We start from the raw sequence: 113,933 nt of genomic DNA, 5'->3' as shown, positions 1-113,933 counted from the left end.
AAACTTGAAATTATAAACGGACTTCGGGAAGACGGCGTTCTGTTTTATTTCGGGGATGAGCCGCTGCTTCGCGAAAAGACGTACACTTGCCGGACAACGACATACGGCGCAGGCGCGGACAATGATCTCCGCCTGAAAGAAATAAAACAGGCGGAAGAAGGCACGTACTTCAATATCGACGGAATCGGCCGTTCTTTCTTTATTCCCGTTCTCGGCAGACATAATGTCATGAATGCCATGGCCGCATACGCCGCCGGCATCTATTTCGGCATTACGCCGGAAAATGCGGCTCTGGGACTGAGCCGCCTGAAGGTGACGGGGATGAGATTGGAACTGGTCAAAACGGACAACGGCATCTCGATCGTAAACGACGCATATAATGCGAGCCCGACGTCAATGAAAGCGGCGGTCGAATTAATCGAAACGATGAAAGGCTATCGGAAGAAAATGCTCGTGCTCGGTGATATGCTTGAACTTGGTGATGAAGAAAAAGCATTCCACGAAGAATGCGGAGCTGCGATCAATCCGGCGGAAATCGACCATGTATTTACTTACGGCACACTCGGCGCATTCATCGCTGACGGAGCGCGCCGGCGTTTTGAAGAAGGGCGCGTCAGCCATTATCTTGACAAAAAAGAACTGCTTCACGCCATACAGGAAATGGCCGCTTCCGGCGATCTCCTTCTGTTTAAAGCATCGAGAGGTATGAAGCTCGAAGAAATCGTTAAAGATTTATTAGAGAAGCACTGAAAAAATAATGATCAGCATCATAAAAATATACAAAAATGAAGAAACTAATTCAGGGTGAAATAATTCTGTCCGTATGAAAAAGAAAGACCGCCGGCTGGGAAATCCCGTCCGGCGCGGGGTCCGGCCCCGTTCGCGGGAAGAATCCGGTCAGGCCGCTTCCGGCCGCCTGACCATCTCGCCTTATTGAAAAACACATAGTGTAATGGTAAGATTAAACGTAAAGTAATTCGGGCTTTGTATACGTATGATCCTGTCCTTTGGATGAAAGGGCGGTTTTTAGTGGTAAATCACGACATTACTGAAACAGCAATCAGAAGGAGTTTGAATAATTTGACTATAACGTTTCAAGATTTCCAATTAAGTTCTGATCTCATGAAATCAATCAATCGTATGGGATTTGAAGAAGCAACACCGATCCAGGCACAAACGATTCCGCTCGGACTTTTAAATAAAGATGTCATCGGACAAGCGCAAACAGGTACAGGTAAAACAGCTGCGTTCGGTATACCCCTTGTTGAAAAAATGAACCCCGAGTCTCCTAATATTCAAGCAATCGTAATCGCGCCAACCCGTGAATTAGCCATTCAAGTATCTGAAGAGTTATATAAAATCGGACAAGATAAGCGTGCGAAAGTACTGCCTATTTACGGCGGCCAGGATATCGGACGTCAAATCCGCGCATTGAAGAAAAACCCGCATATCATCGTAGGTACGCCGGGGCGTCTTCTTGACCATATCAACCGCCGCACGATCCGTTTAAATAACGTGAACACGGTTGTCATGGATGAGGCTGATGAAATGCTGAACATGGGATTCATTGATGACATTGAATCCATTCTCTCAAACGTGCCGAGCGACCACCAAACGCTCTTATTCTCAGCAACAATGCCTGCGCCGATCAAACGGATCGCAGAGCGTTTCATGACTGAGCCGGAACACGTAAAAGTAAAAGCGAAAGAAATGACTGTGTCCAACATTCAGCAGTTCTACTTGGAAGTGCAGGAGCGCAAAAAATTCGATACGCTGACTCGTCTTCTTGACATTCAGTCTCCGGAACTTGCGATCGTATTCGGACGTACGAAACGCCGTGTCGATGAGCTTGCTGAAGCCCTGAACCTTCGCGGATATGCGGCTGAAGGAATTCACGGCGACTTAACGCAGGCGAAACGTATGGTTGCGCTTCGCAAGTTTAAAGAAGGTGCGATCGAAGTGCTTGTAGCGACTGACGTTGCCGCCCGCGGACTTGATATCTCAGGCGTTACCCACGTTTACAACTTTGACGTGCCTCAAGATCCTGAAAGCTACGTTCACCGTATCGGAAGAACGGGCCGCGCAGGAAAAACGGGTATGGCGATGACGTTTATCACACCGCGTGAGAAAAGCATGCTTCGCGCGATTGAACAAACGACAAAACGCAAAATGGACCGCATGAAAGAGCCGACGCTTGACGAAGCATTAGAAGGACAGCAGCAGGTGACGGTTGACCGTCTGCGCACGGCGATCAGCGAAAACAACCTGAACTTCTACATGACGGCAGCTGCGGAATTGTTAGAAGATCATGATGCAGTGACAGTTGTGGCTGCAGCCATTAAAATGGCGACAAAAGAGCCGGACAGCACGCCTGTACGCCTCACTGATGAAGCGCCTATGGTCAGCAAACGCTATAAAAACCAGCGTACTTCTAAGCGCAGAGACGGCCAAGGCGGCGGCTACCGCGGCGGCAAAGGGAAAAACAACAACCGTTCTTCCTACGATAAAAAACGCTCAAGCGACCGCCGTTCTTCAGGTGACAGACGCCAGAAAAAATCATACTAAAACACAGGAAGCGGACCCTTTTACGGGGTCCGCTTTTTTTTTGATATGCCGGAAAGTGAATCTTTTTTGCAAATCAGCCGTATTTGTATGTATGATAAAAAATGGGAGGTAGGTATGTTGAGAGCACAGCCAAAAAATCGAATCAGTCCAAGCGGCTTAAAAGTCTGGCGTCTTCAGGAAATCATCCTGTCCGCCTTCTGTCTTCTGGCCGTTATAGCAGCAGCTGTTTTAAGCCATTTCTTCCATTGGCCGTATTGGATCACCGGAGTCCTCGGCATCATTTGGGTTATCGGTTCAGTAATATCCGTCTATGCCATACCGAAAATCAGGCACAGGATCTGGCGCTATGAAGTCCATGAAAATGAAATTGATATTCAATCCGGCATTTTTATTGTCAAACGGGTCATTGTGCCGATGGTGAGGGTGCAGCACGTAGATACTTCACAAGGCCCGCTCCTCAGAAGGTACCGTCTGGCCTCAGTCAAAATCTCCACGGCGGCAACCGTTCATTCCATTCCGGCGCTTGATATGGAGGAAGCTGACCGGCTGAGGGATTCCATTTCCCGTCTGGCAAGGGTGACGGAAGATGATGTCTGAGCCGAAACGTCTGCATCCGGCGGCCGTGATTTTGAACTTATTCCATATTATTATCGAAACCATTAAAAACATTATTCTGCCATTTTTTCTCGTCTATATTGTAAACTCCAACCACTTCATCCGCTTTTACGGAGGCATTGCGCTCGCCGTCCTGCTTATCTGGCTGATTACGGCTAGTGTGATTGAGTGGAGAAAATTTACATACCGGATTGAGGACGGAGAATTCAGAATTGAAGAAGGCTTGTTTTTTACGAAAAAGAGATACATCTCTATTGACCGGATTCAATCAATGAATACGAGTGCCGGCATCATTCAGCAGCTTTTTAAGCTTGTTAAGCTTCAAATCGAAACGGCCGGCGACGGGAAAAACGCTGAAGCCGTCTTATCGGCCATTACTGTGGAAGAGGCGGAACGGATCAGAGCGGCTGTTTTTCAGCAAAAAGCGGAGCAAGAAGAACGAGGGGAGACCGCAGCGGAGCAGGAACCGATGCGCGGGGAAGATGTGCAATCCGTTTACCGCCTGTCTGTAGGTGAGCTGCTTATGGCCGCCTCAACATCCGGGGGAATCGGTGTCATCATCTCAGCGGTATTCGCCCTCTTTTCTCAGATTGATGAAGTACTTCCGATGGACTGGCTCTATGACAGGTTTTCCTTTCTCAAGCATGCGAGCATCGGCATATACGCCGTGATCATTTTCATAGGATTGTTCATCGCCTGGCTGTTAAGCATCGCCGGTATGATGATCAAGCATGCCAACTTTAAAATAGAAAAAAAGGAACACGAATTGGTCATTACCAGAGGAATTATTGAAAAGCATCAAGTGACAATCCCGCTCCGTAAAATCCAAGCCATTAAAATGAAAGAAAATGTGATCAGGCAATTATTCGGATACGCGACGGTTGCGATTGTCAGCGCCGGCAGTGCGGGGAATGAGAAAGAAGGAGCACAGACGATTCTGTTTCCGATCATCCGCAAATCAAAGCTCGGAGTGATGCTGAACGGTTTCACACCGGATTACGTGCTGGAAGAAAACCGGAATCATTTGCCGAAAAGGGCGCTGCGCCGGTATTTATTCCGATCCATAATCTTCTCGGTTTTCGTGATCATCCCGCTTTGTATTCTGTTTAAGCCGTGGGGATATGCATCGCTCCTCGTGCTTCCTGTCGAACTGGTGCTAGGATATGCCTCGTTTAGGACAGCGTCATGGTGCATAAACGGCGGCAGGCTTCAGATCACCACGAGGCTGATCGGGAAGACAACCACGATTATGCTGAGAAGAAGAATGCAGATGTTTGAAGTCAGCCGCTCCTTTCTGCAAAAAAGAAGGCGGCTCGCATCTGTGGCTACCGCAGTGAAATCAGCTCACCACATGGAGCATGTCATGCTGAAGGATGTCAGCGAGGAAGATGCCGAACGCATCGGGCGCTGGTATTCATATGAAAAAGCGGACGGTTAATACCGCCGCTTTTTTTGCTGCACGCATAAAAAGGAAAGCAAAAATCCGCCTGCCAGTCCGAACAAATGCGCCATAATGTTAATATTAGAGTTGATAAACGTCGACAGCACCGCGATGATAAGCAGGGTCATAATCATTTTCGACTGATCCCGGCCGATCAGCTCCTTGCGGAAAACAGTCAGAAACACATACACGCCGAAAAGTCCGAAGATCGCGCCGGATGCGCCGACATGCACATAATCAAGCGGTTCGGCAAGATACGTGCCGATATTGCCGATAATGCCCGATGCGATGTACACAATCAGAAAACGGACTTTTCCGAGCATCTGCTCAAGCGGGGGCGCGAATAAAAAGAGAGACATGGAGTTAAACAAAAGGTGAGTGAAATTCGCGTGTAAAAACATCGGTGTCACCAGCCGCCACCATTCTCCCGAGGAAACGCCGTAATTATAGCCGGTCACAGCATCTGACCACATCATGACGGAATGAAGCGGCATACTGAAAAACAGCCACAAGAACGCCTGCAGCGCCAAGATACAGCTGACGGCCGGATAACGTCTGATAAAAGTCTGGAAATTTTCCGTTCGTATAAACATCGCAAGCCCCTTTGCATCTGATTTGTTACATATATAGTAACACGTTTATGACATAAACCGTTTTTTAGTACGGACTTTTAGGAGGAATTCACATGATTTTCGGAATCGGAATCGACATCGTTGAACTGCACAGAATTGAAAACATGCTCAGCCGGCAGGCGAGGTTTCCGCAAAGAATATTGACGGAGGCTGAATACGCCCGTTTTACATTGCTGTCGGACAAAAGGAAAATTGAATTTCTCGCGGGAAGATTTGCGGCAAAAGAAGCCTTTTCGAAAGCATACGGCACAGGTATCGGCAAAGAGCTCAGCTTTCAGGATATTGAAACCGGAAACGACACGGCGGGAAAACCAGTGCTGACCTGCGCCAAGCTTGACGGCGCGGCGGTTCACGTTTCCATTACCCATACAAAAGAATACGCCGCGGCACAGGTCGTGATTGAAAGGTTGTCACGCTAGTCTGCATATTAGCCGAAACCCCTTCATATATTTGATAGTGCATTAAGGGAGACAAGTTGTTTGAGGCTTTTATGGTACGCGTCCGTCCGTTCAGGGCGTACCGTTAAAGTCAAACAAGCGATTTCTTCCCTTTACATCAATTGAGAAGAAGGGGTTGAAAAAGGTGAGAAAAAGCTTTGTTTTGCTTTTAACGGGACTGCTTGCCGTCCTTATTCTTTCGGCCTGCGGCCAAAAGTCACAGGAAGATATCGTGAACGGTTTAGATAAGAAGGCGAAAGAATACACCTCGTATAAAGCGAAAGCCAAAATGACCATTGAAACGGGGAGTGATCCGCAAGTATACAATGTGGAAATCTGGCATAAAAAACCTTCCCTGTACCGGGTCTATCTGGAAAATCCGAAAAAAGACCAAAACCAAGTCATTTTACGGAACGCCAACGGAGTCTTTGTCCTCACGCCGTCTTTAAATAAGAGCTTCAGATTCCAAAGCGACTGGCCGAATAACAGCAGCCAAGTATATTTGTTTGAGTCACTTGTAAAGGACGTGCAGCATGACAAAGACGCCGTCTATTCCGCCAAAGATAAAAAGTACACGTTTGAAACAAAAACAAACTATCAGCACAACAAAATGCTGCCGACTCAGGAAATCACTTTCAACAAAAAGGACATGAGCCCGTCGCTCGTTAAAGTTATGGATACAGACCGGAAAGTGATGGTAAAAGTCGAATTCAAAAGCTTTGAATTCAACAAACCGTTTGATAAAGACTCTTTTGACGAGAAGAAAAATATGACGCTTTCCCAGATGGACGTCGCCACAAGCGCCAAGCCGTCTGATTCATTTGCGGTCAAAACACCGCTTCAAGTGCCGGCCGGCGTCAAAAAGCTTGAAGAGAAAGATATTTCAACGGCGGACGGCAAACGGATCGTCATGACTTACGGCGGAGAAAAATCCTTCACCCTTATTCAAGAAAAAGCCCATATCGCAAAAGCCGCCTCTGCCGTCACGCTGAAAGGCGAACCGGTTAATCTCGGCTTCACGGTGGCCGCATTATCTGATACGTCTTTAACGTGGACATATGACGGAGTGGATTATCTTCTGTCATCACAGGATCTGACAAAAGATGAAATGGTGGCCGCCGCCAAAAGCATGCAGGGACAGTCGTCAAAATAACGTCAAAAAAGAGGCCGCCGCTGTCGGTCTCTTTTTTGATTCCATTTCACTTTGCAGAATAATTTTAGTATGATAATAACAATATGAATCGAAAATAATGCTAGGAAGTGTATCGAATGAACACAGCATCCTTTTACAGAGAAACGTGGGCGGAAATCAACCTGTCCGCGATTAAAGAAAATGTCACGCATATGAAAAAACACATCGGGCAAAACGTCCATCTCATGGCGGTTGTAAAGGCGAACGCTTACGGCCACGGAGATTTGGAAGTTGGGAAAGCCGCGCTTGAAGCGGGTGCCTCTTGTCTTGCCGTAGCCATACTCGATGAAGCGATTTCATTGAGAAAGCAGGGCATTACGGCGCCGATTCTCGTGCTTGGCGCCGTGCCGCCCGAATATGTACAAGCAGCTGCCGAGTATGACGTAACACTCACGGGATATTCTGTTGAATGGCTTCAGGAAGCCGCGCGCCACCTCGGAAGTGCAACAGTGCCGTTCCACCTGAAAGTCGACACCGGCATGAACAGACTCGGAGTCAAAACGGAGGAAGAAATCCAAAGCGTGTTAAAAATCCTCGGTCAAAATCCCGGTTTAGTCTGTAAAGGCGTATTCACCCATTTTGCTACCGCGGATGAGAAAAACAGAGATTATTTCCTCTTCCAGTTTGACCGCTTTAAAGAATTGATCGCTCCGCTTCCTTTAAAAGAATTGATGGTGCACTGCGCGAACAGCGCTGCCGGACTTCGTCTTAAAAAAGGCTTTTTTAACGCGGTTCGTTTCGGCATCAGTATGTACGGGCTCCGTCCTTCTGCTGACATCCAAAGCGAAATTCCTTTTCAATTGAAGCCGGCTTTTGCGCTGCACTCTGTTTTATCCCATGTGAAAAAGATCCGCAAAGGGGAAAGCGTCAGCTACGGCGCAACATATACGGCAGAGAAGGATCAATGGATCGGAACGGTTCCCATCGGCTATGCAGACGGGTGGCTCCGCAAGCTGAGCGGCACGTCTGTGCTGATCGGCGGCAAACGGATGAACATCGCGGGAAGAATCTGCATGGATCAATTGATGGTCGAATTAGATCAATCTTATCCGCCGGGCACCAAAGTCACCCTGATCGGCAGCCAGAAGGGAGAAACGATCACGATGGATGAAATCGCAGGGCGGCTTGGGACGATTAATTACGAGGTCCCTTGTACCATTAGTTCCCGCGTTCCCCGTATGTTTTTGGAAAATGAGAGTATAATGGAAGTAAGAAATCCTTTACTGCAAGATAATACAAGCAAGTAGCCGTCATCCGGAAAAAGAGAATTTATAAAACAGCTTTGCTTGACGTTTGAATAATGGTATCATTATGTCTGGATGGATGAATTGGTCGTATCCGTAAGTTTGGTGGAGGTGTATGTTTTTTGTCTGAATCCAGCGCAAGAACCGAAATGAAAATCAGCTTGCCCGAAAACTTAGTAGCTGAATTGGATGGTGTAGCGATGCGGGAGAAACGAAGCAGAAACGAACTGATATCACAAGCAGTGAGAGCGTATGTCAGCGAACGGACAACTCGCCATAACCGTGATTTGATGAGACGCGGGTATATGGAAATGGCGAAAATCAACTTGAATATCTCTTCTGAGGCTCACTATGCTGAGTGCGAAGCAGAAACGACCGTTGAGCGCTTAGTCAGCGGAGGATAATCATTTTGATTGTAAAGCGCGGCGATGTTTATTTTGCTGATTTATCTCCTGTTGTTGGCTCAGAGCAAGGCGGCGTACGCCCGGTTTTAGTGATCCAAAATGATATCGGAAATCGCTTTAGCCCGACTGCTATTGTTGCAGCCATAACAGCCCAAATACAGAAAGCGAAATTACCAACCCACGTCGAAATTGATGCAAAACGCTACGGTTTTGAAAGAGATTCCGTTATTTTGCTGGAGCAAATTCGGACGATTGACAAGCAAAGATTAACGGATAAAATAACTCATCTGGATGATGAAATGATGGATAAGGTTGATGAAGCCCTGCAAATCAGTTTGGCACTCATTGATTTTTAGTCATATTTTGGTTGCTCATATAGAGCAACTTTTTTTGTTTTCGAAAAACATAAGCGCTATAATAAAGAGATAATCAAACAAAATTTGTTGTTTTGTGTCGGGAGGTCAGTGAAACCCATGTCGAATCAGAAAGTGTATCAGTTCATCATTGATCAGCATGATGAACTGCTTGATACTTGGACAGCCAAACTAAAAGAAGTAGGCAATCAGGAAGACTATCAGCTTACGAATCACATATGTGAAAATATTTGTAAAGACTATATAGACATTCTTTTATTATCGACTAAAAATGACGAGGCTACGGAAGAGCAGATCAGTGAGCTCGCACTGCGCGCCGTTCAGCTCGGTCTGTCACTGAAACTTCTTTCAGCCACCCTGTCAGAGTTTTGGAAACTGCTTTACGAAACGATGGTCGACCTTAATATGGCCGATCAGGACAGAGCAGATTTGATTTTGGAAATAGACAGCTTTTTCAATCCGATCAACACGGAAATTTTAAATCAGTATTCTATCTCCTGGGAAAAAACGGTTACTTTGCAAAAAATCGCGCTTCAGGAATTGTCGGCTCCGCTGATCCCGGTATTTGAGCATGTAACGGTCATGCCGCTTGTCGGGACGATTGATACGGAGCGTGCAAAGCACATTATGGAAAATCTGTTAAACGGCGTCGTGAAGCACCGTTCACAGGTTGTATTAATTGATATCACGGGCGTGCCGGTCGTTGATACGATGGTGGCGCACCATATTATCCAGGCGTCAGAAGCGGTGCGGCTTGTCGGCGCGAAATGCCTGCTCGTCGGAATCCGTCCGGAGATTGCGCAGACGATCGTTAATCTGGGAATTGATTTGTCGCAGGTTATTACGAAGAATACCCTTCAAAAAGGAATTCAAACAGCGCTTGAAATGACAAATCGAAAAATCGTTTCATTGGGGGAATAACATTGTGAGACATCCAAAAATCCCGATCCTGAAACTGTATAACTGCTTATTGGTATCCATCCAATGGGAACTTGACGACCAGACAGCTTTGCATTTTCAAGAAGATCTGCTGAACAAAATCTATGAAACCGGCGCAAACGGGGTCGTCATTGACCTGACATCCGTTGACATGATCGATTCATTTATCGCGAAAGTGCTCGGCGATGTCATCACCATGTCTAAATTGATGGGCGCAAATGTCGTATTGACGGGAATTCAGCCGGCTGTGGCGGTCACATTGATTGAACTCGGAATCTCACTTGAGGAAATTGAAACGGCGCTCGATTTAGAGCAAGGGCTTGAGACATTGAAGCGGGAATTGGGGGAATAGCGATGAACGACCAATCCTGTGTGAAAATCATGACAGAATGGGATATCGTAGCCGCTAGACAGCTTGGCCGCAACGTTGCGAAGGAATTAGGCTTCGGCACGGTGGACCAGGCCAGAATCACGACGGCTATCTCAGAATTGGCCAGAAACATTTACTTATATGCAGGCAAGGGCCAGGTCAGCATAGAACAAGTAAACGACAGAGGGAAAAAAGGCCTTAAAATTATAGCAGAAGACAAAGGACCCGGAATCCCCGACATCCGTAAAGTGATGGAAGACGGCTTTTCAACGTCAGGCGGACTGGGAGCGGGACTTCCGGGCGTCAAAAGGCTGATGGACGAATTCAGCCTGCAATCTGTTGCAGAGGAAGGAACAGAGATTCAAGCCGTGAAATGGCTTCGGTAGGAGGTTAGAACGTGGATTTCAGGGAGGTTATAGAGCAGCGGTATCATCAGCTGCTTAGCCGATATATAGCCGAATTAACAGAAACATCTTTATATCAAGCCCAAAAATTCAGCCGAAAAACGATTGAACATCAGGTTCCTCCGGAGGAGATCATCAGCATCCACCGAAAAGTAGTAAAGGAACTGTATCCGGATCTGCCGGAAGATGTTTTTCATTCGCTGGATTTTTTAATAGAAGTCATGATTGGCTACGGGATGGCTTATCAGGAACATCAAAGTCTGAGAGATATCCAGCAGGAGCTTCGTTCAGAAATTGAAATTGCCGCAAATGTTCAGCAGACGCTGCTTGGCACAAAAATTCCTGAAGAAGAAGATCTGGATATCGGGGCAATCAGCGTCCCCGCCAAACAGATGAGCGGGGATTATTATCACTTTGTCAAAGACAAGGAATCGATTAACATCGCGATAGCCGATGTCATCGGAAAAGGAATACCCGCCGCATTGTGCATGTCGATGATCAAGTATGCCATGGACTCTCTTCCGGAGACCGGCATTCACCCCTCCCAAGTGCTGAAAAATCTTAACCGCGTTGTAGAACAGAACGTGGACTCAAGCATGTTTATCACCATGTTTTACGCAAACTACAATACGAAAAATCACCAATTTACATATGCTTCTGCGGGGCATGAACCGGGCTTCTACTACTCTGAAAAAGAAAAAAAGTTTTATGATCTGGAGGCAAAAGGATTGGTGCTGGGAATTTCTCAGGATTTTGATTACAGCCAATATGAACAGCACATGGACGAAGGAGACATGATCGTTCTTTTTTCTGACGGCGTCACCGAATGCCGTACCGAAAACGGTTTCTTAGAGCGCAGCGACATTCAGCGCATGCTGGAAGAACATATGGACTGCTCCGCGCAGGATATGGTCAAAAATATTTACGACAGCCTGCTGAGACTCCAGGACTTTCAGCTTCATGACGATTTTACGTTAATTGTTTTGAAAAGAAAGGTTTAAAAAAACAGCAGCACGGGTAAAAAGCCATTAGCACGAGTAAGGATAACTTTCAGAGGTGATACGATGAATTTAACGGTAGATATGAAGGAGAATCTTTCAGATATACAAATCAATATCGCTGGAGAAATCGATGTATACTCAGCTCCGGTGGTTCGTGAAAAGCTGATGCCCCTGGCAAACGAGGGGAAGGACATGAGAATCTGCTTAAAAGATGTAAACTATATGGACAGTACGGGTTTAGGCGTTTTTGTAGGCGTGTTTAAAACGGTGAGCAAGGAAGGCGGCTCTCTGAAGCTTGAGAATCTTTCCGACCGGCTCGTCCGTCTGTTTGAAATTACGGGGCTTAAGGACATCATCGACATTTCGGCAAAGTCAGAAGGTGGCGTGCAATGAGTACATCAGTTGATTATATAGAGATGAAAATTCCGGCCGAACCGGAATATGTAGGAATCGTCAGGCTTACGTTATCAGGGGTCGCAAGCAGAATGGGCTATACCTATGATGACATTGAAGATTTGAAAATCGCTGTCAGCGAAGCTTGTACAAACGCTGTCCAGCATGCATACAACGATGAAAATAAGGGAGAAGTATCCGTGCGGTTCGGTGTGTTTGAGGATCGGCTGGAGGTCATTGTCGCCGATCAGGGAGACAGCTTTGATTTTGATCAGAAGCAGCAGGATCTCGGGCCGTACACACCTTCGCACACAGTCGATCAATTGTCAGAAGGAGGGCTCGGTCTGTATTTAATGGAAACGCTCATGGATGAAGTCAAAGTTCAAAGCAACTCTGGCGTAACCGTGGCGATGACAAAGTATTTAAATGGGGAGCGAGTTGATCATGGCACAACCATCAAAAACTACGAAACTAACTAAAGATGAAGTTGATCGGCTCATACGCGACTTTCAAACACATGATAATAAAGAAGCCCAGGAAACACTCGTCGAGGTGTATACCAATCTCGTCGAAATGCTGGCAAAGAAATATTCAAAAGGAAAAAGCTTTCACGAAGACCTCCGCCAGGTCGGAATGATCGGACTTCTCGGAGCCATTAAACGGTATGATCCCGAGGTCGGCAAATCCTTTGAAGCATTTGCGATTCCGACCATCATCGGCGAGATCAAACGCTTCCTCAGAGATAAAACATGGAGCGTACACGTTCCGAGACGGATTAAAGAACTCGGGCCGCGCATTAAAATGGCGGTGGATCAGCTGACGACAGAGACGCAGCGGTCGCCGAAAGTCGAAGAAATCGCAGCCTTTCTCGATGTGTCAGAAGAGGAAGTGCTTGAAACGATGGAGATGGGAAAAAGCTATCAGGCGCTTTCTGTCGATCACAGCATCGAAGCGGATGCGGACGGAAGCACCGTCACGATTTTAGATATCGTCGGTTCGCAGGAGGAAGGATACGAACGCGTCAACCAGCAGATGATGATCAAAAGCGTGCTTCATGTGCTGTCCGACCGCGAAAAACAGATTATCGATCTAACATTTGTGCAAAATAAAAGCCAAAAAGAAACAGGGGACATTCTCGGAATATCTCAAATGCACGTCTCGCGCCTGCAGCGGAAAGCGGTGAAAAAACTGAGAGAGGCCTTGATTGGAGATCCCTCCATGGAGCTAATGTAATGATTCAGGTTGAAGAAAATGAACATGTTCAAACTCTTGTATACCAATTAAATAAAGAAGGCAAGTCCATATGCGGCGACAGCTTTTTTATGAAGGCGAATGAAGAAGAATTAGTTTGCGCGGTAGCGGACGGTCTCGGCAGCGGATCTCTTGCCAACGAATCCTCGTCAGCCATTAAAGACATCGTGGAAACGTATGCGGATGAGGATGTGGAAAGCATCATTGAGCGTTGCAATCAAGCGATGAAAAACAAAAGAGGGGCGACTGCCTCCATCTTAAAAATCAACTTCATCAAAAGGGAATTGACATACTGCTCGATCGGCAATGTCCGTTTCTTCCTGCACTCCCCATCAGGCGAAGTCTTTCATCCGCTGCCGATTTCGGGTTACCTCTCAGGCAAACCGCAAAGATACAAAACGTATACGTCATCATACGAAAAAGGGGCGAGGTTCATCATCTACACGGATGGGCTTGAGGTCCCGCATATCCGCACCTGCTTAAAGCAGGGACACTCAATAGAAGATATATCAAAATCACTTCATCCGTACACAACATCCAGACGTGATGATTTGACCTATATTCTAGGGCAGCTTTTATCGTAAGGCTGCTTTTTTTATGTTCCGCCGTTTTTTGATACACTAGAGAAAGAATGAAGAGATGGAGGCTTTTGTGATATGGAAACGTTAGCCCTTTTGAAAAAACAAATTGCTGAAGAAACAGCGTTATCCCAAAAACATGTCGAAAGTGTCATCCGCTTGCTGGAAGACGGCAACACCGTCCCGTTTATTGCGCGGTACCGAAAAGAGCAGACCGGCTCAATGGACGAGGTGCAGATTCAGTCAATCTCCGAGCGGTGGCAATACATACAAAACCTGACGCAGCGGAAAGAAGAAGTCATCAGATTGATCTCAGAGCAGGACAAGCTGACGGAAGGGCTGAAGCAAAAAATCGAACAAGCGGTCAAGCTTCAGGAAGTCGAGGATTTATACCGTCCCTTCAAACAAAAACGGAAAACAAAAGCCACCGTCGCCAAAAGCAAAGGCCTTGAACCGCTTGCGGACTATATTCTTTCTCTCCCGAAAGAAAACCGCCTTCACGACATCGCTGATCAATATATCAGTGCAGAAAAAGAAGTCGCTTCAAGAGAGGAAGCCATTGAAGGCGCGAAGCACATCATAGCCGAACAAATCTCGGATGATCCTCATTTCAGAAAGTGGATTCGCCAGGAAACGTATAAAAAAGGAATTCTCACTTCCGCGGCAGGCAAGTCAGCCGCAGATGACGAGAAAAACGTCTATGAAATGTACTACGAGTACGAAGAGCCGATCCAAAAGGTCGTTCCTCACAGAGTGCTTGCGATGAACCGCGGTGAAAAAGAAGGCATTTTAAAGATTGCGATCGAACCGCCCGCCGATCAGATAAAAACTTATTTAGAAAAGCAAATCATCAAACACCGTGAAACGCCTGTGAAAGAAACGCTGAAAGAAGCCATTGAGGACAGTTACAAACGTCTGATCCAGCCGGCTATTGAGCGCGATATCCGCAAAGAGCTGTCAGAAAAAGCAGACGCGCAGGCGATTCATATTTTCGCTGAAAACCTGCGTAAGCTCCTGCTGCAGCCGCCGATGAAGGGAAAAGTCGTGCTCGGCGTCGATCCGGCCTTCCGTACGGGGTGCAAACTGGCAGTTGTTGATGAGACGGGAAAAGTGTTGAAAATCGACGTCATTTACCCGCACGCTCCCGTAAAAAAGACAGCGGAAGCCCGGAAAAAAATCAAAGAATTGCTGGACCGGTACGAAGTCGAGGTTGTGGCGATCGGAAACGGCACGGCATCACGGGAGACAGAGCAATTCGTCGTTGATGTGCTGAAAGAAACAGAGCGGGACATTTATTATGTCATCGTCAATGAGGCCGGAGCAAGCGTGTATTCCGCGTCAGAAATCGCCCGTGAAGAATTTCCGGATTTTCAGGTCGAAGAGCGCAGCGCCGTCTCCATCGCGCGAAGATTGCAGGACCCGCTGGCCGAGCTTGTAAAAATTGATCCTAAATCCGTCGGCGTCGGGCAATACCAGCATGATGTCAGCCAAAAGCATTTAAACGAATCACTCCGTTTTGTCGTAGAGACCGTCGTCAACCAAGTCGGGGTGAATGTCAATACAGCATCAGCCGCGCTGCTTCAATATGTAGCCGGGTTATCCAAAACCGTTGCCGGCAATATCGTTAAAAAAAGGGAAGAGCTCGGAAAATTTACAAATCGCAAAGAGCTGAAAGAAATTCCGCGTCTCGGCGCAAAAACATATGAACAGTGCATCGGTTTTTTGAGAGTGCCCGGAGGACCGGAGCCGCTCGACCGCACCGGGATACACCCGGAAAGCTATAAAGAGACAAAGGCGCTGCTCAAAAAACTGCAGCTCACTGCGGATCAAATCGGAAGCACGGACGCAAAAGAGAAAATCAGCGCACTGCCGCTGTCTGAAACGGCTGAAGAGCTTGGTATAGGAGAAATTACGCTTGCGGATATTTGCGGGCAGCTGACAAGGCCGGAGCGAGATCCTCGTGACGAAGTGCCGAAGCCTTTGCTGAAAAAAGACGTTCTGCAGCTTGAGGATTTAAAGGAAGGAATAGAATTGCAGGGCACAGTCCGCAACGTTGTAGACTTCGGCGCTTTCGTCGATATCGGCGTCAAACAGGACGGGCTTGTGCACATTTCAAAACTGAGCAATCAATACGTCAAACATCCTCTCGACGTCGTATCGGTCGGAGACATCGTCACCGTATGGGTCGAAGGAGTGGACGTGCAAAAAGGCAGAGTGTCGCTGTCTATGGTAAAATAAAAGCACTGCTTACGAGCAGTGTTTTTTTCTGTAGAAATACCAGCACTGGTTCAGCAGTTTGATTTGGTAATTGTCCTTTTCTAAAAACGCTTTTTGCATTTGTTTCATCAGCCAATTCGGCATGGCTCATTCCTCCTCAGCTTTTAGTTAGAGGTCGGTTTTAACTCATTGTATGCGAACGGTGAATTGTCCCGTTCAATGTTTTTAAAGCGGGGTGCACATATGGATAACGAACAACTTCAAAAGCTGACGGAAGACATCTCTGCACAAGATTTCGGAAAGCCGTTCCGTCACAGAGCCTTCTTCAATGACCGGCTGAAAACGACAGGCGGCCGGTACATGCTGTCTTCCCATAACATCGAATTAAACCGCAGATATCTTCTCGAACACGGGCAGAGCGAGCTGGAAGGAATCATCAAACACGAGCTGTGCCATTATCATCTTCATCTTGAGGGAAAAGGGTACAAGCACAGAGACAAAGACTTCAGAGACCTGCTTCAGAAAGTCGGAGCGCCGAGATTCTGCACGCCGCTGCAAACCAAAAAGCCACAAAAGAAAACATATATGTATAGATGCGCGGCTTGCGGCCAACAGTATATAAAGAAGCGGGCAATGAACCCGGAAAGATATGCCTGCGGAAAGTGCAGAGGAAAAATCAAAAGAATTTTTTAAAAAGGCTTGACTCATTTTAATGTTCTATGTTAAATTATAAAAGTCGTTGAGAGACAATGACACTTTCTTAAAAAAATAAATGTTGCTTCTTGACACAATATGTCGCATCATTTATAATAAAGAAAGTCTGATTATTCCACAGTAGCTCAGTGGTAGAGCTATCGGCTGTTAACCGATCGGTCGCAGGTTCGAATCCTGCCTGTGGAGCCATATGGAGAAGTACTCAAGTGGCTGAAGAGGCGCCCCTGCTAAGGGTGTAGGTCGCGTAAGCGGCGCGAGGGTTCAAATCCCTCCTTCTCCGCCAGATAAGTTCTCAACCAGACGGCCCGTTGGTCAAGCGGTTAAGACACCGCCCTTTCACGGCGGTAACACGGGTTCGAATCCCGTACGGGTCACCATTTACCTTCGTTGGGCTATAGCCAAGCGGTAAGGCAACGGACTTTGACTCCGTCATGCGTTGGTTCGAATCCAGCTAGCCCAGCCATTTTATTTAAAAATTTTGAATCACTTTTAGAGCGAGCCATTAGCTCAGTTGGTAGAGCATCTGACTTTTAATCAGAGGGTCGAAGGTTCGAGTCCTTCATGGCTCACCACTTGTCACGCGGGTGTGGCGGAATTGGCAGACGCGCTAGACTTAGGATCTAGTGTCTTACGACGTGGGGGTTCGAGTCCCTTCACCCGCACTTTCTTTTCAAAGTGCTGATCATCATCACTAGCTTATATGCTTAGTGGAAAGACAGCTTCATAGCACGCGGTCGTGGCGGAATGGCAGACGCGCTAGGTTGAGGGCCTAGTGGGTGAATAACCCGTGGAGGTTCAAGTCCTCTCGGCCGCATCTCAATGATACCAAGGGTTTAGATACCCTTGGTATTTTTTGTTTATAGAAATTCATCTGTTACTGTCCACTTATTTATAGTAGGTCGTATGATTTGTCAGCTATCTCTTTTTGAAGAACCTTTTTATTTTCCTTAATATATTCGCTTTGCTTCTGCTGACTGCGTGCGGCGGTAGTAAATATGATAATGCAATTAATGAAGTAATTAAGCAGGAGAAGAAAGCCAGAAAAGAAATGAGAGCTGCTTCTGATGAGTACAAGAGAGATAACGCCATAATTCGTGTATATGATAAAGGGAAGTATATTCAACTTGCGTTTTATCAGCCAGAAGAAAGTTCTCGCAAGCTTACTACCTATTCTTATTATGAGAAGCTTGGAGATTCTTTTGAGGAAATGGCACATATGCCGGGTGATGGGGATGGCGACCGACTTGGTCTGTATAAGAAAACACCTGGTTATGAAGAGGTAAAAGGGGAGCAGACATAATGTCTGCTCATTTTGTTTAAGTATACTACCTCAAATTCTTATAGAAATGATAAATTGGAAATCCCATCACCTCTTTTTGTTCTCTATCATTAAGAGAATTGAATATTCTTTCAGCTTTCATTTTACATCGTAATAAGACTTCACATGCAAAGCATAATTGATTGTTTTTGGATACCTCTGCTTTTTCTAGTATATCTAGAATATCAGATTGTTCCTCATCTAAAAGTGTGTGGTCTTTTATTAGCTTAATAAGATAAATATTAATTCTTGCAAAAAAGTCTTCTGGAACCTTGTCTAAGTGTCGTTGATTAAGGTCAAGAGCAAGTTCTAGAAATTTTTCATCATGAAATTCATTATAATAATTTATATAGCTTAATGAAACATTAATTGTTGCGTCGGTTTTTATGTCATGATACTTATTAGAGAAGGATAACTTTAATATTTCAAAATTAAAGTTAGCATCGTTCGCCATTTTATTCACGTTCTGAGAAGAGTAAACACTTACTTGTAAATAGTGATCTTCCCATTTATCAAGTGAATAATCAATTCTTTCATTGCCTTGTTCTTTCGGTAATAAGCCACCTATTGTTGTTAAAGCTTCTTTACTGTAGAAATTAACAAATTTATCACCTGTGTAAATTAAACTTACTGTAACGTAATCAGAAAGTTCAATAGAGTATAACCTTATATTTTCTAGTTTTGCTTCTTGAGGGATAGTTAAGAGTTCATATTTTTTATCTTTGAAAACCTTAATAATCCCATTAAATAAAATTGGTAAATTCTCTTTATCATTAAATACATAGTCTTCACTTATCCCAATTTCGGCACAAACTTTGATCAACTCTTTGTATGAATTGATTTCTTCTTCAATGTTTTGAAATTTATCCATAGACATTTCGCCCTTTAACTGGAAAGTGCGAAATGAAAGGTTTTTGCTTTTTATGTAATGTTTTATTACTTGTAAACATTTTAAATATGAACTTAGTGTCTTTAGTTTTCCTAAATGAAACTGTCCCAAGCTATTGTCTTTATTTAAAACAAAACTTAATGTGTTTTCTATAACAACTTTAGATGTTTTTTCTGTAACACTTACCTCATAAGAGATATTAACTTTTTCATCGTTTAGATAAATACTTTCTGTATCTGCTTTATTTATTATGGATAAATGTGCTACATCTACAGGGATTTCTATATTGTCTGCAGTGAGTCCATAAATGTAAGCACTTTCTTCGAATAAATTAAAAGTATCTTTATTTATATCAATGAAATCCACTTTATAATTTTTGAAATTAGTTTCTATATTTGCTTCAAGAAATTTCTGAGGCTGTTTTTTTGTCACTTCTAAAAGAGTACTACACAAATATTCTAAGTGTCCTTCTTCTAGCTTTTTAAAATTTAAATATTTAGTATTTTTTTCTCTACTATTCAATTCTAATAAGAGTTTTTTTAATTCTATGGGAGCAAATAGTCTGTAATATGCTTGTCTTTTGTATGTTAAGGGATTTATTGTTACCACAAAGTATAATACACCCACACCAAACTTATTATAAACCTCGATGTCCTTTTTCTCTACGCGATGTTTTATTTTGTTTAACTTATGAATTTTTTTATAAGTCGTGGTTCCTTTTACTTGTACTCGGACCTCCCCAGCAACATTTGATTTTATTAGCTTTGTATTATTATAAACCTGAATTTCACCATCGTAAGAGATACCCTTATCATCTACTTGAATATTACCAACTAAACGGAATGGTGGCTTAAGAATTAAACTGTTAATCTCTAAGCAAGCCAAATGTTCAATAATTTTATTATCAATTTTTTCGTTTTTGTTTTGGTCATCCATCTAAGCATCTCCTTTTAAGAAGGTATCATCTGTGAAAACTCCCCTTACTATGATAACAAGGATTGCCTTTATTTGGTATTGTCTGTTTTTTAATGTCAAGAAACAAAAGTCTTACAATAAGCGAAAATATGACGAAAAGAATAATTTCTTCAATAGACAATTCGTACCTTTTTGCATTTTAACTTTGTAAAGAAATATTCAATCTGCCATAATACAATTAATGTAAATATTCCAATAATTTAGTGGAGATGGGGGAGCTTTCTTGCAGCAGGGTTTTTTAAAGAGAAGCAAAATTCCATATGATTTGGTGACAAAAAAACTAAATGCTTGGTACATGGCGATAAAGAGTGATTTGGTTGAGGAAGCAGAACGAATTAAAGTGGAAGCTGAAGCTGAACTAGCTAATATGGAAGAAAATCAAGATGCTCTATTATATTATCAGCTGCTAGAATTCAGACATGAAATCATGTTGGCTATATGAAGTCAAAGAATATGGATAGCTTGGAAAATGCATATGAGACGCTAAGGGAAATTGAATCCCAAGGTCAATTAACCGGTATGTTGGAGTATTATTTTTATTTCTTTATGGGAATGTATGAATTTAGAAGGAAAGAACTGACTACAGCAATAAGTGCTTATCGAATCGCGGAGAAAAAGTTGTTTGAGGTGGAAGATGAAATTGAAAGGGCGGAGTTCTTCTTCAAAGTCGCCCATGTGTATTACTATATGAAACAAACTTATTTTTCTTTAAATTATGCCAATCGGGCGCTTAAAATTTTCAAACAGTACGATGCGTATGCAGTTCAAATCATAAGATGTCAAAATATAATTGCTGGTAATTTAATTGACTCTTTGGATTATGAAAGAGCACTAGATGTGTTTAGAGACACATTGCGTATAGCTGAATCAGTTGGAGCGGATTACTTGATTGGTATGTCTCGAATGAATATTGGTATTTGTTATGATTATATAGGTGAATATGATAAAGCAGCTGAGTATTTACAAACGTCATTAGAATTTTTCGAAAAGACTGAACACGTCTTTTTGACAAAAACATTGTTCAATATTGTAAATGTTAAAACGAAACAGAAAGCTCTGGCTGAAGCCTTACTTTATTTAAAAAAGGGGCAATCTGTCGCAAAGAAATACGGAGATTCAGAATATGAAGCAAAGTTTAAGATTATAGAAGGACTTTATTTTAGTGATGATGAATATTCTTTAATTGAAGAGGCCTTTTCGTATCTGAATGAAAAAAGAATGTTCGGAGACATTGAAAATTTTGCAATTAGAGTAGCGGATTATTTTTATGAAGAAGGGGATTTATCACGTTCCAATGAGTATTATCGACTGAGTATTGAAGCGAGACGAAAAATAAAAAAAGGGGAGATAATTAATGAAGATCAGCCGGACTTTGTTTACAGCCATTTTATTGGGTAGCATAGCAGGAGTGGTTTTAACAAATGATGTCCCTGTTATCAAAGCTCCTTTTCATGTTGCTGATGACAGAGTAGGTGCGTAAAAGTGATTATAGTAGAGCGATATTTTCATTTTATGGGGACACGGAAATTTTAGTGTATATCGAGCTAATAGATGAAGCTGTGCAACACTCATATCAATTAGCACCGAACATGTGCTTATGTGCTGACTTTAGGAGTGAATTAGAGGTACTTAAATAGCAAACCTTCATTGGTAGTGGTGGTATTGAGGATTATTTTTGCCTTCACTCATTTACATGGGCATAAGCAAATCAATTGAGATAAATATCGCATAAGATAAAGTTGTTGTTAAGCGAACATAGAAAAAGAGCATATATTAAAAATTTGCTCTTTTTTATTTCTAACTTAATTTTTAAGATTCCAATCATTATAAGCGTGACTTAATGTACTAGAAAGTATGTTTTCAATTCTACCGAACCATATAATTAAATCATCAAATGAAAAAGATTTATCATATTCATCAAGGACTTCTTTGACAAAATGAAATAAGGGATTTTTTTCGCCTAAGAACTTAAGACATTCAATGTAGGTGCTTTGCCTTATTGTTAACGCATTTGAATGTAGTTCATTTAAGTCGGTTTCATTTTTCAGTTGTTTATTATTTAAGTACTCTAAAATATCTCTAAGCTTACCATTCTTAAAATAAAAATGGTAATCAGAAGGAACTTTAGGTAAAAGGATAGGTACTTGTGGACCATAATAATAAACGGGATAATCACATTGTTGTTCTTTTTGAATAACTTTAGCTATATCAATAATTGTAGTTGCATCTCTTAGATCCCTAACTAAGTTTAAAGGCGCTCGACACCATAGCCAATCAGCTTTTGGGATTGAAAGTTTTTTAAACTGAACTTCCATATTTCTATCCCAGTCTCTATAGTATGAATCGTGATAATGTGTACCGTGCTGCCACTCTCCATTGTAATTGAAATAATGTACAGTTATTGCCCAAGAGTCATGTGTTTGATATGTTATGTCTTTCAATAATAAAAATCCCCTTGGGAGTAACCAAATTATTCTCTCGCTATTACTTTTATCAAAGACAATATCATAATCATCATTTCTTTCGTTACTACTTTTGAAGTCTGGCTTACTTCCTCTTTTTGGGGGAGTTAGTCTTGGCTCATCCCAAATAAGATGTATTAAATCTTCATACTGTTTTTCAAAATCTTCTTTGTCTAAAATCGGTAAAACCAATCTTGACTTTATAAAATCAGGTAAGAGCAACTGGTTATCGACTGATGATTCCATTGCAATAGGTATGAATTTATCTTGTTTAGTGTCTTCATAAATCTCGGGTGTAAGTATAATGGTTTCTGACCCTACTCCTCCAACTCTATTGTTTGCTTTTTCACAGTAAGTTTTATCGCAAATTACTATTACCTTGTCAGCTTGTCTTATACTCTCTTCCATAAATTTATATCTATCATGTCCAATTTTTAAGTGCCATCTGTCTAAAATGACTTCAACTCCAGATTTAGCTTCTAATCTATTAGCTAATTCAAGTACCCATTGTTTATGAGCCTCAGAAGACCAACTGTAAGATATAAAAACCTTCGGTACCTTTACATCTTTCTCCATATAAACCTCCTAATAGGAACTTTTTATTAAATATACCATATTTATTCTTTTCACGGTGCTAAAGATCTGATTTTTTTAAGGGCATTATGTTTAGAAGGATGTTTTTGAACTTTAAATAAGCTGCAGGTTGCTTTTCAATAGCATATTTTTTTATGTATGTCACTCTCGGCATGCCTAGGCATTATAACCCTTTTTAGAAGTAAAGAAGTTAAGGTGTTTTTTGCTCACCAATTATTAACCGCAATCTTACAACCTGTTACCCCTTTTCATATATCGGCAATTCTCCGAAACGGTATATCATTTATAGAAAGCGGATTTGAGAAAATGCAGAATATCAAAGAGTTAGGCTGACGAAAATTTTCGTCAGCCTTTTTAATAAGAAGAAAGAAATTAAAACTCTAATCAATACACATGAAAAAGTTAGAGTGTTTGTTATTTTGACTCACCATTTTTTAACCATAATTCATATAAACGTATATAAATGATGGCAAATGAAAATAGGAAATGTAATGAAAACAAGCTTTCATAATCAGTGATACGGATTTACAATGTTGAGGGACCAGCGGGTGAATGACCCGTGAAGGTTCAAGTCCTCTCGGCCGCATCAATGTTACCAAGGGTAATAGAGAGATCCTTGGTATTTTCTTGTGCTTATTTTTAAATGATCTACTGCCAACAAACTGCCCACTTACCTAAAGTAAGTCATCTGCAGTAGACATCGCACAAATATTTTCATCTTTATAGGTAGTTACTAATGCCTCAAACTCCAATTTGCCAAAGCAGAGAAAGTGCTGCTAAGCAAGGAAGAATACCAAGACTTCGAGGAAAATGTTTGCTGATGTTGAAAATTTTTCGATTGAAGTCGCTGATTATTTTCATGAACGAGGAAGCTTAATGCTCTCTACGAAAAATAAAAAAGGGGAGATTATTGATGAAAATCAGCCGGTGTCTATTGGCTGCAGTGATTTTAGGTAGTGTATTTTCAATAACTTATTTGCAAAGTGATCAAAATACTTAAACTATCTGGACAATACTTTGCTTGGTTCTTATTTGTCGATAGTCGCCGTAACGAAAGCACTAAACAACACCTTAAAGAGATTCTTTTGATATGACGGACACATATGACAGTTTGTGATTGTCAAAATTCAATGTTTAATCCTTGTTCAACTTACCCAGTTCAGTTAAAAGATTGTTAAAATTGTGATAAATGTATGAAAGGATTAAATGTTCATATCGAAACATTAGGATTACAGGGAAGGGGAACAAATACATGTCGATATACCAAAAATAAAACCATTACCTAAGAAATGTTTCTTTATTTACAGCTGGATTTAAAAAATAATTTTGTTAGGTGTCATGCAATAAATTCAATTGTCGGTGATTGGCCTGTTTAAATGCATCCATTATTTCATACCCGGTGCTACTTATTTCTGTTGTAGTCTGTATACTGATTAATAGGTAAAGAAAGTCGAAAAGGTATACGACATTCTTCATACAAATTAAAGTTTTGAATGAAAGAGCAGGATTACTCCTGCTCTTTTTCTTTCTAATTGGGCTAGATTAAACGCAGACGGTTATTCCTTGGGAAAAACAAAAAAATTTCTTCTATCCATTGACTAGCTTGGCTTTAGCCGGGTTTCTATCACCCTGTTGGGCTTGTCAGATTTTAAAAAGGTATGCTACGTTTATAGTGTTTTGTTTCACCTGATTGCGGGGTAATAAAGATAGAATCAGTAAATAAAGACGTAATGGAAGAACTAAAATATAGGTTTAGGATACTTTGAAGAAATAAAAGTTTTTTTTCGATTGTGATAATATTCACAATAGAGCTGTATGAAGGGGAATCATTTCTCCAAATAGTCTGCAGAAAATACCAACCACAGCCCAAGGATATATCACTAACCGCTTTGGCCGGTATTATCTGTTGGATGTTTCTCTTTTTGTTGCTTTTTGTATTATTTTTAGTCCAATCGGCAAAAATAAGTTAAGGAAACCAGCGAAAAAACTGAATTTCATCCTTCTTTCCTGGTTTACAATGTTATTTGGCGCTGGTATGGATATTCGTCTAGTCTTTTAAGGTACAGTTGAACCAATCATCCACTATGCCGTTAGCTCTCCATCAGGTGAAACAGAAACCCCCAGACTTTTAGAGAAGCATTACGCTATACATTCTGGGACTGCATGCTTGGACCGTTTATACGCTTGTATAATGTGGATTTGATAATTAAGGAGTCGATATTATTAAATGAAGTTTAACAAGAAAAAAATTAACGTTGTAGACATTCAAAAAGCGAAGAAAAGCGTGTTTGCTACAGGGATAGGAAACGCAATGGAATGGTTTGATTTTGCTTTATATTCTTATTTGGCAGTTATTATTAGTAAAAACTTTTTCAGTCCAGTTCAAAACGATGAATTAAAGTTAATATTTACTTTTGCTACATTTGCAATTGCCTTCTTACTTAGACCGGTAGGCGGAATTATTTTTGGTAAAGTGGGTGATAAATTTGGTCGGAAAATAGTATTAACAATTACTATTTTAATGATGGCTTTATCTACTTTAATAATTGGTGTGCTTCCTACCTATGACCAGATTGGTGTATGGGCCCCTATATTATTACTCTTAGCTCGTATTCTGCAAGGTTTTTCTGTGGGTGGAGAGTACGCTGGTGCAATGGTATATATCGCAGAATCTTCTCCAGATAATAAACGTATAAGGTTAGGCAGCGGTTTAGAAATCGGCACATTATCTGGTTATATAGTAGCGTCTGTTTTAGTTACAGTACTTTTCTGGACTTTATCTGATGTTCAAATGAATAGTTGGGGATGGAGAATTCCTTTCTTCTTGAGTATTCCAATAGGATTATTTGGTTTATATTTGAGAAGTCATTTAGATGAATCACCAATCTTTGAAAATGACATCTCTGAAAACCAAGAACAACAACCAGGTTTATTAGAAGTCATTAAAACATATAAAAAAGATATCTTTTTATGTATCGTATTTGTGGCATTTTTCAATATAACCAATTACCTATTGTTAGGTTATATGCCTTCTTATTTAGATGAGAACCTTGGTATAAGTGATAATATAAGTACACCGGTTACAGCAATTGTATTGATTATTATGGTACCGTTCGCTTTAACTTTTGGTAAATTGGGAGATAAATTAGGAAATAAAAAAGTTATAACAATTGGATTAGTATTAGGAATTGTATTTTCGATTATCTCTTTTCAATTTCTTAATATGGGGAGTCTAATATTCTTATTTATAGGACTTTTAATGTTAGGTATTGTATTATCTGTATACGAAGGTACTATGCCAGGATCTTTACCTACGTTGTTCCATACTGACATTAGATATCGAACATTATCCTGGACATTCAACTTATCAGTTTCTATTTTTGGCGGAACAACACCTTTAGTTGCTTCTTGGTTAACCCATGTGACAAGAAACAATTTGGCGCCGGGTTTCTATTTATTGGCAGTTAGTTTAATTGGCTTAATAGTTGTGTTAACCTTATTTAAAGATACTTCAGGTAAATCTTTAAAAGGTTCTTACCCAACAGTTGCTTCTAAAGCTGAGTTTCAAGAGGCTGTTGAAAATCCAAAAGATTCACTATGGTGGAAAATGGAACAAACAGAAAAGGAATGAAAAAAACATCCATTTAATTGACCGGCTACTCGAAATACAGACTCAGAATAAGCTGGGATTATCCGAGCAGCAATGACTGCAGCTCTTTTATATTCTGGAGGGCTTACTGCTTTGCAAAAGCAGCGTTGCTATTCTCGATCGTCATTATTTTATTGGTTGTGTCCTAATAATAAAACATTGACGCAAGAACGAAGAGAAATTAAAAGGTCCGAGCAATACAGCAAAATAAGAAATAAGAAGCTTTGTTATGCCAGTTCTTCTCCCGAAGGAGAGCTGGCTTTTTATTTTCTATATGGGGTCCAAAGCAGAAAACGAGAACTTGTACGCTAACTAATAATCCTATTGTTTTTAACAACAAAGGTTTTTTGGATATGAAGAGGGTGAACTGGTGAAAAAATGGAGTTTGTTGTGGAGTTAGCTTTTCAATTAGGGACATCTCAACAATAATAACCAGCCCGATTAAAAAGCTCATCAAAAGTTCCATTATTCCAACGTGAATATATTTGCGATAAGTTATTGAATCAATATACGATCCACTCAATTATTTGAGTGGATCTGTTTGTTTTTTATTTATTTGCAGCAGTCTCTATGTGACGAAACAATAGATGAATTAAAACCCTTTACGCAGCCATGTTGCGGCAAGATCAATTGCTCCGCGCGCAGCTTCAGTTTTAGCTAAGGCGTTGAGCATCACGAAATCGTGAATGATACCTAATGCAGTATTTGATAAAACCGGTTGTAATGAAAAAGAAATTAAAAGTTATAACAAGGAAATTCGTAATTTACTTAACATGCTGACAACTGAGCAATAGTTTTATGAATATAGATGGAGGGCCCTGCGGGTGAATAACCCTTGGAGGTTCAAGTCCTCTCGGCTGCATCAATGTTACCAAGGGTTGTAGACGCCCTTGGTATTTTTTTTGCGGAAAATTCATCTGTTACTGTATAGTAGGCCGTATGATTTGTCAGTCACCTTCATCCTTCTGCTGACTGCGTGCGGCGGTAGTAAATATGATAATGCAATTAATGAAGTGATGAAGCAGGAGAAGAAAGTCAGAAAAGAAATGCGAGCAGATTCAGATGAGTACAAAAGAGATAACGCCATAATTCGTGTATATGATGACGGGAAGTATATTCAACTTGCGTTTTATCAGCCAGAAGAAAGTTCTCGCAAGCTTACTGCTTATTCTTATTATGAGAAGCTTGGAGATTCTTATGAGGAAATGACACATATGCCGGGTGATAGTGATGGCGACCGCCTTGGTCTTTATAAGAAAACACCTGATTATAAAGAGGTTAAAAGCAAGGAAACCAAAACAATGTGCTTGTTCATTCCTGATAGGGGAACAATTGTTTCACCGTTAAGTTGTTGTGTGAGAGCCAGTATGTTAAAATGCTACGTAGATTTAATAATAAAGTTTAGATTCAAGGAGATTTATTTATGAAGTTGGATGAATTTACCATCGGGCAGGTTTTTCAAACTAAATCTTTTGAATTAACAAAAGAGAATATAATGAATTTTGCAGAAGTGTATGACCCACAATACATGCATTTAAATGAAGAAAAAGCAAAAATGGGCAGATTTAATGGAATTATTGCTTCTGGAATACAAACGTTATCTATTACGTTTAAGCTTTGGATTGAAGAAGGGTGTCATGAAGACGATATTATTGCTGGGACAGGAATGAATAATATAAAATTCCTAGCACCCGTTTACCCTAATGATAAACTGCACACTATTGTTAAGGTTATTGATAAAAAACCAAATAAAAGCCAGACGGGGATACTTACTGTATTGTTATCTACCTATAATCAGAAAGAAGAAAAAGTGTTTGAAGGTGAGTTATCAGTATTAATGAAACGCTAAATGACTTTTGTGGCATATCATCGTCACCTTTCATTTTTTATAGGTGTCTGGATGAAATAAGCAATCATCTTAATGAATTGAGTGGACTTTGAGTCTGCTCTTTTTTATTTGTTCAACCTATGTCAAGAAACAAAGGACTAACAATAACGAAAAAATCATCTCGTAAATACGAATTTAAACATTGCTGCCTTGAGGTTTTTTGCATATTCCTCTGTATCATTGCACCGGATGAATATCTATAATAAGCGTTCTATCCCTCGATGTTATGTTTCCTTTTTACTTTTTGGTTTTGTCAGTTCAAAGCTGTACTTTACCATGTCATGGATTTGGTGCTCTGGGAGTCCCTCATCTAAGGTAAGAGTATTCCAATGCTCCTTGTTCATATGGTATCCGGGCTTGATTTCTTCAAAAAGACCACGTAGAAAATCAGCCCTTTCAGGTTCGCATTTAAGGTTGACACATAAGTGTTCGTCGCGAGTGAAGATAAGTGCAAATATTTTCTTATTCCCTTTGTGCCGAATTGCAGTCCAACCATCCCCAAAAGGATGGTCTTCATAAGAGTTTGGAAAGGTTAGGCAGTAATCTTTTATTTCATCATAATTCATTATCAATTCACTCCATACCTCATTATTTTTATATACAGAACATATTCGTTCAAACTAAGATTTGCGGTTTCTTTTATACCAATCCGAGATTTCCTCAAGTCTTTGTTTGAACTTAGCTTCTGAACCTTGAGTTGTTGGATAGTAACACTCACGCCCTATTAAAGAATCTGGCATCGTCTGCATTGTCGTTAATTTTTCCTCTGTATCATGAGCATATTTATATCCCTTACCGTAATCTAAATCTTTCATCAAAAGGAGCAGACTTTATGTCTGCTCTTTTTTTGTTCATGAAAAAGCCATTTTTCTTATCCCCAGTCTGATAAAAGATTTTCTGTGAAATCATTTAACAATTATTGGTCAATTTTTCTTTTTCAATAATATCCTTTACCACATCCTCAATTGTGATATGCCCAAGAGCTTTTTCCAAGGCAGATTGGGCGATTTCAAATATTGGACCAATTGTACTTTGAATGTTCCGGCCTACAGGACATTGAGGATTGGGATTTTCATGTATACTAAACAATTCTTTATCTTGAACAACATGGACTGCTCTATAAACATCAAGTAAGGTGATTTCAGTTAAATCCCTCGCTAATTCAGCTCCTGCAATACCTGGCCGAACTTTTACTAAACCTGCTTTTTTCAGCATCCCCATAATTTTTCTTATGAAGGCGGGATTTGTATTTACACTTCCAGCTAAAAATTCAGAAGTGCTAATTCCGTCTTCATTTATTTCAATAAGAGCCAATATATGAATTCCTACAGCAAAACGGCTGCTAATAGACATGATTTCTTCACCATCCTAATTACGTTACACTCTTTATAGTACACTTGTAACTGAATGTATTACAAGTTCTTTTACTCTAATATGCTCAATTAACAAGATGATAAAAGTATTGACAAATAAATAAGGTGTAACTAAAATTATTACATGTAATCAATGTGGTTACATTTAAAATTTTGAATGATTAGGAGGACTTTAAATTGAAAATTGGAATCATTGGTGCAACCGGAAAAGCTGGAAGTCTTATCTTGAAAGAAGCGGTAAGCAGGGGACATGAAGTAACTGCAATTGTAAGAGATGCTGCAAAACTTAAAGAGGAAAAGATTTCAATCATTGAAAAAAATATAATTGATCTTACATCGGATGATCTAAAAAAGTTAGATGTAATAGTTAATGCCTTCGGTGCTCCATTAGGAGAAGAACAGGCACATGTAGATGCTGGCCGGGCATTAATTAGGGCATTAAAAGGAACGGGTACAAGAGCCATAATTGTAGGTGGAGCAGGGAGTCTTTATGTAGACGAAAATAAAACTGTCAGTGTAATGGATACACCTGATTTCCCGGAGATTTTTATTCCAACAGCTAAAGGCCAAGGTCGTAACTTGCAAGAACTAAAGGAAACTTCTGATATTAACTGGACATTTATCAGTCCTTCAGCGGTATTTGACCCAGACGGGAAAAGAACTGGATTTTATCAGTCAGGAAAAGATCATCTTCTTGTGAATTCGAAAGGCGAAAGTTATATCAGCTATGCAGACTATGCAATTGCAGTATTGGATGAAATTGGAAATCCAAAACATATAAATGAACGCTTTACAGTTGTTGGAGAAGCTGAATAAGTGATTGAGTAGAAACAAAGGGGTACCATTAGTGTCATCGCTAATGGTATCTTTCCTTCTAAGAATGTACGGAGACATTGAAAACTTTGCAATCAGAGCAGCTGATTTATTCGAGTTGATGATAGAGTAGGTGCTTAGTGAGTTGGACCAAAAAAATATGTATAAATAGCTCTGACTAAAACCTTTGTGGGTTAGTTAGAGCTTTTGTAAACCCACTCGTTTTCGTGAGTGGGCTTTTTTAAAATACATCTATCAACATGATTAAGGGGACCGTCAAAACTCCTAAATTACAGAAGTTTATTTTCATGATAGTTTAATCATAATGTCACTTTCGAATAATATCGATTAAACTTGATTGAATAGATCAAGACATAAATAACGATTAGTGCGGCAAATGTGTTTAGAACAATTAATGAGTGATTCAAGCTAAAGAAACTGGTCAAAATGCCGACTCCAATTGGAGGGATAATGAATCCGGAATAAGCGCACAAATAAAATGCTGATATTACTCTCGGTCGTTCTTCCGGCTTAGGCAGCTGTCCGGCAAACCTTAATGCTGCTTGGAACGACCAACCGGCGCCGACCCCTTGGATAAGCATTCCAATCCAGAGCATCCATAAATCGCCTGTCTGTCCGGAGAAAACAATGATCCACGGACCGATGGCCAGCAATACAATTCCGATGCGCATTCGCTTAACTGGATTCTGTACCCACGGGAAGAATTGTATCAAGGCAGCCACGCCTAAGAGTATGAACACCAACACACCTGCTAATGAGAGATTAGAGGAGTGAATGACGTTTTTGACATAGGAAGGAATGACGGAAAATACGATTCCGCCTAACATGAAGAATGTAAAAGCCGGAAGTCCAATAAATGAAATAAAATGGGATCGTATATTTTCCGGTATACCGAGCGAAATTTTTGTATTCAGCGGTTTTGGTTCTTCTTTAAGACTCGGTAACATTTCCAGAAATACTAAAGAACTCAATAGCATGGCAAGCAAAAGCCAAAATGGCATTCGAAGCGGCTGAACCTGCACATATTGCAACACTAGACCGGATATAGCCGGACCCATGCCGAATCCAACGTTTACGAATACTCCCGATAACTTAATAGCAGTACTTAGATGCTGGCGAGAGGTTTGTGATAATAAAAATGTGGTGGCCGTTCCTGTAAAAGCGCCATATGCAATGCCTTCCAAAATCCTTGCCGCAAATAGCATCCAGACGTTCTGGCTCCCTATGAAAAGCAACGTTGACGCGATGGATAGCCAGATGCTTATGCGAAGGATCTTCTTTAATCCCCAGGTGCTCCCCTTGGCTCCTACGATTAGCAAGGTCGGAACCAAGATAACGGCATAAACAGCAAACAACATTGTAATCTCTAGGCTGCTCATTTGATAGTGACTCCCGTATATAGGGAATAATGATGAAATATAAGTGGCTCCGCAAGACATCATTAGAATAATCCAAAACATTCTCTTCATCTTTCGTTCTCCTCGCATTTTATTAGTAAATCCGTTTTATTTGAGAATGATCGTTCTCAATAGGGTAAAAAAATTATTTCTTTAAAATGGATAATGTCGTATCCACGATCTGCTCTAATTTATCTCTGTTATCTGTTGTCTTGATCATCACTCGAAGCCCGATTAAAGCATTATTTATATATTGGGATAGTAATTCCGCGTTTAGCCTCTTATCGAGTTCTCCGGACTGCTGACCTGCCTCAATGAGTTCACGGATTAGACGCTCTGTATCGGTTAATCGTTGATCTACCCAATCCTTACATTCGGAATCATGCAGAGCCAGTTCAACTGCTGTGTTTACGATCAAACATCCTTTAGGGTATTCGCCTTCTCCTCTAGTAATGACTCTATCGAACAACTGCCGGATTGCTTCAACCGCAGTAAGATTCTCTTTATTGATTTTTTTCTCCGACTGCAGTTGAGTGTAACGGTTTAAAGCCTTAATGTATAACGAATGCTTATCTCCGAAGGTATCGTACAAACTTCTCTTGTGCACTCCCATATGGTTGACTAAGTCTGTCATGGAAGTTTTCTCATACCCTTGTTCCCAAAATAAACGAACAGCTTTAAGCAGTACTGCATCTTCATCAAATTCCTTGGTTCTAGCCACTAAATTCCCCTCCTTGTGATGGCAATCATAACATATTGAGAACGATCGGTAAAGAATAATGATGATCCATTCCTCTTCTTATCTTTAGAACGATCCTGTCATTTTGTCATAAATGGGGTCAATCTAAGATTGGGAAAGATCAGTTTCAAAAGATTCTTTTTTTCTTTAAACAGTGGCTATTTTAAGATACATTGCACCAATGACATGCCATGTAACTTTTTGGAAATGAAAAACTGCTCCATTTTTACTCCACAATATGAATATTCAAAGGTTTTATAACAGAAAACACAGTTTCACTTTATTGATGGCCCAACGGGTGAATAACCCGGTGAAGGTTCAAGTCCTCTCGGGCGCATCTCAATGATACCAAGGGTTTTGACACCTCTGGTATTTTTATGTTGAAAGTGCATGTGGCATTAAAAAAGTGCTGACCTCTGCACAAAATCTTTGCGCGAGTCTGCACTTTTATTATGCAAGATACACTGCCCATTATCATCGATTACGGGCGTTTGTTTAATCCGTTCTTAGCCGAGCTGATACCTGGCTTTTAGAAGTTTTTTTTAAGTGGGTAAAACCAACAAATTTTTTGCCTTCTTCATCCCATAGGCGGAACTTTAACGACTTAATACTTGTTGCCAGTGTGATGGTCGGAACGTTTTGCAATGGTTCAGTGTTGTTATGCACGATTTCAAGCTTATAGTTTGGGACTCTTGGGCTTAAATGATGAACATGATGGAAACCGATATTGCCTGTCAGCCACTGCATGACTTTTGGAAGCTTATAAAAAGAGCTTCCTTCAACGGCTGCTTTTACATATTCCCAATGCTCATCTTCTTCGAAATATGAATCCTCAAACGTATGCTGAATATAAAACATCCAAATTCCGAGGGATCCCGATATCATAAAAATTGGCGTCTGGACCAGCAGAAAGTTTTGCCAGCCGATAGCCCAACATAAAAGTGCTGCCAAAGCGACGATCCCCAGGTTCGTTACATATGTATTCATCCGTTCTTTGCGTTTTGCCCCTTTACGATTAAAACGATTGGTAATCCCGAAGACGTAAATCGGTCCGATAATAAACATAACAAACGGATTTCTGTACAAACGGTACATTATTTTTGTCTTAGTTGAGGCTTCTTTATATTCCTCAACAGTCAGTACCCAAATATCGCCCGTACCGCGTTTGTCCAGGTTGCTGCTTGTCGCATGATGGACAGAATGATCGTGTGCCCAATGATCAAACGGATGCAGAGTCAGAATTCCTGTAATTGTTCCAAGGATTCGATTCGCCTTTCGGTTCTTAAAAAAAGAATAGTGGCAGCAATCATGAAAGATGATGAAGGTTCTCACTAAAAAACCTGCCGCAACGACAGAAATCGCTGATGTAAGGATATAAGAAATCGACAAGCTCTTATAGGCCAAACACCATAACAGGAAAAACGGCACCAATGTGTTAATGATTTGATAAATACTTTTTTGTAAATCGGACTTTTCATAAGGGGTAACCAGTTTTCTCAAAGTCCTTAGGTTTTGTTCATTCATTTTTAAAAGCTTCCCCTTCCCTGATGTTCTTAATCTGCGTATAGAAAACGTTTTATTGCCTTTGAAGTCCCAGCTGTCATACTCCATGTATGATAAGTATCTTTTCTAATCCTGTGTAAAATTATTGAAGGTCAGAAAATGATCTCCATCTCGATTAAATCTTTATTAGCAATGGCCAGCCGGGATACAAAAAGCGTATGAAGATTATACCCAGCTCTTTATCGGGCCAAACTCTCTCCATGCTCCCCTATGTGAATCAGTTTATTTAGACCGTAAACTTTGATTGTTTGAGGAACAAACATGACAAGTTAATACCGTTAAAATAAGGGTATACTTGAGTGATCGTTTGGAAACTTGTGCAGAAACAAAGCTATACCAGTGAACAGTCAAGAATATCTTGTACTTGAACAAGAAACAGCTGAGCTTTTTAAAGAAACCTTTAACAATCAATATGAAGTACTGGGTTTGAAGGCATTCGTGATTCATTTTCACGGTGTTTTCAAACCATAGTTATTAATAGGCATCTTATTTTGCACTCGTATCGACAGGTTTAACAAATAAAACATGAATGAACATATTATTAATTTGCAGTTATTTCCGTTTCGTGCTATGATAAAGGGGAATTATTTTTGTTCGTGTAAAGGATAGTATGAATATCGACTTTTCGTCTTGATGATACTTTGGGCAAGGATAGTAATACAATGTGTAACACACTAGGAGGCAACAAAAATGGAACAAGGTACAGTTAAATGGTTTAATGCAGAAAAAGGTTTTGGATTTATCGAACGTGAAAATGGAGACGATGTATTCGTACACTTTTCTGCAATCCAAAGTGACGGATTCAAATCTTTAGACGAAGGTCAAAAAGTAACGTTTGACGTTGAGCAAGGTGCTCGTGGAGCTCAAGCTGCTAACGTTCAAAAAACTGCTTAATCTTTAATCGTTTATACAAACAGGCTCTTTATGCAGGGCCTGTTTTTTTATGTTCTCTGTATCATACTGAATAAAAAAACCCTACTCAACGTTCGAGTAGGGACAGTTGCTACAAGGTAAGAAAAAGGTTTAAAACCTCAAAGGATTGTTTACAGTATAACATACCGGATTGACGATATGTGGAATATATATAAATGATTTGTTTTTATGTTCTCAATATATCTGTATGTTATTCTTTGTTACAATTCGCATATCTCTTTTATGAAAAGAAGATAAACAACTGCTATTCACTGTGGAAGCAGATGTAAGAAATTCTTAAAGATAAAGAGGAGAGTGGTTGTTTTTTCTTCTGGAAATAATCACTTAGACCTAAAACAATGAAAGCCCTGCCTCTCTTCCATCCTTACGGCTCCTTGTCCGTGCCAGTGTGAATCAGGATTACAAAAATCAAGTGACTATTTCATCGAGTTTTTTGATAAAAATTCAAATGTTCGTTGAAGAAAAAAATAAAACAGATTAGATTGTTGGGGTAATAAAAGGGGTTAATGTTTTAAAAGTATATTCCGAAAACTTTCGGGTGCTTTTTGGAATGCAAAACATTATTTAAAATTAACCTTAGCAAAAACTTTTTATTTGTTTTTCAGTGATTCCTTTAATGAATTCCAGTTCACTAATCAAAAATTCATATGCATGATCCAACATTTTTTTTTCGCTTGAATTAAGTGCTTTTTCTTTCTTCATCCGCCTTAAATCACGTACAACTTCAGCGCCTTCTTGTATTTCACCCGTTTTTATTTTGTTCGTGTTTACTATATACCTTTGCTTCCACGGCAGTAACCTATCTGATTCTCCATGCTGAAAAATGTGTATAATGTGTTTTAATGCACGTATATCAGTAACCGGCCGTATATTTGAACTCAATATTTTACGCGTTGGAATCATAACTGTCATATTACTGATTGACATTCTTATGACATAATACTGTTGTTTTTCCTCTAAGAATTGTTTTTCTTCTATGGCTTCAATTGTACCTGCTCCGTGCATTGGATAAACAATGTTATCGCCAATTTGAAACATATCATCCACCTCCATATATAGGAACTTAACTTAAGGTTATCATATATGGAGTGTGATATCAAATTTTTAATGATAACATGGTCATTTATTGGTGTCAATAACTTTTTTTAAAAAAACAACATCAAAACAAGAGGGAACCTGTGGGATTCCGGCTTTCATAACCAATGAAATGTTGAGGGCCCAGCGGGTGAATAACCCGTGGAGATTCAAGTCCTCTCGGCCGCATCTCAATGATACCAAGGGTTTTTGATAACTTTTGGTATTTTTTATTTCTTTTTAAAACATGTGTTTTGTGGCCAAAAGAGTCCGCTGCTTATAGGAAGTCGTCCGGTTTGCCAGCCATCCTTTGAAGAATCTTTTTATTTTCCTTAGTGTATCGGTTATTCTGCTGACTGCGTGCGGCGGAATGAGATATGATAATTCGATTAATGAAATGATAAAATAGGAGAAGACAGCCAAAAAGAAATGAGAGCAGATTCAGATGAGAAACACAAGAATAACTCATCGTGATCGTATTCGTACACATTTTTACAGAGGAGGACAATTATGATTGGAATACTGGCAGGAATGGGGCCAAAATCTACTGGGCCATTTGTAGATAAAGTAGTAGACGAGTGCCAAAAAATATATGGAGCAATACACGATGTGGATTTTCCTCATATGATGATTTATTCTTGTCCGACTCCTTTCTACATGAATAAACCTCTCAATCATACGGACATGGAAAATGCAATTATTGAGGGGGCTGTAAAGCTTGAAAAAACGGGTGTTAATTTTATTGCAATCCCATGTAATACCGCACATATCTATTTTAATCAAATAAAAAATGCGCTTTCAGTCCCTTTACTAAACATGGTTGATGAAACCATAAAAAAAATATCTAAAGGTTCAAAAAAAGCAGCTCTTTTAGCCACCGTTCCTACGGTTCAATCTGGAATATTTCAAGAAGCGTTAAACAGAGAAGGTTATGATTTTTCACATCAAGATAGTTGGCAAGTCTATGTCGATCACATAATAGAAAAGATTAAACAAGGTCAAATCGATGAGGCTGGTACATTATATGATGAATTACACCGTGACTTAGCAGAAAAGGTTGATACGGTTATCATTGCATGTACGGATTTAAATATGGTCACGGATCAAAAAAGCAGCGAACTTACCTTTGTTGATTCATCAGCTTGTCTCGCTCAAGCCATTGTAAATAAGTATGTATCATTAACAAAATAAGCCGTCTGATTTATCAGCAAATTCAGGGCGCTTTTTTCCGTTAAAGCGCCCGGCTTCGGCAGATATACAATCCTCGATTACTTCTTTGAATGTAACTTCCCCGTGTTATTGTTCTTTTAACATTGAATATTTTCGATACGCTTTATAGTAACTGATACCGAAGATAACAGCCATAAGAGCGGGAAGCGACCTTAGAAGGGCAAATGGAGTTTCAAATAAAAATGCTTTCCAAAACATTGCGCCTTCCATACTCCACAGACCTTCAGCTAAATACAAACCTGAATCCTTGTAAATCAAATAAGAATAAAATAAGCAAAGTAAACCAAAACAAGATGAATAACTCATTAGTCTTTTATAATAACTACTCTTTGATTGGCGATCCGAGAAGATTTCATTTTGACCATCATCTTCTTTTTGCCAATATCGAGTTCCGCTGAGCCATGGGCTGTTTATATAACTCCAGCCGAAGTCTTCATAGATCTCTCTGTAGTCTTTGAACTTTTTCTTTGATAAATAATCTTGATAATCCAGTCGCATCACATATTTTTTGTCGGTTTTTTCGAAAGTGTATATTCCTAATCCGCTGATATTTGTACAGCGATAGCCTTTTTGTAATTGCTCGTTCAGCCATTGCTCCTCTTTTTCAATATCAAAAAACATCTTAAATGTCTTCATTCGATTCACTTCCTTCGTGCAGGGATAAAATATGCAGTAACCTGTTTTGTTCCATCTTCAAAATGGCGCTTCCTTCCGCAGTTATCATATAAACTTTTCTCCGGCCCGACTCTCCAACAGGTTCAATCCAGCCATGCTTATTCAAGTTTTCAATCGCGCCGTATAATGTGCCGGCTGCTAAAATAACAGTTCCGTTACTCATCTTTTCGATCTTCTGCATGGCGGCATAGCCATGAAGCGGCTCCCGCAGAGCTAATAAAATATAATGCATGGTTTCAGACAGCGGTAATAATTTATGTTTCATATCCTCATCCTCTATTCAGTCTGACTATATAGTTAAACTTAATACAGTTCAACTGAATAGTCAATGGTTTTTTCAAAATTTGTCAAAGGAACTTGAAAATCAAATCTAAAAAGTCGCTTCCCTTACGTAATGGGAAGCGACTTTTGAGTAGTCCTATCCAATTAAATGGCCCGATTGTTGGTTGTAATGCTTAACTTCAGTGTTTGAAATGCCGGGCGGTAATAAGATTTCACTTTATCGAATGACCAGCGTATAAATACCCCGTGAATGTCCAAACCCTCTCGGCCGCATTAATAATACCAAGGGTTTTGAGTCCCTTGGTGTTTTTTGTTCATTGTTTTAAGATGTGAATTTCCTTAGTGGCTGTCGTTCCAGTTTTTCTCTATAAATGTATTCGCAGGCTGTAAGTTGGTTTTGTTCGCAATTTCAATGACAGCGGGAACCACGGAAGGGTCTGTTTTGGAGAAGTTAGGAATCCGCGGATCTAACCGGAAAAAGCGATCTCCCAGCAGATTCGCGCTGACCATGGATTCATAGTAGCCATTTCCGCCGGAGATCATCTGAAGAAATGGCAGTAAAGGTTCATTAGGCGACCTGTCCAAAAGGACTCCCCAATTTGGAGGAAGGTTCTTCAGATTTTCGGGACGTATGTTATCCGCACTTACCATTCCCCATCCCCTCGTATCTCTTCTTAACCGAGTCGGGGCTTCACCTGTACCGATGGATAGCGCCGCAATTTGATCCAGTGGCACGTTGGCTTTACCAACCGCAAACGCGATACTGGCCGTACTGGGGTTCGTTGCCACTACATATCCGTCCACGTAGTTTTGATAGGCTCGTTGCGTCGCGGGAGCACCGCTGCTCCGCAGTATGACATCACTCACTTTCTCATTTAAATAGGGAGAGCCGGGAAAGTTGTGAAATAATACGGGCGTCCAACGATCCAGTGCTGGGGAGTATAATTTGAATGAAGGGACAACAATTCGTTTTCTTACATCTTTAAGACGAAGGCCTGGCGGGAAAAAGTTTCGTACCGCTTTAATAAAACCGGAATAGGGCAATTGTTGATTGAAAACAGGTCCGCCCGGCCGGGAAGTGCTGAATGCGGGCAGGATTTCATCCTCAAAATACTGAAGTGTTTCCTTCGGAGATCTTCCGCTTGCTAATGCAAGGGCAGTAAATGAACCGATTGAATTTCCCGAAAATACATGGGTTCGACTTATTAATGCTGGATTTTCTTCAGCCAGTCTGTTCAATAGTTGTAAACTTAGAGCACCTAGGGTACCGCCCCCGTCAAATGTCATGATCCGATATTTTGCCAAAGCTGATTTCTCCTTTCTGATGAAAACTATCATTCAGTATATGTTCAGCCAGAGTCTATTGTATGGATGAATGAATATCTCCTTATCTTAAAAATGGTTTGATTATCAATCCAGCGAGTCGGGAAAGAATATGTTTTTTATTTGAAGAGGTTTTTTCCGGGAAAAAGGAGAATTATTTAAAAATAAAAGGGGGAAAACACTTGAATACGATTGACCTTATTGTTTTACATTTTGAAGAAGTAAGACGGCGAAGCATCAAGTTATGGACAGCTATACCTGAGGAAAAAATGGACTGGCGCCCCGATTCCGAAGCAATGTCGTGTAAGGAAATGATAAGACATGTATTAGAAGCGGAATTTCTTTATCATCACATTTTACTAAAACAAATGAATGAGTCTTCAGAGGAATCTAAAAACCCGTATGAATCAAAAACGTTTACCACAGTAACCGAAGAATTAGAATTCGCAAAACCGTATCGGGCCGAGTTTTTGACATTCATCAAATCGTTAAACGAAACAGATTTAACAAATATAAAGATTGACAGGTCTGATGTTGGATATATTCGCGAACTAGGAGACATGTTATTAAGAATCGCTTACCATGAGTCCGTACATACCGGTCAGCTTTTAGACTATCTCAGAACTGCTGAGGTTGACAGGCCTTTAATTTGGGACTAGTTAAATGATTGAGTTTCACACGGGAAGGGGAAATAACGGAAGCCTTAACTTCACCCAAAGTTAAGGCTTTTTATAAATCATTAAAACAAACATGTTGCCGTTGTTTTAATGATCTGTTCCCCAAACCGCTTTCCGATAATTTTCCGGATCAGTATCACCTTCTGTATTAATCATTAACACATTAGATGACTGATCTAATTCTAATTTCTTCTTTATCTGTTCCATTGAAGTATTCTTACTTAACTCATGCAGCAAACCTAATGGGACGGAACCTGACTCACCAGAAATAATCTTCGGATCCGGATCAATAGGATTACCCAATATTCTCATCCCCAATGCGCTTATCTTGTCATTACAGGAAAAGAAATAATCACTGCATGTTCTCAAAATGTTCCAACCGAATGGGTTGGGTTCGCCGCAGGCAAGCCCAGCCATCATTGTAGAAAGATCACCGTATACTCGGACAGGTGATCCAGAGGCGCTTTGGGCTGACCGGTACAGACAATTTGCGCTTTCGGGTTCAACTATGGAGATTTTGGGCTTATTCCCGCTTTTTACATTTAATAGGGAAGCTGCCATTGAAGCAGCGAAAGATCCCACTCCAGCCTGAAGGATAACATGACTGATTGTATTGAAGAAATCTTCATTTTGTTTGTATATTTCTGCAATAATTGTTGTATATCCTTGCATGATAGAGAGAGGAATTTGCTGGTATCCTTCCCAAGCCGTATCCTGAACTAAAATCCAATGATGTTTCTCAGATAAATCTGCCGCCATTTGAACAGTGTCATCATAATTTAAATCTGTAATGTACGCATCAGCACCTAAATGTTTAATGGCTTCCAATCTCGCGGGAGAAGAACCTTTCGGCATATATACCTTTGCTTTCTGTCCAAAAAGGGAAGCCGCCCATGCCAGTCCCTTTCCGTGATTACCGTCGGTAGCTGTAGCAAATGTAGCAGAAGGAGCGCTTTTTACAAGTTCAACCAATTCGTTAAAATGAATGGAATTAAGGTCGATTTTAAGTTTTTTACTATAGTAAGAAGCAATCGCATATGAAGCACCCAAGCTTTTAAAAGCATTAAGGCTAAAGCGTTTAGATTCATCTTTGACATAAAGACTGTTTATGCCGAGATATTGTGCGAGACTTCTTAACGAGTGAAGCGGTGTTGCTTGATAGCCGGGAATGCCGGAATGAAAATGAAGCGCTTTTTTTGTTTCCTCTGCAGAGAAATAGGAAGATTCCTGAGGTAACGTATCAGATCTGAAATGATTCGAAACCCAATCAATATTCGCAAACAAATTTCTTCATCCTTCCAATATGTGATATATCACATTATACATGGATCGGAATGTAAAGCAACTTTTCTTTTTCGCAAACGATATACTGAAATGTGGTATATTACATGTAAAATGATGTTTTAAAGAGGTGAAAACGTGACAATGAACCAACAGCACCAATTAAAACGAACATTTATGAAAGTTGAAGCTTATCAGTTTCTGAGAGAGTGGATTATAACAGGTAAGCTTGAGCCGGGAGAAAGACTGAGAAATCAAGATCTATCTGAGACACTCGGAATCAGCCGCACGCCGGTCCGGGAGGCGCTGCTTCAGCTTGAAAATGAAGGTCTTGTCATAACGAAAGCCAATCGGTGGACAGTGGTAGCACCTATTGACCTGGAAAATGCGAAAGAGGTTTACTCGGTCGTTTGGTCTCTCGAGTGTCTCGCTTTTGAACAGGCACTTTCAAGATTTACACAAGATCATATAGACGAGATGGAAAAATTAAATAAGCAAATGAATGCAATAATGGAGACGGATGATAAGGTAAAAGCGCTGGAATTGGATAATGCCTTTCATCAAAAGATCATTGAAGTCTCAAATAATACTGAACTGCAGAAATTACTGCAAGGACAAAAAACGAAAATACAGAGAATTGAAATTCGGTATTTCAGTCAAAATCACGCAATGAATGCATCCTGCAGTGAACACAATCAAATATTAGACGCAATGAAGAATAAAGATCTTAAACAAGGACTGAATGCCATAAGGAGTAACTGGGAAAACAGTCTGACTCGAATCATTTTAAACAGCCAATTAAAAGCCTGACAACTCGTCAGGCTTTTTTGTATGAATTTTTCGTTTGACTAATATGAGATATGTGATATATTACTCTTAACTGAAAGCAATTCAGTTTTTTTTTGTGAAGAATATTTAGAATTTTACATCAATAAGGAGAAGGTGATTATTATGTTAAAAACAGTTTTTACAGAAAAAGCACCAAAAGCGATCGGACCTTATTCTCAAGGCATTAAAGTACAAGATTTTTTATTTTTATCAGGACAGCTTCCTGTTAATCCAAACACGGATGAAGTTCCGGCTGATATTAGGGAACAAACGATTCAAGTTTTAAAAAACATTGAATCCATTCTGAAATCAGAGGATTTAAAAATTGAAAATATAGTGAAAACGACTATTTTCCTTAAAAATTTAGGTGATTTTAAAGCTGTTAACGAGGAATATGGTAAATATCTTGGAGACCATCGTCCTGCGAGATCCACAATTGAAGTAAGCAGGTTGCCTAAAGATGTACAGATTGAAATTGAAGTCATCGCGTATTCCGGATAAATATATACGAGTGAAAAGCTGCCCGGCTTCAAGGTAATTCGTGATGTTCCAGAGCATGACATTCTTTTTTCGGGAGGATAAATATGTCTATAGAACAGGATGTGGATGTGCGGTGCCGGAGTTCTTCATCGAATAATGCCTCTTATGAAGATCCGGCTAAATGGTGCAGGCAAAATACAATTTGGGTCTTAGGCCTGTTTGGCACAGCAATAGGCGCGGGCGTGCTTTTTTTGCCAATTAATGCGGGAATAGGGGGCATTCTGCCTCTGATGATCATCACTGTTCTGGCTTTTCCGATTACGTACTTTTCTCACAGAGCTTTGGCCAGATTTGTTTTATCGGCAGGTTCTGCAACAGACGGGATTTTAGCGGTGACAGGAGAATACTTTGGGGCGAAAGCAAGAAGAGTATTCACTGTCATTTATTTTCTTGCGATTTACAGCATCCTGTTAATGTATTCAGTTGCCATTACAAATACAGCTCAAAGCTTTATTGTGAATCAAATGAACATGCCAGAGCCGCCAAGGGGTTTAACTGCCGGATTTCTGATAGCAGGATTACTGTTTATCGTGCGTTTTGGTCAGGATGCGGTCATGAAGACTATGAGTTTGTTAGTTTATCCATTTATAGGTTCGTTATGTTTGATGGGGATCTATCTGATACCTAAATGGAATACAGCCATTTTGGATGTCACACACCTATCATTATCCGGATCAGGACAAGGGATGTTCATGACGGTATGGATGACATTCCCTGTCCTGGTGCTTTCATTTAATCATTATTCAATGATTTCACCATTCGTTGTAGCTCAAAGGCAGTGTTATGGAGACAAATTTGCTGATGATAAATGTGCCCAAATACAAAAATACAGTTATATATTGATGATACTTACTGTTTTATTTTTTGTATACAGCTGTGTATTCAGTTTGTCGCCGGCAGATCTTGCTATGGCAAAGAAACAAAACATCTCAATTCTCACTTATCTCGCCAACCATTTTCATTCAGCGTTTATTGCTTGTCTTTCCCCGATTATCGCATTTGTCGCAATTACGAAATCCTTTTTAGGACATTATATAGGAGCCTATGAGGCCATGCGGGATATCATTGTTGAGGTTTTTCCATCAAGAAATAATAAGAAAAAAACAGATTTTATCATTCTGTTTTTTATGTTTGTCACTTGCTGGCTAATAGCTTATATCAACCCAAGTATTCTAGGCATCATTGAAAGCATCAGCGGACCGATAGGGGCTGTTATTCTATTGCTGCTCCCTATGTATGCCATTCGTAAGCTGCCAGTATTAAAAATGTATCGAAATAAAATCAGTAATGTTTTTGTTACGATTATTGGTGTCATCACTGTTTCGGCAATTATTTTTGCTTTATTTTAATTATTTGTGTAAACGCTTTCTATTTAATGATTATATTGGAGTGGTCTTTATGAATGATATCACAATGAAAGATCAATTAATAAAATGGAGACATGACCTCCACATGATACCTGAAACAGCTTTTGAAGAACACATGACCTCAGTGTATATTGCTGAAGAATTAAAAAAAATGGGAGTAAGCGTTTGTTCGGGTCTGGGCGGAACAGGTATAGTCGCCACCTTAAAAGCGGGAGAAGGTTCAAAGGTTATAGGAATCAGAGCGGAACTGGACGCATTACACTTCACTGAAGCAGCAGATCATTCGTATGTGTCTAAAAATAAAGGGAAAATGCATGCCTGCGGTCATGACGGACATATGGCAATCCTTCTTGGGACAGCTAAAATATTGAGTGAAAGACAACATTTTAACGGCACCGTGTGTTTTATTTTTCAACCGGCGGAAGAACCGGGCAAGGGTGCGAGGGCCATGATTGAGGATGGACTTTTTGAACAATTTCCGCTCGATGAAATTTACGGATTGCATAATATGCCTGGATTGCCGGCGGGTACTTTTGCAACCCGCCCCGGGGGAATTATGGCCGGTGAAGATAACTTTGTCATCCGGATTAAAGGAAAAGGCGCTCATGCAGCCCGCCCTCATATGAGTATTGATCCATTGGTCATAGCGTCGCAAATTATTCTCGCCTTACAGACTATTGTGTCCAGAAATTTAGATCCAAGCGTTCCTGCCGTTATATCCTGTACGGAAATCGTAACAGACGGGGTGAGGAATGCGATTCCGACTTATGTGGAAATCAAAGGTGATACGCGAAGTTATTCTCCTGACACCCGACGTTTTCTCGAAGAAAAAATGAGGACTATCAGTTCCGGGATTTGTGAGATGCATGGTGCGGAGTGTCAGTTTGAGTATACACATGAATTTGCTCCAACGACGAATTGGGAAGAATATGTCGGGTTTACTGTTGAAGCTGCTGCCAAAACAGCCGGAAAAGAGAATGTCACTTCTAACATAAATCAGATGATGATTTCAGAAGATTTCTCGGCTTTTTTAGAGAAGGTTCCCGGTGTATTTGTTTTTCTTGGCAATGGTGATGAGCATGATCAAAAGGGCCATATTCCATTACACAGCCCGTCATATGATTTTAATGATGACATTCTTTTAACCGGTGCAGCGTATTTTGCGGAATTAGTTAAAATTCGCTTATCCTAAAACACATGAAACAAAGAAAAACAGCAATTACTGAATCAGTCAGTGCTGTCTTTCTTTGTTTTTTTGTTTTTTATAAGCCAGCGGCGTCATCTTCATGGCATGTCTGAACCTGCTGATGAAATAACTTGTGCTGTTAAAACCAACTTGATAAGAAATGTCTGTCACACTCGCATCTCTTTGCTGCAATAAATATAAGCTTTTTTGAATTCTGTAATCTATAACGTAGTGTAACGGAGAACATTTTAAAAAGCGCTTGAAATAGCGGCAGCACTCAGAACGGCTTAGCTGCCCGGCTTTCGCAATATCCTCCAATGTGATTTTTTCAGCATAATGCTGATGGATCCAGCTCAGCATATTCTTCATCCTTTGGTTCTTCAACCATTCTGTTTCGATACATTCAAGGTGGAAGCAATTGGCGATTAAGTGTTTCCAAACAGACGTAAGTTTCATCGTGATATCTATTTCATAAAAGAGGGATTTTTGCTCGATGCATTTGTGGATCTCTAATACAGCATTCAGAATGTTTTTTTCTAAAGGGTCGTCTGCGTGGATATATAAGTAAGGGACATTCGTTGCGTGAATCAAAGGTTTTACATAGGTCGTGTAGAGTTCCTGTGATAAAACGAAATGCGGGGAGACATTTAAACAGATATAAAGACAATCTGAACTGCCATGCTCCTTTGTCATATGCAGGCAGCCGCTGTTAATAAACAGCCCGTCGCCTTGACGGACAACCACCCATTCCTCATTTACTTGGAACAGCGCTTCTCCTTTTATTATAAGCACGAATTGAATTTCATCATGCCAATGAAGGGGAATATATCCGTGCAAATGGTTCTTAATGGTTTTTTCATAGCAAGCAACCGGCATAACAATTGTATGGTGTTTCGTCAAATCTTGCAGACTGTCATCCATCAGAAAGTTTTGCGTTTGCATGTTAAACACCTCAATATACTTATATTTTTAAATCCAATATTGGTATTAAGATGATGAATTCTTATATATCATAACATTATTGTTATATCAATGAAGCGATTGACTCAGTACAGGGAGGAATGCAAAATGGCATCTGAACATGTGAACCTTTACATGAATTCTGAACGTTTACTCAGCCGTCTTAAGGAGCTTGGTGAAATCGGACGTGACCGCAATGACACACTCACAAGGTTAGCTGCTTCCGATGAAGATAAGGCGGGACGGGACTTATTGGTAACATGGATGAAAAAAGCAGGCTTAGAGGTTATGATTGATAAAATCGGAAATATTTTCGGGGTATGGTATGGTTCTGATCAGAATAATGATGCGCCCATTATGATCGGCTCTCATATCGACACGGTCATCAACGCGGGTATTTACGATGGATGTTACGGGGTTATTTCGGGACTTGAAGTCATAAACACTTTAAAGGAGTCCGGCTTCAAACCGGAGCGTCCGATTGTCATTGCGGCTTTTACCAATGAGGAAGGTGTGCGATATACTCCAGATATGATGGGATCACTCGTATTCGCCGGAGGACTTTCTTTAGAAAAGGCGCTTCAGACCCGCGGTACGGATGGGACGAAACTGGGTGAAGAACTTAAGCGTATAGGATATGAGGGAACAGAAAAGCCCGGCTTTTTAACACCGCACGCCTTTATTGAGCTTCATGTTGAGCAGGGGCCGATTTTAGACAAAACAGGCATTCCGGTCGGTGCCGTTGAGAATTTGCAAGGGATTTCCTGGCAGCGTATAACGGTTCAAGGCGTTTCAAATCATGCCGGGACAACTCCGACTGATATGCGTCAGGATGCCGGGCATGCAGCCGCACAAATCATAACGTATTTGCGCAAACGTGCCAATATGTCTAACGGCCAAACTGTCGCCACGGTCGGAACAATCAGTTTTGAGCCAAATGCTATCAATGTCATTCCATCATTGGCAGCACTTACAGTTGATTTGCGAGATCCGGACGAAAAGAGACTTCAAGAAGAAGAATCAGCACTGGCCGATTACCTGAAAGATTTGGAAGAGGCTGAAAACGTATCTATCACATCTGAACCATTAGTCCGTTTCAATCCCGTTGTATTTGATAAAAACATTGTTGCATTAATTGAGCGGGCTGCAAATAAACGGGGACTGGAATCAAAACGGATGACATCCGGTGCCGGGCACGATGCACAAATGATGGCCCGCATCTGTCCGACGGCTATGATTTTCGTTCCAAGTATAGAGGGGATCAGCCATAATCCTGAAGAATACACGAAAGATCATGACTTGGCTGCAGGTGTCAATGTATTATTAGATGTCGTTAGTGATCTTTCTTCTAAATAAGGAAACGGGAACATCAAGGAATACAAATCGAGATAAAGAGTGAAGATAGAGAGTGTCGTACAGAAAAGCTCTTCTCATCATTGATATCTCTGATGAAAGTTCAATTTTTCCCTGGCGTATCAATCATGCCAAAGGTTTAACCGCCTTTGGCTTTTTTTTATGTCAACTTTTGCGTCTGTTAAGTGAAAATTGTTTTATAAACGGTGTGATCATATAATTGAATGAAAAAGGATGCATATCATGCCGATCAATTCTTTTGAAAATTATCCGATGAGCTGGAAGCCGGCGATTGATAAAACGGAAAAACCCATTTATAAAGCGATTGCAGAGAAATTAGAACAGGATATATTACAAGAAGTTTTATTACCCGGAACCAAACTGCCTCCTCAGAGAGAACTGGCTGATTTTTTGGATTTAAATGTAAGCACCATTTCAAAGGCTTTTAAAGTCTGCGAGTTAAAGGGTCTGCTGAGTGCCTCTGTCGGGAGCGGGACTTTTGTTGCTTATGATGCGTTATCGAATGCGTATCTGCTGGAAGATACAAAGCCGAAGCATCTGATTGAAATGGGGGCGACGCTTCCGGATCAGGCTTCTTATGAGCCGCTGCTGCTCCAGCTGAAAAGTATGCTGCAAGAGGAAGATTATGAAAAGTGGTTTGGCTATGGCCGGACGGGTGAAAGTCTTTGGCAGAAAGATGCGGCTGTTAAGCTGATTCGAAGAGGCGGATTTGAAACGTCCGTTGATCACATTTTATTTGCAAACGGCGGGCAAAATGCGATTGCCGCGGCATTGGCGAGTCTTTGTAAACCAGGAGACCGCATTGGAGTTGATCACCATACATACCCAGGCTTGAAAACTGCCGCTTCGATGCTGAGTGTGCAGATTGTGCCGATCAAATCAGAGAACAATGAGATGAGCCCTGCCTCATTTGAATATGCGTGTAAAAATGAAAATATTAAAGGCATCTACCTCATCCCGGATTATCATAATCCGACAGCGTCCTTTATGTCTGTTGAGAATCGAAAAATGATCGCGAAAATTGCAAAAAAATATAACCAATTCATTATTGAAGATGCCTCGTACCATCTTCTTGGCAAGAATCCGCTTCCGGCCATCGCATCATTTGCACCGGAACAGGTCATTCACATTGCCGGTTTATCAAAATCACTGGCACCAGGGTTAAGGATGGCGTATGTCGCCGTCCCGAGTCAATATAAGGAGCCGATTTCAAAGGCGCTTTACAATTTAAATATAACCGTTTCCCCGCTGTTAGCAGAACTCACTGCACGGACGATCGTATCGAATCAATTTGAAATCTTAATTGACAGTCATCGTGAACAGACTATTCGCAGAAACAAAATGGTCGATCAATATTTAACCGGCTATACGTGTGCAGGTGCTGAGACGGGAATCTTTCGATGGTTACTGTTACCCGGAAATATGACAGGTGCTGCATTTGAAAAATCAGCCGCACAGCATGGAGTGCAAGTATACGCGGCTGAACGTTTTGTCGTCGGGAACAGTTGTCCGGAAAGGGCTGTAAGGGTGTCTGTCTGTGCACCGAAAACGCTTGGGGAGCTTGAGCAGGGACTGCTGATTCTTAAACGCCTGCTGGATGAGCATATCTAATATTGTCCGCCATACAATTATTATATTGTATGGTTTTTTTGTGCGTGTTATGATAATCCAAATCTGTTGGAGGTTATAGAAAGGCAGGTCGGATTATGCTTCACAAAGACAGTGCAAAAGGGTCAGATACTCAATCGGCATTATTGGAGCAATTCATAGGTTCTCCTGATAAACAAAAAAGATTATATAAGCGTACTTTGTTTGTCGTCAGTCTTTCACAAATTTTCGGCGGCGCAGGGTTGGCGGCCGGAGTGACTGTCGGTGCGCTTATTGCACAGCAAATGCTTGGTACAGATGCGTTTGCCGGTGTGCCCTCTGCTTTATTTACCTTAGGATCAGCAGGCGCCGCGTTATTTGTGGGGAGGCTTTCTCAGCGTTACGGCCGCCGGACAGGTCTTTCAGCCGGATTTATGATTGGCGGACTGGGAGCGATAGGAGTCATCATTGCGGCTATTTTAAATAGTGTGTTTCTGCTGTTTGCTTCTTTGATTATTTATGGTGCGGGAACAGCGACAAATCTGCAGGCCCGTTATGCGGGTACGGACTTGGCAAATCATAAACAGCGGGCGACTGCTGTCAGTATGACTATGGTTTTTACCACATTCGGTGCCGTTGCAGGCCCGAATTTAGTGAATGTAATGGGGAACTTCGCTCGCTCCATTGGTGTTCCGTCACTGGCGGGTCCATTCATTTTAGCGGCGGCAGCATATATGTTGGCAGGTGTTACTCTTTTCATCATGCTACGTCCTGACCCTTTAGTCATAGCAAGAACAATAGAAATGGCCGGCCAAACACCTGATGATAGAGGACAAGTGCCCGCCGACGAACACACAGAGAACAAAAAAGGTATTATTGCGGGTGCGGCGGTTATGATTCTTACTCAAATTGTAATGACTGCTATTATGACAATGACACCGGTCCATATGAGACATCACGGCCATGGCTTAGGAGCGGTAGGTCTTGTTATCGGTTTTCATATAGGCGCCATGTATCTCCCTTCTTTGGTGACAGGTGTGCTTGCGGATAAATTAGGCCGTACTGTAATGGCTGTATCTTCCGGAATGACGCTGCTTTTGGCAGGGCTTATATCGGCATTTGCACCGGGAGATTCTATGATTCTTATGGTCATTGCTCTGTCTTTGCTCGGGTTAGGATGGAATTTTGGTTTGATAAGCGGAACGGCACTGATTGTTGATTCAACTGAAACGTCAACACGGGCTAAAACACAAGGTACTGTGGATGTTTTGATTGCGTTGTCCGGAGCCGCCGGCGGAGCCTTGTCCGGAATGGTCGTAGCAGGTGCCAATTACCTGACATTATCACTTGGCGGAGGGATATTATCGTTATTATTAATTCCGGTGGTGATATGGTCGCTTGGAAATAAGGAATAGTATCTTATGTTTAAAAGCAGTGCGAGGCTCCCGTGGTTGAAAAACTCATGAAGCGTAAGTCCTCCCGGCTGCATCTCAATGATACCAAGGGTGTAACGGCCTTTGGTATTTTTTATGTTCTCTTTTATTTTTAAAGTTTACTCTTATTTGCTCTGCTCAATAGACTGTCGTTTTTAAAAAAGGTTCTAAAACGATACAAATGATGCGCTTGAACGGTTGTAAGTTTGATGTATTACAAAAAAATAGCTGTTATATCCCTTTATATTCTTTACAGTAAATATATAAATAAGCGGTTAAAAAATATTTTTAGTAAAGGAGAGTCATATGGAAGAAGTTAAAGTTGTATACGCATTGATTAGAAATGAGTTCAATCAGATAGTAATGGTAGATAATCATGAGGGGCATTGGTCACTTCCAGGCGGAAAAGTTGAGCTTAATGAAAATCTAATAGAAGCAGCTGTACGTGAGGTATATGAAGAAACAGGGCTGGAAGTTGAAATTGGGGATATACTAGCTGTTAATGAAGCGAAATTTACATTATTATTGGAGCACACCAGAACATTCAGGTGTGTTTTTATTGTTGTATTCATTTCTGAAATGTGGTTATTCACTTATATCGATTTCCCATAAGTGTCCATCGGGGTCTTGGAAGTGCCCGGAGTATCCGCCCCAAAAAGTATCATGAGCGGGATCAGTTATCGTTGCTCCTGCCTGTTTTGCCTGTTCCATGACTTTATCGACTTCAGCTTTACTGCCAACATTATGTCCTCATGTAAATTCTGCAGGGCTTGGCGCAGTTAACGTAACGTTTGTTTCATGTGCGATGTTTTTGCGGTCCCAAAGGGCAAGTTTCAGTCCCGTTTGCAAGTCAAAAAAAGCAGCTGCGCCATGTTCAAATCTGTACCGGCTATTCCTTCTGTAGGCAGACCCAAGCCATCCCGATAGAAGTGCAGCGATTTTTCTAAATTGTCTGCGCCTGAAGTAATTACTGTAATCCGCGGCTTCATAGCAATCATTGATTAAGAGCAATATAAAGTATCGGGAATTTTCATTGAAAAGATTTTGACATTTCAGTAAAGAACCTATATATTCATATATGAGCACATAATCATATACGGTTATTTTTGTGTCCGTGTTAGAATGCTTCATAACAGAAAAGAAATAATAAATGCAGTGTATGAGATAAGGAGGAGATTTTTATGGGTCACAATCACAATCACGCTGGCGGGTCCAATAAGAAGGTTTTATTGATCTCTTTTATCGTGATTACAGGTTATATGATAATAGAAGCGATAGGCGGATTTTTAACCAATAGTTTAGCGCTTTTGTCAGATGCAGGCCATATGCTGAGTGACTCGATCTCATTAATGGTTGCTCTGATTGCTTTTAAATTGGCTGAAAAAAAGGCAAGTCATCATAAGACATTCGGCTACAAACGATTTGAGATTCTCGCAGCTGTGATAAACGGTGTTGCATTAATAGTGATTTCCCTTTATATCATTTATGAAGCAATCAAACGTTTCTCTCATCCGCCGGAGGTAGCAACAACCGGCATGCTGACGATTAGTATCATCGGGTTAGCTGTGAATATATTGGTCGCTTGGATTATGCTGAACGGCGGAGATACAAAGAATAACCTGAACATAAGAGGGGCTTACTTACATGTGATAAGTGACATGCTCGGATCTGTAGGTGCCATACTGGCTGCGATTCTTATCATCTTCTTCGGGTGGAGCTGGGCAGATCCAGCGGCCAGTGTCATTGTGGCTATTCTTGTTCTGAGAAGCGGTTACCATGTGACGAAAGACTCCATTCACGTATTAATGGAAGGAACTCCGGAAAATATCAATGTCACTGACATCATTCATACAATTGAAGAGACAGAAGGAATTCAAAGCATTCATGATTTGCACATATGGTCTATCACAAGCGGATTGAATGCTCTTTCCTGCCACGCTGTTGTTAACGATCAACTGACCATTTCTGAAAGTGAAAGTATTTTACGCAAAATTGAACATGAACTTGGAGATAAAGGCATTACACATGTAACCATTCAAATGGAAACAGCAGCGCATAATCACGACAATACGATTCTTTGTCAGGCCCAAACTGAGAATCCGCGTGACCATCATCATCATTAAAGGAGGAAATAGGGACTCACTTGTCTGCTGACAATTAAGATAAAACCGGAGGGGGGATTCATATGTACGACACGATAGTAATCGGAGCCGGTCAGGCAGGAATCTCAGTAGGATATTATCTAAAGAAGTCGAAACAAAAGTTTATCATTTTGGATAAAAGTCATGAAGCAGGAGAAAGCTGGAAAAACCGGTATGACTCATTGGTTTTATTTACTTCTCGAATGTACAGCTCTTTGCCTGGAATGCCGCTTGAAGGAGACAAGCATGGACTCCCTTCAAAAAATGAAATTGCTGCTTATCTGAAAAAATATGTTGAAAGATTTGAAATCCCGATCCAATTACGGACAGAAGTAATAAGTGTCCAAAAATTAAACAACGATTTCTTAATAAAAACAAACCGGGAAGAATATCAAACGAAAAATCTTGTGATGGCCGCAGGTCCTTTTCATACCCCTAACATTCCATCAATATCAAGGGATGTAGCCGATCATATTCATCAATTACATTCTTCACAATATAAACATTCAAAACAACTGGCGCCCGGGAATGTACTGGTAGTCGGCGGCGGGAATAGCGGAGCTCAGATAGCTGTTGAATTATCCAAAGAAAGAGTTACATATTTGGCTTGCAGTAATAAACCGGCTTATTTCCCTTTATGGATTGGAAAAAGAAGCATCTTTTGGTGGTTTGATAAATTAGGAGTTTTACATGCAAGTCATACATCAATAGTAGGCAAGTTCATTCAAAAGAAAGGCGACCCCATATTTGGGTATGAATTAAAACATGCAATAAGACAGAAGAAGATCATCTTAAAACAAAGAGTCATAGCCGGAAAGCAAAATGAAATCATTTTTAAAGATTCATCTTCATTAGAAGTAAACAATATCATTTGGGCAACTGGCTTTAAGAATCCGCTTTGTTGGATGAAAATAGAAGGTGTTTTGGATAAGGAAGGCCGAATTATACATCACCGGGGTGTTTCAGCTGCGGAGGGATTGTACTTTATTGGTTTGCCTTGGCAGCATAGGCGAGGTTCAGCGCTGCTTCAAGGTGTAGGAAATGATGCTGAATACATTGTAAAACAAATGAACGGCGGATAGACTGAGGAGAGCAGTAACTTACGGGTTTCCTGCTCTTTTTTGTGTTGAATACGTCCATCAGTGCAACTATTTTAGTCCGCGCATATTCAGTTTGAACTAAATGGATTCACATGGAGCGCGTGCTTCACTCCTCGTTCAGACTCTCTAATTTAATTCTTTCAAGTAAAAGTCGAAATAGCTCAAATAACAAGAAGTTAAAAAACTGCAAACCCCGCCGTATACGTATCCGCCCACTATAGAGTTCATTAATTACTTGGGACCATAGAAGAATTGTCAATGTCACTTCCGATAGTTGTAACCAGCCAAAAAAAAGAAAATGGGGAGGGTGTGCTTAATTTGCACAATCTTTTATGTAGAAGTGGCCCAAGGAGCCATCCTGCATTTTGCATTCGAATGAACCTGTCGTAAAAAATTGAGAGCAGACTTAAATATCTGCTCAACTCGCTGTTATTTCACAATGTTGAATCGGTCTTTGATCTTTTCAGGCAGTTTCTCGGCCTTAATAGCTTCAGATCCTCCGGTATAACCCTCATAGCTCCTCGGAACGCGTACAATGTCACCTTCTTGATAAGGCTTTTCAACAAAGAAAGAAACCATCTTTTTCTTACCTTTCTCGTTATACCCTTCTAAATTGTAAACGTAGTTGCTATTATTTTTGTTTTTTTCCGCTTTTCCGTGAATTTGTACGTAATAATCGCTTTCCAGCACGGCGCCTTGATCAGCGCAGCCTCCTAATATGAAAACCGATAGGCAGCCTAATATAATAATGAAAATGCTCATATTTTTCATTCTTCATCACTCCTTTTATACTTCTTATTCTAGTGAACACTGCATATCGAATAAATGCGGATACCTTACACTCACCTTACTTTTTTGTAAGAATTCCTGATATAAAAGATAATGATTCAGTTGCAGAATAACAAATAATGGGTAAATGCAATCTCGTTTGGAAGGAGACTGATATGATCATTAAAATGACTCCATTTAATATGAAAGAATTCAATAAACCAAACAACCATTTGCTGTTTCAGGGAGAATTGCACCTGCATTTGAAAACAATGTGTGGAATATACCGAGGAACGATTTGCTGAACCTATGTTAAGAAAAATGAAGATGATGATGTCAGTTACGTTGAAGAAGAGGGGAAAGCGGTCTTTTTTTTATTATGCTGAAAACAACTGCGCCGGCCGGATTAAGATACGTTGCAAATGTAATAGCGATTTTTTGTCTGACCATTTTAATTGATTGGCAGTCAGTGAAAATAGACATTTGTAATGAATTTATCCTTGCTCCTCCTAATAAGGCTTTAACTGCCAAGTTTCTGTTTCTCTTCATACCATTTGCGAAGCTGATGAATATGAGCTTGATGATATCTATTATGGTCTGCCATATGCCATATTCCCCATTGAATGGTTGCTTGTTTTTCTGCTTCATAATCTACTGTATGATTCAGCTGATCGTCAGTTAATTGATAACAAACAGACTTAAACATGCTGAATACTTTTTCATAATCAGTGAGAATTTGTTTTAATGAAACACCCGAAATGAAAGGGATCTTATTGTTCTGATCTAACATTGGTCCATACTTCTCTTCAAGCTGCTTTGGTATCGGTTCACCCTTTATTCTAAATATCCAGTTGAGATCAACATATGCTAAGTGTCTTATTAGCTGAGCTGCACTATTGTATGTTTGATTTGGTCCTTTATAATCGATCTCCTGCTGTGACATGTCTGATACAATGGATATTAAGCGGCTGTCATTTTCATTAACGGCAGAATACAGCATTCCCACAAGATGATCCATGTGCGGTTCACCTTTTAAATCTAAAATCATAAATCCCACCTCATTAGTACAATTTTTATATTTAGTTTGCCTTATTACTCTTATTTGTCAAGCAATCCAGAGAATGAATCGCTATAGGATGAAGCGATGAAGCAGGCTCTCTTTGCCTGCCTTTTTTGTGTGTCAGCCTTTACATCTGACATGTTGAGTTATCTGAAACTGTACTTTTTTAAATGTCAGACAGTGTTATATGATACTCTGCAGATATTCAAGAATAGTACTTGGAGGTCATTCTCATGCAAATTTTATTGCTATCCCTACGCCTTTTCATGAAGATGAACGTTTATATTCAGCAGGATTTGATCCTATTGTCGAACATTTGAAAAACAGCGGTATCCATTCGTTCTCATATGCGGCACGACTGGTGAACAGCATCCACTCAGCATAGATGAGCGCCTTCAGATCATTGAGTATGTTAATCAGCGAAAATTTGAAGATGTTGAACTGATATTCGGGGTTTCAGCCGTAAGAACCAGTGATGCCGTCAAACTGATGAAACACATCGAGAAAACCAATATAGATTCTGTACGGATTGTTTTTCCTCCTGATATAAGACCGACACAGCAGCAAGCCGTTTATTACGTTATTCATTCATCAATTGACTTCATATTATTTCATTTGATAACATAAAATGGTTATCGTCTTAAAAAAAAGGATACCCGTTTTTATAAAAAGGAGTCATAACGTTGCTGAAAAGGTTTTTTCTTGTTTTTCTTACGCTGATGATGTCTATATTTGCTGTATTCGCGGCGGCTGAAGAGTCTCCCGGCGATCGTGTCATTTCTTTTGACGAGCCTATGATTTTATTGATCTCACTCGGAATCATTTTATGTTTGTTCATTCCGCCATTCGTCATGTCCTTTTTTAGCAGCTTGGTTGTGAGAATCATATCCGGCGTCTATCAATGTTTTATCGTTCTCACGTTTGCGGGCCTCATTCCGATTGGATTTCTGATTCCCCATGGCTTTTTGACAATTCTTGCTGCCGTTCTGGGGACTTTGGTCAGTTCAGCGAGTGTTGCCGTGACCTTATTCGTTGGCAGGAAAAAAGAGGCCGGAAGGTTTTAAAACTAGTGGGTAAGCTGCAATATTGAAGGGGAATCCCAGTGATATCCGCAGCGCTTTTTGCCGGTCATTGTTTGACTATTTATATGGAGTAGCATAGAATTAAAGTAAATATTTATAAAAAGTCACTGGGGGAGCTTTAATAGCTGAGAAGAGACAATACGTCCTGACCCTTTGAACCTGATTTGGTTAATACCAGCGTAGGGAAGTGAAAAATTAGAGAGATTCTTTATCTTATCTATATTTAAGCCACTTTCCATAGAGGAAAGTGGCTTTATTTATTTTGAAAGGGTGATATGAAGTGGCGACTAAAAAAGTTTTTCTGGCAGGGCCTTTTAAAAGTTTAGTAGATGAGAAAACTGGATTGATGAGTACGTATGAGAGGGGAAAGCTGGAATCATTAATTTCCTTTTTTGAGAATGAAGGATGGCTGGTTCATAATGCTCACAAGCGGGAAGGGTGGGGGAAAGATTTCATGACACCCCTTCAATGCACTAAAATTGATTTTGATGAAATAAGCACTTGCGACCTTTTTGCAGCATTCCCCGGATCACCCGCTTCTCCCGGAACACATATAGAAATTGGATGGGCTTCTGCCTTGAAAAAAAAGATCGTGCTATTTCTAGAAAAGGACAAGGATTATGCTTTCTTAATTCAAGGGTTAAATGCAGTGGCGGATGTTGAGTACATCAGCTATAAAGATACAGATGATTTATTAGAGAACATTAAAAATATCTTTGCAGCATATAAGGCGGAATCTCAATGAGAAAGAGAACTTTTCATGAAGCATATACGGAAACGCTGTATGACATCTATCACAACCCTGAATTTTTCAATTCACCGCGCGGACAAAAAAGCAGAGAACAATTGAACTACCATCTGACTCTGGAAAATCCAATAGAACGTGTCACTTATTTATCCTCAAGAAAAACCAATATCGTGTTTAATTTTGCTGAAGTGTTATGGTATTTATCGGGGAGTAACGACTTAGATTTTATCAGTTATTACAATAAAAAAATGCCTTCATATTCAATGAATAAAAAAACATTAACAGGCACTGCGTACGGGCCTAAAATATTTGAATTCGGAAATGCAAAACTAAATCAATGGAATAGAATAAAAAATCTTTTGACACAAGAAGATATTGATTCAAAAAGGGCATTTATTCAAATATTCGATGCTTCGGAACTCTTCGTTTCAGAAAATATAGATGTTTCCTGCACAATCGGTTTGCAGTTTTTTGTGAGGGAAGGCGAATTATACATGTCTTCTGTCATGCGTGCAAATGATGCTTTTCGCGGGATGATCAGTGATCTTTTCTCATTTACGTTCATGCAGGAATTAATGGCCAGAGAACTGCGTTTAGAAGTCGGAGAATATTTTCATAATGCGGGATCAATCCATATTTATGATTCAGATCATGAATGGGCGAAAACGGTGCTTGAGGAAGCTGAAAATCACCATGATATTCCGGAATTTGAATTTCCGAAAATGCCTGAGGGAAATAACTGGCCGTCCATTGAAACAGTCTTAAAGTATGAAGAATTACTTAGGAAAGATCACATTTCTATGACTAAAAACGATATTGAAATGCTTGATTTACCTGATTACTGGAAACAGATTCTTTTCCTTTTCAGTATATACCAGCATATTGCATATAAACGGGATATGGATCATTCTCTATTTCAAAGTTTACTTCCTATATATCAATTTTTCGTCAGGAATAAGTGGTTTCATTATTTCTCAATTGAGCAAAAGGAGGAAATTCAATGAAAACTTCATGGAAAGAAGACAGTGTTGCTGGTAAATTCGATGCTTATAATGACGTTTTAGAACAAACGTTAGGTTTTGAGTTTGTTTTTCGTACTTTTGATAAAGCGGAGATTAAAAAGGTGCTCGATTTCGGATGCGGTCCGGGAAAGGTAGCTTACAGGCTGGCTGACAGAATAGGCTGCAATGTGATCGCAGTCGATGAATCAAGGAAGATGTTAGATATAGCAAAGGCAAAAAGACAACATCCTCATGTGGACTATCATTTAATTGAACACGATAATCTTTCCTTCTTACCAGATCACTCAGTTGATGCTGCAATGGCCTGTTATGTTTTTATTAATACGGATAGTGACCAGCGTATCAAAGGTATCATAAATGAAATTTTTCGTGTGTTAAAACCAGGAGCTTCATTTGTCATACTCGATACGAATCCTGATTCAACCGGAATTGAATTTTCAACCTTCCGCAATGGAATACCGGGGAAAGAATATTCTTACGGAGAAGAAAGAAATGAATGGCTCCATGTTCCGGGACAAGCAGATTTAATTTTAAATGATTTTCATTGGCCGAAGTCAATGTATTATAAACTATTAACTCATGCAGGTTTTGAAAATGTAACTTTATCAGAACCAACGTTAAACGATATTGACCAAGAGCATGTAAAAGCCATAGAGAAAGAGTTTCAATTTAATAATTGGAAATGTGAAAAGGAATATCCGCCTTTTGTCATTTTTAAAGCAGTGAAACCTGCCTGAAGGAGGAGTGTAAGTTGAAGGATATTTATAAAGCGCTTTCGATTGCTGGGACTGATCCTTCCGGAGGGGCGGGAATTCATGCGGATTTAAAAACATTTCAGGAACAAAAGGTATATGGAATGGCTGTTATTACATCAGTTGTTGCACAAAACACACTTGGTGTGAAAAGTTTTGAGGAGATGTCTCTTCAGAATATATCTCAGCAAATAGACTGTGTCATGGATGATATAAAACCGGATGCTGTCAAAACCGGTATGCTTGCAAGTATAGGAATTATTGAATTGCTGGCAGAAAAGTTAAAAGACGCAAATATTCAATCGTATGTGATGGATCCGGTTATGATTGCTAAAAGCGGACATCATCTGCTCCATAAGGACGCCATTGATCATTTGAAGAAATTATTAATACCCCAAACAACTGTTATTACACCGAACATTCCGGAAGCGGAAGTAATCATCGGCAAATCAATCGAGACTGTACAGCAGATGCGTGATGCGGCGAAAGAAATAGTGGAGGTATACGGGGCAAAAAGTGCTGTCGTAAAAGGGGGGCACCTGAACGGAGAAGCCCGTGATATTTTGTACTTTGACGAGGATTTCGAGGAATTTGTTTCTCCCCGCTTTGATACAAAGCATACTCATGGAACAGGATGTACATTTTCAGCTGTGATAACTGCAGAGCTGGCAAAGCAGCACAGCATACCGGAATCAGTGGCAACTGGAAAGGAATTCATTTCAGCAGCCATTAAACATCCCTTAGGAATCGGGAAAGGACAAGGCCCTACAAATCATTTTGCGTATCGCTCAACTATTAACCAAGAGACACCGCTTAAGGAGTGTTACGATGATCTCCAAGAATTATGATGTATTTTTATTTGATTTAGACGGAGTGATATATATAGGAGATAAAGCTTTACCAGGAGCTGTGGCCTCTTTAAAACGACTCCGTGAAGAAAAGAAAGCCATTCGCTTTTTAACGAATGATCCTTGTGTTACAAGAGAAACGATTGTGAAACGCCTTCATAAACTGGGGATTTCAGCAAGTATTGGTGAAGTGTTTACTGCGGGGTGGGCAACAGCTGATTACCTTGTCAGTGAAGGAATAAAGAAGGCATATATATTGGGAAATGACCAACTTAAAAGTGAAATTCAAAAGGCCGGTATTGATCTTACGGAAGATCAGGCGGAGGCTGTTGTCATTGGATGGGATCAAAATATTACATTTCAGGATGTGCATAAGGCAGTAAACCTCATCCGCTGCGGAGCTTCATTTATCGCTGCAAACGGGGATAAAACATTTCCTGCCGCTAACGGACCAGCTCCCGCGACAGGCGCTATAGTCGCGGCTGTTAAAACAGCAGCTGCTGAAGAGCCGATGATAATTGGAAAACCGGCGTCTTCAATATTTGAAAAAGTACTAGAGCCTTTTGAGGATAAAGAGAGATGCGTTATGATCGGGGATACGCCTGAAACAGATATTGTCGGAGCAAACCAAATAGGCATAACTTCCGTATTAGTTTCTGATCAAAATACTTTATTTCCTGCAAAACATGATTTTAGAAATCCGGATGTTGTGATCCGCGATCTGAAAGACTTGTTCGATAATGAAATAAAGGCAGAAGTACGGAAAAAACCGGATTTCCAATGGACAGAACAAGTGAAAGCCGGAGTCGCTGGAATTATAATGAAAGAATCAAGTTCCGTTTTATTAATGAAGCGTGCTGATAATGGTTTATGGGGCATTCCTTCAGGCCATGTGGAACCTGGTGAAACAGTTGAACAAGCAATTATAAGAGAAATAGAGGAGGAAACTGGATTAGTGGTGAAAGTCTCTAAAATGATAGGCGTTTATTCTGATCCGAGTTCACAAACCTTTATATACCCTGACGGCAGAGTCAGCCATTTTATTACCAATTGTTTTCAATGTGACGTCATCGGCGGCACTTTGAAAGAGTCCACAGAGGAAGCCATGGAAATCAGATATTTTGATATCCATGAATTACCTGAACATCTCTTGCCGATGCACCCGAGATGGCTGGATGATGCTTTGGAAATGAAAGAGAATGCTTTTATTCGATAAGGAACAGTACGCCAAAAATACTTTTCGGGAGTTATTTACAATAATTAACGTTTCTCAACCCGTATCTCTCGGCCGCGTTCCAAAAACACCAAGTGTCACAGACCCTTGGTGTTTTTTAATTCCGGCAGAAAAGAAGGTATAATGGGCGGGGAAGAGGTGTCAGCCAATGAAAATAACCAGAGAGACATTAGAAAAACAGCAAATTTGGATATATGGTGTGACTCTTGTGATCGGAGGAATAGCGGGGATCGCCGGGAAAGATTCAGGACTTCGCTGGGGATGGACGATATCACCGTTTATCGCTGTTCTCATGTATGCCATGTTTGCCCAAATCCCATTCTTGAAGCTGAGGGAAGCCTTGTCAAACCTCAAGTTTATGGCGGCTTTACTGATCGGTAATTTCTTAGCTGTACCTGTCGTTGTATGGGTGTTAACCGCCATTTTTCCTCAATCTCCTCCTATATTATTAGGGGTTTGTTTGGTATTGCTTACACCTTGTATTGATTACGTCATCGTCTTTACTCAGCTCGGCAAAGGAAATGAGAGATTAATACTGGCTTCCACGCCGGTTTTGTTCGCCGTTCAGATGGTATTGCTTCCGTTATACCTGCGGCTGTTTATCGGGAAAGAAGTGATAGGGGCTGTTCATGCGGGACCGTTTCTGGAAGCATTCTTATTGTTAATAGCGGTGCCGCTGCTGGCGGCGGTGATGACTCAATTATGGGCTGATAAGAAGCCGGCGGGAGAAAAGGTGCTGGAATGGACGGCGTGGCTGCCTGTTCCTTTTATGGCTCTGGTCTTACTGGCGGTCGTCGCCACACAAATCGGCAAGGTCATCAGTGATGCTGACATCATTATACGTGTGATTCCGATCTATCTGTTATTCCTGCTCATTATGCCGTTTGTCTCCCGGTTTATCGCAAATGCGTTCCGTCTGGATACAGGTGAAGGAAGAGCATTGATCTTCAGCACGGGCACAAGAAATTCACTCGCAGTCCTTCCGTTAGCGCTGGCTTTGCCGGATGCTTGGGCCCCATTGGCCGCCGCTGTTATCGTCACACAGACGATTGTTGAGCTGATAGGCGAATTGGTTTATATAAAAGCGGTGCCCGGATGGCTGCTGAAATAAAAAATAATTTAAACTGAAAAAAACATACCAACAAATAGTGGTATGTTTTTTATATCGATTATAAAGTTGCAATATCAATGACGAAACGGTAGCGGACATCGCTTTGGAGAACCCGTTCGTACGCTTCGTCGACTTGATCGGCCGGTATCACTTCAATTTTAGGAGCAATGCCGTGCTCGGCGGCGAAATCAAGCATCTCCTGAGTCTGCGGAATACCGCCGACGAGTGAACCCGCAATGCTGCGGCGGCCCGTGATTAAGGAGAACACACTGTATGAATCCGGCTTAGCGGGCGCCCCCACATTTACCAATGTACCGTCAATGCGAAGCAGAGATAAGTAGGCATCTACGTCAAGGTTCGCGGATACTGTATTTAAAATAAGATCAAAACGTCCGGCCAGCTCAGTAAATGTATCCGGATCGCTTGTTGCAAAGTAATGATCGGCTCCAAATTCAAGCGCTTCGTCTTTTTTGTTCATTGAGCGGCTGAGGACGGTGACCTCTGCGCCTAAAGCGTGCGCGAATTGAACGGCTAAATGTCCGAGCCCGCCCATTCCGACAATCGCCACTTTTTTGCCGGGGCCGGCATTCCAGTGTTTCAGCGGAGAATACGTGGTAATGCCCGCGCACAATAGCGGGCTGGCAGCATCCAAATCCAGCTGATCGGGAATCCGGACAACGAATCTGTCAGTGACAACTATTTTCTGGCTGTAGCCGCCGTATGTAGGGTTTCCGTCGTAGTCCAGGTTATTATAAGTCTGAACAACGCCTTTTGTGCAATATTGTTCGTCTCCGTTAAGGCAGTATTCACATTCCCCGCAGGAGTCTACAAAACAGCCTACACCCACACGGTCGCCGACGGCAAATGTGGTGACGTCTTCACCCACGGCTTCCACAACTCCGGCAATTTCGTGCCCGGGAACCATCGGAAAGATTCCGCCGCCCCATTCATCGAATGCGCTGTGGATGTCTGAGTGACAAATCCCGCTGTACTTAATATCAATCAGGATATCGTGCGGCCGTAATGCTCTTCTCTCAATCGTCGTCCGCTCAAATTTAGCTTTTGCATGCGGAGCGCTTAATACACGAGTCGGATGATTATTACACATGGTTATCTTCCTTTCCAAGATAAAGTGATGAATCCTCTGTTCGGTTTTACTTTAAATGTTAAAGCGGACTTTAAGTCAAGGAGTTTGGTTTATTTTTTTATGAAATGATATTCTATAATGGCACGCTTATGAAAGGTATGAAGGACGGGTGGTAAGAATATGAAGATTGCGCAGGCTGCAAAGCAGGTTGAGTTATCAGCCGCAACGCTTAGGTATTATGAAAGTATAGGACTGATTCCTCCGGTAAAACGCGATGAAAGCGGCATCCGCGATTATGACGAAGATGATGTGAATTGGATTCAATTTATAAAATGCATGAGAAGTGCCGGGCTGTCGATTGAGGCGCTGATTGAATATACCGCTTTATTTATTGAAGGAGCCGATCATACGATCGAACCCCGAAAAAACATCCTGATAAATGAAAGGAAAAGGCTGACGGAGAAACAGAGGGAAATTGATGAAACCATAAAACGATTAAACAGGAAGATTGAGGATTACGAAGATATCCTTGAAAATGAAGCGAAACTTAAAAGCAGACTGAAAGCTGAATGTATTTCTGAATGAAGAGAAGGTGTCCCGGACGCCGGGCCGCATGAAATGTACCAAGGAAACGAGCCTTGGTTTTTTTATTTTCTAAAGAGAGGAAACAAAACAGCTTTTTCTATCTTATCAATCATTACTTATCCTTTTTTCAGCTTGACTTTTTCACTGCAGACTTTTAAAGTGTGAAATGTTGCTTAGACTGTGATTAGCGACTTTAATGCTGAAAAGAGGTGGTTTACCCAGATGAACAATAAAAAGAACCCTTGGGCGTTATTGCCTTTAGTCTTATTCGTAGGGCTTTTTGTCGGCTCTGGTCTGGTGACCGGAGATTTTTATAAATTGCCGATTCTGATTGCCGCGATTATTGCGTCAGCTTTTGCGCTGTTATTTAACCGGAAGAAATCGCTCAATCAAAAAATAGAATGGTTCGCTTCCGGTGCGGGACATCCTGATATTATCATTATGGTTATGATTTTTATATTGGCAGGTGCCTTTGCTTCAGCGGCTGAAGCGATGGGAGCGGTGCATTCAACTGTCAACCTTGCTTTGAGCGTTATTCCGCAGCAGTTTTTGCTGCCGGGGCTGTTTATCATTGCTTGTTTTATTTCTATATCGATGGGAACATCAATGGGCACGATTGCGGCGGTTGCGCCGATCAGCGCGGGTCTGAGCGGAGAGCTTGGCATCTCCGGCGCGATTACGATGGCGGCTGTGGTCGGCGGAGCTATGTTCGGAGATAATCTTTCTTTTATTTCCGATACGACCATCGCGTCAGTCCGGACGCAAAAAACACAAATGATGGATAAATTCAAAACGAACTTTCTGATTGTTTTGCCTGCTGCCATTGTGACTGTTATTATCTTATTTTTTATTCCGGCAGGCCACGCCGGCCATACGGGTGCTGAATCTTACAACTGGATTAAGGTGCTTCCTTATGTCGCCGTGTTGGTTTTTGCGTTAATCGGTATTAATGTGATGGCTGTCATATTCGGCGGATTGGTTTTGACGGGAATCATCGGATTAGCGGGCGGCAGCCTGACGCTTGACTCTTATTTTAAGGCGATTACGGATGGAATTGCCGGAATGAGCGATCTGATCATCCTGTCCATGCTGATCGGAGGGATGGTCGGCGTGATGAAACAAAACGGCGGGATCGACTTTTTACTGGAGTTCATCACGAAACGAATCCGTTCGAAAAAAGGCGCCGAAGCCGGCATTGCCGGACTGGTCAGCGTGACGAATCTGGCTGCGGCCAATAATACGATCTCCATTATCGCAGCCGGGCCGATTGCAAAGAATATCGCTGATAAATTCAACATCGACAACAGAAAATCGGCAAGTATTCTGGATATCTTTTCGTGTATGATACAAGGATTGATTCCTTATGGCGCGCAGCTGTTATCAGCCGGAAAATTCGGGAATATTTCACCAGTCAGCATCCTGCCATACTCTTTCTATCCCGTTTTCATCGGAATCTGCGGCATCGCCGCCATCATATTTGGACTGCCGAAATTCACAAGAAATACGAAATAAAAGATAACAAAAGGCGCCGAACGGCGCCTTTTTTCTTTCATGACAGCCAAGCATTTCTCAAAAGCTGTACGCCCTGTGTGATCTGATCCGTATCGAGATGGGCGAAACCCAGCTTTATAGTCGGCGGTTCGGGTTTTTGGGCAACGAAATAAATGGCGGTAGGGTACACCTTCACTCCGTACTGAAAAGCGCGTTCGATTAATGTTTCTTCTGTATAGTTCAGGTGAACTCTCACCAATATATACAATCCCGACTGCTCGCCGATGATCGTCACATGATCGCCGAACTGCTGCTTTACATGTGAAATCAAGTGCTGCATTTTTCGCTTGTAAACAATGCGCATGCGCTTAATATGGCGGGTCCATTCACCGGCCTTCATCAATTCAGCCATGGTCAGCTGGTTAAGCGAAGAAGCGGTGCTTTCGAAATGAATAAACCTTTTTTTATACCGGTGCAAAATGCGCTGCGGCAAAACCATATAGCTTATGCGGATGCCCGGAAGAAAGGATTTTGAGAAATTCCCCAAATAAATCACCCGGTCTGATTGAATGGAAGCAAGAGCGGGAAACGGCTGCTGTGTATAACGGAATTCACTGTCATAATCATCCTCAAGAATATAACCCTCTCTATGATTCACCCAATTGATCAGAGTTTGGCGCTGCTGAATGGACATGCTTACGCCGTAAGGGCTGTGATGGGAAGGGGTCACATAGATTAATTTTTCTTTCATTGCATGTAATTGAGAAAAATCAGCTCCGTTTTCATAGACAGGCATCGTCTCCAGAGAAAGCCCGTGAAATTGAAAAGCCGCTCTGGCACCGTCAAATCCCGGGTCTTCAACGATCATTCCCGAAAAATCCTCTTTCAGAATCCGGCTGAGATATATCAGCATCTGCTGCGTGCTGCTGCCGATGATAATGGAATCCGCATCTGTTTTCACTCCGCGGGATTCCAAGAGATAAGCGGCAATTTGTTCACGCAGGTCTCTCTCGCCGAACGGTTCACCGTAAAGGAAGCTTTTCTCTGATGTCAAAACTTGATTGTATAATTTTCTCCATGTTTTCAGAGGAAAATGATTTTGATCGACGGCTCCGGCACGAAAATCAATCAGGATCGGCTGAGTTGATTCGGTTTTCTCAGCGTAAACAACATCGTTTTCTTGTTGAAATAAAGAGGGTTCTATTTCATTAGCAAAATATCCTTTGCGTGTTTCTCCGCGAATGTATCCCTCCGCTAAAAGCAGATCATAGGCCATCAGCGTTGTATTACGGCTTACCCGCAGAGAATCTGCCAGCTCCCGAATTGAAGGCAGCCGCTCATCTGCCTGAATATTTCCCTGCTCAATCAATGTTTTAAATTGCTCATAAATTTGTTTGTATTTCGGGGTATCGCTTTCGAAAGCGAAAATCATATTTTTCATCAGATGTTCTCCTCTGACATGTATATTTATTCAAAACTGTACCTTTTTAAATGTCAGTTGATATCTTATTATAGCGGAAAGCGCTTTATCAATCCATGTTCAGAGAGGAGAGTTTTGTATGTATATTCCGGCTCCATTTCAGCTGAGTGAAGCTGAAGCGTGCGATGTAATCAAAGAGTATGGTTTCGCAGCATTGTTTTCAACGGCGGAAGGCATGCCGTATGCAACCCACCTGCCATTGATGATGAGTAAGGATAACGAATGCTTATACGGTCATTTTGCATTGCCGAATCCCCAATGGAAAGAGATTGATGGCCAAAACGTGTTAGCCGTTTTTCAAGGGCCTCATTGTTATATCTCGCCCAAATGGTATGAGACGAATCAGGCTGTTCCCACATGGAATTATGTGGCGGTTCATGTTTACGGAGAGGCGGAGCTTTTGGATGAGGAAGAAACCGTGCAGTCGATGAGTGATCTCGTATTGAAATACGAAAGCCCCGACAGCCCGTACAAATTAGAGGATGTCGATGCGAAATTGCTGGCAGGCATGAACAAAGGGGTAAAAGGTTTTAAAATCAAAATCAGCAAAATAGAGGGGAAAGCAAAGCTGAGTCAAAATCATTCAGCCGCAAGACAAGGGCTGGTCGTACAACAGCTCAAACAGATTCCTCATACAAACGAACAGCTCATTTCCGGCTTGATGGAAGAAAACATCAAACGGATCACTGTGAACAACTGACAAGCATACTAAAAACATACCGGCAGCATGCGGTATGTTTTTTCAGGTTACGAAGCTTTTCTCAGGATGAATAACGACTCAAACAGCACATAAATCAACGGCGCCATTAAAATGAAGAAAGAATGAAAAATAGCATACGGTATGAGTAAGTAAACGATAAGTTTCAATAGAATGGAAGACGTTTTATTCAATATCCAGCGGTTTTTCAAGATATCAGTCATACAAGCTAAAACAAGGCCGACCGTCAAATATCCGGCTGCGATGTAAAGATAAATAAAAAGGTAAAACGGGTAAGAAGACAACGGCGGTGTGTCTTCCTGTGTCATTTTTAAACCCACATAAAAGACCAATAAAAAGCAAACGGACGAAACGAGAGCTAACAAAAGGTGTTTATATAAATACTTCTTCATGTGTTCACCTGCCTATGGCGCAATTATTTCTTAACATATTATGACATGGTTTTACCGTTTCTGCTATGTGAGCGGGGCGTAAAGAATCAATATCATCTTTTCATGAATCCGGATTTTTTGTTCGGATGGATGTAAAGAAGAATACACCAAAAAAAGCTGTCAGCTTGGTCCTGACGGCTTATTTTTGGTGAAAGGCTTATTTCTCTGTGGTGAAATAAAGCAATGCTATGACCGGAAAAGCGATTCCAATCCATAATGTGATACTCCACCCGCCTGAGGCGTATGCCCATCCTCCGATTGATGATCCTATAGCACCGCCGAGAAAGAAGATTGCCATAAATAATCCGTTTAATCGGCTGCGAAATTCAGGTGCCAACGAAAAAATGGCACGCTGACTGAGTACGAGATTGGCAGATACCCCCATATCCAACAGGATAGCAGCGGCCACCAGAACTGCTATTCCGACGGGGGAGCTGCTCTGAATCATGAGCGGGAGTAATAAAGAAACGATGACAACACCGAGAGCGATTCCGGTGGCAAGCCGGGTCAAGCCGCGATCAGCCAGACGGCCGCCTATCGGTGCAGCCGCTGCACCCGCAATGCCCGCTAATGCATACAGCGCGATTGCCTTTTGAGAAAAATGAAAAGCAGGACCGGACAATAATAAAGGCACAGTCGTCCAGAATAAGCTGAAAGCGCCAAATACAAACGCATGATAAATGGCACGGCGGCGTAAGACCGGAGTCGTGCGCAGCAGCTTCCACATTGAACCGAGTAAGACGGTGTAGCTTGTGTTTGCTGTTGGTTTTCTGGCAGGAAGCACTTTTGATAAGATGATTGCCAGGACAACACTTAACGCGGCGGATAAAGCAAATATGGCATTCCACCCCCATATATCAGCGACCAGGCTGGATATCGGACGGGAAAGCATAATACCGAGCAGCAGGCCGCTCATCACATTGCCGACAACCCGGCCGCGTGCGGCGTCTGGCGCAAGGTATGATGCGAACGGAACTAGCACTTGGGCTGCAATTGATCCCAGTCCGATGAAAAACGCAGCGGTTAAAAACAGTGTTCCATGCTTCACAAATGCTGTCAGTGTCAAAGCGGCTGCGCTTAGAAGGAGTGATACAACGACAAGTTTTTTGTTTTCGATAATGTCTCCCAAAGGGACGAGAAACAGTAAGCCGGCAACGTATCCGATTTGGGTCAGCGTGACAATCAGTCCGGCGCTGCTTGGAGAAAGCCCGATTGCCGCACTAATGAATCCTGCCAAGGGCTGTGCATAATAAAGATTAGCGACAATGATACCGCATGCCGTTGCGAGAAGAAGGGTTAAACCAGGTGAAATTCCCTGATCTGCTGTCTGTTTGTTTTCTTTAGCCATATGAATGAACTCCTTTTTAAGTGGTTTTTATGATGCTTGATAAATGATTTGCTGATTCATCTCCTTTACGCAGAGGCTTTTGGAGTCTGTGTTTCATCAAGATTTCCCTCAAGTTATTTTGTAAACTAAACGTTTAGTTTTGTTATAAACAAATAATATACTAAACGTTCAGTTTTGTAAATGGGTTTCTGTTTTCTTTTTTTATACAGGTTAAGTATACTGAACGTATCGTTTATAATTTGGGAAGGAATGATTCTTGTGCAGAGTAAACGAGGACGGCCGCGCGATGAAGGAACACATAAGGCGATTCTTTCTGCAGCCTATGACCTACTGTTGGAAAATGGCTTTGACGCGGTGACAGTCGATAAAATTGCTGAGCGTGCCAAAGTGAGTAAGGCAACGATTTATAAATGGTGGTCAAACAAGGCTGCCGTTATCATGGACAGCTTTCTTTCGACCGCTACGGACAGACTGCCTGTGCCCGATACAGGATCAACAGTGCAAGATATATTGACCCACGCCACGAATTTAGCAAGGTTTTTGACGAGCCGGGAAGGAACCGTTATTAAGGAATTAATCGGTGCGGGGCAGCTGGATGCAAAATTGGCGGAAGAATATCGCACGCGATTTTTCCAGCCCCGCCGCCTCCAAGCGAAAGGCCTTCTGGAAAAGGGAATTCAAAAAGGTGAATTAAGAGAGAATCTTGATATTGACGTAAGCATCGATCTCATTTACGGACCGATTTTCTATCGCCTGTTGATCACAGGTGATGAGGTGAATGATTCCTATGTGCATGATCTGGTGATGAGTGCGTTTAAGGGAGTTCAGCCTGCCTGAAAAATACTCGGATCATGTGAAAGAGATGCAGACTTCTGCTGCCTATGGGCGGAATATAATGAAAGGCCGAACAAGTTCATTGTTCGGCCTTTTCTGATTGATTTGCGAACTGCCGGGCGGCCGCCACGCAAGCGATAACGCCGACGTTTACCGCCGCAAGTTCCCATCCTGCTTTTTCATGGAGAATCATGGCGGCCAGTAACAGCCCGAAGAAAGGCTGCAGAAGCTGCAGCTGTCCGACCGCGGCGATGCCTCCCTGGGCGAGTCCGCGATACCAGAATACGAAGCCGATCAGCATGCTGAATATTGAGACATATGCAAGACTGAGCAGTGCGGGCGCGCCGATGTTTGACCATGAGTCCGGCATGAAGCAGAAAGACAGGATGAACATAAGGGGAAGCGATAAAACGAGAGCCCAAGAGATCACCTGCCAGTTGCCAAGCCGCCGGGAGAGGCGGGCGCCTTCAGCATAACCGAGACCGCACACGATAATCGAAGCGATCATGTACGTATCACCGAGCGGAGAGGATTCCCCTCCTTGCAGCAGAGCATATCCGGCTACGAGGATGCTGCCGGCAGCCGAGAAAATCCAAAAGACCGGTCTGGGCCGTTCGCCTCCTCGCAGTACGCCGAAGATCGCCGTCGCAAGCGGGAGAAGCCCGATGTAGACAATGGCATGAGCGGATGTGACATGCTGAAGCGCTAATGCTGTAAGCAGCGGGAAACCGATCACGACGCCGAGCGCTACTGTTAGTAGTGAAATGATGTCGCTTTTGGCAGGACATTTCTCCTGAAAAATGAGGAGCAGAGCGCCTGCCAATATACCGGCTATCGCGGCGCGGCATACGGTGAGAAATACCGGATCAAAGTCCGCTACAGCCAAGCGGGTCGCGGGAAGCGAGCCGCTGAAAATGAGCACGCCGATAAATCCGTTAATCCAGCCGTTTGCGGCCTTATTCATTCCAATCACTCCAATATATATTTCTAAACCCATTTTCAAAGTTTATAATGACTATAAACTGAAATTGGCCTTATACAAATGGCCAGTTTTTATAAAAAGAAGAATGCCAGTTTGGAGGGAATAAAAATGGATATCACGCCATTTTTAAATAGAGATCTGGATATTCCGCTTTATCAGCAGCTTTATCGGCATTTTAAGGAAAATATGCATCAGGGCCGTATTCCTAAAGGACTGAAGCTTCCTTCAAAAAGGCTTTTGTCAAGTCAGCTTTCCGTCAGTCAGACGACTGTGGAGCGTGCCTATGAACAGCTTGCCGCCGAAGGCTATATTGTCAGTAAGCCGAGAAGCGGATGGTTTGCCGATTATGACTCGGACGCCGTCTATGTGAAAAAGCCGGGCGCTTCGCCTGTTCAAACAAATGCGAAGGAAGACCGCCAATGGATTGATTTTCACTACGGCACTGTGGATGCCGCTCATTTTCCTTTTTCGGCATGGCGCAAAAGCATGGTTGCAAGCTTAGATCAATATGGGCACGAGCTGTATCGGCCCGGGGATGATTTGGGCGAGCTTGAACTGAGAACGCTCATTTCAGAATACTTATATCAGTCGCGCGGCGTGAATTGCCGTCCTGAACAAGTGATAGTCGGCGCCGGGAACCCTGCTCTTTTGCAAATGCTGTGCAAAATATTTGAAGCAAATCTATCCATCGGATATGAAGATCCGGGTTATCCGAGAGCGAGGGAGATTTTTAAAGCCAATCACATGAAGATCATTCCGATACCCGTCGATGATGAAGGAGTCTGTATCCGGAAGCTGAATGAAGAGCGGCCGCGTCTTGTATATGTCACGCCTTCTCATCAATTTACGTTAGGAACGATTATGCCGGTAAACAGAAGGATTCAGCTGCTGAAATGGGCGAAGGAACATCAATCGTTCATTATAGAAGATGATTATGACGGTGAATTCCGATACACCGGCCAGCCGATCCCATCATTGCAAGGGCTTGATCAGCATCACCGTGTTATTTATATGGGAACGTTTTCCCAATCTCTGCTTCCTTCGCTGCGCATCAGCTATATGATTCTTCCTTTGCCGCTTATCGAAAAAGGCAGGGAAATCGCTTCTTTATATAAGCAGACCGTCTCCTGCCACAGTCAGCTGACGCTGGCTCAATTTATCAAAAGCGGAGAGTGGCAGAAACATATTAACAGAATGAGAAAGCTGTACCGGAAAAAAAGAGCGGTATTATTAGAGGCCGTGCGGCGCGAGCTGGGACAATACGTCAGGATTCGCGGAGAAAATTCCGGGCTGCGGATTTTACTTGACGTTCAGCTGCCTTTCAGTGAAAAAGAGCTGATTGAAAAGGCGGAGGAACAAGGAGTCAAAATCTATCCCGTGTCTCTCACCTATCAAAAACAGCTCCCTGAAAAAACAGTTTCTCTCGGTTTCGCGGGGGTTTCTGAAACCAATATACAAGAAGGTATAAAAAAACTGAGAGCCGCCTGGGCGCTGTAAAAGGCAGCTCACAGTTTGAAATACTGAAGCTTGAGTCAGGGGTGCAGTCTCAGCAGCAAAACGATTTATAGGACGGGCAGGCGGAGCGCCGTATCAATATTTTGCAAATTGAGCCGGACTTGTTCATTTGTGTTCCACGGGTGATACCAGCCTTTTTCCATCATATAGCGTGAGATTTGCTCGTGCATGTCAAGGGCTTCTTCTAAGTGCCGGGTGAGGATCGCTTTCACTTCAGGCGTTCCGGCTTCCGTCGCCGCCATCGCATAGTTTCTGACACCGCTTTTTGCCGAATTCAATAAATCCATTGCGACAATTTGGTCTGTCAGTGCATTCATTCCCGTCAAGTATTCAATAATCGGATTCATTCGTGATTCATCTCCTCATTTCATGCTGTGCATCAGATAAAATCGAGGCAAATTCCTGCAATTGCCTTGTTGATGTATCCACATCCTGCTGCATGATTTCTTTCAGCTGCGGATCGGATACGAGCGCTTTCATGGTTTTGGATTTCGTCAGACAAAGTGACTTAAAAGAAGCCATCTCCTGAATTTCGAGTAATTCATGTAAGGCGCTGGCCATTTCTGTAGCCTCCGTTCTTTAAGGTTTGAGTACAACTTTAATACAATCATCTGTTTTCGTGTCAAACATCTCATAGCCGTGCTTCGCTTCACTGAGCGGAATGACATGGCTTACAACATCGCCTGGATCAATTTTGCCGGTTGACACCAATTCAAACATATACGGCATATAGTGGATGACCGGAGCTTGTCCTGATCGGATATTGACGTTCCGCTGCATGATATCGCCAAGGGGAAACCCGTTGTATCTGCCGCCGTACACACCCGTAATCTGGATTGTTCCCCCTTTTCGCACCGCTTGGGACGCGATGACCAATGCGCTCATCGCCCCGCCCTGAAGTTTTAATCCGCTGGCGAGGAACTCGAGATCCGTCATTTTTCCGTCCATGCCGACGGCGTCAATGACAACGTCGGCGCCGTCTTTGGTGATTTCCTTCAGGTAGCTGCCTGTATTTTCGTGGTCTTCGAAGTTCACGATTTCTACTTTATTCGTCCGTTTCGCATGCTGGAGACGGTAGTTGACATAGTCTACGGCTATTACGCGTTTCGCTCCCTTTAACCAGCAGAATTTTTGAGCGAAAAGGCCCACGGGCCCGCAGCCGAGAACGATAACTGTATCGCCTTCTTTTACGCCGGCATTGTCGACGCTCCAAAAGCCGGTTGTCATCGCATCGGAAATAACACTCAGTTTCTCATCCGGTTCTTCGCATGTTTCGGGAACTTTAAAGTGGGTAAAGTTCGCAAATGGAACGCGCAAATATTCGGCCTGGCCTCCCGGATAGCCGCCGGCATTTCCTGAATAGCCGAAATAAGCGCCTATATCGCCGTTCTCATTTGATTGATCACACTGGCTTTCCAGGTGATTCTTACAATAAACGCATTCTCCGCAGGCGATATTAAAAGGAATAATGACGCGGTCGCCTTTTTTGACTTTCGTCACGCCGGGACCGGTTTCTTCCACGATGCCCATCGGTTCATGGCCGATGATGTAGTCTTCCTGCAAATTCGGGATGAGTCCGTGGATTAAATGTAAATCTGATCCGCAAATTGCCGTACTTGTGACTTTTATAATCATGTCATCGTGTTTTTCAATCTTCGGATCAGGCACGTCTTTGACAACGACGTTTTTCACTCCTTGATACGTTACGGCCTTCATGCTGTAATACCTCCAGTGTTAGTGTTCATCAGGTGTGCGGTCAAACATCCCTTTTCTGTTTGTTTCAACGGGAAACAGGTTCATGCTTCCGACCATGAGGGTATTTTTTGCAGAGAGCTGATCCAATTTATACTGTTCGCTCAAATCATGCGGGTGAAACCACTTTTTGCTGACCATCAAGTCTGTTATCTCCTGATGCATCGCGATTCCCTGCATGAGCTGTTTGCGCAGCAAAGCTCTTACATCAGGTGAAGCGGTTTCTGTTAAAGCAACGGCGGTATTTCTGACGCCTTCTTTGGCGCGTATGAGAAAATCCATTGCGAATGTCATATCCGCAAGTTCAGGGACATGTAATGAATTGATCGGATCTAAATGGTCATGATTCAATGATGCTTACCTTCCTTTCAATTGATGATCGAAGTCGGCCGGTTTTGAGGAACGGGAGCCTGAAACGTTGCCCGTTCATAAACCGCCTGCAGATCAGCCAGGTCTTGAGAGGCTTGCTGAACGTCTTTTTCCATTAACGTTTTCAGATCCTGATCAAACACAAGCCCTTGCATGAGCTTGGATTTCGCTACACAAAGCGTCTTGAAGTTAATGATTTCATGTAAGTCCAGCGACTCGTGAGCCGCTAATTCACGCTTTTCCATAATCGTCTGAAACCTCCCTTTCTAAAAATACGTAATTAATTTCCCCTGAGAAAAGAGCTCTAGTCTTACAAATTTTGTTTGTAAGAAAAAGCGGAGAAAAAGCCTGACGGTGCATCAAAAAAAAGAGGAAGCACAATCGCTTCCTCTTGTCAAAATATGCCGAAAATGATAAGTCGGCAAATACGATTCTTTTGAAAGCGGCAAAAGCACCTGCGCTGATAACAAACAGAACGCTGACCGGGGCAACGAACCTGGTTCCCTTCGGCGAGATCATCCGGCTGGCGCTTAACAGGCCGATCAATGAGCCGAACGCAAGCCCGAATATAATCAATCCCGCAAAAAACAGCTTGCGAACAATCCCGCAGGCTGTTTTTTCTTTCACCCGTCATGCAGGGACAGAAGGGGAAGGTGAGAAGAAGGCACATATGGTATGATGACAAATAGAATAAAACCTCGTGAGGCCGGTCGGCTAAAAGGAAGTGGACAGAGATTGTTTGGTACAAAACATCAAGAAGACTACGTCTCCCGTGACAGACGCTCATTGCATATGCTTGCGCTTCGGGTGCCCGGTCTGGCGTTTATTTTAATGGTATATGCCGCATCAGTCTCTTTGCAGTACATTTATGAAAGCTGGACGGTTTTTTTGCAGCTGTTATTCACGATATTGATCGTCATTTTTACCGTGCTGCACTGGCATTCCCATCGCTGGGTGAAGAAAAAGACGTTTCTTTATTTCATCATACAGGGATTTATCATATATACATCGGCTAACTTGATGACCGGCGGCTATATCGCGCTGGTGATCGGTCTCTATGCCTTTTTAATCGGGCAGATTATCGGAATGGCGGATAAGGGAAAAACGCTGCTCATACTCTATCTTTTCATTTTAATGTCCATAACAGCCTTGCACCAGGAGCATCCGCATCATCTGCTGCGTTTCATCGTTATCGCCGCTCCCATCATGATCGTGATTATCACGTATGCGGCCACATTTTTCGCGCAAGTTGATGAAAAAATAAAAACACAGATGACGCTTGAAAAATTAGAGCTCGCTCACCGGCAAGTGAAACAGCTGACGCTTCAGAATGAAAGACAGCGGATGGCGAGAGACTTGCACGATACGCTTGCCCAAGGATTGGTCAGCTTGCATATGCAGCTTGAAGCGGTGCAAGTTCATCTTTCGAAAGATAACACTGACAGAGCGAAAGACATCATCAGCCAGGCAATGGACAGAGTGAAGGGCACATTGGCTGATGCGCGCTCGGCCATTGACAACCTTCGCAGCAAATCAGAAGAGATCGGGTTCTTAAAAGAAAGCATCACTGAACAAATCAACCATTTTACAGAAGCCTCCGGGCTGTCTTGTTTTTTAGATTACAGCGTGCATCATGTGCTTGACGTTCATACGGCGGAGAATTGCCATTACATGATCGGAGAAGGCCTGACAAACGCCGCCAAGCATGCAGAAGCAAAGAATGTCTGGGTGTCCGTTCGGGAAGAAGAGAGACAGATCCGCATAACCGTCAAAGATGACGGGAAAGGCTTTGATGCCGGAACAGAAATGAGAAAAAGCGGACATTACGGGCTGCTTGGGATACAAGAACGCGTCAATATGATGAACGGTACTTTCCGTATAACAAGCGCCAGATCAGCGGGGACTCAAATTGAGATCATCATACCAATTCAGGGAGAGGCGGAACATGTATAAAGTGTTAATAGCAGATGACCATCTTGTCGTCAGAGAAGGTCTGAAGCTTTTGATAGAAACAAATGACCATTACACCATAACGGGAGAAGCGGAAAACGGGAAAACCGCCGTCCGCCTCGCAGAGGAACTAAAGCCCGATGTCATTCTCATGGATCTGTACATGCCGGAAATGAGCGGGCTGGAAGCCATTAAACAGATAAAAGAGCATTCTGATGTGCCGATCATTATTTTGACGACCTATAATGAAGATCATCTGATGATAGAAGGCATCGAATCAGGCGCGAACGGTTATCTGCTGAAGGACACAAGCTCAGAAACCTTATTTCATACGATGGATGCGGCAGTCAGGGGAGAAGTGCTTCTGCAGCCGGACATCTTGCGGCGTTTCCGGGAAATGAAAATGGAACGGGCAAATGCCAATGAAACACAGCTGACGGACAAGGAAATCATAGTTCTGCAAGCCGTTGCGAAAGGACATAAAAGCAAAGCGATCGCCTTCGATTTAGGAATCTCAGAACGGACGGTAAAAGCGAGATTAACATCGATTTATAACAAATTAGGCGCTGATTCGCGGACGGAAGCCGTCACCATTGCCATGCAAAAAGGCATTCTGAAACTGAATATATAATGAAAAACTGCCCAAACGTACATGCCCCTATGTACGTTTTTTTTATGTGAATGTGAACTACAATTAGGCAGAAAGTAATGATTGGAGAGGAGTATTCGATGTCTGGTTTTTTATATAAATTAGGGGGATGGTCTGCCCGCAATCGATTAAAAATGATCAGTGCGTGGCTCGTGATACTGATCGCTTCGATTGTGATCGCCATCTCGTTAAAACCTGCTTTTTCTGAGGATATGTCAATTCCCGACACACCTTCTGAAAAGGCGATGGATATGATTCAAAAAGAATTTTCAAAGGGTCCCGATAAAGGAAGCATACGGGTTATTTTCGGAGCTGAAGACGGGAAGAAATTGACGTCAAAACCGGAAAAACAAGCGATTGAAGAGACATTAAAGAAGATCAAAACAGATCATTCAGTCGCTTCGATTGCAAGTCCTTTTGAGACAGGAACCATTTCTAAAGACGGATCAGTAGCATATGCCGATATTACGTACAAAAAAGCGGCGGATGACATTACGGATGCGTCTGTTTCACATATTAAACACAGTCTGTCCGCCGCAGGAGACAAAGGTCTGCAGACGGAGCTCAGCGGCGATGTGCCGGGGGCCGGTGTTGAAATCGGCGGTGTATCTGAAATTGTCGGCGTTGTGCTGGCATTCGTCGTACTGGCTATTACGTTTGGTTCATTAGTCATCGCGGGGCTTCCGATTGTCACCGCCCTGATTGGGTTAGGTGTAAGCATCGCGCTGACGTTAATTGGGACACAGTTCTTTACGATAGCTTCGGTCAGTCTCTCATTATCCGGAATGATCGGACTGGCCGTCGGAATTGATTATGCGCTGTTTATCTTTACGAAGCATCGTCAGTTTTTGGGCGAAGGTGTACAAAAAAATGAATCGATCGCGAAAGCCGCGGGAACGGCAGGCAGCGCCGTCGTTTTTGCGGGACTGACCGTGATCGTCGCGCTTTGCGGATTGACTGTTGTCGGCATTCCGTTCATGTCTGCCATGGGATTGACTGCGGCACTCAGTGTGCTGATGGCTGTATTGGCATCAGTAACGCTGGTGCCTGCGGTGTTGTCAATCGCAGGAAAACGAATGATTCCGAAATCATACAAGAAGAAAGAAAAGAAAAGCGCCGACACGAATGCCTGGGGGCGCTTCGTTACAAAGAAGCCTATTCTGTTAAGCATTTTCAGCATCATTCTTTTAGCCGTCATCAGTCTGCCGGCCATGCATTTAGAGCTGGGGCTGCCTGATGCGGGAATGAAAGCGAAAGACAGCCCGGATCGCCGCGCCTATGATCTTTTTTCTAAAGGATTCGGCGAAGGCTTTAACGGCAAGCTGACAATTGTTGCCGATGCAAAAGGGGTCAAGGGGAACAAAAGTGAAGCATTTCAAGACGCCGTGAACGAAATGAAGGACTTGCACAATGTGGCGAGCGTCACACCGGCCATGCCGAACGAAAAAGGGGACTATGCCATTATTACGGCAGTGCCTGAAACCGGGCCGAATGATAAGGCAACGAAAGAGTTAGTGCAGGATATACGGAAACGATCAGACAAAAACGGCATCCGCCTGCTCGTCACCGGTTCAACCGCGGTAAACATTGATATTTCAGATCGGTTAAACGATGCCATTCCGGAATTCGCCATTCTCATTGTCGGGTTTGCGTTTGTATTGCTGACCGTTGTTTTCCGCTCGCTTCTCGTGCCCCTTGCCGCCGTCGTCGGCTTTTTGCTGACGATGACCGCTACACTCGGCTTATCGGTATTCGTTCTGCAGGATGGGAATTTCACCGGCTTGCTCAGCATTCCGGAAAAAGGCCCGATTCTCGCCTTCCTGCCTATTTTAGCGATCGGTATTCTTTTCGGACTGGCGATGGATTATCAAGTATTCCTTGTCAGCAGAATGAGAGAAGAATATGTCAAAACAAAAAATCCGGTACAAGCCATCCATGCCGGATTGAAACATAGCGGACCTGTCGTAACAGCGGCGGGACTGATCATGATTTTCGTCTTTGCGGGATTCATCTTTGCGGGAGAAGCTACGATCAAATCCATGGGCTTGGCAATGACCTTCGGTGTTCTTTTTGATGCGTTCATTGTAAGAATGACCATTATTCCGAGTGTCATGAAGCTGATGGGACATGCGGCCTGGTACTTGCCGAAGTGGCTGGATAAGATCATTCCGAATGTGGATATCGAAGGCCATAAGCTGACACAAGGCAAAACACCGGAGAAACCGGAAGAATAAAATGAAAAAGCAGATCGTTATGATCTGCTTTTTTTATGTGCTGATCGCATTCATGAAAAGAGAAAAAAGCTTTTTCATGTCTTCATGTTTTTTTGTCAGCATTTCGGGATGCCATTGCACGCCGACGACAAATAATTCACCCGTCCGTTCAATCGCTTCAATGGCCCCGTCTTTCGCATAAGCCGCGGCTTTAAACGAAGGCGCCGTCTCTTTTATGATCTGGTGATGGAATGAATTCACCCGCGCTGAATCGCCAAACAAAGAATGGAGACGTGTCCCTTTTTCAAAGGAAACATGATGGGTTTTTAACGGCGGGTCTTTTTCTTGGTCATGCTTAATGTCAGCAAACGAAGCGTGTGTTAGATCCTGATATAAAGTTCCCCCGTAAGTGACGTTTAACATATGCATCCCCCGGCAGATGGCCAGAATCGGCTTTTCTAAAGCAACCGCCGTGAGAATCAGCTCCTTCTCGTAGGCGTCCCGATCAGGAAAGGTCTTTCTTAAAGCCTGTAAAGGTTCTTCGCCGTAAAACAGCGGGTCTATGTCCTGGCCGCCGGACAGAATGATCCCGTCAACATGAGAGACCTGTTCCTTTACAAGCGCCGTCTCTTGAATCACCGGCAGTATAAACGGCACACCGCCGGCCTCAGAAACAGACTGAATATAATCATTATTGACATATGCCCGATTATAACCCGGGAAAGGACCGGATTGATCAGCCATAATGTTTCCCGTAATTCCGATGCGTTTGGCCATTCTTTGCCCCCCTGAACCATGCTCATAATAAATCTGAACGTAGGTTGTACAAATCAGTTTGAAATTATTCTTCATGATACGTGAACTTTCCAAAACAAAACCCGTGACAATCACGGGTTTTTACATTCATTTCAATTTCTTGATTTCTTCCGTCAGCTCTTTGAATTTTTGATCAAGCTCACGATATTGTTTATCAGCCGGAGTCATGAAGCTGAGTTTTCCGAGAACTTCCTGCCGTTCGGTTTCAAGCTTTAATCGCAGTTCTTCAGCATCGTCCCTGACAGAGGGGGATTCTTTCCATTGTTTTCGGACGCTGCCATTTGAGATATCAAGCCGGATGTCCGTCGTCTTTTCGAGAAAGTAACGATCATGAGATACGATGATAAGCGTTCCGTCGTATCGGGCCAAAGTGTCTTCAAGCTGCTCGCGTGACGGCAGATCAAGGTGGTTTGTCGGCTCATCCAGAATCAGCACATCTTTCTCCTCCAGAATAAACGCCATCAGTTTGCATTTGACCCGCTCTCCCATGCTCATCTTGCCGATGGGTTCCGTCCATTGCGCTGCGGTAAATCCTAAATGCTTCATGAGGGATTGAACATTTCCCCTTGCTTCGAACGTTTCTTTGTAAAAAAGCTGTTCGGGGGTTTTATCAAGCGGAAGGTCGAATACTTCCTGGGTTAAATATCCGACGTTTGCAGACGGAGAAATCCATATGCTGCCGTCCTGCGCTTTTTCCTGACCGAGGATGACCTTCAATAATGTTGTTTTCCCGATGCCGTTCGGGCCTGTAATCGCGATCTTTTCACCGTGCATCACAGTGAAATTCACATTTTTGAAAAGCGTTCGGCCGTCATATGACTTTGTGACATCACTTACTTCTAAAAAACGCTTTCCCGCTTTTTTGCGGTGCTCAATGGAAAAACGGACTTCATACTCCGCTTCAACCGGTTCTGCTTTCGCTTTTTCAAGCTCTTTTTCAAGACGCTTCTGCTTTGATTTAATCTGGGCGTCCGTGCGTTTTGCTTTTACGCGATGGTATTCTTTAAATCCTTCTATTTTCGTTGATTGGGCATGGGCTTTTTTCGACCAGGCGCTCAGCTCGTTCATTTGAGCTTCAATCCGTCTGATCATATTTTGCTGATTCTCATATTCCCGCTGCTGTGTCAGCCTTCTCTGTTTGCGGACCTCCATATAGCTTGAATAATTCCCTTTATGTTCAATGAGTTTCTTTCCTTCGATGGCCCAGATTTTTGTCGCCGCTGCATCTATAAAAGCACGATCATGCGAAACGAAAATAATGGTGCCTTTGTAATTCTTGATCTGATTTAGCAGTATTTCTAAACTGTGCTGATCGAGGTGGTTCGTCGGCTCATCTAATAACAAAAGGCTGCTTGAGGAGGAGAAACCTTTGGCAAGACGGGCTTTCAGTTTTTCTCCGCCGCTCAATTGCGAAAAGGCGCGTGCGGGCACGTTCCACTTTTCTAACAAGGCTGCCTCCGCAGGCTCCGGATGGCCGGAATCATAAGCTTCCGTTTCTTGTTCCACCATATATATGTTCACATCTTGCATCATCTGAATCTGTCCTTGTGACGGCGCTTTTTGATTGCAGATCAATTGCAGCAATAACGATTTGCCGGCGCCGTTTTTACCGATAACGCCGATGATGTCACCTTGCTGAACGCTCGCGCTGATCTGTTCAAAAAGGGGAACGCTGTTGATTTCATAACTGATGCCGCTTATTTTTAACATTTCTTTCATATGTCAATCCCTCGCTTTAAAGGGAGGACAAAAAAATCCTCCCAATTGATTTGGAAGGATTAGCCGTACCTGTGCATGATCAAATAAGCTATTTTCACATAGCTTTCGTATCGTATAGAAAATGGGCAGACTAATCCTATTTTTTCTGATTTGAAATATTTGATTTCAAACGGTCAAAATAAGATTAGTTAATCATTGTCCACCCATCATCCCTTCGTATTTGTTACAAACAGTGTAGCACACACTTATCTGTAAAAGCAAAGGGTATAAGCCTTTTTATTCCAGATTGGAGACTTCCCACTCTTCTTCTAAAACGGCATAATAATATTCATCCCACCATTCATTATCATGGGGGATGCATTTTTTAAAAAATCCTTCCCGTCTCATCCCGATCTTTTCCATCACCCGGTGCGAAGCCGTGTTTTCCGGCTGACATGTCGCAATGATCCGGTGTAATTTCATCTTGTTAAAACCGAATGCCAGCACGGCGCGCGCCGCCTCTGAAGCATATCCTTTGCCCTGGTATTCCGGGTGAAACACCCAGCCGATTTCATACGTATGATCGCCAAAATACTGAAAAAAAGCAATGTGGCCAATGACCGTTTTCTCATCCTTCAATAAAACGGGAAACTTCCCGGCATGTTCACCGCTGTTTTCAGTAACGAATTTCCTGGCATCTTCTTCGGTAAAGACACCCTCTGGTATATATTTCATGACATTCGGATTTGACGTGTACGCATAGACATCCTGCGAATCTTCCGGCTCAAATGTCCGAATGACGAGCCTGTCAGTTTTGATATTCATTTTTTATGTTCCTCCATCAAAAAAGGTTTCATTTACTACTTCGATTGAAAGATGTAAAAACCTTTGAGCGGAGAAGAGCCGAATAAAAAAAGCCTGCAGCTATACACTGCAGGCGGTTATTTTTCATTTGCGGCGGCGGGCAGGTTTGTAAATCCGAATTGCCCTCCGACAGCTTCTTTTACTTCATGAATAACGATAAATGATTTCGGGTCAATTTTTTGAACATGTTTTTTGATTTTCAGCAATTCGTTCTTTTTAATGACGACATAGATAATGCGCTTGTCTTTGCTGCCGTAATACCCGTATCCGTAAAAAATCGTCGCCGCGTTGCCGTACTCAGAGGTGATGGCTTTGGCGATTTCTTCGTATTGGTCAGACATAATGGTGAGGGCTTTTTTATTATGGAAACCCTCAATGACAATATCGACGATTTTGGCGCACAGATATACGAATATAAACGTATACAGCATGTGATTGATGCCGATCGCTAAAACGGATGCGAAAATGATGACACAATCCATATAAAACATGCTTTTCGAGATGTTAAAGCCCTTTGTGTAATTCAATAAATACGCCAAAAGCGTGGTCCCGCCGGTAGATCCGTCAGCGATAAAGATCAATGCCAGCCCCGCTCCCATCAGCAGAGCGCCGAATACAATCCCGAGCACCATGTCGTGCACGCCGAACGGAATAAAGCTGACGACGCTGAGAAAAACAGAAGTCATCCCCGTACCGAGTATCGTGTATAAAATCGTTTTTTTTGTTAAAAATTTATAAGCCAGCCCGATAAAAATCAAATTTACAACCAGAGTCGTAATACTTGCAGGTATATGGAAAAGATAATATAACACGAGAGCGATTCCCACGGTGCTGCCGTCCCCTAAATGATTCGGGATGACGAAAAATTCCACGGACGCCGCAATAAGAAAGGCTCCGGCCATAATCATCAGTATATCCTTGCAAATGTTCTTCATGTGCAAACCTCCTCTGCAGTCAAAAATATATAAAAAACAAAAACGCCTCAAAAATTATCCAGCAGAACTAAATAATTTTTAAGACGAATCATTCACAATCTCGTTTGTTCATTCAGTAAAGAATGATCAGCTTCAATATCGAAGATTATATAGACACCTTCACATCTTGTCAATGCCGTGAAAATTGATTTTTCTGCAGTGTATATGAGGTTTAAATCAAGTTAAAACGAGGAATTATATCAGAAGAGTTTTCATTTCTGCTCTATCAATAAGAGAAATGTAATGAAAGACAACGAAGAAGGGATGATGACATTGGAACGAATTTTTATCAGTCCGGCCAAATACGTGCAGGGAAAAAACGCCATTGAAACGATCGGCGGACATCTGGAGGGCGTTGGTGAAAAAGCCGTCGTCATTGCGGACAAAACCGTATGGGATATCGCGGGCCACAAGGTGACGGCTGAATTAAAGAAAAGCAATATTTCTTCTGAAGAGGCGGTTTTCAACGGCGAAGCCTCCCAGGAAGAAATGAAAAGAATTGCCGGCATCGCAGAAAAAGCAGGCGCGACTATTGTCATCGGAGTCGGCGGCGGTAAAACGCTTGATACCGCCAAAGCCGTATCAGATGAAATAAACGGCTACACCGTTATCGTGCCGACGGCCGCTTCAACGGATGCTCCGACAAGCGGGCTGTCTGTCGTATATTCTGAACAAGGCGCGTTCGAAAACTATCGTTTCTATCATAAGAATCCTGACTTGGTTCTGGTCGATACGAAAATCGTCGCGGAAGCTCCGCCGCGCTTTTTAGCATCAGGGATTGCCGATGCGATGGCGACGTGGATAGAGGCGCGCAGTGTCATCGCCAATGGCGGTAAAACGATGGCAGGCGGAATTCCTACCATCGCCGGAGAAGCTATCGCGGAAAAATGTGAAGCGGTGTTATTCAAATACGGCCGTCTCGCTTATGAGTCTGTGAAAGCGAAAGCCGTTACGCCCGCATTGGAAGCGGTGGTTGAAGCCAATACACTTCTGAGCGGACTGGGATTTGAAAGCGGCGGCTTAGCTGCGGCACATGCCATTCATAACGGATTTACCGCGCTTGAAGGTGAAATCCATCACTTGACCCACGGTGAAAAAGTGGCATTCGGCACGCTCGTTCAATTGGCGCTGGAAAAACGTTCGCTTGAGGAAATTGAGCGGTATACCGCGTTTTATATCAGCTTGGGGCTGCCTGTCACACTTGAAGACATCAAATTGAAAGACGCATCTAAAGAGGACATTATGAAAGTGGCAGAAGCCGCGACGATTGAAGAAGAAACGATTCATGCCGCTTTTGACGTGACGGCTGACGACGTGGCGGATGCCATTATAGCGGCTGATCAATACGCAAAAGCATTTAAAGAAAAACACGCGTAAAACCTTTTACCGCGTGACCCGGAACCAAGGGCTGTTACAGCCCTTGGTTTTTTTTATGCCCTTTGAAAACTTTTAAAAATAAAGAAAAAATTATGATACAATATACAAATGTTTTGAGAGATTGACAAAGGAAAGGTGGGAACGATATGCTGCATAATCCGACCGGTAAGGAGCGGCTTGCGCTTGCTTTTCTTCTCGGAATGCTTGCGATACTGGGGCCGCTCAATATAGATATGTATCTGCCGAGTTTCCCTGAAATCGCCGAAGATTTAAGCGCCCGCGCTTCGCTTGTCCAGCTCAGTTTAACCGCTTGTCTGATCGGACTGACAATCGGACAGGTTGTTGTCGGCCCGTTAAGTGACGCGAAGGGAAGAAGAAAACCGTTATTACTATGTATTTTTTTATTTGCGTTGTTTTCTCTGTTTTGCGCGCTTGCACCGAACATTGCAACACTAGTGATTGCCCGTTTTCTTCAAGGGTTCACCGCTTCGGCAGGACTCGTTTTATCCCGTGCAATCGTCAGAGATGTGTTTACGGGAAGAGAGCTTTCTAAATTTTTCTCGCTGCTGATGGTCATTACCGCCGTCGCGCCGATGGTGGCGCCGATGACGGGAGGCGCGATTTTACTGCTTCCGTTTGCATCATGGCATACGATTTTTCTCTTTTTAACGTTTATCGGTTTTTTGCTTGTAATCATCATTGCGCTCAAGCTGACAGAAACCCTGCCGCCGGAAAAGCGGATTCCGAGCTCCATCGGAAATTCCGTGCGGACAATGGGAAGCCTGCTGAAGGATCGGTCATTTATCGGCTATGCGCTGACGGTCGGTTTTATTCACGGCGGGAGCTTTGCGTATGTCTCCGGAACGCCTTTCGTGTATCAGGATATTTACGGAGTAACGCCTCAGGTATTCAGTGTTTTATTCGGCATAAACGGTCTGGCGATCATTACCGGAAGCTTTATCATCGGGCGTTTCGGCGGGATCATTCACGAAAAAAGCCTGCTGAGAATCGGCGTGATTACAGCGATGACGGCGACTGCCGTTCTGCTCGTCATGACAATCATTCACGGGCCGCTGGCGGCACTGGTGATTTCCATTTTTATTTATATGATTACGATCGGCATGACGCTGACAAGCACCTTTACATTGGCGATGGAAAAGCAGGGACACCGCGCGGGAAGCGCAAGCGCACTGCTCGGCATGCTTCCGCTTCTTCTCGGTTCCATCGTGTCGCCGCTTGTGGGGATGAATGAAGCGACGGCCGTGCCGATGGGGGCAATAATGTTCACGACATCCGTTATCGGTTCCATCGCTTTTTTCGCCTTAACAACAAAACCGGAGAAAGCAAAAAAGGAGTGAAATGATTCACTCCTTTTTTTGATGCCCGCTATTCATATTTCTTCAGCACGATCGCCGAATTATGCCCCCCAAAGCCGAATGAGTTGGAAAGGCCGATCGTTAACGATTGCTGGCGGGGTCCGTCTGCTACATAGTCCAAATCACATGCCGAATCAGGGTGCTGCAGATTGATCGTCGGCGGAATGATGCCGTGTCTCAGGCTTTCTGTCAGAGCGATGGCTTCAACGCCGCCTGCCGCGCCAAGCATGTGGCCGAGCATTGATTTGTTGGCCGTAACCGGAATGTCATAGGCAAGCTCCCCGAATAATGTCTTGATGGCCAATGTTTCAGAAAGATCTCCGGCTTTTGTGCTTGTCGCATGGGCGCTTACGACATCAATGTCTTCCGCTGAAACGTTCGCCTTTTTCAAAGCGTTTTTCATCGCCAGGTATGCGCCCGTTCCTTCCGGATGGGAGGCTACCATATGATAGGCGTCAGAGCTTGCGCCGTAGCCGAGCACCTCACAGAGGATCGGGGCGTTTCTGCCGATTGCGCTATCCAATGATTCCAATACTAAGATGCCCGCGCCTTCACTCATGACAAACCCATCGCGATCCGCGTCAAACGGCCGGCTTGCCGCGGCGGGGTCTTCGTTTCTCGCTGACAGCGCGTGGGCATTGCCGAAGCTGGCTAATGACAAATTCGTAATCGCCGCTTCCGCTCCCCCGGCAAACATGATATCTGCGTCATCATTCCGAATGGCGTTGAAAGCTTCCCCGATCGACGTATTGCCGATGGAACACGCGGTGACGGGAGAAAGTGAGGGGCCGAGCGCGCCTAATCTGATGCTGATTTGAGCGGCGGCCGCGTTTGAGATCATCATGGGGACAAGGCTCGGGCTCACTTTTCGCGCTCCCCGTTCATTTAAAGTATGAACGTTATCAATCAAAGTCGTGATGCCGCCGATTCCCGAGCCGACGTACACGCCGAGGCGTTCACGGTCAATCTGATCGAGCTGAATCCCGGAGCTTTCAAGCGCCTGTTCCGCTGCCGCTAAAGCAAACTGGCTGAAACGGTCAAGCCGTCTCGCTTCTTTTCTGCCCCATCTTTCTTCTGCGTCAAAATCACGGACGGTGCCGGCTATTTTTGTCTTTGAACCGGAGACATCAAACGAATCGATGAAAGAGATTCCCGATTTTCCTTCCGTCAGGTGTTTCCAAAATGTATGCACATCATTGCCGAGAGGTGAAATCACTCCCATTCCGGTGATCACAACTCTTTTCATGGTCATTCCTCCTTCGGTATGTATTTATTGTAACTCGCAATTATCCTATTACAAGTTGTTGATTATCCTAGTATAATGAATACCAGGGTAAGAGAGGAGAGATTCGGTATGATACCAGAAGGAAGATTGCAGGCGCTTTCAGAGTTTTTAAAAACGCAGCGGGCCAAAATTTCTCCGCAGATGGCCGGGCTGCCGATGGGCACACGGAGAAGAACGCCCGGACTACGAAGAGAAGAGGTCGCGCAATTAGCCGGCGTAAGCACCACGTGGTATACGTGGCTGGAGCAGGGCAGAGATATTAAAGTGTCCGCAGCCGTATTGGACGCCGTTTCCGATGCGCTGCAGCTCAACAAAGATGAGAGAAATTATTTATACGCGCTTGCCATTGAGGAGGGCGTGAAGCAGCCGTTTACCGCGGAGGAAGAAGCGGTTATCAGCCCGTCGCTTTCAAAAATCCTGCAGGAGCTCCGTTATTGTCCCACCATTATCTCGGACAGGCGGTGTCATATCGTAGGATGGAACCAGGCCGCGGCTCACGTGTTTTTAGATTTTGAACAAATTCCTCCTGAAAAACGGAATCTCATAGAGCTATTGTTTTCCAGAAAAGAATTAAGAAGTTTAGCCGTGAACTGGGAGCACTTTGTGAAAGGATTCATCGCCATTTTCAGAACGTATTACGGCCAGTATGTAGCTGATACGTGGTATTCTCAGTTTATAGAAGAAATGGAGAAAACGTATTCGGAATTTCATACGCTGTGGAATGAGAGCGAAGTCAGCTCGGCACCCGAAGTATTAATTGAGTTCCGCCACGCGAAGGCGGGAAAAATGGTCTTTAACCTGACTTCATTTCAGGTTCAGGGCAACAGTGATCTGCGCTGCAGTGTGTATACGCCGGTAGATCATACCGAAACGGAAGCAAAGCTGAAAAAGCTCTTCGAAAACAGGTGAAGAACAGAAAAAAACGGGAGGCGGCCGCCTCCCGTTTTCAGTTTAAAATAAAAGCATGAGACCGGCGATGGCCGGTGTTAAAAAGATGGCTGATTTCAGAATGACTTTCGGCACGAGGTTGGTGAATTTCGCTCCGACATATGCGCCGCACATCGTTCCGATCAGCACTTTGACCAACAGCATATAATCGACAAATCCTTCCGTCACATAACCGAGTCCTCCGCCGACCGCAAGCGGGATAATGACAAGCATGGTGGTGCCGACCGACTGGCGGATGGATAAGCGCAAAAGAATCATTAAGCCGATTTGGATGAAAGGGGCAGAGCCGATCCCGAATGTTCCGGACAAGATTCCTGCGATGACACCGAGTACAACGGCTTTCACCCATATATTCAGATTGCTTTGCCGTCCGGAATCTTCATGTGTTTCTTTTACAATAAATAACCGGACTAAAATAAGCAGAGCAGATAAAAACAGCATGCCCGCCGTCAAGTAATGCAGCAAATCTGCGGGGATAAGGGAAGTAAGCCTTGCCCCGAAAAACGAACCGAATGCCGCAAAAACGCCGACGATGAGGCCGATCTTCATCTGAATATTGCCTTCACGGTAGTGGCTGAAAGCCCCCGACAAACTTGTGAAAGCCATTCCGGCGAGGGAGGTGCCCAAAGCCGTATGAATCGGTACGTGAAACAGTATAGTTAAAAGTGCAATGACAAAACCGGCTCCCCCGGCGCCGATAAACCCGAGAATAATCCCGAGAAGAAACATAACGAGTATAATAAGCACAATCTTCTCCTCCATTTAGATGCCTGATCACCATGTTCCGCTCCGCTGTATCAGGTTCTAATAATCGACCGTAGTCCGTCGACCGTCGTCTAATATCTTTATGTTACCTCAAATTTAAGGTATTGGCAAGAAGCCGAATCGCTTTTATACAGAGGGTTTACAGCTCTTTCACCATCACTTTTTCCCCGTTTGAGTCCAGCTCTCCATTGAATAAGAAGCCGAATTTTTGATAAAGCCGCAATGCGTGGACGTTATCTTCAAACAGGCTTAAATAAATCCGTCTGCAATCATATATTTGAGCGAGATGACGGATTAGGGCATCAAGCAACAGCTTGCCCAATCCCCGTCCCTGATAACGTTCATCAATAAAAAAACGGTCAAGCCACACTCTGCCGTTTTCATTTTCCTCATCATATTCCGGAAACCATCCGTACATGGCAAAGCCGACCAATTCCCCGTTAACATAAAGACCGGCCGGCTGATAATGCCGGCAATCCTCAGCATCTTGTAAGCACTCTTCCGCGGTTTCAATAAATGAAGTCTGGCTTTCACTTACATGAAGCGCCAGTATATCGGCACGGTTTTCTTCCGTGACTGTTCTGATTTCAATCGTCATACTTGTTACTCCTCTTCCGCTTTTTTTGAGACGGTAAAGCTTTCATTGCGTAAGCCATTTGTGAATCAGCTTTCTCTCGGATACAATGATCATCATAAAGGATATGGTTACCGTATAGTCAAGGAGGCATTATGAGCGAAGACGTCAGAAAATACTTCACAACGGGTGAATTTGCAAAACTGTGCCACGTAAAAAAACAAACCCTGTTCCATTATGACGAGATCGGCCTGCTTTCTCCGGAAATCAAAAAAGCGAATGGATACAGATACTATTCCTATCATCAATTCGAACTGTTCCAGGTCATCGGTCTGTTTAAGGAGGTCGGCGTGCCCTTAAAGCAGATCAAACCGCTCTTAACAGACAAAACTCCTGAAGGTATCATCACGCTTTTAAAAGAGAAATCTTCAGAAATCGAAAGCAAAATCAAAAAGCTGGAGCACCTGCAAAGGATGATTCAGACAAAGGTGAAGCTGACCGAACAAGCCTTGGAGACAGACTTTTCCTCCGTCTCATTGCAGCGATTAGATGAAGAGACACTTATGATAGGACGACCCGTACTCCATTTGCCAGAACGGCAATACACTGCCGCCATTTCCGAATTGATCCGCTATATGCGGGTACATGAACTCGATCAGGGGCATCCGGTCGGCGGACTGTTTGCGCGGGAGCAGATTCTGAAAAAAGAATTCTACAACTACACCCATTTTTATATGAAGACAGAAGAAGGCATAGAGAATAGAGACCTCCATATCAAGCCGAAAGGGCTTTATGCCGTCGGGTACCAAATAGGGGATGAAGCGGAAGCGGCTTACCGCAGCATCATGCAGTTTATTGAAGAGTATGGGCTGGAAATGGGCGATTATGCATATGAAGAATATATGTTTGATGAGGTTGTGGCGGACGGGTTTGACAATCAGATCACAAGAATCCAGCTGCAAGTCCGCAATCGATAAAGCCGGTGCCGCCGTTCGTTTACGTCTTCTAACAAACCTTGTATAATGAGAAAAATCAGATTGCAATTGAGGTGAAACACGATATGTTTCTAGCGCCCTTATTTGAACATGATGTACCGGCAGCACTTCTCCGCCCTTAATGGAGGAAAGTGACTGCGCTTCTCTCCGTTAGGGCATATGACGTGACCTAATATGATAACGGAGGGTGCATCAAATTGAAAAATACATTGTTCGGTTCGATTTATTTGACATTGGCCGCCAGTATCTGGGGAGGTATGTATGTCGTTGTAAAAGTTGTGGTAGCGGTCATTCCGCCGCTTGAACTGGTATGGCTGAGATATGCGGTGGCGCTTCTTTCGCTTTTGATTCTCAGTTTGTTTACACGCCAATCCTGGAAAGTTCATAAACGTGATTTATTACTGATCGCTGCGATCGGATTGATCGGCAACACGATTTCGATCGTCACGCAGGAAATCGGCACGAAATTATCAACCGCGCAGATGGGTGCGATTATTACGGCATCCACTCCCGCATTTATGGTTGTATTTGCCCGGCTGATGTTGAAAGAGCGGTTAACGCTGAAAAAAGGAATATCGACAGGGCTGGCGACGATCGGAGTATTGCTCATTGTGGGGAACGGAGATCTCGATATGTCGAGCCAGCTCGGCGGTCTCTCGCTTCTGGCTGCGGCGCTGACATGGGCTTTGATGTCCGTGCTGATGAAACGGGTTCCCGGCCATTACTCACCGCTTGTCGTCACAACGTATTCCATTTGCGTCGCATTTGTCATCCTGACCCCGTTTACAGCGGGCCCGCTTCAGGAGATTCCTTTGTCTCAGCTTGCCCGGCCTGAGATATGGGGCGGACTTTTATATTTGGGTGTGATCTCAACCGCCTGCGCGTTCATGCTTTGGAATCGCGGATTGCAATTGCTGAATGCGGCAAGCGGCGGTCTGTTTTTCTTCTTTCAGCCGCTTTCCGGGACATTGCTCGGCTGGCTGCTGCTGGGAGAGACGATCGGAGGAACCTTCTGGATCGGGGCGGCCCTTATTGTTTCAGGCGTCGTTCTCGTCATGAAAGAAAAATAGAAAATGAAAAAAAGCCATTCAGCAAATGAATGGCTTTTTTCTGTTTTCCCGGCAGGATTCGCCCCTCCATAAACAGAAAACAAGGAGCAGAAACGGATCATGGGCACCGGTACTCTCAAGGTGCAATACTCGGACCCTCAGGGTTTCGTCAATTAACATAACGGGCGGTGAAAAAATGGAGCCAAAATGGCTTGAATGGGCAAAACAGCTTCAATCCGCGGCGCAAGCGGGGCTGGCTTATTCCAAAGACATATATGATATTGAGAGATTTGAAGAAATAAGAAAAATAAGCGTGGATATCATGGCGCATCATACCGGCATCGATAAAAGGGTCATCAAAGACGTATTCGCCGGTGACACGGGCTATCCCACTCCGAAAGTTGATATCAGAGCGGCAGTTTTTAAAGATCAGAGCATATTAATGGTAAGAGAGAAAAGCGACGGCAGATGGGCGCTGCCGGGCGGATGGGCTGATATCGGGATTTCTCCGGGCGAGACCGCTGTCAAAGAAGTAAAAGAGGAGTCAGGAATCGACGTAAAGCCCGTTAAACTGTTAGCTGTAATGGATAAGAAATGCCATTCCCATCCGCCGTCCGCCGCCCACGTTTACAAAGTGTTTATCAAATGCGAGATCATCGGCGGCCGGATCAGGGAGGGAACAGAAACAAGCGCCGCCGGCTTTTTTGCGGAAACGGAACTGCCGCCGCTATCTGAAGCCCGCAATACAAAAAGTCAGATTGATAGGATGTTTGCATATCTCAAACATCCGGACGAACCCGTTTATTTTGATTAAGGCAGCAATCAGAAAGAAAAGGGGGCCCGAGTATAATGGAGGATTCAATTAAACAGCAGGCGCAGCGGCAATTTGCCAAAAACGCCGCGAAATATGTGACTAGTCCAGGACACGCCGCAGGAGAGGATTTGGCGTATCTCGTTTCAGCTTCCGGTGCCGAAAAGCATATGGACGTGCTGGATATCGCGACGGGAGGCGGACATACGGCTAACGCTCTCGCTCCTCTCGTACGCTCTGTTATCGCCTATGACCTCACGGAAGAAATGTTAGCAGCCGCTGAAGCATTTATAACCGGAAACGGATGGACGAACGTTTCATTCGAAAAAGGCGATGCTGAAAAGATGCCGTTTTCCGATGCTGCTTTCGATATCGTCACATGCAGAATCGCGGCGCATCATTTTCCCGATGTCAGAGCCTTTGTTCATGAAGCGTTTCGGGTTGTCAAACCGGGCGGCAGACTGCTTCTCATTGACAATACCGCACCTGAAAAGGATGAATATGACCATTTTTATAATGACATTGAGAAGAGACGGGATCAGAGCCACTTTCGGGCGTGGAAAAAAACAGAATGGCTCCGTTTTCTGGAGACAGCCGGCTTCCGGATTGAATCCGCTGTCTGCTTTTTGAAACCATTTCAATTTACCGTCTGGTGTGAACGGGCAGGCCTGACTGAAGAGAAAGCCGCATTACTGGAAAAACAGATGCTGGATGCTCCTCATGATATACAGCGGTTTTTTTCTGTAGAAAAGGATCAATCAGGCCGTATTGCGGGCTTCACAGGTGAATCGGCCTGTTTCTGCGCGATCCGTCCCGTCTGAGACGAAAAAAACCGCTGTGCAGTTTTTCTGCCCGCGGTTTTTTCGTATTATCTGTTCTTGATTTGAGAAATAATAGCGGAAGTGACATCTTCCGTTGAATGTTTTCCGCCGACATCAGGAGTCAGAATGCCGCTGTTTGTGACCGTTTCAATAGATTGTAAGAGGAGATGGCCCAGTTCCTCTTCTCCGAATGAATCGAGCATTAATTTCGCCGTCCATATTTGGCCTATAGGATTGGCAATTCCTTTTCCGACAATATCCGGGGCGGAGCCGTGAACAGGCTCAAACATGGAAGGATATTTGCCGTTTACATTGATGTTGGCTGCGGGAGCGATTCCGATGCTTCCCATAATCGCCGCGCCGATATCTGTCAGCACATCTCCGAACAGATTCGAAGCGACAATGACATCAAAGCGTTCCGGCTGCGTGACAAAGAAGGCCGCCAGTGCATCGATGTGCTGGGAATCCGTCTCAATCCCGGCGTACTCCCGGCTGACCTCTTTAAAGATGTCATCCCAGAACGGCATCGAGTGAACAATACCGTTTGATTTCGTCGCGCTTGTGACGTGTTTCCGCCGACTTGCCGCCAGTTCGAAAGCATACCGCATTACTCTTTCCGTACCCCGTCGGGAAAAGACCGCGTTTTGTATGGCGATTTCGTCCTCACCCTGATAGATTCTGCCGCCGACAGAGCTGTACTCGCCCTCACTGTTTTCGCGGACGACTATCAGATCAAAATCCTTCGGGTTAACGAGGGGGGAAGTGATTCCCGGCAGGAGCTTTGCCGGCCGCACATTAATCACCTGTTCAAATTCCCGGCGTATCTTAATGAGCAGCCCCCACAGCGAAACATGATCGGGGACGAGTTTTTGATTCCCCACCGCTCCCAAAAACAAAGCATCAAAGTGCTGTAACGTTTCTAATCCATCATCCGGCATCATAGTCCCGTGCTCCAAATAATACTCGCAGCTCCACGGAAAAGAAGTGAAATCAAAGGCAATGCCTCCATGTAATTCGGCGATCGCGTTCAACACCCGCTCCGCTTGCGGAACTGTTTCTTTCCCCACACCGTCCCCCGGTATGCTGGCAATCTTGTAAGTTTTCATGTTTCCGTCACCTCTGAATGAATTGTTTTCGGTTTACGGCAGACCGTCGACCGTCGTTCATCATAATTCCATATTACGCCACATCCGATATGCTGACAAGCTCGGGAATGTTGCTTCCATAGATAAACTGTTATATGATCTTGGTAACAATAAGGCCTAAATTGTATGAAGAGGTAGGAAAGATGGATAATTTTAAATTAGATAAGCCAATCCCGTATTATCTGCAATTTTATTCCCAATTGAAAAAAATGATATTTGACGGGATTTTTAAACCGGGTGAACGGCTGAATGAGACTCAGCTGGCCAAGGATTTCGGAGTCAGCCGGTCGCCGGTCAGAGAAGCCATGCGGCTCCTTGAAAAGGACGGGCTTTTGACGGCAGACGATCGAAACGGCTTTGTCATTTATTCTTTGTCCGTTAAGGATGTTGAAGAGATTTATAAAATCAGAATGTCACTTGAATCACTGGCAGTCGAACTGGTTATTGATGAAGCGGCTGAGAGTGAAATTGACCTCATTGAAAAACAGCTGCGCAAGACGGAAGAAGCCATCAATAAAGGCGTCAAAGAGACTGAGATTATTTCCTTAAACGAGTCGTTTCATCAGCTCCTTGTGGATTTCAGCCGCAACAGCCGGCTGGCCATGCTGCTTGAGCATGTCAATGTGCTGATTCATTTTTGCAGAGTTCTTAATTTTAAAGGCGATGACCGTGCGGAGGTTATCCTGCATGAGCACCGGAAAGTCTTTGAAGAAATAAAAAAGGGCGACAAAACAAAAGCCGTGCAATATATGACGGAGCATCTCAAGCATGATGAAGAACATCTGAAAGGCGTGCTCAAAGCGGGAGAAACAGACGAATCATCACGATAGACAAGGTGAAAAGCCTTGTCTTTTTTTTGGCCGATGTCATCGAACCGTCATAAAGACCTGACGGATGTTCCTTGCATGATTTTTTCCGCGTCATTTATGATGGATATGGAAGAGACGCAAAAAAGGCAAAGGAGTTTGAAAAATGGCGAAACATATTCTGATGATCAATTTTCCCGCAGAAGGACACGTAAACCCGACTTTGGGTATGACAAAGGCCTTCAGCGAACGGGGCGATCACGTTCATTATATCTCAACGGAAAAATACAAAAGCAGACTGGAAGGAGTAGGGGCGAAAGTTCATCTTCACAGCGATCTGCTCAGAATGACACCTATTGATCCCGGCAGTCCGTCCGGTATACTTGCATTTTTAAAGGTTCATATCAAAACGTCACTGGAGATTTTACATATTGTGCAGCGGCTGGCAGAGGACATTCAATTCGACGCCGTCTATTATGATAAATTCGGTGCGGGAGAGCTGGTGCGGGATTATCTCAACATCCCCGGCATCTCTTCTTCAGCATCCTTCCTGTTCAATGAAGACCGTCTGAAAATACTGCCGCTCCATCCGGAATCGGGCGTGCCGTTTCAGCCGGACAGGGAATGTGAAGAGCTGTTGGCCGAGATGAAAGACAAATACGGTGTCGCCCCTGACAGCATGGTTCAATTTATGAACAACACAGGTGAATTGAACGTCGTCTATACAAGCAGATATTTTCAGCCCAAAAGCGAGACGTTCGGAGATGAGTATTTATTTATCGGTCCGAGTTTTCCGAAGAGAAAAGGGCGCGTCGACTTCCCGATTGACTCATTAAAGAATGAAAAAGTCATTTATATCTCAATGGGAACGGTGCTCGGGGACACAGAAGCGTTTTTCAATCTGTGCATAGACGCGTTCTCAGATTTTGAAGGAAAAGTAGTCATTGCCGCCGGGGAAAAAGCCGATCTGTCGAAAATCAAACAGGCGCCGGAAAACTTTATCATCGCTCCGTACGTGCCGCAGCTTGAAGTGCTGGAGCAGGCCGACGTGTTTGTCACGCATGGCGGAATGAACAGTGTAAATGAAGGCATTCATTATCAAGTGCCGCTGGTGGTCATCCCGCACGATAAAGACCAGCCGATGGTTGCGCGCCGCCTGACTGAATTGGATGCAGGCTATACCGTGCAAAAAGATGAAGTAAGCGCTGAAAAGGTAAGGCTTGCCGCGGAAGAAGTGCTGCATAACGGAAAATACAAACAAGGCATTCAAGCCATTAATGAAAGCTTTAAAGAATGTACGGACATGAAGGATGTTCTGGCCCGGATCGACCGGTTTATTGAACAAAAACATGCTCAATAATACATGGAAAAAGCCTGTTTCCTCTGCAAAAGGGAAACAGGCTTTTTATAATGGCTTTTAGATGATGTGATGTTCTTCATTTGCAAGTTTCACAAGAGTCAGAAGAGATTCTGCCTCACGTGCGTCGAGTGTTTTTGCCAGACGGTCTTTTTCAAAGATCTGCTGGCCGAAGACATTCACTGACGCCTGGTCAACCGCCGTGTGCCAGTCCTTTTGTGAATGATTCTCAGAAAAAGAGAAAACGAACACGGCAAAGACCGCTATAAGCATCGCCATGACCCAAAATTTTTGCCGATTTCCTGCTGCTGACATAGGCCGCCTCCTAAACATTTTACTGGTATTAGATCATATATGAGCTGTTTTTAACAGAGTAAAGAAGTCATTATTTCATGTAGTCCAAATGAAACGGAGCACAGCCGAAAGCCCGCCGGTCAGGCCGATGAGCCAATTCATATTTTGTTCATATTTTATTAAAAGTTTGTCCAAGCCTGTCCTTTACAGTAGATATAACCACAAAATGCTGCTGAAAGGAGCCTTTAAAAAATGCATATTCATATGATCAACAAAAACCAGTTTGAGAGTGACTTGGAGGCGGCCGGCTTCAGCCGTCAGGCAGATGATATTATCGGCAAAATGAAAGAGTACGTAACGGAATACGCGGCTTCATCCGAACGGTTCCTGATTGAAATTCAAACCGTCATGAACGAATACAAAGCCGTCGTCTGTGCGATGTTTTCGACCATGGAAATTGCCGGTGCAAATAAAGACGAGAAGCATGTTGAATTTGAAGCCTGCACAGTATTGTGTGAATAAAAGACATTCATCAAACCTCCGCGGCTGCCTGAACGGCAGTATACTAACTGGTGTTTCGAGAAGGAAAAATATTGAAACTTCTAAAGCGGCCGTTCGTATAAAAGAGTAAATCAGCTTGTATATGGAGGTTCGTGAAATGAACGATAAGAAAAAACAAGCGTTTGAACAGCTTTTCAGCACTTTAGACGAAAGGCATGAAATAAACGGCGCTGTATTGGCAGCGGAAAACGGCCGCATCTTATACCAGGGGGCATTCGGCGCTGCAGAACTGAATACAAAGAGGATGCTGAATGACCAATCGGTCTTTGAATTGGCCTCAGTATCGAAGCCGTTTACAGCTTTGGGCGTTATCATTTTAGAGCAGCAAGGGAAGCTGCGTTATGACGATATGATAGAGCAGTGGCTTCCTGATTTTCCTTATCCGGGCATTACCATTCGGCATTTACTCCATCATACGTCAGGATTGCCGGACTATATGGAGTTGTTCTTAACACATTGGGACCGGGACAGAATTGCCGTTAATCAAGATGTGATCGATATGCTTAAGCAGCATAAGCCGGATGCTTATTTCCCGCCGGGCAAGGAGTGGCTGTACAGTAATACGGGGTATGTGGTGTTAGCGGTTATTATAGAAATTGTATCAGGCATGAGTTTTGCTGAATTTATGAAACAAGCCGTATTTCATCCGCTTCGTATGCACGATACGCGGATTTATAACAGAAGGCTGAGTAAAGAAAACATCCCGAACTATGCATATGGCTATGTGTATGATGTTCATTCCGGAGAATATGTGCTGCGGGATGAACTTGAGGAAACTGATTATGTCGTCTTTCTTGACGGAATTCAAGGTGACGGAACCGTTAACTCCGCTATTAGAGATTTATATCTGTTTGATCAGGCTCTTTATACGGAAGAAATCATCAGCAAAGAGTCTAAAAATCAAGCGTTTACACCGGGCTATTGGAATGAAGAAGAGCAATTCGGATACGGATTTGGCTGGATGATTCAAAACAGCCGGCAAAAAGGGAAGGTTATCAGTCACGACGGAGGCTGGCCGGGCTATTCAACTCTGATGATCCGGTATATTGACCAGAATAAAACACTGATTTATCTCAGCAATATGGAACAATCGTATCAATTTGAACAAGCTGTAATTGCCGCGGCTGTAAACATCTTATTTGATCAGCCATACGTGATTCCGAAACGTCCGGCAGATCAGAAAAAAGCAGATATCGATCCTGCGATTTACAGCAGATTTACCGGCAATTACTCATTTCAGGATGACACACATGCATCGGTGGCGGTAAAAGAAAACCGATTGTATCTTACAATAGACGGGCAGACACCATTCGAATTATTCCCAATGACGGAAACCCGTTATTTTGTCAGGGCGCTGCCGCTTGAAATTGAATTTGCAGGTGATAAAGCACAAACAGCCCCGCATTTTGTTTTATATCAGGACGGCACAGAAGAAACGGCTGTGCGGATAGACTGAGTGACATGCAAAACAAAACCGCCGTCCTGAGAAGACGGCGGTAATAGAAAAGTCAAACCCCTTTGATGACGCGAAATTTTCTTTTCGGCTCTGACATAAATATAGAAGAAAAAATCATAGCTCCGAGCATTGTGATGTATTCCATATAAAGCGAAACCTCTGCCAAAACCAACCCCGCAATCATTAAAACAGCGCCCAATACCACCGCAAAAACCTTCGTTTTCATGATGAGTTCCCCCTATTATCTGATAATTGAATTATACTGCATCTCCATTAATGTGTACATTTTGTGAACAATTTCACCTGATGAAAGGCAATAAAGAGAGATTTGAAGAATTAGGAGAAATGACAGGCCATCTTTTTGTTTTACCGAGGAAACGAAAGGGAAAGTGAAAAATCAAAAAGGCAAAGGAGTTCTTGAAATGAAAGCGAGACTATTTTTATTCAGCATGTTTCTCCTGATCCCCGTTCTGGCGCTTGCCGGATGCAACAGCCAATCTTCAGGAGGAAGCGAAAAAGCGAAAGACAAAGAAACGCACTCTCACGAAGACATGAATCACTCAGGTTCATCCGAGGTGCCGAAAGGTTTAAAGAAGGCCGAAAATCCGACTTATAAGGTCGGCAGTGACGTCATGATTTTAGCTTCTCATATGAAAGGCATGAAAAATGCGCAAGGAACCGTAAAAGGTGCTTATGATACAACGGTTTACAGTGTATCTTACACTCCGGAAACGGGAGGAAAGCGCGTCGAAGATCATAAATGGGTCATTCAGGAAGAGCTGAAGGGCGCCGGTGATAAAACGTTAAAACCGGGTGACAAGGCCGTGATCGAGGCATCCCATATGAAAGGCATGAAGGGCGCCGAAGCCGTTATTGATTCAGCCGAAAAGACAACCGTTTATATGGTCGACTATACACCGACTGACGGCGGCCAAAAAGTAACCAATCATAAATGGGTGACAGAAGACGAGCTTGCTGCCGCAAAATAAAAAGACCGCAAAAGCCGAAGGAACTCCTTTGGCTTTTTTGCGGTCTCACATTTATGCGGATTTTCTTTTCAAAGCGGGTCTCGTTAAAGAGAATACAGCTAACGCGACAGCGATAATGACAATCAAACCTCCGCACCAGGCTGTTGCTGTGACTGAACCGGTTTGTCCGATCACGCCGCCGCCGATGGCTGACCCGAGCGCGATGCCGATCTGCAAAGCGGACGTGTTGAAGCTTTGCTGAATATCGGAAGACTCAGGCGCAATTTTGATTAAATAGCTTTGCTGCGCCGGCGCAAGGCTCCAGCTGAGCAATCCCCAGATCACCATCGCAGGCAGGAAAATGATTAAAGAAACCGTTGTCAGCGGAAGGATAAACAGGATCAGAGCGAAAGAAACGGTCACAAGCATGATGCTTTTAAATGCCCCTAAGCGGTCATACAGCCAGCCTCCGAACGGGCCGCCGCATACCGCTGACAGACCGAACAAAAAGTAGCATACACTGACCCAAACGGAACTCAAATGAAGCGTTCTTTCCAAAAAAGGCGCAAAGTAGGCATAGAGTGTGTAATGCCCCGCCAATGTAAACAAGGTGACAAGATGTGCGCTGGCAATTTTGGCGGTCCCGATCGTCTTGATCTGCTCACGAAACGGAATCATTTTTTCAGCAGGTATTTTTTCGAAAAAGACGCTGATAATCAGCATGGAAACGAGAGATAATACGCCGATTCCCAAGAACAGAACGCGCCATCCGAAGGCATTGCTGATGATAATACCGACAGGCACGCCTAAAGCGATTGCGGAGCTGAACCCCATGAAAATGATGCCGATCGCCCGCGCTCTGTATTCAGGTGCCACGATTTTAGGAGCAATCGTTAAAGAAAGGACCACAATCAGCCCTGTGCTCATGGAAGCGAGCACCCGTGACACCATAAGTACGGCGAAATTGGGACTGAAATAAGCGACCAGATTACTTAGGAAGAAAATAAACAGTGCGATTAAATAAAGCCGCTTTCGTTCAGCCTTTGCCGTCACTGCCAAAAGCAGCGGGCCGGATACCGCGTAACCGAGCGCAAACACGCTGATCAGCTGCCCCGCGCTGACGATGGATATATCTAAGTCGGAAGCGATTTGCGGAAGAATACCGCCCACAATTAATTCAACCAATCCGACTGCGATGGTAGATGCTGCAAGCAGAAATACTTTGAAATTCATGTACAGATACTCCTTTTTTTATTTTTTAGAAAATAAAAAATCCTGATTACAAAAAGTGTACGGGACAATTTTTGTAATCAGGATTTTACGGTTCCTGGTAGACACCCTCAAACCATATCATTGAGGTTATACAATGTATGCAATATTCGGTTGTGTCCGTTTCTGCAAAAAATTCTACCATAATAGTGAGGGAGATTCCATAGAAAATTCGAGGAAATCCTTTCAAATTTCAATATCGGCGGCTGTAACGTCATTGATGAAGCAGGGAAAAAAATTTATGATAACCGTAAGGAGTCTATACAGATCAAACATTATACAGCCGGAGGAAACCGATGAATAAGTACGAAAAAATCGCCAACGAAATGAGAAAGAGGATTAAAAGCAGTGTATATGACATAGATCAGCCGATCCCGGATGAAAAGACGCTCGCTGCGGAGTTCGGGTGCAGCCGGATGACGATGAAGCGGGCGCTTGATACACTTGCGGCTGAAGGGATGCTTTTCAGAAAAAGAGGGCACGGCACGTTTATCATTCAATCAGCCATGCAGGATGAGCACGTTCACGTAGTCAGCAACGAAATTCTCGGCTTGAGCAATTTGTTAAAAGGCAAAGATATCAAGAGCAAGGTCATCCGGTTTGAAGTGCAGTTTCCGTCTCAAGATGTCGCCGCACATTTGGCCATCGATGAAAAGACTCCCGTCTATTATGTAGTGAGGCTCAGAATCGTTGAAGGCGAACCGTACGTTCTTGAAAAAACGTACATGCCGGCGAGCCTTATACCCGGCATTAATGACGAGGTGCTCAACCATTCCATCTACGATCATATTACGCGGGAACTCCAGCTCAAAATCGCAGGCTCACACAGAAAAATCAGAGCGTGCAAGTCGGATGATATGGATCAGCAATATCTCGGCTGCCGGCCGGATGACCCGATACTTGAAGTCGAGCATGTAGGCTTTTTGGACAACGGCACTCCCTTTGAATATTCATTTTCCCGCCACCGTCATGACAAGTTTGTCGTGACCTCAGTCAATATAAAACGTTCATAAAGCGCCGAAGAGTGAGAGAAAAACTCACTCTTTTTTTGTTGCCGCTGATTTACATCTTCGCTTCTTTTATGTTATATTACCCAATGATAGAATCATCCTACAAATTTCAGAGGTGTTTTGATGGAGATATCCAAAACAAGCAGACTGTCGCTCGTAGAACAAGTGGTGGCGCAAATTGAATCGTTAATTCAATCGGATAAATGGCCGGTCGGGACGCGCATTCCCCCTGAGCTGGATTTAATGAAGCAATTTGATGTGAGCCGAAACACATTGCGTGAGGCCATTCGGGCGCTCGTACATGCCGGCCTGCTTCAGACAAGGCAGGGAAGCGGTACGTATGTCAGCTCATCCAGTGTTCTCGGCGCGGCATTTTACCGCCATATTAAAAAATCAAATTTGCTTGAAACATTAGAAGTCAGATACGCACTCGAAAGAGAAGCTGCACGATTGGCGGCGGAAAGGCGTAATGACGAAGACCTGAAAGCACTGAAGGCATGCTTGGATGAATGTGAAGCGGCCTTGCAAAATGAAGATCGAAAACGGTATGCCGAAGCCGACATTAAGCTGCACAAAACCATTGTACAGGCGGCCCATAACAACATGCTTTCTGATCTATACGAGCATATGACGGAGGCGCTTTGTACGTCAGTCCATAACCTGTTGGAAATCACCCCTGCTATCCGGATCCACACCCAGCTTGCCGCCGCGATTATCGGACAGAAACCGGATCAGGCCATGGAGGCCGTCAACCAATACATCAGAGTATTTAAAGATACAATACACATGGAGGATGAACATGAAAATTAAAGACGAACATCAAATTCTGCAAGCAAGTCAGCGTAAAAAACTGATATTGCTGGTCATCGGAGTCATATTGATAGGGGCCAACCTCAGAGCGCCTCTGACATCGGTCGGGCCGCTCGTTTCCTCAATTCGGGACAGCCTCGGCATGACCAATGCGGCTGCCGGCACCATTACGACAGTGCCGCTTTTGGCCTTTGCATGTCTGTCACCGTTGGTACCTTTATTGTCCCGGCGCTTCGGGACCGAGATTGTCTTACTGTCATCATTAATTGTCCTGACAGCCGGAACTCTGCTGCGCTCCATCGCCGGAATCGGCACTCTCTTTTTCGGAACGATCCTGTTGGGATTGTCGATCGCCGTATGCAACGTCCTGCTGCCGAGTCTCATTAAACATAAGTTTCCCGGAAATTTAGGCATCATGACCGGCGTCTACTCGGTTTCTATGAATCTGTGCGGCGCGATTGCATCCGGCATCAGCGTGCCGATCGCCTCTTCAGCGGGGTTAGGCTGGAAAGGCGCGCTCGGCTGCTGGGCTATCCTTTCTTTCATTGCGTTCGTCATGTGGATTCCGCAAATGCGAGGACGCGAACTGCCCGTCCGCACGACTGGGACAAACGGAGAGAAGAAAAGCAGTCTGCTGCGGTCTCCGCTGGCTTGGAAGGTGACGATGTTCATGGGGCTGCAATCCCTTATTTTTTACACCGTCATCGCTTGGCTGCCGGAAATTCTTCAGCAGAATGGACTCAGCTCAAGTAAGGCGGGATGGATGCTTTCATTAATGCAATTCTCAGTCCTGCCGATTACTTTTATCGTGCCGATCGCTGCCGCTAAAATGAAAAATCAGCGCGCACTCGCCGGACTGACGGCTTTATTTTTCCTTATCGGCATTGCCGGCGTTCTTTTCGGAAGCCCGGCTCTCACTCCGCTATGGGTCATTTTGATCGGAATTGCGGGAGGCTGTGCGTTCAGCTTGGCGATGATGTTCTTCAGCCTGCGGACCCAGCATGTTCATGAAGCCGCGGCGCTTTCCGGCATGGCCCAGTCATTCGGATACCTGCTTGCCGCGTTCGGCCCGCTCGTATTCGGTTTGCTGCATGACATCACGCGCGGCTGGACGGTTCCGTTATTCATGCTGATCGCAGTCTCCGTTCTGATTTTCATTTTCGGAGTCGGAGCGGGAAAAGCGGAACAGATCAAAACAGCATAAAAAAACAAAGGGCCCGCTTCGGGTCCTTTGTTTTTTATTTAAAAAGCTGTCTCAGGCCGTCACGCTGTCAGTTTTAAGCCGATGACACCGATGAGGATAAGCCCCAGAGACACCAATTGTGACAGATTGAATTTTTCTTTAAACCAAAGTATGCCCACGGCCGAAACGCCGATGCTTCCCATGCCGGTCCAAGCCGCATACGCGACACCTGTGGGAAGAACCTGCATCGCTCCGGAAAGGCAAAAGAATGAAAGCATAAAGCCTGTTACCATGACAATCAGCGGCCACTTTTTTTTAAAACCGTCAATATGTTTCATGGCAACGGCCGCTACAACTTCCTCCGCTCCGGCAATAAATAACAGCAGCCATGCCATTAATGTTCACCCCTTGTTTCAGTTTCTTTCGTAAATACCTTCATTCCTAAAATGCCGGACAACAGCAAAGCTAAAAAGATTATTTGCCCGATTGAAAACGATTCGCCTAAAATGACGCCCGTTACATATGTGCCGACGGTGCCTATTCCGACAAAAACGGTATATGCGGCAGCCATCGGAATTTTTTTATAAGAGCGGATCAGCATCAGAAAGCTGACGGCAATCAGAAGGAAAATACCAATCCAATCGAAGAGCGAATCCGCATGCTTCAGGGCGGACGCCCAAACGACTTCTAACAGTCCGGCTATCAATACAAGCAGCCAATACATGATACAGTCACCTCAGTTAGTTATGAATGAATGTCAGTCATTTTTACGGCGGTCAAAAATGATCGGTCTCCGCCAATCATTTCTGCAAGCTTCTTTTGAGAAAGCTGAATATTTCTTTTTTATATACTTCGAGATCGACATCCTGTTCACAGCCGATATAAAACCGTTCAGCCGCGTTCTCGACAACGTTGATAATCGTTCTGGCCGTCCATCTGACATGAATGCCGCTGTGGACCTCACCCTGTTCAATGGCCGTATTGATCACGCCTTCCAGCCAGGAATAATAAGGCTGATAAATGGCTTCCCATTTCTCCATCGAATGATCGATAGCAAGACCGGAATAACAGAGAACGATAATATCTTTATGAAGCCGGGTGATGTGAAATGTCTCATCTACCAAAATGTCCAGCAACGTCCAAAAATCTTCAGAACCGTCCGTTTTCCCTTTTATTCTGTCCAGCGTAGTGTCGAGCAGGTTTTCTGCAATCGCGGATATCAGTGCGTTTTTAGAAGAAAAATATAAGTAAAACGTACCTTGGGCCGTGCCGGCTTTTTTGACGATTTCTGAAATGGATGCTTTGTCTAATCCTTTTTCAGAAATGACTTCAATCGCGGCTTGCAGGATCTTTTCGTATTTTCCCGAGCTTTGTTTTGCCAATAGAGGGGTTCCTCCTTTTATGAATGACTGTCATTCATTTTATCGCATGTTCGCTTTTTTGTCATCCTTTAAAATAAAAATACCGGAAAGAAGACCAAACTTCTTTCCGGCATTCGTCATTTATCACTGTCGATCATAGCCTTCGGCAGTCCCGTATATTTTGCCCAGTAATAAATACCGAGCGAACCGATGGCGATCAGAATCAGGTCAAGCGGATTGCTGATAATGCCCAATCCGTGGCCGAACGAGCCGAGATAGGAGAAAATCAGCATCATGACATAAAAGCCGACGATCCACCATGCTGATTTCAGCTGCTGCCGTATGCTGACATCATCTTTGGGAGCATATTTACTGAAACAGAGATAGATCAGAAACATGACAATTTGAGAACCGAGAAGCCAGGATACGGTGCGCCATCCGGACCAATATACAATATAAGAGGTAAAAATAAACGACAGCGGTCCGATGATGCTCATCCCTTTTAAATAAAACGGTCTGTTAATATTCTTCGCGTTGACTCTCAGCGCCGCAGAAGAAATCGGCGCAATCGCATAAGACAGAATCAATGCGACGGAGCATACGTTGACAAGAGCGTTCCAAGAAGGGAACGGAAGCGTCCAAAAAACAGCCAGACCGAACGAAAGCCAAAGGGAGGCACGCGGTGTCCCGGTTTCTTTATTGACTTTAGAAAAAATGCTGAATAATGTTCCGTTTCTGGCCCAGGCATAGACGAGACGTGAAGTCGTATTCATAAAGATATTTCCGTTACCGCCCGGTGATAAAATCGCATCTAAAATGACCAATGTCGCCAGCCACCCCAAACCGAGCAAAACGGCGATATCTTTGAACGGAAGGGAGAATTCAGTCCCGATAGCCGGCCATCCGTGCTTCAAGGTATCCGCCGGGATCGCCCCGATAAAAGTGAGCTGCAGCACGGTGTAAATAATAGTAGACACGATAATACAGACAATCAATGCGATCGGAATGTTCCGCTTCGGATTCTGCACTTCACTCGCGACAGCCACAATCGGATGCAGCCCAAGGTATGCAAACATGACGCCGCCTGTGGAAATCGCGGCCTGAATTCCGGTGAAGCCAAAAGGCGCGAATCCGTGAACGGTCATATTGCCCGGGTGAAAATGAAAAATCAGTACCACAATTACCGTAATCGGTACGACATATTTAAAAATCGAAATAATGAAGTTTGCTTTCGCAAAGGTTTTGACACTCCAGTAATTGAGGAGGAAGAACAGGCAGAGCAGCGCAAATTGCAATATCCACCCGGCAATTGTCGGAGAATCAGAGCCTTTTACGGTCAAACCGGGAAACCAATACGCCACGTATTGGCGGACTGCCGTGACTTCTATAGAAATAAGACTCGTGTATGCCACAATGGTGACAAAGGAAATTAAATATCCGACCAGGTGCCCGTGTGAATATACGGGATACCGGATAATTCCCCCGGTCCGCGGCAGCGCGGCGCCCAGTTCCGCATAAACCAAGCCGATCAATAAGATGATTCCCCCGCCGATCAGCCAGGAAAAAACGCCTGATGGGCCCGCTTTAGAGGCGACGTTACTGACGGCAAACAGCCATGCCGAACCGAATATGGCTCCCATGCCGATTAAAATAAGATCAAAAAGTGACATAGTTTTCTGGAAGTTTCCTTGCTTAGACATTCGCTGCCTCCTTAGAAAAGACATTGTTCTCTTTACATAATTCCCATTATCATTCAAACATACCCAGCCGGCCGGCTGGAAAATTAGGACAACTTTCGAAACGAAGTATGTACAGCAATGTGCTCACATTATAATAACGGCCGTATGGCAAGATCTCCCGGCTTATATTCCCCGTTTTAAACACATTCAAACCTCATATTCAGAAAAACAAAAAACGCCCGAAACAGGCGTTTTTTGTTACAAGTTCATATCTTTCAGTCCGGGGCTGTGCTCATTCGGAAGCTCGGGAAGTTCCGGCACGGGGAAACCTTTAGGAGGCTCGGACACACTTAATTCGCCGCCGTTTCGGCTCGGCGTCGTTCCCTGCAGAATTTCTCCGATCCGTGTCGGATCCAGTCTGAAATTAAATTGGGTATTATGATAACCCATCTCAACGAATTTCCGGCATTCCGGGTATTTTTCAATATCATAATTCGGCACGGGAAATAATTTGCCCCATTCGACACCCAGTGTTTCCAACGCTTTTGTAAATGCATTTTGATGGGCGTTGTCACGGACGATCAGAAATCCGAGTGTTTCTCTGAACGTCTGATTTGAACTCATTTCATAAATGCGTGTCTTTTGCAGCACGCCGGTTGATTCCAGCACGACATTGTCCAATAAATCGGAAATCAGATTCCCGTGGTTGTATACCCAAGACCCGTTCCATGGATTGCCGCCGGCGTCTACAGGAAGAGAACTTTGCGCCCCGATGATAAAATGGTGCGGATTGGCGTGTTTCACCGCTTCATCAAGCGGCGCCTGATCTGCTGCCTGATTTCCGGCGCCCTCACCGCCGCTTTCATCTAGCAGCGCATTGATCGTACTTTGGACGAGTTCAACGTGTGCGATCTCTTCTAAAAATACACCGCGAAGCAGATCGCGGAACTGTTTTTCTTTTCCTCTGAAATTAGAGCTTTGGAAAAAGTATTGCATCATCGTCCGCATTTCTCCGTAGTGCCCGCCTAAAATTTCCTGAAGCACCTTGGCCGCGGCCGGGTCCGGCTTGTCCGGTTTAATGATATTGATCAGCTCTTCTTTGTAATAATACATAAACAGCGCCCCCTGAAAGAAGTTTTCGGTTCTTCTGTTAGTGTCTTTGCAAAGTCAGTTTTTATGTATCGGCATCAAAAAAAGGACGGAAAGCGTGTCCGTCCTTTTGTGTTAAGCCTCAACCGCCCCGCGAAGTTTCGTGTTGACAAGCCCGTTCCATCCTTGATCCATCGTACTGTGAATCTCGGAGCTTTTCCGATTGACTTTATTGATGACGGCTTCCGGCTCTTTCCATCCGCCGTGAATGAGAGTGAATTCCGTATCTCCGCTTTCCGTTTCCTTTAAGACAAAAGAAACGATCCAGCCTTCCGTATCCCACGAAAAAGAAAGGCGGTACGGCGCTTCAATATCCAGCAGCTTGCACGGAGAGGGACCGAACGGAGATTCCAGCTGAAACTCACTGTCTTCTTGAGGTGTGAAATCATTCGGCATAAACCAGAGAGACAGGCCGTCCGCAGTGGAGACCGTATCCCAGACAACTTGTATCGGCGCCTTGAAAACGGCGGTATGAATAATGTCCGGTAATGGCTGATTGCCGCTGTTGTTGTTTTTGTTATCTTTGTTTTGTTTATCAGACATGATGCGTAACCACTCTTTCGCTGTTTTTACTTTTGATCATACTACACGGGGCAGGACATTTGAAAACAAATCAAACTTATTTTATGCTTTTTCAAAGCCATTCAATTCATTTTAAGGAGACGTAGTGATGACAGATCAATTTAAAGCGTTAGTAGTCGATCAACGTGAAGACCGGTTTTCAGTCAGCGTACGGGAGCTGGCGGTTCAGGACCTTCCCGAGGGTGAAGTGCTGATTAAGGTTTGCTACTCAGGGGTGAATTATAAAGACAGCTTGGCTGCCACTCCTGACGGCAAGATCGTAACGTCGTATCCTTTCGTGCCGGGAATTGATTTAGCGGGAATCGTTGTTTCCTCAGATGACGCCCGTTTCAAAGAGGGGGACAAAGTCATTGCGACAAGCTACGGCATAGGTGTTTCCCGCTTTGGCGGTTATAGCGGGATGGCCCGCATTCCGGCAGATTGGATCGTGCCGCTGCCTGAAGGTCTGACACTTAAAGAAGCCATGACGATCGGAACCGCCGGCTTCACTGCCGCATTGTCCGTCCAGCGTCTTGAAGAAAACCATGCCGCTCCTGAAAAAGGGAAGGTGCTGGTGACGGGAGCGACAGGCGGCGTCGGAAGCTTTGCCGTCTCCATTCTTTCAACCGTAGGTTACGAGGTCGAGGCCAGTACGGGAAAAGAGGAAGAAAGCGGCTATTTGAAGAGCCTCGGAGCGAAGACGGTCATTCACCGTGATGAAGTGTATAACGGCACGTTAAAACCGATGCAAAAACAAAAATGGGCAGCGGCCGTCGATCCGGTCGGAGGTGAGCCGCTTGCTTCAGTTCTCAGCCAGATTCAGTACGGCGGATCAGTTGCTGTGAGCGGACTGACAGCGGGAACGAAACTCCCTGCTACAGTCTTCCCGTTTATATTGCGCGGCGTCAGTCTCTTGGGAATCGATTCCGTATTCTGTCCGATGGAGACAAGAAAGAAAACATGGCAGCGTTTAGCTGATGACTTCAAGCCTGCAGATCTGGAGGCCTTTATTCAAAAGGAAATTACACTTGAAGAGCTGCCGGATACGCTTCCTGCCCTTTTAAAAGGAGAAGCGAGAGGGAGAACGATCGTTACGATAAACGAAGAATAAAACAAAAACCCCCAACTGCTGATTGGGGGTTTTCAATATATAATCAATTATTTATTGAAGAGAGGTTAACTATTGAGTATATCGTGAAAATGAGTTGATTAAAAATATAAATTGATTACATATAGGTAATATAAAGGTAAGTTATAAAATTTTCTGAAATATTTATTGACTGAAAGCGCTTTTAAAATTATGATAATAACATAAGTACCAATAATATCATTATAACTTCACTACAAAGTAACTATAAAATAACAATTTGACGAGAGGGGAGAGCGAATAATCACTATAAATGATAACGCTTTCAGATCATTTTCTTCTTATATAACTGTTTTGGACGGTCAGAACTTGTATGCAGACGTTATAGGTGTAAATATTGATAACTGAATATTCCGATATTATCTCTGTGTAAAAACTAGGAGGATTTGAAGATGAATAAAAATAGCAGCCAGCATTCATTTTTAAGAACCATCATTTTGGTATCGACATTCGGGGGACTTCTTTTCGGCTACGATACAGGTGTAATTAATGGGGCGCTGCCGTTTATGGCGGAAGCTGACCAGCTTAATCTTACGGCTTTGACTGAAGGGATGGTGGCGAGCTCCCTGCTCTTGGGGGCTGCGATCGGAGCAGTTTTCGGAGGGAGATTGTCGGACTATAACGGCAGACGTAAAAATATCCTTATCCTTGCCGTTTTGTTCTTTGCAGCGACGCTTGGATGTACACTGGCGCCTAACGTATCGGTTATGATCATCTCCCGTTTTCTGCTGGGGCTTGCCGTCGGGGGAGCATCCGTAACCGTTCCGGCATATTTGGCTGAAATGTCGCCGGCGGAAAGCCGAGGGAGAATGGTTACCCAAAATGAATTGATGATTGTAACGGGCCAGCTGCTTGCCTTCACGTGTAATGCTATCATCGGCAATGTGCTTGGTGATACCTCTCACGCCTGGCGTTATATGCTCGTTATCGCGGCCCTTCCGGCGGTATTCTTGTTTTTCGGTATGCTGAAAGTTCCTGAAAGTCCGCGCTGGCTGGTTTCTAAAGGAAGAAAAGAAGATGCTCTGCGCGTTCTCCGGCGAATAAGGAATGAAGAGAAAGCTAAGTCTGAGCTCGCTGAGATTGATTCTGCCTTTCATAAGGAAGCTGAGATGGAGCAGGCCACCTTTAAGGATCTTGCCGTTCCGTGGGTGCGCCGCATTGTGTTTATCGGGATCGGAATTGCGGTAGTGCAGCAGCTCACCGGCGTGAATTCAATTATGTATTATGGAACTCAAATTTTAAAAGATGCCGGTTTCGAGACAAAAGCCGCATTAATCGGCAATATTGCCAACGGTGTGATTTCGGTGCTCGCGACTTTTGTGGGAATATGGCTTCTCGGCAAAGTCGGCCGCCGCCCGATGCTGATGACGGGGCTGATCGGAACGACTGCGGTGCTGCTTTTGATCGGAGTTCTGTCTGTCGTGCTGAAAGGATCGCCTGCTCTTCCTTATGTGGTTCTTTCATTAACAGTCACTTTCCTTGCGTTTCAGCAGGGGGCTGTCTCTCCGGTGACCTGGCTGATGCTGTCGGAGATATTCCCGCTTCGATTGCGGGGACTTGGTATGGGGGTCACTGTCTTCTGCCTCTGGATCGTGAACTTCCTTGTGGGTTTAACTTTTCCGGTCCTGCTCGCAAACATAGGATTGTCTGCAACCTTCTTCATTTTTGTCCTGTTTGGGGTAGTGTCCGTTATTTTTGTGAAAAGGTTCCTTCCGGAAACGAAAGGTCTGTCGCTCGAACAGCTTGAACAAAACTTCCGTGCTTATGAAAAAACAGATCGTAATAGCGCAGAAGCTGAGGTGAGCGGGTAATCTGAATAGACGCGGGGTTCCTAGGAATCCTGCTTTTTTATTTATTATATAGAAGGGAATAATAAGTGAGAAAAAAGTTTCGTAAAAGTGTTGACCTCATTTAAAGTGCATGGTATATTATTAAACGTCGCTGATGAACAAAGCGATAACGACAAATGAGAAAATGATCTTTTGAAAAAAAGGCTTTGCAAATTCTCAAAATCGTGTATAATAAATGAAGTCGAGAAAAAGACTTCGAAAGAAATAAAAAAACACTTGACATCATAACTGATTGGTAGTATGATAGTTAAGTCGCCTGATAAGCGCCCGTAGCTCAATTGGATAGAGCGTTTGACTACGGATCAAAAGGTTAGGGGTTCGACTCCTCTCGGGCGCGCCAATACAAACGCGGGTGTAGTTTAGTGGTAAAACCTCAGCCTTCCAAGCTGATGTCGTGAGTTCGATTCTCATCACCCGCTCCATTATAATGATCTTTGAAAACTAAACAAGACAAAACGTACCTGTTAATTCAAAGTTTTAAATAAATCGCACAGCGATGTGC

General features: G+C 43.3%; 116 protein-coding genes, 9 tRNA genes, 11 pseudogenes and 2 riboswitches (1 of these 138 running past the window's edge). Of the genes and pseudogenes, 89 read left to right on the top strand and 47 right to left on the bottom strand.

The window, feature by feature from the left end; translation table 11 throughout:
• From G9F75_RS16860 to G9F75_RS16845, 4 genes are all read left to right on the top strand, one after another.
• Positions 1-750 carry the 3' portion of a UDP-N-acetylmuramoyl-tripeptide--D-alanyl-D-alanine ligase gene (locus G9F75_RS16860; RefSeq protein ID WP_029974097.1) on the top strand. 621 nt of this gene lie to the left of the window's left edge, so 750 of the gene's 1,371 nt are visible here — the last part of the coding sequence; its start codon lies beyond the left edge, outside the window; its stop codon occupies positions 748-750.
• A 330-nt stretch (positions 751-1,080) separates the two neighbouring features.
• On the top strand, positions 1,081-2,565 hold the full coding sequence (gene cshA / locus G9F75_RS16855) for a degradosome RNA helicase CshA (RefSeq protein ID WP_014416963.1): 1,485 nt from the start codon (positions 1,081-1,083) through the stop codon (positions 2,563-2,565).
• Between the two features lie 117 nt (positions 2,566-2,682).
• Positions 2,683-3,162, top strand: a complete 480-nt coding sequence (locus G9F75_RS16850) for a PH domain-containing protein (protein WP_003156195.1) — start codon at positions 2,683-2,685, stop codon at positions 3,160-3,162.
• Positions 3,152-4,618 (top strand): PH domain-containing protein, encoded by a 1,467-nt coding sequence (locus G9F75_RS16845; protein WP_021495081.1) that lies wholly within the window; start codon positions 3,152-3,154, stop codon positions 4,616-4,618. Before G9F75_RS16850 ends, G9F75_RS16845 begins: the two co-directional genes overlap by 11 nt.
• On the opposite strand, the gene G9F75_RS16840 is transcribed toward G9F75_RS16845, so the two are convergent.
• Positions 4,615-5,214 carry a rhomboid family intramembrane serine protease gene (locus G9F75_RS16840; protein WP_003156193.1) on the bottom strand — a complete coding sequence of 200 codons (600 nt, stop codon included), beginning with the start codon at positions 5,212-5,214 and terminating at the stop codon, positions 4,615-4,617. The two genes, G9F75_RS16845 and G9F75_RS16840, sit on opposite strands and share 4 nt — an antisense overlap.
• 92 nt (positions 5,215-5,306) lie before the next feature.
• On the opposite strand from G9F75_RS16840, the gene acpS reads away from it, so the two are divergent.
• The 14 genes from acpS (at position 5,307) to G9F75_RS16770 (ending at position 16,078) form a co-directional block, all read left to right on the top strand.
• Complete coding sequence (gene acpS / locus G9F75_RS16835; RefSeq protein ID WP_014304402.1) at positions 5,307-5,672, top strand: holo-ACP synthase; 366 nt, start codon at positions 5,307-5,309, stop codon at positions 5,670-5,672.
• 154 nt (positions 5,673-5,826) lie between these two features.
• The gene (locus G9F75_RS16830; protein ID WP_104679029.1) at positions 5,827-6,843 is read left to right on the top strand and encodes a LolA family protein; all 1,017 of its coding nucleotides are present in this window, start codon (positions 5,827-5,829) and stop codon (positions 6,841-6,843) included.
• Positions 6,844-6,959: 116 nt separating this feature from the next.
• Entirely contained in the window at positions 6,960-8,129 is a 1,170-nt protein-coding gene (gene alr / locus G9F75_RS16825) for an alanine racemase (RefSeq protein ID WP_167409250.1), read from the top strand.
• Between the two features lie 119 nt (positions 8,130-8,248).
• Positions 8,249-8,530 carry a type II toxin-antitoxin system antitoxin EndoAI gene (endB, locus tag G9F75_RS16820; RefSeq protein WP_003156188.1) on the top strand — a complete coding sequence of 94 codons (282 nt, stop codon included), beginning with the start codon at positions 8,249-8,251 and terminating at the stop codon, positions 8,528-8,530.
• Between the two features lie 5 nt (positions 8,531-8,535).
• A complete protein-coding gene (gene ndoA / locus G9F75_RS16815) occupies positions 8,536-8,886 on the top strand; it encodes a type II toxin-antitoxin system endoribonuclease NdoA (RefSeq protein ID WP_003156187.1) in 351 nt (116 codons plus the stop codon).
• Positions 8,887-9,003: 117 nt separating this feature from the next.
• Positions 9,004-9,825 (top strand): STAS domain-containing protein, encoded by an 822-nt coding sequence (locus tag G9F75_RS16810; protein ID WP_003156182.1) that lies wholly within the window; start codon positions 9,004-9,006, stop codon positions 9,823-9,825.
• A 4-nt stretch (positions 9,826-9,829) separates the two neighbouring features.
• Positions 9,830-10,195 carry an RsbT antagonist protein RsbS gene (gene rsbS / locus G9F75_RS16805; RefSeq protein ID WP_007609584.1) on the top strand — a complete coding sequence of 122 codons (366 nt, stop codon included), beginning with the start codon at positions 9,830-9,832 and terminating at the stop codon, positions 10,193-10,195.
• 2 nt (positions 10,196-10,197) lie between these two features.
• Positions 10,198-10,599, top strand: a complete 402-nt coding sequence (locus tag G9F75_RS16800) for an anti-sigma regulatory factor (RefSeq protein WP_003156178.1) — start codon at positions 10,198-10,200, stop codon at positions 10,597-10,599.
• 11 nt (positions 10,600-10,610) lie between these two features.
• Complete coding sequence (locus G9F75_RS16795; protein WP_007609589.1) at positions 10,611-11,618, top strand: PP2C family protein-serine/threonine phosphatase; 1,008 nt, start codon at positions 10,611-10,613, stop codon at positions 11,616-11,618.
• 63 nt (positions 11,619-11,681) lie between these two features.
• The gene (gene rsbV, locus G9F75_RS16790; protein ID WP_003156176.1) at positions 11,682-12,011 is read left to right on the top strand and encodes an anti-sigma factor antagonist RsbV; all 330 of its coding nucleotides are present in this window, start codon (positions 11,682-11,684) and stop codon (positions 12,009-12,011) included.
• Positions 12,008-12,490, top strand: a complete 483-nt coding sequence (rsbW, locus tag G9F75_RS16785) for an anti-sigma B factor RsbW (RefSeq protein ID WP_007609591.1) — start codon at positions 12,008-12,010, stop codon at positions 12,488-12,490. The genes rsbV and rsbW overlap by 4 nt, the downstream gene beginning before the upstream one ends.
• Positions 12,456-13,244 (top strand): RNA polymerase sigma factor SigB, encoded by a 789-nt coding sequence (gene sigB, locus G9F75_RS16780; RefSeq protein WP_003156171.1) that lies wholly within the window; start codon positions 12,456-12,458, stop codon positions 13,242-13,244. Before rsbW ends, sigB begins: the two co-directional genes overlap by 35 nt.
• The gene (rsbX, locus tag G9F75_RS16775; protein ID WP_007410234.1) at positions 13,244-13,846 is read left to right on the top strand and encodes a phosphoserine phosphatase RsbX; all 603 of its coding nucleotides are present in this window, start codon (positions 13,244-13,246) and stop codon (positions 13,844-13,846) included. The genes sigB and rsbX overlap by 1 nt, the downstream gene beginning before the upstream one ends.
• Positions 13,847-13,918: 72 nt before the next feature.
• The gene (locus G9F75_RS16770; RefSeq protein WP_167409249.1) at positions 13,919-16,078 is read left to right on the top strand and encodes a Tex family protein; all 2,160 of its coding nucleotides are present in this window, start codon (positions 13,919-13,921) and stop codon (positions 16,076-16,078) included.
• Between the two features lie 9 nt (positions 16,079-16,087).
• On the opposite strand, the gene cmpA is transcribed toward G9F75_RS16770, so the two are convergent.
• Positions 16,088-16,201 carry a cortex morphogenetic protein CmpA gene (gene cmpA / locus G9F75_RS16765; protein ID WP_003156164.1) on the bottom strand — a complete coding sequence of 38 codons (114 nt, stop codon included), beginning with the start codon at positions 16,199-16,201 and terminating at the stop codon, positions 16,088-16,090.
• 99 nt (positions 16,202-16,300) lie between these two features.
• Between cmpA and G9F75_RS16760 the strand changes: the two genes are divergently transcribed.
• From G9F75_RS16760 to G9F75_RS16720, 9 genes are all read left to right on the top strand, one after another.
• Entirely contained in the window at positions 16,301-16,750 is a 450-nt protein-coding gene (locus G9F75_RS16760) for a SprT family protein (protein ID WP_167409248.1), read from the top strand.
• Positions 16,751-16,885: 135 nt separating this feature from the next.
• Positions 16,886-16,960, top strand: a tRNA-Asn gene (locus tag G9F75_RS16755).
• A 3-nt stretch (positions 16,961-16,963) separates the two neighbouring features.
• A tRNA-Ser gene (locus G9F75_RS16750) sits at positions 16,964-17,054 on the top strand.
• A gap of 19 nt (positions 17,055-17,073) precedes the next feature.
• Positions 17,074-17,148 (top strand) — tRNA-Glu (locus G9F75_RS16745).
• Positions 17,149-17,159: 11 nt separating this feature from the next.
• A tRNA-Gln gene (locus G9F75_RS16740) sits at positions 17,160-17,234 on the top strand.
• Positions 17,235-17,267: 33 nt separating this feature from the next.
• Positions 17,268-17,343: transfer RNA gene (locus G9F75_RS16735), tRNA-Lys, on the top strand.
• Positions 17,344-17,351: 8 nt separating this feature from the next.
• Positions 17,352-17,433 (top strand) — tRNA-Leu (locus G9F75_RS16730).
• A 68-nt stretch (positions 17,434-17,501) separates the two neighbouring features.
• Positions 17,502-17,585: transfer RNA gene (locus G9F75_RS16725), tRNA-Leu, on the top strand.
• 111 nt (positions 17,586-17,696) lie between these two features.
• Positions 17,697-18,071, top strand: a complete 375-nt coding sequence (locus G9F75_RS16720; protein ID WP_021495076.1) for a cystatin-like fold lipoprotein — start codon at positions 17,697-17,699, stop codon at positions 18,069-18,071.
• A gap of 25 nt (positions 18,072-18,096) precedes the next feature.
• Here G9F75_RS16720 and G9F75_RS16715 read toward each other — a convergent pair whose 3' ends face one another.
• Entirely contained in the window at positions 18,097-19,914 is a 1,818-nt protein-coding gene (locus G9F75_RS16715; RefSeq protein WP_021495075.1) for a hypothetical protein, read from the bottom strand.
• A 262-nt stretch (positions 19,915-20,176) separates the two neighbouring features.
• Here G9F75_RS16715 and G9F75_RS16710 point away from each other — a divergent pair.
• A pseudogene (locus tag G9F75_RS16710) lies at positions 20,177-21,351 on the top strand (response regulator aspartate phosphatase).
• 404 nt (positions 21,352-21,755) lie between these two features.
• Here G9F75_RS16710 and G9F75_RS16705 read toward each other — a convergent pair.
• Complete coding sequence (locus tag G9F75_RS16705; RefSeq protein WP_021495074.1) at positions 21,756-22,991, bottom strand: toll/interleukin-1 receptor domain-containing protein; 1,236 nt, start codon at positions 22,989-22,991, stop codon at positions 21,756-21,758.
• Between the two features lie 245 nt (positions 22,992-23,236).
• Here G9F75_RS16705 and G9F75_RS16700 point away from each other — a divergent pair.
• The 6 genes and pseudogenes from G9F75_RS16700 to G9F75_RS16685 form a co-directional block, all read left to right on the top strand.
• Positions 23,237-23,311 (top strand): annotated as a pseudogene (locus G9F75_RS16700) (class D sortase); the annotation flags it as partial.
• A gap of 499 nt (positions 23,312-23,810) precedes the next feature.
• Positions 23,811-23,966: pseudogene (locus G9F75_RS20180) on the top strand (tetratricopeptide repeat protein); the annotation flags it as partial.
• Positions 23,944-24,006 (top strand): annotated as a pseudogene (locus G9F75_RS16695) (phosphatase RapI inhibitor PhrI); the annotation flags it as partial. The pseudogenes G9F75_RS20180 and G9F75_RS16695, both read left to right, overlap by 23 nt.
• A 1-nt stretch (position 24,007) precedes the next feature.
• Positions 24,008-24,126, top strand: a pseudogene (locus G9F75_RS20315) (IS1595 family transposase); the annotation flags it as partial.
• A gap of 705 nt (positions 24,127-24,831) precedes the next feature.
• Positions 24,832-25,198, top strand: a pseudogene (locus G9F75_RS20175) (BCCT family transporter); the annotation flags it as partial.
• 38 nt (positions 25,199-25,236) lie between these two features.
• On the top strand, positions 25,237-26,640 hold the full coding sequence (locus G9F75_RS16685; protein WP_021495073.1) for an MFS transporter: 1,404 nt from the start codon (positions 25,237-25,239) through the stop codon (positions 26,638-26,640).
• 610 nt (positions 26,641-27,250) lie between these two features.
• Here the strand turns inward: G9F75_RS16685 and G9F75_RS20170 are convergent.
• A pseudogene (locus tag G9F75_RS20170) lies at positions 27,251-27,355 on the bottom strand (esterase); the annotation flags it as partial.
• 226 nt (positions 27,356-27,581) lie between these two features.
• Between G9F75_RS20170 and G9F75_RS16670 the strand changes: the two are divergent.
• Positions 27,582-27,956, top strand: a pseudogene (locus G9F75_RS16670) (cystatin-like fold lipoprotein); the annotation flags it as partial.
• Between the two features lie 125 nt (positions 27,957-28,081).
• Entirely contained in the window at positions 28,082-28,507 is a 426-nt protein-coding gene (locus G9F75_RS16665) for a MaoC family dehydratase (protein ID WP_017419214.1), read from the top strand.
• Between the two features lie 263 nt (positions 28,508-28,770).
• Here the strand turns inward: G9F75_RS16665 and G9F75_RS16660 are convergent, their stop codons facing one another.
• The 3 genes from G9F75_RS16660 to G9F75_RS16650 all read right to left on the bottom strand — a co-directional run bounded on the left by G9F75_RS16660 (position 28,771) and on the right by G9F75_RS16650 (position 29,899).
• Entirely contained in the window at positions 28,771-29,112 is a 342-nt protein-coding gene (locus G9F75_RS16660; RefSeq protein WP_015239219.1) for an MmcQ/YjbR family DNA-binding protein, read from the bottom strand.
• A 54-nt stretch (positions 29,113-29,166) separates the two neighbouring features.
• Complete coding sequence (locus G9F75_RS16655; RefSeq protein WP_230469665.1) at positions 29,167-29,361, bottom strand: AAA family ATPase; 195 nt, start codon at positions 29,359-29,361, stop codon at positions 29,167-29,169.
• 94 nt (positions 29,362-29,455) lie between these two features.
• Positions 29,456-29,899 carry an Rrf2 family transcriptional regulator gene (locus tag G9F75_RS16650; protein ID WP_021495071.1) on the bottom strand — a complete coding sequence of 148 codons (444 nt, stop codon included), beginning with the start codon at positions 29,897-29,899 and terminating at the stop codon, positions 29,456-29,458.
• 197 nt (positions 29,900-30,096) lie between these two features.
• Between G9F75_RS16650 and G9F75_RS16645 the strand changes: the two genes are divergently transcribed.
• Positions 30,097-30,735, top strand: a complete 639-nt coding sequence (locus G9F75_RS16645; protein WP_167409247.1) for an NAD(P)-dependent oxidoreductase — start codon at positions 30,097-30,099, stop codon at positions 30,733-30,735.
• Positions 30,736-31,052: 317 nt separating this feature from the next.
• On the opposite strand, the gene G9F75_RS16640 is transcribed toward G9F75_RS16645, so the two are convergent.
• From G9F75_RS16640 to desA, 3 genes are all read right to left on the bottom strand, one after another.
• A complete protein-coding gene (locus tag G9F75_RS16640; RefSeq protein ID WP_014416976.1) occupies positions 31,053-32,222 on the bottom strand; it encodes an MFS transporter in 1,170 nt (389 codons plus the stop codon).
• Between the two features lie 73 nt (positions 32,223-32,295).
• The gene (locus G9F75_RS16635) at positions 32,296-32,871 is read right to left on the bottom strand and encodes a TetR/AcrR family transcriptional regulator (protein WP_014416977.1); all 576 of its coding nucleotides are present in this window, start codon (positions 32,869-32,871) and stop codon (positions 32,296-32,298) included.
• 513 nt (positions 32,872-33,384) lie between these two features.
• The gene (desA, locus tag G9F75_RS16630) at positions 33,385-34,413 is read right to left on the bottom strand and encodes a Delta(5) desaturase DesA (protein WP_167409246.1); all 1,029 of its coding nucleotides are present in this window, start codon (positions 34,411-34,413) and stop codon (positions 33,385-33,387) included.
• A 184-nt stretch (positions 34,414-34,597) separates the two neighbouring features.
• On the opposite strand from desA, the gene G9F75_RS20310 reads away from it, so the two are divergent.
• Both G9F75_RS20310 and cspC read left to right on the top strand, forming a co-directional pair.
• A complete protein-coding gene (locus tag G9F75_RS20310; RefSeq protein WP_074534332.1) occupies positions 34,598-34,696 on the top strand; it encodes a molecular chaperone TorD family protein in 99 nt (32 codons plus the stop codon).
• A gap of 446 nt (positions 34,697-35,142) precedes the next feature.
• Positions 35,143-35,346, top strand: coding sequence for a cold shock protein CspC (gene cspC / locus G9F75_RS16620; protein ID WP_003156143.1), 204 nt, complete (start codon positions 35,143-35,145; stop codon positions 35,344-35,346).
• 615 nt (positions 35,347-35,961) lie between these two features.
• Here the strand turns inward: cspC and G9F75_RS16615 are convergent.
• Positions 35,962-36,423 carry a CarD family transcriptional regulator gene (locus G9F75_RS16615; protein WP_014416980.1) on the bottom strand — a complete coding sequence of 154 codons (462 nt, stop codon included), beginning with the start codon at positions 36,421-36,423 and terminating at the stop codon, positions 35,962-35,964.
• A gap of 346 nt (positions 36,424-36,769) precedes the next feature.
• Here G9F75_RS16615 and G9F75_RS20350 point away from each other — a divergent pair.
• Both G9F75_RS20350 and G9F75_RS16610 read left to right on the top strand, forming a co-directional pair.
• Positions 36,770-36,862: pseudogene (locus G9F75_RS20350) on the top strand (lipoprotein); the annotation flags it as partial.
• Between the two features lie 107 nt (positions 36,863-36,969).
• Positions 36,970-37,650 (top strand): aspartate/glutamate racemase family protein, encoded by a 681-nt coding sequence (locus tag G9F75_RS16610; RefSeq protein WP_167409245.1) that lies wholly within the window; start codon positions 36,970-36,972, stop codon positions 37,648-37,650.
• Positions 37,651-37,755: 105 nt separating this feature from the next.
• Here the strand turns inward: G9F75_RS16610 and G9F75_RS16605 are convergent, their stop codons facing one another.
• From G9F75_RS16605 to cotR, 3 genes are all read right to left on the bottom strand, one after another.
• Positions 37,756-38,325, bottom strand: a complete 570-nt coding sequence (locus G9F75_RS16605; RefSeq protein WP_167409244.1) for a DUF2812 domain-containing protein — start codon at positions 38,323-38,325, stop codon at positions 37,756-37,758.
• A complete protein-coding gene (locus G9F75_RS16600) occupies positions 38,312-38,629 on the bottom strand; it encodes a PadR family transcriptional regulator (protein ID WP_015239232.1) in 318 nt (105 codons plus the stop codon). Before G9F75_RS16600 ends, G9F75_RS16605 begins: the two co-directional genes overlap by 14 nt.
• Before the next feature lie 356 nt (positions 38,630-38,985).
• Complete coding sequence (gene cotR / locus G9F75_RS16595) at positions 38,986-39,951, bottom strand: sporulation hydrolase CotR (protein WP_167409243.1); 966 nt, start codon at positions 39,949-39,951, stop codon at positions 38,986-38,988.
• A 200-nt stretch (positions 39,952-40,151) separates the two neighbouring features.
• On the opposite strand from cotR, the gene G9F75_RS16590 reads away from it, so the two are divergent.
• Positions 40,152-40,628 (top strand): DinB family protein, encoded by a 477-nt coding sequence (locus G9F75_RS16590; protein ID WP_021495063.1) that lies wholly within the window; start codon positions 40,152-40,154, stop codon positions 40,626-40,628.
• Positions 40,629-40,733: 105 nt separating this feature from the next.
• On the opposite strand, the gene G9F75_RS16585 is transcribed toward G9F75_RS16590, so the two are convergent.
• Positions 40,734-41,930, bottom strand: a complete 1,197-nt coding sequence (locus tag G9F75_RS16585; RefSeq protein WP_014416991.1) for a diaminopropionate ammonia-lyase — start codon at positions 41,928-41,930, stop codon at positions 40,734-40,736.
• A 141-nt stretch (positions 41,931-42,071) separates the two neighbouring features.
• On the opposite strand from G9F75_RS16585, the gene G9F75_RS16580 reads away from it, so the two are divergent.
• From G9F75_RS16580 to G9F75_RS16565, 4 genes are all read left to right on the top strand, one after another.
• Positions 42,072-42,737, top strand: a complete 666-nt coding sequence (locus tag G9F75_RS16580; protein WP_031304481.1) for a GntR family transcriptional regulator — start codon at positions 42,072-42,074, stop codon at positions 42,735-42,737.
• Positions 42,738-42,878: 141 nt separating this feature from the next.
• A complete protein-coding gene (locus G9F75_RS16575; protein ID WP_014416993.1) occupies positions 42,879-43,256 on the top strand; it encodes a RidA family protein in 378 nt (125 codons plus the stop codon).
• A 77-nt stretch (positions 43,257-43,333) separates the two neighbouring features.
• Positions 43,334-44,644, top strand: a complete 1,311-nt coding sequence (locus G9F75_RS16570) for an SLC5/6 family protein (protein WP_206647874.1) — start codon at positions 43,334-43,336, stop codon at positions 44,642-44,644.
• A 49-nt stretch (positions 44,645-44,693) separates the two neighbouring features.
• A complete protein-coding gene (locus G9F75_RS16565) occupies positions 44,694-45,854 on the top strand; it encodes a M20 aminoacylase family protein (RefSeq protein WP_014416995.1) in 1,161 nt (386 codons plus the stop codon).
• Positions 45,855-45,893: 39 nt separating this feature from the next.
• On the opposite strand, the gene G9F75_RS16560 is transcribed toward G9F75_RS16565, so the two are convergent.
• Positions 45,894-46,790, bottom strand: coding sequence for an AraC family transcriptional regulator (locus G9F75_RS16560; protein WP_014416996.1), 897 nt, complete (start codon positions 46,788-46,790; stop codon positions 45,894-45,896).
• A gap of 126 nt (positions 46,791-46,916) precedes the next feature.
• Between G9F75_RS16560 and G9F75_RS16555 the strand changes: the two genes are divergently transcribed.
• The 4 genes from G9F75_RS16555 (at position 46,917) to G9F75_RS16540 (ending at position 51,814) form a co-directional block, all read left to right on the top strand.
• Positions 46,917-48,164: a Zn-dependent hydrolase gene (locus G9F75_RS16555; RefSeq protein ID WP_167409242.1), complete on the top strand. Its 1,248-nt coding sequence runs from the start codon at positions 46,917-46,919 to the stop codon at positions 48,162-48,164.
• A 240-nt stretch (positions 48,165-48,404) separates the two neighbouring features.
• On the top strand, positions 48,405-49,793 hold the full coding sequence (locus G9F75_RS16550; protein ID WP_014416998.1) for an aminotransferase-like domain-containing protein: 1,389 nt from the start codon (positions 48,405-48,407) through the stop codon (positions 49,791-49,793).
• 92 nt (positions 49,794-49,885) lie between these two features.
• Positions 49,886-51,184, top strand: coding sequence for an MFS transporter (locus G9F75_RS16545; protein ID WP_128496470.1), 1,299 nt, complete (start codon positions 49,886-49,888; stop codon positions 51,182-51,184).
• 324 nt (positions 51,185-51,508) lie between these two features.
• The gene (locus tag G9F75_RS16540; protein WP_021495054.1) at positions 51,509-51,814 is read left to right on the top strand and encodes an NUDIX hydrolase; all 306 of its coding nucleotides are present in this window, start codon (positions 51,509-51,511) and stop codon (positions 51,812-51,814) included.
• Here the strand turns inward: G9F75_RS16540 and G9F75_RS16535 are convergent.
• Positions 51,788-52,191 (bottom strand): annotated as a pseudogene (locus tag G9F75_RS16535) (VOC family protein). The gene G9F75_RS16540 and the pseudogene G9F75_RS16535 sit on opposite strands and share 27 nt — an antisense overlap.
• A 192-nt stretch (positions 52,192-52,383) precedes the next feature.
• On the opposite strand from G9F75_RS16535, the gene G9F75_RS16530 reads away from it, so the two are divergent.
• Both G9F75_RS16530 and G9F75_RS16525 read left to right on the top strand, forming a co-directional pair.
• Positions 52,384-53,325, top strand: a complete 942-nt coding sequence (locus G9F75_RS16530; RefSeq protein ID WP_021495053.1) for a cation diffusion facilitator family transporter — start codon at positions 52,384-52,386, stop codon at positions 53,323-53,325.
• 62 nt (positions 53,326-53,387) lie between these two features.
• The gene (locus tag G9F75_RS16525) at positions 53,388-54,425 is read left to right on the top strand and encodes a flavin-containing monooxygenase (protein ID WP_109566724.1); all 1,038 of its coding nucleotides are present in this window, start codon (positions 53,388-53,390) and stop codon (positions 54,423-54,425) included.
• A gap of 447 nt (positions 54,426-54,872) precedes the next feature.
• Here the strand turns inward: G9F75_RS16525 and G9F75_RS16520 are convergent, their stop codons facing one another.
• Positions 54,873-55,214: a YxeA family protein gene (locus G9F75_RS16520; protein WP_014417007.1), complete on the bottom strand. Its 342-nt coding sequence runs from the start codon at positions 55,212-55,214 to the stop codon at positions 54,873-54,875.
• Between the two features lie 173 nt (positions 55,215-55,387).
• Here G9F75_RS16520 and G9F75_RS20160 point away from each other — a divergent pair.
• Positions 55,388-55,640, top strand: a pseudogene (locus G9F75_RS20160) (GNAT family N-acetyltransferase); the annotation flags it as partial.
• 91 nt (positions 55,641-55,731) lie between these two features.
• Here the strand turns inward: G9F75_RS20160 and G9F75_RS16515 are convergent.
• Positions 55,732-56,259 carry a DinB family protein gene (locus tag G9F75_RS16515; RefSeq protein ID WP_260399143.1) on the bottom strand — a complete coding sequence of 176 codons (528 nt, stop codon included), beginning with the start codon at positions 56,257-56,259 and terminating at the stop codon, positions 55,732-55,734.
• Between the two features lie 357 nt (positions 56,260-56,616).
• On the opposite strand from G9F75_RS16515, the gene G9F75_RS20155 reads away from it, so the two are divergent.
• The 8 genes from G9F75_RS20155 to G9F75_RS16475 all read left to right on the top strand — a co-directional run bounded on the left by G9F75_RS20155 (position 56,617) and on the right by G9F75_RS16475 (position 63,068).
• The gene (locus G9F75_RS20155; protein WP_224759939.1) at positions 56,617-56,898 is read left to right on the top strand and encodes a dihydrodipicolinate synthase family protein; all 282 of its coding nucleotides are present in this window, start codon (positions 56,617-56,619) and stop codon (positions 56,896-56,898) included.
• A gap of 56 nt (positions 56,899-56,954) precedes the next feature.
• Positions 56,955-57,335 carry a hypothetical protein gene (locus tag G9F75_RS16505; protein ID WP_014417010.1) on the top strand — a complete coding sequence of 127 codons (381 nt, stop codon included), beginning with the start codon at positions 56,955-56,957 and terminating at the stop codon, positions 57,333-57,335.
• 117 nt (positions 57,336-57,452) lie between these two features.
• Positions 57,453-57,556, top strand: a riboswitch (TPP riboswitch).
• A 77-nt stretch (positions 57,557-57,633) separates the two neighbouring features.
• A complete protein-coding gene (locus G9F75_RS16500) occupies positions 57,634-58,098 on the top strand; it encodes a TIR domain-containing protein (protein WP_014417011.1) in 465 nt (154 codons plus the stop codon).
• Positions 58,095-59,105 (top strand): thymidylate synthase, encoded by a 1,011-nt coding sequence (locus tag G9F75_RS16495; protein WP_014417012.1) that lies wholly within the window; start codon positions 58,095-58,097, stop codon positions 59,103-59,105. Before G9F75_RS16500 ends, G9F75_RS16495 begins: the two co-directional genes overlap by 4 nt.
• Positions 59,102-59,860 (top strand): class I SAM-dependent methyltransferase, encoded by a 759-nt coding sequence (locus G9F75_RS16490; protein WP_014417013.1) that lies wholly within the window; start codon positions 59,102-59,104, stop codon positions 59,858-59,860. The genes G9F75_RS16495 and G9F75_RS16490 overlap by 4 nt, the downstream gene beginning before the upstream one ends.
• A 14-nt stretch (positions 59,861-59,874) precedes the next feature.
• Positions 59,875-60,723: a bifunctional hydroxymethylpyrimidine kinase/phosphomethylpyrimidine kinase gene (gene thiD, locus G9F75_RS16485; protein ID WP_100261619.1), complete on the top strand. Its 849-nt coding sequence runs from the start codon at positions 59,875-59,877 to the stop codon at positions 60,721-60,723.
• Entirely contained in the window at positions 60,704-61,939 is a 1,236-nt protein-coding gene (locus G9F75_RS16480; protein ID WP_029974172.1) for an HAD-IIA family hydrolase, read from the top strand. The genes thiD and G9F75_RS16480 overlap by 20 nt, the downstream gene beginning before the upstream one ends.
• Before the next feature lie 166 nt (positions 61,940-62,105).
• A complete protein-coding gene (locus tag G9F75_RS16475) occupies positions 62,106-63,068 on the top strand; it encodes an arsenic resistance protein (protein WP_167409241.1) in 963 nt (320 codons plus the stop codon).
• A gap of 58 nt (positions 63,069-63,126) precedes the next feature.
• Here G9F75_RS16475 and G9F75_RS16470 read toward each other — a convergent pair whose 3' ends face one another.
• Complete coding sequence (locus G9F75_RS16470) at positions 63,127-64,176, bottom strand: NAD(P)-dependent alcohol dehydrogenase (RefSeq protein WP_021495045.1); 1,050 nt, start codon at positions 64,174-64,176, stop codon at positions 63,127-63,129.
• Between the two features lie 159 nt (positions 64,177-64,335).
• On the opposite strand from G9F75_RS16470, the gene G9F75_RS16465 reads away from it, so the two are divergent.
• Positions 64,336-64,740, top strand: a complete 405-nt coding sequence (locus G9F75_RS16465; RefSeq protein WP_022552661.1) for a MerR family transcriptional regulator — start codon at positions 64,336-64,338, stop codon at positions 64,738-64,740.
• Positions 64,741-64,962: 222 nt separating this feature from the next.
• On the top strand, positions 64,963-66,252 hold the full coding sequence (locus G9F75_RS16460; protein ID WP_039062685.1) for a Na+/H+ antiporter NhaC family protein: 1,290 nt from the start codon (positions 64,963-64,965) through the stop codon (positions 66,250-66,252).
• Between the two features lie 37 nt (positions 66,253-66,289).
• Here G9F75_RS16460 and pdxR (G9F75_RS16455) read toward each other — a convergent pair whose 3' ends face one another.
• Positions 66,290-67,672, bottom strand: coding sequence for a MocR-like pyridoxine biosynthesis transcription factor PdxR (gene pdxR / locus G9F75_RS16455; protein WP_021495041.1), 1,383 nt, complete (start codon positions 67,670-67,672; stop codon positions 66,290-66,292).
• 118 nt (positions 67,673-67,790) lie between these two features.
• Here pdxR (G9F75_RS16455) and G9F75_RS16450 point away from each other — a divergent pair, with 118 nt between their 5' ends.
• Positions 67,791-68,411: an FMN-binding negative transcriptional regulator gene (locus tag G9F75_RS16450; RefSeq protein ID WP_103527117.1), complete on the top strand. Its 621-nt coding sequence runs from the start codon at positions 67,791-67,793 to the stop codon at positions 68,409-68,411.
• 47 nt (positions 68,412-68,458) lie between these two features.
• On the opposite strand, the gene G9F75_RS16445 is transcribed toward G9F75_RS16450, so the two are convergent.
• Both G9F75_RS16445 and G9F75_RS16440 read right to left on the bottom strand, forming a co-directional pair.
• The gene (locus G9F75_RS16445; protein WP_167409240.1) at positions 68,459-68,821 is read right to left on the bottom strand and encodes a hypothetical protein; all 363 of its coding nucleotides are present in this window, start codon (positions 68,819-68,821) and stop codon (positions 68,459-68,461) included.
• A 196-nt stretch (positions 68,822-69,017) separates the two neighbouring features.
• Positions 69,018-70,208: an MFS transporter gene (locus G9F75_RS16440; protein WP_014417022.1), complete on the bottom strand. Its 1,191-nt coding sequence runs from the start codon at positions 70,206-70,208 to the stop codon at positions 69,018-69,020.
• 258 nt (positions 70,209-70,466) lie between these two features.
• Here G9F75_RS16440 and G9F75_RS16435 point away from each other — a divergent pair, with 258 nt between their 5' ends.
• The gene (locus tag G9F75_RS16435; protein ID WP_021495037.1) at positions 70,467-71,045 is read left to right on the top strand and encodes a TetR/AcrR family transcriptional regulator; all 579 of its coding nucleotides are present in this window, start codon (positions 70,467-70,469) and stop codon (positions 71,043-71,045) included.
• 76 nt (positions 71,046-71,121) lie between these two features.
• Here the strand turns inward: G9F75_RS16435 and G9F75_RS16430 are convergent, their stop codons facing one another.
• Positions 71,122-72,006, bottom strand: a complete 885-nt coding sequence (locus tag G9F75_RS16430; protein ID WP_022552666.1) for a DMT family transporter — start codon at positions 72,004-72,006, stop codon at positions 71,122-71,124.
• Between the two features lie 126 nt (positions 72,007-72,132).
• Here G9F75_RS16430 and pdxR (G9F75_RS16425) point away from each other — a divergent pair, with 126 nt between their 5' ends.
• A complete protein-coding gene (pdxR, locus tag G9F75_RS16425; protein WP_121984497.1) occupies positions 72,133-73,521 on the top strand; it encodes a MocR-like pyridoxine biosynthesis transcription factor PdxR in 1,389 nt (462 codons plus the stop codon).
• A gap of 65 nt (positions 73,522-73,586) precedes the next feature.
• Here pdxR (G9F75_RS16425) and G9F75_RS16420 read toward each other — a convergent pair whose 3' ends face one another.
• Genes G9F75_RS16420 through G9F75_RS16400 form a run of 5 tightly spaced genes read right to left on the bottom strand, consistent with a single transcriptional unit; the run spans position 73,587 to position 75,905 of the window.
• On the bottom strand, positions 73,587-73,886 hold the full coding sequence (locus tag G9F75_RS16420; protein ID WP_014417026.1) for a spore coat protein: 300 nt from the start codon (positions 73,884-73,886) through the stop codon (positions 73,587-73,589).
• 7 nt (positions 73,887-73,893) lie between these two features.
• The gene (locus G9F75_RS16415) at positions 73,894-74,100 is read right to left on the bottom strand and encodes a hypothetical protein (protein ID WP_014417027.1); all 207 of its coding nucleotides are present in this window, start codon (positions 74,098-74,100) and stop codon (positions 73,894-73,896) included.
• Between the two features lie 18 nt (positions 74,101-74,118).
• Positions 74,119-75,255, bottom strand: coding sequence for a zinc-dependent alcohol dehydrogenase (locus tag G9F75_RS16410; RefSeq protein ID WP_121984496.1), 1,137 nt, complete (start codon positions 75,253-75,255; stop codon positions 74,119-74,121).
• An 18-nt stretch (positions 75,256-75,273) separates the two neighbouring features.
• On the bottom strand, positions 75,274-75,642 hold the full coding sequence (locus G9F75_RS16405; RefSeq protein ID WP_014417029.1) for a spore coat protein: 369 nt from the start codon (positions 75,640-75,642) through the stop codon (positions 75,274-75,276).
• A 17-nt stretch (positions 75,643-75,659) separates the two neighbouring features.
• Positions 75,660-75,905 (bottom strand): hypothetical protein, encoded by a 246-nt coding sequence (locus G9F75_RS16400; protein ID WP_007409324.1) that lies wholly within the window; start codon positions 75,903-75,905, stop codon positions 75,660-75,662.
• A 146-nt stretch (positions 75,906-76,051) separates the two neighbouring features.
• On the opposite strand from G9F75_RS16400, the gene G9F75_RS16395 reads away from it, so the two are divergent.
• The 4 genes from G9F75_RS16395 to G9F75_RS16380 all read left to right on the top strand — a co-directional run bounded on the left by G9F75_RS16395 (position 76,052) and on the right by G9F75_RS16380 (position 80,493).
• Complete coding sequence (locus G9F75_RS16395; protein WP_160216742.1) at positions 76,052-76,339, top strand: hypothetical protein; 288 nt, start codon at positions 76,052-76,054, stop codon at positions 76,337-76,339.
• Between the two features lie 56 nt (positions 76,340-76,395).
• Positions 76,396-77,613: a sensor histidine kinase gene (locus G9F75_RS16390; protein ID WP_032860620.1), complete on the top strand. Its 1,218-nt coding sequence runs from the start codon at positions 76,396-76,398 to the stop codon at positions 77,611-77,613.
• The gene (gene ydfI, locus G9F75_RS16385) at positions 77,606-78,241 is read left to right on the top strand and encodes a two-component system response regulator YdfI (RefSeq protein ID WP_014304442.1); all 636 of its coding nucleotides are present in this window, start codon (positions 77,606-77,608) and stop codon (positions 78,239-78,241) included. Before G9F75_RS16390 ends, ydfI begins: the two co-directional genes overlap by 8 nt.
• A gap of 98 nt (positions 78,242-78,339) precedes the next feature.
• Positions 78,340-80,493, top strand: coding sequence for an MMPL family transporter (locus G9F75_RS16380; RefSeq protein WP_167409239.1), 2,154 nt, complete (start codon positions 78,340-78,342; stop codon positions 80,491-80,493).
• A 33-nt stretch (positions 80,494-80,526) separates the two neighbouring features.
• Here the strand turns inward: G9F75_RS16380 and G9F75_RS16375 are convergent, their stop codons facing one another.
• From G9F75_RS16375 to G9F75_RS16360, 4 genes are all read right to left on the bottom strand, one after another.
• Positions 80,527-81,249 carry a gamma-glutamyl-gamma-aminobutyrate hydrolase family protein gene (locus G9F75_RS16375; RefSeq protein ID WP_014417037.1) on the bottom strand — a complete coding sequence of 241 codons (723 nt, stop codon included), beginning with the start codon at positions 81,247-81,249 and terminating at the stop codon, positions 80,527-80,529.
• A gap of 126 nt (positions 81,250-81,375) precedes the next feature.
• Entirely contained in the window at positions 81,376-83,007 is a 1,632-nt protein-coding gene (gene abc-f / locus G9F75_RS16370) for a ribosomal protection-like ABC-F family protein (RefSeq protein WP_029974151.1), read from the bottom strand.
• A 276-nt stretch (positions 83,008-83,283) separates the two neighbouring features.
• Positions 83,284-83,811: a GNAT family N-acetyltransferase gene (locus tag G9F75_RS16365; RefSeq protein ID WP_021495027.1), complete on the bottom strand. Its 528-nt coding sequence runs from the start codon at positions 83,809-83,811 to the stop codon at positions 83,284-83,286.
• A gap of 116 nt (positions 83,812-83,927) precedes the next feature.
• Positions 83,928-84,785 carry a YitT family protein gene (locus tag G9F75_RS16360; protein WP_014417040.1) on the bottom strand — a complete coding sequence of 286 codons (858 nt, stop codon included), beginning with the start codon at positions 84,783-84,785 and terminating at the stop codon, positions 83,928-83,930.
• 282 nt (positions 84,786-85,067) lie between these two features.
• On the opposite strand from G9F75_RS16360, the gene G9F75_RS16355 reads away from it, so the two are divergent.
• Both G9F75_RS16355 and G9F75_RS16350 read left to right on the top strand, forming a co-directional pair.
• Complete coding sequence (locus G9F75_RS16355; protein ID WP_021495026.1) at positions 85,068-86,201, top strand: glycerol dehydrogenase; 1,134 nt, start codon at positions 85,068-85,070, stop codon at positions 86,199-86,201.
• Positions 86,202-86,347: 146 nt separating this feature from the next.
• Positions 86,348-87,559, top strand: a complete 1,212-nt coding sequence (locus tag G9F75_RS16350; protein ID WP_014417042.1) for a Bcr/CflA family efflux MFS transporter — start codon at positions 86,348-86,350, stop codon at positions 87,557-87,559.
• A gap of 28 nt (positions 87,560-87,587) precedes the next feature.
• Here G9F75_RS16350 and fabF read toward each other — a convergent pair whose 3' ends face one another.
• Positions 87,588-88,823, bottom strand: a complete 1,236-nt coding sequence (gene fabF / locus G9F75_RS16345; RefSeq protein ID WP_021495025.1) for a beta-ketoacyl-ACP synthase II — start codon at positions 88,821-88,823, stop codon at positions 87,588-87,590.
• Between the two features lie 108 nt (positions 88,824-88,931).
• Here fabF and G9F75_RS16340 point away from each other — a divergent pair, with 108 nt between their 5' ends.
• A complete protein-coding gene (locus G9F75_RS16340; RefSeq protein WP_014417044.1) occupies positions 88,932-89,771 on the top strand; it encodes a helix-turn-helix transcriptional regulator in 840 nt (279 codons plus the stop codon).
• 42 nt (positions 89,772-89,813) lie between these two features.
• Here G9F75_RS16340 and G9F75_RS16335 read toward each other — a convergent pair whose 3' ends face one another.
• Together G9F75_RS16335 and bltD are read right to left on the bottom strand one after the other, a co-directional pair.
• Positions 89,814-90,557 carry a sulfite exporter TauE/SafE family protein gene (locus G9F75_RS16335; RefSeq protein WP_021495024.1) on the bottom strand — a complete coding sequence of 248 codons (744 nt, stop codon included), beginning with the start codon at positions 90,555-90,557 and terminating at the stop codon, positions 89,814-89,816.
• Positions 90,558-90,714: 157 nt separating this feature from the next.
• Complete coding sequence (gene bltD / locus G9F75_RS16330; RefSeq protein ID WP_021495023.1) at positions 90,715-91,173, bottom strand: spermine/spermidine acetyltransferase; 459 nt, start codon at positions 91,171-91,173, stop codon at positions 90,715-90,717.
• A gap of 131 nt (positions 91,174-91,304) precedes the next feature.
• Between bltD and G9F75_RS16325 the strand changes: the two genes are divergently transcribed.
• From G9F75_RS16325 to G9F75_RS16310, 4 genes are all read left to right on the top strand, one after another.
• Complete coding sequence (locus G9F75_RS16325) at positions 91,305-92,126, top strand: MerR family transcriptional regulator (RefSeq protein WP_014417047.1); 822 nt, start codon at positions 91,305-91,307, stop codon at positions 92,124-92,126.
• Between the two features lie 215 nt (positions 92,127-92,341).
• Entirely contained in the window at positions 92,342-93,214 is an 873-nt protein-coding gene (locus G9F75_RS16320; protein ID WP_014417048.1) for a DMT family transporter, read from the top strand.
• 175 nt (positions 93,215-93,389) lie between these two features.
• The gene (locus G9F75_RS16315; protein WP_015416929.1) at positions 93,390-94,007 is read left to right on the top strand and encodes an NUDIX hydrolase; all 618 of its coding nucleotides are present in this window, start codon (positions 93,390-93,392) and stop codon (positions 94,005-94,007) included.
• A gap of 35 nt (positions 94,008-94,042) precedes the next feature.
• Positions 94,043-94,825: a class I SAM-dependent methyltransferase gene (locus G9F75_RS16310; protein WP_015416930.1), complete on the top strand. Its 783-nt coding sequence runs from the start codon at positions 94,043-94,045 to the stop codon at positions 94,823-94,825.
• A gap of 47 nt (positions 94,826-94,872) precedes the next feature.
• On the opposite strand, the gene G9F75_RS16305 is transcribed toward G9F75_RS16310, so the two are convergent.
• Complete coding sequence (locus G9F75_RS16305) at positions 94,873-95,931, bottom strand: tartrate dehydrogenase (RefSeq protein WP_022552676.1); 1,059 nt, start codon at positions 95,929-95,931, stop codon at positions 94,873-94,875.
• A 182-nt stretch (positions 95,932-96,113) separates the two neighbouring features.
• Between G9F75_RS16305 and G9F75_RS16300 the strand changes: the two genes are divergently transcribed.
• A complete protein-coding gene (locus tag G9F75_RS16300) occupies positions 96,114-96,800 on the top strand; it encodes a GntR family transcriptional regulator (protein WP_103527113.1) in 687 nt (228 codons plus the stop codon).
• A gap of 142 nt (positions 96,801-96,942) precedes the next feature.
• Positions 96,943-98,136 (top strand): macrolide family glycosyltransferase, encoded by a 1,194-nt coding sequence (locus tag G9F75_RS16295; RefSeq protein WP_022552678.1) that lies wholly within the window; start codon positions 96,943-96,945, stop codon positions 98,134-98,136.
• A gap of 57 nt (positions 98,137-98,193) precedes the next feature.
• Here the strand turns inward: G9F75_RS16295 and G9F75_RS16290 are convergent, their stop codons facing one another.
• On the bottom strand, positions 98,194-98,448 hold the full coding sequence (locus G9F75_RS16290) for a hypothetical protein (protein ID WP_014417054.1): 255 nt from the start codon (positions 98,446-98,448) through the stop codon (positions 98,194-98,196).
• Positions 98,449-98,679: 231 nt separating this feature from the next.
• On the opposite strand from G9F75_RS16290, the gene G9F75_RS16285 reads away from it, so the two are divergent.
• Together G9F75_RS16285 and G9F75_RS16280 are read left to right on the top strand one after the other, a co-directional pair.
• Positions 98,680-98,949 carry a hypothetical protein gene (locus tag G9F75_RS16285; protein WP_007409303.1) on the top strand — a complete coding sequence of 90 codons (270 nt, stop codon included), beginning with the start codon at positions 98,680-98,682 and terminating at the stop codon, positions 98,947-98,949.
• Positions 98,950-99,085: 136 nt separating this feature from the next.
• On the top strand, positions 99,086-100,444 hold the full coding sequence (locus G9F75_RS16280; protein ID WP_167409238.1) for a serine hydrolase: 1,359 nt from the start codon (positions 99,086-99,088) through the stop codon (positions 100,442-100,444).
• A gap of 52 nt (positions 100,445-100,496) precedes the next feature.
• On the opposite strand, the gene G9F75_RS16275 is transcribed toward G9F75_RS16280, so the two are convergent.
• Positions 100,497-100,670 (bottom strand): hypothetical protein, encoded by a 174-nt coding sequence (locus G9F75_RS16275; RefSeq protein WP_007409301.1) that lies wholly within the window; start codon positions 100,668-100,670, stop codon positions 100,497-100,499.
• A gap of 196 nt (positions 100,671-100,866) precedes the next feature.
• On the opposite strand from G9F75_RS16275, the gene G9F75_RS16270 reads away from it, so the two are divergent.
• Complete coding sequence (locus G9F75_RS16270) at positions 100,867-101,433, top strand: YdhK family protein (RefSeq protein WP_017419166.1); 567 nt, start codon at positions 100,867-100,869, stop codon at positions 101,431-101,433.
• A 51-nt stretch (positions 101,434-101,484) separates the two neighbouring features.
• Here G9F75_RS16270 and G9F75_RS16265 read toward each other — a convergent pair whose 3' ends face one another.
• Entirely contained in the window at positions 101,485-102,645 is a 1,161-nt protein-coding gene (locus G9F75_RS16265) for an MFS transporter (protein WP_007409299.1), read from the bottom strand.
• Positions 102,646-102,699: 54 nt separating this feature from the next.
• A riboswitch (purine riboswitch) is annotated at positions 102,700-102,799 on the bottom strand.
• Positions 102,800-102,977: 178 nt separating this feature from the next.
• Here G9F75_RS16265 and G9F75_RS16260 point away from each other — a divergent pair.
• The 3 genes from G9F75_RS16260 (at position 102,978) to G9F75_RS16250 (ending at position 105,705) form a co-directional block, all read left to right on the top strand.
• Positions 102,978-103,694, top strand: coding sequence for a GntR family transcriptional regulator (locus tag G9F75_RS16260; RefSeq protein ID WP_014417057.1), 717 nt, complete (start codon positions 102,978-102,980; stop codon positions 103,692-103,694).
• Positions 103,695-103,814: 120 nt separating this feature from the next.
• Positions 103,815-104,501, top strand: a complete 687-nt coding sequence (locus G9F75_RS16255; RefSeq protein WP_021495017.1) for a FadR/GntR family transcriptional regulator — start codon at positions 103,815-103,817, stop codon at positions 104,499-104,501.
• Positions 104,491-105,705 (top strand): CynX/NimT family MFS transporter, encoded by a 1,215-nt coding sequence (locus tag G9F75_RS16250; RefSeq protein WP_167409237.1) that lies wholly within the window; start codon positions 104,491-104,493, stop codon positions 105,703-105,705. The genes G9F75_RS16255 and G9F75_RS16250 overlap by 11 nt, the downstream gene beginning before the upstream one ends.
• A gap of 59 nt (positions 105,706-105,764) precedes the next feature.
• Here the strand turns inward: G9F75_RS16250 and G9F75_RS16245 are convergent, their stop codons facing one another.
• From G9F75_RS16245 to G9F75_RS16220, 6 genes are all read right to left on the bottom strand, one after another.
• Positions 105,765-106,079 (bottom strand): DMT family transporter, encoded by a 315-nt coding sequence (locus G9F75_RS16245; protein ID WP_003156024.1) that lies wholly within the window; start codon positions 106,077-106,079, stop codon positions 105,765-105,767.
• Positions 106,079-106,408, bottom strand: coding sequence for a DMT family transporter (locus G9F75_RS16240; protein WP_021495015.1), 330 nt, complete (start codon positions 106,406-106,408; stop codon positions 106,079-106,081). The genes G9F75_RS16245 and G9F75_RS16240 overlap by 1 nt, the downstream gene beginning before the upstream one ends.
• 76 nt (positions 106,409-106,484) lie before the next feature.
• Positions 106,485-107,066, bottom strand: coding sequence for a TetR/AcrR family transcriptional regulator (locus G9F75_RS16235; RefSeq protein ID WP_007409294.1), 582 nt, complete (start codon positions 107,064-107,066; stop codon positions 106,485-106,487).
• 116 nt (positions 107,067-107,182) lie between these two features.
• The gene (locus G9F75_RS16230; RefSeq protein ID WP_007409293.1) at positions 107,183-108,745 is read right to left on the bottom strand and encodes an APC family permease; all 1,563 of its coding nucleotides are present in this window, start codon (positions 108,743-108,745) and stop codon (positions 107,183-107,185) included.
• A gap of 237 nt (positions 108,746-108,982) precedes the next feature.
• The gene (locus tag G9F75_RS16225) at positions 108,983-109,837 is read right to left on the bottom strand and encodes a manganese catalase family protein (RefSeq protein ID WP_022552682.1); all 855 of its coding nucleotides are present in this window, start codon (positions 109,835-109,837) and stop codon (positions 108,983-108,985) included.
• A gap of 111 nt (positions 109,838-109,948) precedes the next feature.
• The gene (locus G9F75_RS16220) at positions 109,949-110,416 is read right to left on the bottom strand and encodes an SRPBCC family protein (RefSeq protein ID WP_017419162.1); all 468 of its coding nucleotides are present in this window, start codon (positions 110,414-110,416) and stop codon (positions 109,949-109,951) included.
• 127 nt (positions 110,417-110,543) lie between these two features.
• Here G9F75_RS16220 and G9F75_RS16215 point away from each other — a divergent pair, with 127 nt between their 5' ends.
• The 4 genes from G9F75_RS16215 to G9F75_RS16200 all read left to right on the top strand — a co-directional run bounded on the left by G9F75_RS16215 (position 110,544) and on the right by G9F75_RS16200 (position 113,853).
• The gene (locus tag G9F75_RS16215; RefSeq protein WP_167409236.1) at positions 110,544-111,545 is read left to right on the top strand and encodes an acrylyl-CoA reductase family protein; all 1,002 of its coding nucleotides are present in this window, start codon (positions 110,544-110,546) and stop codon (positions 111,543-111,545) included.
• Between the two features lie 428 nt (positions 111,546-111,973).
• Positions 111,974-113,392 (top strand): sugar porter family MFS transporter, encoded by a 1,419-nt coding sequence (locus G9F75_RS16210; RefSeq protein ID WP_021495013.1) that lies wholly within the window; start codon positions 111,974-111,976, stop codon positions 113,390-113,392.
• 302 nt (positions 113,393-113,694) lie between these two features.
• Positions 113,695-113,771: transfer RNA gene (locus G9F75_RS16205), tRNA-Arg, on the top strand.
• An 8-nt stretch (positions 113,772-113,779) separates the two neighbouring features.
• Positions 113,780-113,853, top strand: a tRNA-Gly gene (locus G9F75_RS16200).
• The last annotated feature ends 80 nt before the right edge of the window (positions 113,854-113,933 follow it).

This window comes from Bacillus sp. EKM208B (assembly GCF_011800725.1).
GTDB classification, from domain to species: Bacteria; Bacillota; Bacilli; order Bacillales; family Bacillaceae; genus Bacillus; species Bacillus velezensis.
The sequence above is the reverse complement of the archived record's forward strand: the minus strand, read 5'-3'. Positions and strand labels throughout refer to the sequence as shown.

What these genes read in the sequence shown, in the direction of transcription:
- G9F75_RS16445 (WP_167409240.1), bottom strand. Translation starts at nt 68,821, where the DNA reads ATGAAGAAGTATTTATATAAACACCTTTTGTTAGCTCTCGTTTCGTCC.
- desA (WP_167409246.1), bottom strand. Translation starts at nt 34,413, where the DNA reads ATGAATGAACAAAACCTAAGGACTTTGAGAAAACTGGTTACCCCTTAT.
- G9F75_RS16660 (WP_015239219.1), bottom strand. Translation starts at nt 29,112, where the DNA reads ATGAATTATGATGAAATAAAAGATTACTGCCTAACCTTTCCAAACTCT.
- G9F75_RS16440 (WP_014417022.1), bottom strand. Translation starts at nt 70,208, where the DNA reads ATGGCTAAAGAAAACAAACAGACAGCAGATCAGGGAATTTCACCTGGT.
- G9F75_RS16265 (WP_007409299.1), bottom strand. Translation starts at nt 102,645, where the DNA reads ATGAATTTCAAAGTATTTCTGCTTGCAGCATCTACCATCGCAGTCGGA.
- G9F75_RS16290 (WP_014417054.1), bottom strand. Translation starts at nt 98,448, where the DNA reads ATGTCAGCAGCAGGAAATCGGCAAAAATTTTGGGTCATGGCGATGCTT.
- G9F75_RS16240 (WP_021495015.1), bottom strand. Translation starts at nt 106,408, where the DNA reads ATGTATTGGCTGCTTGTATTGATAGCCGGACTGTTAGAAGTCGTTTGG.
- G9F75_RS16450 (WP_103527117.1), top strand. Translation starts at nt 67,791, where the DNA reads ATGTATATTCCGGCTCCATTTCAGCTGAGTGAAGCTGAAGCGTGCGAT.
- G9F75_RS16365 (WP_021495027.1), bottom strand. Translation starts at nt 83,811, where the DNA reads ATGAATATCAAAACTGACAGGCTCGTCATTCGGACATTTGAGCCGGAA.
- sigB (WP_003156171.1), top strand. Translation starts at nt 12,456, where the DNA reads ATGGCACAACCATCAAAAACTACGAAACTAACTAAAGATGAAGTTGAT.
- G9F75_RS16665 (WP_017419214.1), top strand. Translation starts at nt 28,082, where the DNA reads ATGAAGTTGGATGAATTTACCATCGGGCAGGTTTTTCAAACTAAATCT.
- G9F75_RS16285 (WP_007409303.1), top strand. Translation starts at nt 98,680, where the DNA reads ATGCATATTCATATGATCAACAAAAACCAGTTTGAGAGTGACTTGGAG.
- G9F75_RS16575 (WP_014416993.1), top strand. Translation starts at nt 42,879, where the DNA reads ATGTTAAAAACAGTTTTTACAGAAAAAGCACCAAAAGCGATCGGACCT.
- G9F75_RS16610 (WP_167409245.1), top strand. Translation starts at nt 36,970, where the DNA reads ATGATTGGAATACTGGCAGGAATGGGGCCAAAATCTACTGGGCCATTT.
- G9F75_RS16560 (WP_014416996.1), bottom strand. Translation starts at nt 46,790, where the DNA reads ATGCAAACGCAAAACTTTCTGATGGATGACAGTCTGCAAGATTTGACG.
- G9F75_RS16495 (WP_014417012.1), top strand. Translation starts at nt 58,095, where the DNA reads ATGAGAAAGAGAACTTTTCATGAAGCATATACGGAAACGCTGTATGAC.
- G9F75_RS16465 (WP_022552661.1), top strand. Translation starts at nt 64,336, where the DNA reads ATGAAGATTGCGCAGGCTGCAAAGCAGGTTGAGTTATCAGCCGCAACG.
- rsbW (WP_007609591.1), top strand. Translation starts at nt 12,008, where the DNA reads ATGAGTACATCAGTTGATTATATAGAGATGAAAATTCCGGCCGAACCG.
- G9F75_RS16480 (WP_029974172.1), top strand. Translation starts at nt 60,704, where the DNA reads ATGATCTCCAAGAATTATGATGTATTTTTATTTGATTTAGACGGAGTG.
- G9F75_RS16275 (WP_007409301.1), bottom strand. Translation starts at nt 100,670, where the DNA reads ATGAAAACGAAGGTTTTTGCGGTGGTATTGGGCGCTGTTTTAATGATT.
- acpS (WP_014304402.1), top strand. Translation starts at nt 5,307, where the DNA reads ATGATTTTCGGAATCGGAATCGACATCGTTGAACTGCACAGAATTGAA.
- G9F75_RS16770 (WP_167409249.1), top strand. Translation starts at nt 13,919, where the DNA reads ATGGAAACGTTAGCCCTTTTGAAAAAACAAATTGCTGAAGAAACAGCG.
- alr (WP_167409250.1), top strand. Translation starts at nt 6,960, where the DNA reads ATGAACACAGCATCCTTTTACAGAGAAACGTGGGCGGAAATCAACCTG.
- G9F75_RS16310 (WP_015416930.1), top strand. Translation starts at nt 94,043, where the DNA reads ATGGAGGATTCAATTAAACAGCAGGCGCAGCGGCAATTTGCCAAAAAC.
- cmpA (WP_003156164.1), bottom strand. Translation starts at nt 16,201, where the DNA reads ATGCCGAATTGGCTGATGAAACAAATGCAAAAAGCGTTTTTAGAAAAG.
- G9F75_RS16845 (WP_021495081.1), top strand. Translation starts at nt 3,152, where the DNA reads ATGATGTCTGAGCCGAAACGTCTGCATCCGGCGGCCGTGATTTTGAAC.
- G9F75_RS16260 (WP_014417057.1), top strand. Translation starts at nt 102,978, where the DNA reads ATGAATAAGTACGAAAAAATCGCCAACGAAATGAGAAAGAGGATTAAA.
- G9F75_RS16415 (WP_014417027.1), bottom strand. Translation starts at nt 74,100, where the DNA reads ATGGCCAGCGCCTTACATGAATTACTCGAAATTCAGGAGATGGCTTCT.
- G9F75_RS16705 (WP_021495074.1), bottom strand. Translation starts at nt 22,991, where the DNA reads ATGGAGAAAGATGTAAAGGTACCGAAGGTTTTTATATCTTACAGTTGG.
- G9F75_RS16410 (WP_121984496.1), bottom strand. Translation starts at nt 75,255, where the DNA reads ATGAAGGCCGTAACGTATCAAGGAGTGAAAAACGTCGTTGTCAAAGAC.
- G9F75_RS16270 (WP_017419166.1), top strand. Translation starts at nt 100,867, where the DNA reads ATGAAAGCGAGACTATTTTTATTCAGCATGTTTCTCCTGATCCCCGTT.
- pdxR (WP_121984497.1), top strand. Translation starts at nt 72,133, where the DNA reads ATGGATATCACGCCATTTTTAAATAGAGATCTGGATATTCCGCTTTAT.
- abc-f (WP_029974151.1), bottom strand. Translation starts at nt 83,007, where the DNA reads ATGAAAGAAATGTTAAAAATAAGCGGCATCAGTTATGAAATCAACAGC.
- G9F75_RS16245 (WP_003156024.1), bottom strand. Translation starts at nt 106,079, where the DNA reads ATGGCATGGCTGCTGTTATTTATTGCCGGAGCGGAGGAAGTTGTAGCG.
- G9F75_RS16295 (WP_022552678.1), top strand. Translation starts at nt 96,943, where the DNA reads ATGGCGAAACATATTCTGATGATCAATTTTCCCGCAGAAGGACACGTA.
- G9F75_RS16225 (WP_022552682.1), bottom strand. Translation starts at nt 109,837, where the DNA reads ATGTATTATTACAAAGAAGAGCTGATCAATATCATTAAACCGGACAAG.
- G9F75_RS16650 (WP_021495071.1), bottom strand. Translation starts at nt 29,899, where the DNA reads ATGTCTATTAGCAGCCGTTTTGCTGTAGGAATTCATATATTGGCTCTT.
- G9F75_RS16230 (WP_007409293.1), bottom strand. Translation starts at nt 108,745, where the DNA reads ATGTCTAAGCAAGGAAACTTCCAGAAAACTATGTCACTTTTTGATCTT.
- G9F75_RS16810 (WP_003156182.1), top strand. Translation starts at nt 9,004, where the DNA reads ATGTCGAATCAGAAAGTGTATCAGTTCATCATTGATCAGCATGATGAA.
- G9F75_RS16490 (WP_014417013.1), top strand. Translation starts at nt 59,102, where the DNA reads ATGAAAACTTCATGGAAAGAAGACAGTGTTGCTGGTAAATTCGATGCT.
- G9F75_RS16640 (WP_014416976.1), bottom strand. Translation starts at nt 32,222, where the DNA reads ATGAAGAGAATGTTTTGGATTATTCTAATGATGTCTTGCGGAGCCACT.
- rsbV (WP_003156176.1), top strand. Translation starts at nt 11,682, where the DNA reads ATGAATTTAACGGTAGATATGAAGGAGAATCTTTCAGATATACAAATC.
- G9F75_RS16470 (WP_021495045.1), bottom strand. Translation starts at nt 64,176, where the DNA reads ATGTGTAATAATCATCCGACTCGTGTATTAAGCGCTCCGCATGCAAAA.
- G9F75_RS16525 (WP_109566724.1), top strand. Translation starts at nt 53,388, where the DNA reads ATGTACGACACGATAGTAATCGGAGCCGGTCAGGCAGGAATCTCAGTA.
- G9F75_RS16305 (WP_022552676.1), bottom strand. Translation starts at nt 95,931, where the DNA reads ATGAAAACTTACAAGATTGCCAGCATACCGGGGGACGGTGTGGGGAAA.
- G9F75_RS16655 (WP_230469665.1), bottom strand. Translation starts at nt 29,361, where the DNA reads ATGAAAGATTTAGATTACGGTAAGGGATATAAATATGCTCATGATACA.
- G9F75_RS16615 (WP_014416980.1), bottom strand. Translation starts at nt 36,423, where the DNA reads ATGTTTCAAATTGGCGATAACATTGTTTATCCAATGCACGGAGCAGGT.
- G9F75_RS16685 (WP_021495073.1), top strand. Translation starts at nt 25,237, where the DNA reads ATGAAGTTTAACAAGAAAAAAATTAACGTTGTAGACATTCAAAAAGCG.
- G9F75_RS16550 (WP_014416998.1), top strand. Translation starts at nt 48,405, where the DNA reads ATGCCGATCAATTCTTTTGAAAATTATCCGATGAGCTGGAAGCCGGCG.
- G9F75_RS16430 (WP_022552666.1), bottom strand. Translation starts at nt 72,006, where the DNA reads ATGAATAAGGCCGCAAACGGCTGGATTAACGGATTTATCGGCGTGCTC.
- G9F75_RS16325 (WP_014417047.1), top strand. Translation starts at nt 91,305, where the DNA reads ATGAGCGAAGACGTCAGAAAATACTTCACAACGGGTGAATTTGCAAAA.
- G9F75_RS16540 (WP_021495054.1), top strand. Translation starts at nt 51,509, where the DNA reads ATGGAAGAAGTTAAAGTTGTATACGCATTGATTAGAAATGAGTTCAAT.
- G9F75_RS16460 (WP_039062685.1), top strand. Translation starts at nt 64,963, where the DNA reads ATGAACAATAAAAAGAACCCTTGGGCGTTATTGCCTTTAGTCTTATTC.
- cspC (WP_003156143.1), top strand. Translation starts at nt 35,143, where the DNA reads ATGGAACAAGGTACAGTTAAATGGTTTAATGCAGAAAAAGGTTTTGGA.
- G9F75_RS16530 (WP_021495053.1), top strand. Translation starts at nt 52,384, where the DNA reads ATGGGTCACAATCACAATCACGCTGGCGGGTCCAATAAGAAGGTTTTA.
- G9F75_RS16600 (WP_015239232.1), bottom strand. Translation starts at nt 38,629, where the DNA reads ATGAAACATAAATTATTACCGCTGTCTGAAACCATGCATTATATTTTA.
- G9F75_RS16375 (WP_014417037.1), bottom strand. Translation starts at nt 81,249, where the DNA reads ATGGCCAAACGCATCGGAATTACGGGAAACATTATGGCTGATCAATCC.
- G9F75_RS16380 (WP_167409239.1), top strand. Translation starts at nt 78,340, where the DNA reads ATGTCTGGTTTTTTATATAAATTAGGGGGATGGTCTGCCCGCAATCGA.
- G9F75_RS16300 (WP_103527113.1), top strand. Translation starts at nt 96,114, where the DNA reads ATGGATAATTTTAAATTAGATAAGCCAATCCCGTATTATCTGCAATTT.
- G9F75_RS16800 (WP_003156178.1), top strand. Translation starts at nt 10,198, where the DNA reads ATGAACGACCAATCCTGTGTGAAAATCATGACAGAATGGGATATCGTA.
- ydfI (WP_014304442.1), top strand. Translation starts at nt 77,606, where the DNA reads ATGTATAAAGTGTTAATAGCAGATGACCATCTTGTCGTCAGAGAAGGT.
- G9F75_RS16280 (WP_167409238.1), top strand. Translation starts at nt 99,086, where the DNA reads ATGAACGATAAGAAAAAACAAGCGTTTGAACAGCTTTTCAGCACTTTA.
- G9F75_RS16605 (WP_167409244.1), bottom strand. Translation starts at nt 38,325, where the DNA reads ATGAAGACATTTAAGATGTTTTTTGATATTGAAAAAGAGGAGCAATGG.
- G9F75_RS16220 (WP_017419162.1), bottom strand. Translation starts at nt 110,416, where the DNA reads ATGTCTGATAAACAAAACAAAGATAACAAAAACAACAACAGCGGCAAT.
- fabF (WP_021495025.1), bottom strand. Translation starts at nt 88,823, where the DNA reads ATGAAAAGAGTTGTGATCACCGGAATGGGAGTGATTTCACCTCTCGGC.
- G9F75_RS16315 (WP_015416929.1), top strand. Translation starts at nt 93,390, where the DNA reads ATGGAGCCAAAATGGCTTGAATGGGCAAAACAGCTTCAATCCGCGGCG.
- rsbX (WP_007410234.1), top strand. Translation starts at nt 13,244, where the DNA reads ATGATTCAGGTTGAAGAAAATGAACATGTTCAAACTCTTGTATACCAA.
- G9F75_RS16840 (WP_003156193.1), bottom strand. Translation starts at nt 5,214, where the DNA reads ATGTTTATACGAACGGAAAATTTCCAGACTTTTATCAGACGTTATCCG.
- G9F75_RS16360 (WP_014417040.1), bottom strand. Translation starts at nt 84,785, where the DNA reads ATGAAGAACATTTGCAAGGATATACTGATGATTATGGCCGGAGCCTTT.
- G9F75_RS16715 (WP_021495075.1), bottom strand. Translation starts at nt 19,914, where the DNA reads ATGGATGACCAAAACAAAAACGAAAAAATTGATAATAAAATTATTGAA.
- G9F75_RS16340 (WP_014417044.1), top strand. Translation starts at nt 88,932, where the DNA reads ATGATACCAGAAGGAAGATTGCAGGCGCTTTCAGAGTTTTTAAAAACG.
- G9F75_RS16255 (WP_021495017.1), top strand. Translation starts at nt 103,815, where the DNA reads ATGGAGATATCCAAAACAAGCAGACTGTCGCTCGTAGAACAAGTGGTG.
- G9F75_RS16250 (WP_167409237.1), top strand. Translation starts at nt 104,491, where the DNA reads ATGAAAATTAAAGACGAACATCAAATTCTGCAAGCAAGTCAGCGTAAA.
- G9F75_RS16475 (WP_167409241.1), top strand. Translation starts at nt 62,106, where the DNA reads ATGAAAATAACCAGAGAGACATTAGAAAAACAGCAAATTTGGATATAT.
- G9F75_RS16210 (WP_021495013.1), top strand. Translation starts at nt 111,974, where the DNA reads ATGAATAAAAATAGCAGCCAGCATTCATTTTTAAGAACCATCATTTTG.
- G9F75_RS16555 (WP_167409242.1), top strand. Translation starts at nt 46,917, where the DNA reads ATGGCATCTGAACATGTGAACCTTTACATGAATTCTGAACGTTTACTC.
- G9F75_RS16515 (WP_260399143.1), bottom strand. Translation starts at nt 56,259, where the DNA reads ATGATTTTAGATTTAAAAGGTGAACCGCACATGGATCATCTTGTGGGA.
- G9F75_RS16565 (WP_014416995.1), top strand. Translation starts at nt 44,694, where the DNA reads ATGAATGATATCACAATGAAAGATCAATTAATAAAATGGAGACATGAC.
- G9F75_RS16400 (WP_007409324.1), bottom strand. Translation starts at nt 75,905, where the DNA reads ATGGAAAAGCGTGAATTAGCGGCTCACGAGTCGCTGGACTTACATGAA.
- G9F75_RS16760 (WP_167409248.1), top strand. Translation starts at nt 16,301, where the DNA reads ATGGATAACGAACAACTTCAAAAGCTGACGGAAGACATCTCTGCACAA.
- G9F75_RS16420 (WP_014417026.1), bottom strand. Translation starts at nt 73,886, where the DNA reads ATGAATCCGATTATTGAATACTTGACGGGAATGAATGCACTGACAGAC.
- G9F75_RS16520 (WP_014417007.1), bottom strand. Translation starts at nt 55,214, where the DNA reads ATGAAAAATATGAGCATTTTCATTATTATATTAGGCTGCCTATCGGTT.
- bltD (WP_021495023.1), bottom strand. Translation starts at nt 91,173, where the DNA reads ATGACGATTGAAATCAGAACAGTCACGGAAGAAAACCGTGCCGATATA.
- G9F75_RS16350 (WP_014417042.1), top strand. Translation starts at nt 86,348, where the DNA reads ATGCTGCATAATCCGACCGGTAAGGAGCGGCTTGCGCTTGCTTTTCTT.
- G9F75_RS16580 (WP_031304481.1), top strand. Translation starts at nt 42,072, where the DNA reads ATGAACCAACAGCACCAATTAAAACGAACATTTATGAAAGTTGAAGCT.
- G9F75_RS16215 (WP_167409236.1), top strand. Translation starts at nt 110,544, where the DNA reads ATGACAGATCAATTTAAAGCGTTAGTAGTCGATCAACGTGAAGACCGG.
- pdxR (WP_021495041.1), bottom strand. Translation starts at nt 67,672, where the DNA reads ATGAAAAATATGATTTTCGCTTTCGAAAGCGATACCCCGAAATACAAA.
- G9F75_RS16355 (WP_021495026.1), top strand. Translation starts at nt 85,068, where the DNA reads ATGAAAGACAACGAAGAAGGGATGATGACATTGGAACGAATTTTTATC.